The organism is Hyphobacterium sp. CCMP332, from assembly GCA_014323545.1.
GTDB lineage: Bacteria > Bacteroidota > Bacteroidia > Cytophagales > CCMP332 > CCMP332.
In genome coordinates this window covers 555,344-670,686 of sequence record CP058647.1, presented here as the reverse complement: position 1 = coordinate 670,686, position 115,343 = coordinate 555,344, and the positions used below count along the sequence as shown (strand labels likewise).

The following is a 115,343-nucleotide window of genomic DNA, read 5'->3' as shown; positions in this document are numbered from 1 at the left end:
ACTGGGATTCCTGGATAAATAAGTATCCGATTGCATCAATCGAAGATGGAATGGCAGAAGATGACTGGGATGGATGGAAAAAACATACAGCTTTATCGGGCAACAAAATACAGCTTGTTGGGGATGATCTTTTCGTAACCAATGTAAAAAGATTACAAAAGGGCATTGATTCTAATATAGGTAACTCAATTCTAATTAAAGTAAACCAAATTGGGACCTTAACAGAGACAATTAATGCCATTAATCTTGCTCATAAAAACAAGTACAAATGTGTTATGTCACACAGATCCGGTGAGACTGAAGACAATACAATTGCAGATTTGGCAGTTGCATTGAATACCGGACAAATCAAGACTGGTTCGGCATCAAGATCGGATAGAATGGCAAAATACAATCAACTTCTACGTATAGAAGAAGACCTTGGTGATACAGCCATATTTCCGGGTAAAAATTATTGATTTTAAGAAACTCCTTCATTTTCGAAGGAGTTTTTTTTATTTTAGCTAAAACAAAGTTACATGCTCGACAAAATTCCCCCGATATTTAAGAATTTTTATTTTCTTGCATCTGCTGCATTTATAGTTTGGATGAGCTTTTTTGACTCTAATGATTTCTTTACTTTATACGGTCTGAATAAGAAAATTAGTGATCTTGAATCAGATAAGAATTACTACATAGAAAAAATTGATGAGGTCAAAAAGGATAGGGAAGAGCTACTTAGTGATTCTGAACTTCTTGAAAGATTTGCAAGAGAACGATATCTCATGAAAAAAGAATCCGAGGATCTTTATGTAATAATTCCCGAAAATTAATCAGGGAAGGCTACTTTGCTTTTTGCTGAAATCCCTTTTAAATCCTCAATAACTTTATATAATAAAGGAATTCCTTTTTCTTTCCTCTCTTTTTCCAAAGCAATTTCGGGTTCTCCGGGTATAATTACTTCCTGATTTTCATTGATACGCGAAGAATTTTTAAAAGTTCTAATCCAATTATCCATGTGATTTTTGAACTCATCAGGTGCCCTAAATGCGTCAATTCTCATTGCACCAAAAAAATGTCCAATGCCTTTTCCAACAGGATTATCGGGTACTGGAAGGAAGCTTACAAAAGGAGGCACCCAAGGCCCGTAATTTGCCCCTGATAAAACTGCAGAAAAAATATCAACTATGGCTCCCAAAGCATATCCCTTATGACTGCCGTGTATTCTATCTCCTCCCAGCGGCAACATAGCACCTCCGTTTTTCAATTCATTGGGATCGATCGAAGGATTCCCGTCTTTGTCTTGCATCCATCCTTCTGGAGCATTTATTTTTTTTCTTTGTAATATTTCAAGCTTGCCATTTGCTGCAGTTGTTGTAGCCATATCCGCAACAAAGGCATTCTCCTTATTGGCGGGAATAACGACGCAGATGGGATTGGTCCCCAACAATCGGTCTTTTGAAAACGTCGGAGATACCAAGGCACTTGCATTAGTAAGGGCGATTCCAATCATGTCCTCTTTTAATGCTCTCATTGCGTGATAGGCAGCGATACCAAAATGATTTGAATTTTGTACGGAAACCCAACCCGTACCTACATCTTTTGCCTTTTTAATAGCTATATCCATCGCAAATGGTGATGAAACCAATCCCAATGCTCTGTCTGCATCTATACTTGCAGTGCTGGGTGTTTCCCAAATAGTTTTAATTTCCGGTTTGGTATTAATGCGATTGCTTTCCCAAAGTCGAAAATAACCTGAGAGTCTTGCCACTCCATGAGAGTCAACGCCGCGAAGATCCGCTGAAATTAAGACATCAGAAGATAGTTCAGCATCATTTTCTGAACAGCCCATGTATAAAAACACTTCTTTACAGAATTGCTTTAATTCACCATCTTTAAATAGCTTTTCCATTTGCCTTAATTAATTGAATTTCTTCATAAATCAATCCCTCTTTAAGTGAATTTGAGGATACATAGAATCCAACAACCGGAAGTATTTTTAATACAAAATCGACCAATAAACTGGCGGTTACTATCATTTCTGCTCTATCGCGAACCATGCCCTTTATTTTGAGCCTCTGACTTAAATTTGAATTGATAAATGTGTGATTAATTTTTAAAAAATCTGAATTCTTTAGGAAATTATCTCTTGTTTTTTCGGTTTGTCTGCTAATGCTTAGTAGTGTATCAAATGTGCCGGAACTACCTATTAGAATTTGAGGCTGGTAATTTTGAATGGCGATTTTTAATGGTTTGAGGATAGTTTCAAGATACTCAAAAAGTGCCTTGATGTTATTATTATTTATCGGGTCCTCGGAATGATATTGATCTTTTAGCCTTTGCGCTCCAATTTCAAAACTCTGTGACCATTTTATTTTGTCCTGATCTGCAATGATAAATTCCACACTGCCACCTCCAATATCCATCGTCAATGAAACCTGAGAATCTGGTATTTTTGAATCAAGTAAAATTCCTTTAAAAATTAATTCAGCCTCTCTCTCTCCTCCTATTATTTCAACATTCCAGTTCCAATCTTTCATCTGGTCTACAAGCTCATGTTTGTTGTTGGCATTTCGCAATGCGCTTGTGCCTACAGCCAAAACTTCCTTTACTTCGTAGAATTCAATTTTTTCCTGAAAATACATTAAAGCTATTTTCGCTCTTTGAATTGCTTTGGCTGTAAGGATATTTTTTGAAATTCCTTCACCGATTTTAACAAAGATTTTATGGTAATAGATTTCATTGAAACCGGTGTCCTCGAATGACACGATTTTACAATGAAATGTATTAGTCCCCAGATCTATAAATGCCTTCAAGCGTTTAATTATATTAAGTTAAAATAAGGATTAATAATTGTTCGTACTTTTCAAATTGCAATATTAGCATGCTATATTTGGCATCCCAAAATCATGAGGAATGACTAAGAAATTATCTGAATTACAAATTAAAAGATTTGAAAGGTTAAAAGAGAAGAATGAAGAGGCTTTACTTGGAGGTGGAGAGAAAAGAATTGAATCTCAACACAAGAAAGGTAAATTAACGGCAAGAGAGAGAATTGAGCTTCTATTGGACAAAGAAAGTTTTCAGGAGATTGGAAAATTCGTCACCCATAGGAGTAAGGATTTTGGGCTTGACAAACAACATTTCCTCGGCGACGGGGTAATTACAGGTTATGGGAATATCTCAGGCCGGTTGGTTTATGTATTTGCACAGGATTTCACGGTATTCGGTGGTTCACTTTCAGAAGCACACGCTGAAAAGATTGTTCGGATCATGGACCTTGCAATGAAAAATGGAGCACCATTAATAGGTTTAAATGATTCTGGAGGAGCACGTATTCAGGAAGGTGTTGTTTCATTGGGTGGCTATGCAGATATTTTTTATAGAAATACTTTGGCTTCAGGAGTGGTACCGCAAATTTCTGCCGTCATGGGCCCTTGTGCAGGAGGTGCAGTATATTCACCTGCAATTACAGATTTCATTTTGATGGTTGAGGAAACATCGTATATGTTCGTAACAGGTCCTCATGTTGTTAAAACAGTGACCGGTGAGAATGTGAGTTCCGAGGATTTGGGAGGTGCAAGCGCACATGCGGTAAAAAGTGGTGTCACTCATGTTTCTTGCGAAAATGAAAAAGTTTGTATTGAAAATATCAAAACACTATTGTCTTATATTCCTCAAAATTGTGAGGAAGATGCTCCTATTTATCCCTATGAAGCTCAGGACGAATCACGCCCCGATTTAGATTCGATAATTCCAGAAAGCACATCTCAACCCTATGATATGAGAGATGTTGTAAATGGAATTGTAGATAAAGATTCATTCTTTGAAATTCATAAGGATTATGCTGAAAACATGGTGGTTGGATTTGCCAGGCTAGGAGGTAGAAGCATCGGTGTAGTTGGCAACCAACCTGCAGTGCTTGCAGGTGTCCTGGATATTAATTCAAGTAAAAAAGCGGCGAGATTTGTACGCTTTTGTGATTGTTTTAACGTACCCTTATTGGTAATGGTGGATGTTCCAGGCTTTCTTCCCGGCACAGATCAGGAATGGAATGGAATAATCTCAAATGGTGCTAAATTGCTTTATGCCTTTAGCGAAGCAACTGTTCCAAGAATTACCGTCATTACCAGAAAAGCATATGGAGGGGCTTATGATGTGATGAATTCAAAACACATTGGTGCAGACATGAATTTTGCGTGGCCAAGTGCTGAAATTGCAGTAATGGGTGCAAAGGGTGCTGCTGAAATAATATTCAGAAAAGAAATTGCTGAATCAGAATCCCCTGAAGAAAAATTGAAGGAAAAAGAAAAAGAATATACCGATAAATTTGCACACCCTTATCGAGCTGCTGCCAGAGGATATATTGATGAGGTTATTCTACCAAGAAATACAAGAATTAAGCTTTTACAGGCTTTTAAAATGGCTGAAAACAAAGTGGACAAGATTCCAAAAAAGAAACATGGAAATCTTCCATTATAAATTTCGATTACTAATTTAAACTAAAAGATTACTATGAAGGGAATGCGCAAAGAGAGCTTTGAATTTCTCAAAAAATATTTAAATAATGCTTCACCAACCGGTTTTGAATCACCGGGACAACAATTATGGCTCGATTACATCAAGCCCTATGTCGATGAATATTTTTGTGACACATACGGTACAGCTGTTGGGGTAGTAAAACCGGGACAGGATTACAAAGTTGTAATAGAAGCACATGCCGATGAAATTTCATGGTTTGTTAGTCACATTACTAAAGAAGGATATATTTATGTAAAGAGAAATGGCGGTTCGGATCATCAGATTGCCCCTTCTATGCGTGTAAACATTCATACAAAAAAAGGACTAGTAAAGGGCGTGTTTGGCTGGCCTGCGATTCACGTTAGAAACAGAGAAAAAGAACAGGCGCCATCTTTAAAAAATATAATTGTTGATATTGGTGCAGAATCAATGGAAGAAGTTGAAAAAATGGGTGTTCATGTGGGTTGTGTCATTACATTTCAAGATGAGATGACCGTTCTCAATGATAAATTCATTGTGGGAAGAGCCCTCGATAACAGGGCAGGAGGTTTTATGATTGCTGAGGTTGCAAGACTTCTTAAAGAGAAAAATGTAAAATTACCGTTTTCACTCTATATAGTTAATTCAGTCCAGGAAGAAATTGGATTGCGAGGTGCTGAAATGATAGCAGCCAGGATTAAACCGAATCTCGCCATTATCACTGACGTTACACATGACACTGATAGCCCTCTTTATGATAAGATAGAACAGGGAGATATTTCATGTGCAAAAGGACCGGTGGTTTCTTATGGTCCGGCTGTCCATAATAATGTACTCAATCAAATAATTGAAACAGCTGAGAAAAAGAAAATTCCATTTCAGCGATTGGCGGCATCGCGATCAACCGGAACTGACACCGATGCTTTTGCTTATTCCAACGAAGGTGTGGCCTCAGCGCTTATATCCTTACCTTTAAAATACATGCATACTACGGTTGAAACTGTTCATAAGGATGATGTCGAAAATGTCATTCAATTAATTTTAGAGTCTTTAAAATCAGTTAAAAAGGGTCAGGATTTCAGCTACATCAAGTAAAATAATAAAGGATCAAATGGGTAGGGAAATTGAAATTTCCTCACCTATAGAAAGGGTAATATCACTGGTGCCTAGCCAGACCGAGCTACTCTTTGATCTTGGATTGGCTTCAAAAATCGTAGGAAGGACCAGGTTTTGTATTCATCCAAAGCAGTCGGTTTCTAGAATTCCCATCATAGGAGGGTCTAAGAATTTTAACCTCGAAAAAATCAGAAGTTTAAAACCTGATTTAATAATTGGTAACAAGGAAGAAAATAAAAAAGACTTGATTCTGGAGCTTGAAAAATCTTACCCAGTATGGTTAAGTAATGTTCTCACATTTGAAGATTCCCTGGTCATGATAAAATCAGTTTCGCAATTATTTGAAAAGTGTAGTAAAGGAAATGATTTAATTAATAGAATAATTTTCCAATTCAACAGCATTCCTGACTTTAATGGACATACTGTTCTTTATCTTATATGGTCAAAACCTTACATGGGTGTTGGAACCAATACTTTTATTAACTCAATTTTAGAAAAATTAGGTTTAAAAAATGTTTTACAGGGAATACAACGTTATCCGCAACTCACTGATAAACAAATTAATAGGCTCAAACCAGATTTTGTATTTCTGTCTTCAGAACCATTTCCGTTTAAAGCAAAACACAAAGAAAAAATAAAGGAATTGACACCAAATTCAAGCATTAATTTCGTGAATGGTGAAATGTTTTCATGGTATGGAAGCAGATTGTTACAAGCTCCAAACTACTTTAAATTGTTGTTTAAAAGCATAAATGAATAGGATTCTTAAATTTGATTTACTATAACTAAAAAATCAAGATTATGATTACTATTACAAAGCACATTGACAAATTTATTTACAGAATCAACAGTAATTTTTTAGCTCGAATTGTATATCCGGCATTATTGTTTGGATTTCTTGTTTTGAGCATTGGAATAATGTCTCAATAGCTCTGCGCTAAACCAAGAAATGTGAGTTGATCCCAGAAACCGGGGAAAGACTTATTTACAACTTCCGGATTATCTATCTGTAATTTTGTGTGAATTGCCAATACTGAAAAAGCCATTGCAATTCTGTGATCATTGTACGTGTTCAAAATAATAGATTTAGGGATATTTAGTCCGGATGTTCTCAATTGCCAAAAATTACCTGACTTGTTAAAATTAACATTGATTTTTCTCAATTCTAGCTTAAGGGATTCTATTCTATCGCTTTCCTTTAATACCAGGTTTTCAATTCCTTTAACTTTTATATCTATTTTATTTAATGCGTAGGCAACAATAACAGTTAGGCTTAGATCCAGATTATCTTTAAAATCAAATATTAGCTTAGGATTTGTTTTTGGTTTCGCTTTTCTAAGAGTAATTCCCTCTTTGTTCTCTTCAGCGCTGATACCCAATGGTTTAAAATATTCAATAATTTTTGTGTCTCTTTGAATTGACTTAAGGGTTAATTCTTTTAAAAAAATGTTTTCCCAGGAACCGCATGCCATCATTGAAAAGAAATAAGAAGCACTTGACCAGTCTTTTTCTATCTCAATACATATTTTCTTTTCACTGAGATCCTGCTCGGGTATTTTTACAAAATCATCACCTAATTCAAATTCAATTTCTGCTTTCTTAAAAAGTTCTGCTGTCATTTCTATATAAGAATAGGATGGCATAAAACGTGGAAAAGATAAATGAATGCCGTTTTTAACAACAGGGGCAATCAACATTAATGCTGATATAAATTGGCTACTGCTGGTATCATGAATTTTCAATTCTGAATATGTTCTTAGCCTATTTTTTGGAGGCTTAATTTTTAAAGGGGGAAATCCATTCTTTTCGAGGTAAAGTATTTCAGCACCCATATTTTGCAATACTTCGACTAAAGCTTTCACAGGTCTCAATTTCATTCTGGAAGTTCCGCTTATCGTAATTTCATGATCACTTAAAGAAGCAAGCGCCACTAAAAACCGGTAAGTTGTACCGGCATCTTTAGCATCCAAAAAGGTTGAATTTATATTTTTTATACAACTAATAAGTGTATGGGTATCAGAGGAATCGCTGTATTTTTTGGAATAAATACTCCCCAATGATATAGCCTCAAGAATTAGTACCCTGTTACTAATACTTTTTGACAGGGGCAAACTAATACCAATATCATTTTTGAAATTGCCCGAATGTTGAAGCCAAAATTGGCTTTTCATTTAAATACTTTGATTGATATCGAATTGCTCGAGGTAATCGGCGACCCTCCTAACAAACATTCCTCCAAGAGAACCATCCACGACTCTATGATCATAAGAATGGGAAAGAAACATCATATGCCTGATACCAATAAGGTCTCCTTGCTCTGTTTCAATAACTGCCGGTTTTTTCTTTATTGAGCCCACTGCCATGATTGCAACCTGAGGTTGAACAATTATTGGTGTACCCATAACATTTCCAAAGGAACCAACATTTGAAATGGTATATGTACCGTCTGAAAGGTCATCAGGATTAAGTTTGTTTATTCTTGCTCTTTCGGCCAAATCATTGACTTTGAGTGCAATCCCTTTTAGATTTAGTTGATCGGCATTTTTAATCACAGGGACAATTAAATTGCCATCCCTCAATGCTACAGCCATACCGATATTTATGTTATTCTTCCTAATTATTTTATGACCGTCAACTGAAATGTTGATCATAGGGAAATCTTTAATTGCTTTAACGATGGCCTCTACAAAAATTGGTGTGAAAGTTAATTTTTGACCTTCTTTCTTTTCAAATTGAGCTTTATTTTTGTTTCTCCAATTAACAATATTCGTGACATCTGCTTCAACAAAAGAGGTTACATGCGGTGAGGTTCTTTTCGATTCCAACATCCTATCTGCAATCATCTTACGCATACGATCCATTTCAATGATCTCATTTTGACCATTCATGCTATGAGCACCTGCAGTTTGACCTGATGCAACCTTTGCAACGATTTTACCTGTTTTCCTGACATCTAGATAAGCCAGAATGTCTTTTTTGCTTACACGGCCTTCTTTTCCTGTTCCTGGTACTGTTTCCAGCTCATCCATGCTGATGTTTTCCTCCTTGGCAATACTCATGACCAGAGGAGAATAAAATCGGCCTGATTGAGGCTTTTCTAATGGCTTTATGATAGTTTCAGTTTGCTTTTGCATTTCCTCAATGCCTTGCTTCACTTCTGAAGGTATGTCAACTTTGGATTTTGGCCCAGGATCTTTTATTTCAGATTCCTCAATTACTGCTTCAGTTTCGATAATAGCTATTGGATTACCTACAGGAACAACATCTCCGTCTTTGGCCAATATTTTTGCCAATTTACCAGCATGCGTTGCCGGTACTTCTGTATCAACCTTATCAGTGGCAACCTCTAATACGGATTCGTCTTGCTCAATAGTATCGCCTTCTTTTTTGAGCCAGGACAATACCGTCGCCTCCATAATACTTTCTCCCATTTTGGGCATTACCATTTCTACCTGTGCCATTAGAATTATTATTTATCTCGCAAAAATAAAATATCTAAACGTGAATATTAAATCCAATTCATTAATCTCTTCCTAAGCAAATTGAGCACCGAAAGTGTGCTCAATTCAATATTCATTTCTCTATTGAGTCCAATTTGAAGTTTTTTGGCTATTGTACCCTTTTTGTCAGATAAAGCAATCCAAACTGTACCAACTGGTTTCTCTTTAGTACCTCCATCAGGACCTGCAATTCCACTTGTCGATAATCCAATATCGGTATTAAATTTAAGTCTTATATTCTCCGCCATTTGTTTTACAACCACCTCACTTACAGCTCCTTGCTCTTCAAGATCTTTAAAATTTACATTAAGTTCTGAAATTTTTATATCATTGGAATACGCAATTACTGATCCGATAAAGTAGGCAGAACTTCCTGAAACAGATGTTATTTTTGAAGCCACCTGGCCTCCTGTGCAACTTTCGGCTGTAGCTACAGTAAGTTTAGCTGAAGCTAATTTTTTCCCAATTATTTCTTCTATTTCATCATTTTCATAGCCAAATATGAATTTTGGTATATAATTATTGAGTTTATCTGACCAATTATTAAGTTCGGTTTCGAGCATTGATTCATTATTTCCAATGCCTGACAATCTTAATCTTACCTGACCTAAACGCGGCAGATAAGCTAATTTTATATGTTCAGGTAAGGAATGTTCCCAATCGGAAATCAAAGACATCATATCAGATTCCCCAATACCTACGGTTTTGATTGTTTTATGTTTAATAATTGGCGTTTTAAAAAATTTTCTAAGTCGCGGAATGACGTCATTTTTTACCAGTTTTTTCATTTCCAGAGGTATTCCGGGCATTGAAACCAGTATTTTTCCTTCATTTTCAAACCACATCCCCGGAGCGGTTCCAAAATAATTCATAAGAGGAGTGCAATTTGAAGGAATATCAGCCTGTCCCAAATTAAAATCGTTCATTTTCCGTCCTCTTTTTTCAAACAAGGACTTAACATGACTTAATATATCTTCATTTCTTTGCAATTCGACATTAAAGAATTTAGCAATTGTTTTTTTGGTAATGTCGTCTTTGGTGGGCCCCAGGCCACCAGTCATCAAAATTAGATTTGATCTTTTAAATGCATCTTCCAGTTCGTTGAGAATAGCTTTTTCCTCGTCTCGAATGCTGGTCTTCCTGTTTACTTTAATTCCTATTAAATCAAGTTCTGAACTAATCCATTGTGAATTGGTATCTATTATTTGACCGATAAGAATTTCATCGCCTATAGTAATTATTTCGGCATTTACCTCTTTCATGGATTATTAAAATATTGCTTAGTATTATTTATACATCAAGCGCATTTGTATACCTCTTGTTTTCTCTATTTACGATACTTTACTTAGAAATTCGTAAAAAATCATATCAGCCGCTCTGAATGAGGAAATTTCGCCTTTGCTTATTTTACTTTTCATTCTTTTCACATTATCCTGAATACCTTTTGTTTTCATTAAGTGATGATTAAGTAAAAAATGAAGTTCAGTTTCAAACCAATTTATCAATTGACCTGATCGGTTTCTTTCAAAATGATTTGATTTTTTACTTAAGGATTCAAATTTCAATAATTTTTGCCAGATTTCTTCCATTCCCACGTTTTCCAGAGCAGAGACAGTCAAAACTTCAGTTATCCAGTTCTCAAATTTTCTTGGAAACATTTGTACTGCTCTTTTATATTCCATTTGCGCTTCCATAGATTTTTTAATGTTGTCGCCATCGCATTTGTTTATTGCAATAATGTCAGCACTTTCCATTATTCCTTTTTTTATGCCTTGCAATTCGTCTCCGGCACCCGAAAGCATTAGTAATAAAAAAACATCTACCATTTCACTAACTGCAGTTTCAGACTGACCGACACCAACGGTTTCAACTAAAACGATATTATAACCGGCGGCTTCGCATAGAAGCATGGCTTCTCTTGTTTTGCCGGCAACGCCACCCAGAGAGATTCCAGCAGGTGAGGGGCGTATATAGGCATTATCTGCAACGGCTAATTTAGGCATCCTGGTTTTGTCTCCGAGAATACTTCCGCCACTTTGTTTGCTGCTTGGATCGATAGTCAAAACAGCTACTTTATGGCCCAAATTGATTAGATATGCTCCAAATGACTCAATAAATGTGCTTTTCCCTACACCCGGAACACCAGTTATTCCAATTCTTAAGGATTTACCTGTATCCGGTAATAATTTTTCAATAATATCATGGATATACCTTCTGTGTTCTTCCTTTTGACTTTCAGCAAGTGTTATGGCACGACTTAATAAAACCCGCTCAGAATTTTTAATTCCTTTTATTAGTTCTTTTTTTGAATATTTTATCAATGTTTATATCTAAGAATTGTTGTGAATTTAAATATTATCAAAGAATTGTAATTTTAGCCTTTAGCTTTTGAAATGAGAAAAAGAATTTTACTTGATTCGATTTTTGGGACAACCTTTATTTTTTTTCTGATTGGGGTTGTATTTCAATTTTCTGCATTTGGCATTTTTGATGTACTGGATCCCATTGGGGATGCATTAAAAGATGTAGAAACCACAGACATAGTTTTTTCTCAATTTCGAGGCGAAACCAATGCAGATGACAATATTGTTTTGGTAAATATAGGTTTGTTGCCGCGAGCCGGAATTGCAGAACAAATTAATATTATAAATAAGTATAAACCCAAAGTGATCGGGCTTGATTGTTTTTTTGCTGAACCCAAAGATCCGATAGGAGATAGCCTCCTAGCTGCCGCTATATCAAATACTGAAAATATCGTATTGGCGAGTAAACTTGCTGAATGTGGCGAAGGGAAAGGGGAGTGCGATACCTTAATCGGTTCAAATCCCTTTTTTACTCAATATGCATCTTCGCTTGGCTTTGCAAATCTGATAAGTGATGCTAAAAGTCAGGATCAGTTTAAAACCAACCGAACATTTACGTCAAATGAAAAAGTAAAAGGCGAGGTTCAAAATGCTTTTTCAGTTGAATTGGCGAATTATTATGAACCGGAAAAAGTAAAAAAGCTATTAAGTCGGAATAACAATTATGAAGTTATCAATTATAGAGGTTATGGAAGGTTAGGTGGAAAATTTTTCTCTTTGGACGTTTCAGACGTGTTTATGGAGAATTTTGATCCCAGCATAATTAAAGATAAAATTGTCATATTTGGTTTTTTGGGGAATGATTTTGAAGATCATTCATGGGAGGATAAATATTATACACCATTAAATGAAAATTATGCCGGAAGAACAAACCCGGATATGTTTGGTGTAACTATTCATGCAAATATAATCGCTATGATTCTCAACGAGGATTATATAAATGTAATGAGTGAATGGCAAAGTATATTAGCTGGTATCTTTTTATGCTTTATCAACGTATACTTATTTACTATTATTTATATGAAAAAGCAATTATGGTATGATGGATTGACTAAATTGATTCAAATTGTTGAAGTTATCCTTATACTGTTTTTGATTATCGTAATTTTTCATGAATTTCAATACAAGCTAAATATCACGCTTGGAATTGTTGCTGTATTGCTTGCCGGAGATGCTTTGGAGGTATATCAGGGGGTAATTAAAAATTTATATGGAAGTATTGAAAGTACTATCTTTAAAAAAAGTAAGTAAAATGAGACAATTAGTTTTTATCGCTTTCTTTCTGGTTTTTTCACTGGAATCATTTGCTCAAAGTTTTGAATTCAGAGTTCTTGCCAATCGCGGTGATAATACTGTAAAAACCAAAGGAACCTCGGAATGGAAACCAATTCGTACCGGAAGCACTCTTTTTGCAGGATCTGAAATAAAATTATCTGAAGGAGGATATATAGGAATGATGCACAAATCAGGAAAGACTATGGAAATTAAAACTCCGCAGGTTCACGATATTGATGCATTATCAAAAAATGTTTTAACCAAGGGTTCATCTGTAGCTAGTCAGTACGGAGAATTTTTAATCGCAAAAATGAGCACATCCGATGATAGTGATGTAAGTGCTTCCAAGCTCAATAATTTAAATGTTACGGGAGCAGTCTCAAGAGCTGCGGGAGATGATGCTGATATTCAAATGTTTATTCCTAAAACTTCAAGAGTATTGAATTTTGATGATGCAATTATAAAATGGAAATCCATTGATGATGTAAGTACATATAAGCTTGAGATTCAAAATTTATATAGCGAAACTGTTGCGAGAAAAGAAACGGAGTCTAACTGGTATGACCTTTCCAAACTGCAAATAAACCTTGCAGAAGAAGGGGGACTTTTTCTCATGGTAACAGGCTCCGGGATGGAAGAAGTCAATTCTCAACCATATGCCATAGAAATGTTAACAGGTGCAGAAAAAGAAAAAGTTGAACAAAATTTAAATAAGTTAAAAACTGAGATTCAAAACGAGGAACACTCCCTTCAAAAACTAATTTTAGCAATGTTTTATGAAGAGAATAAGCTCTATCTTCATGCATTTTCTTGTTATAACGAAATTTTAACTGAGTATCCCAATGAGGATTTTTATAAATCTATCTACCTAGATTTCGTAGAAAGAAATAAAAATAACTTCTAGATACTCAATATAGTATTTAATCTCAGCAGTTCTGGGTTGATGGGTTTGCTCTTATTTATGGCATCATCGAAATTCGTATAAACAAGTTTATTGTTAACTACGCCAGCCATCACATTTGTTTTGCCGCTAATTAAGCCTTCAAGAGCTCCAAGACCAAGTCTGCTCGCTAAAACCCTGTCTGCCGCAGTTGGCGTACCTCCTCTTTGAACATGACCAAGGTTAGTCACTCTAAAATCAAACTTGGGCATGACATTTTTAACTTTTTCAGCAACGTCATTAGCATTTCCCAATTCGTCACCCTCGGCTACGACTATTATCGATGAGGACTTTTTTTTGTCCCAACTCTTTTGAAGTGTATTTTTAACATCTTCAATACTGGTTTCAGTTTCTGGTACTAATATAAGTTCAGCCCCACCTCCTATACCAGTATATATTGCAATGTATCCTGAATCTCTACCCATAACCTCAATAAAGAAAACACGATCATGCGAACTGGCCGTGTCTCTAATTTTATCAATGGCATCCAGAGCAGTGTTTACCGCTGTATCATAACCGATTGTGTAATCCGTGCCATAAAGGTCGTTATCAATAGTTCCCGGTGCTCCGACGGTCGGAATCCCGTATTCTTCGTGAAATATTTTTGCACCTGTAAATGTTCCATTACCACCAATTGCAATTAAGCCCTCGATTTCGTGTTTTTTTAAGTTTTCATAGGCCTTTTGCCTGCCTTCTTTTGTCATGAATTCCATGGATCGTGCAGACTTTAAAATTGTTCCGCCGGTTTGAATAATATTACTTACCGATCGCACGGCGAGATGTTTAATTTCACCATGAATCATCCCATTGTATCCTTTCATAATGCCATAAATTTCAACACCATGATATATGGCTCCCCTAACTGCTGCTCTAACACATGCATTCATTCCGGGGGCATCACCACCGGAAGTAAAAACTGCTACTTTTTTCATATTTATTCAATCCAAAGTACAAAGAAGTAAAATAAATGTGCTTTATGATAGTTTTGAACATTAAACAATATAAATTATCAGTCATTAAGCTAGATGTAAAAATATCACCCGAGCATCGCGTAGAAAAAGAATACATTTTCAAAACTATCATTGGAGATTTTCTTGATCTGGAATATGAAATTCATTTGGATCATAATATTGACTCCTATGTAGTGAATGCGGGAAATGGGAAGGTACTTACCATAAATAATGTGCTGTTCAAAAATGAATCATACTTAAAAGCAGAACTCATTCCAAATTCTGTAGGACGAAAGAGATTGAGCATAGAAGAGGAGGAATTTGACCTGGCCGTGCTATATGGAAATGACAGTATTGAGATTAGTAGTGATCAAATTTATCTTGGAATCGATATAATCGGATCGGCTTTTTTTATGTTGAGCCGTATGGAAGAATTGCTGGTTGATGCTTTGGATGCGCATGAGCGTTTTCCGGCATCTGCTTCTTTGGCTGTAAAAGAGAATTTTTATAAAATTCCGGTGGTAGATGTCTATGCACGATTTTTGAATTTTTGCCTTAATAAACTCAATCCAAATATTTCTATTAAAAAGAAAGAGGTGAAAATAGTGCCAAGTCATGACTTAGATCACTTATCTAAATTAGATAATCTTAGATCAATAGGAGGAGCTGTTAAGAGGGGTCTGTTCAGAGCCTCGTCCCTAAAACACTCATCCCATTATTTAAAGGAATATTTGAACAGGAAAAATCCATTTGATCAAATCCAGAATTTAGTAAAGATGTCAGAAGCGGTTAACAGTTTTGCTTCTTTTTATTTTTTAGTTGGTAGAAAAAGTAAATATGATTCTGGGCATTTCGATAAGTATAAAAAAGAAGCTGAAAAATATAAATATGAAATAATTTCAGGAGGACATAATATTGGTTTACACCCTAGTTATTCTAGTGGCCAGAATATTTCAGAATTAATAAACGAAAAGAAAAAATTAGAAGATTGGTTAGGTGATAGTGTTATTGAATCCAGACAGCATTATTTAAGAGTAAAAGTTCCTGAAACTTTTCAAAACCTGGAGACCGTTGGAATAAAAACAGATTCAAGCATTGCTTATCCGGAATTTCCGGGTTTTAGATCGGGTACTTCTTATGAATATCAAGTTTTTGATCTGAGTTCAAAGAAATGTCTGGATTTAAAAGAAAGACCGTTAATTGCTATGGATACCTCTCTTATTAATGATAAATCCAAAACCATATCAGAGAAATTCCAGGAGATTGAGGAGATTAAAAGTCAAATAAAAGTCAATGGTGGAAATTGGAGCTTTTTGATCCATAATTCTAATTTTTTCTGGTTAGATGAAGAGGAATATTTCGAACTTTGGCAATCATTTTACAAGATTTGATATGAAAGAAATCCGAATGGTCGATTTAATAGGCCAGTATAATAAGATCAAGGAAGAAGTTGATTTAGCCATGAATGAAGTAATACAAAATACTGCATTCATTAATGGGCCGGCCGTCAAAACCTTTGCTGCATCATTGGGCAAATATTTGAATACAGCTTTTGTAGTTCCTTGTGCAAATGGTACAGATGCACTTCAAATTGCATTGATGGCCATTGATTTACCCAAACAAGCAGAAATTATTGTGCCCACATTTAATTATGTGGCTTCGGCTGAAGTAATTGCTTTAATGGGGTATAAACCGGTTTTTGTTGATGCTGATGAAAACTTGTTTAATCTGGATATTAAAAAACTTGAAGATTCTATTGGGCCAAATACAAAAGCAATAATAGGAGTGCACCTATTTGGTCAAAGTTCTCAAATGGAAGAGCTCATTAAAATTTGTGAAAAGAGGGGGATAATACTAATAGAAGATAACGCCCAGGCTATCGGTGGCAGTTATAAATTAAATGGCCATGAAATCAGCAATGGATTAATAGGAGATATTGGTACTACTTCTTTTTTCCCATCAAAAAATCTGGGTTGTTTTGGCGATGGTGGAGCGGTATATACAAAGCATGAAAGTATTTATTTAAGAATGAAACAAATTGCCAATCATGGACAGGTTACAAAATATAATTACGATACCGTTGGAATTAATTCAAGACTAGATACCCTTCAGGCTGCGCTTTTAAATGTGAAACTCAAAAAACTTGATGTTTATATAGATGCGAGAAGAAAAGCTGCAGAATTTTATGACAAACAATTTAATGATTTGGACGATGTTCAAATTCCAAAAAGAGAGGAAAATTCATTTCATGTTTTTCATCAATATACTTTAAAAGTGAATTCGGGAAAACGAGATGCCATTAGGCAAGGATTAAGTGAATCGGGGATACCGTCAATGATATATTATCCTAAACCACTTCATTTAAACAATGCCTATAAAAAATACGGTTATTCACATGGTGATTTTCCAGTCGCCGAAGCTCTATCTCAGTCTGTAATATCACTTCCCATGCACACAGAATTGGATATAGATCAACAATCCTATATTTGCGAAACATTTAAAAAGCTTATCAATCAATAAAATCAATCGCATTGCTTAAGAAAGTCTTTATCCTGGTAGGAACCAGACCGAATTTTATTAAGATCACACAATTTGAAAAACAATTCAAACGCTATTCCGGAAAAATAGAATATAAATTGATTCATACCGGTCAACATTTTGACAAGAATATGTCTGAGGTGTTTTTTGAACAATTGAAAATCAAAGAACCTGATTATTATCTCAACATTTCCTCCGGTTCTCCAAATTCTCAAATTGGAAATATAATTCTGGAACTGGAAAAAGTTTTTTTGAAAGACCGCCCTGATTTGTTGATTGTGGTTGGGGATGTGAACAGCACCATGGCAGGCGCCATTGCTGCAAATAAATTGGCTATCAAGCTGGCTCATTTGGAAAGTGGTTTGAGAAGTATGGACAGAACTATGCCCGAAGAACACAATCGTGTTGTAACTGATGTTTTAGCGGACTATTATTTTATTACTGAAGACAGTGGTTTAAAAAACTTAAGCCATGCAGGTGTTGAAAATGAACGTTTATTTTTTGTTGGTAATACAATGATTGATACCCTGGTAGCTTTTGATCAAAACATTCGCGATTCCGATGCTCTTGAATCTAAATCATTGAAAAAGGGTGAATACGTCTTGATGACCATGCACAGGCCTTCAAATGTTGATCATGAGATGGGATGTAAAAAAATAATTGAACTTATAAAATTCATCAGTCGATATAAGAAAATTGTATTTCCTATTCACCCAAGGGCTCTTAAAAATTTCGAAAAATATGGACTTTCAAATGAACTGGAAACTATAAATGATTTAATTTTATTGGAGCCATTGGATTATTTGTCATTTCAACAATTGGTGCTTTATTCCTCACTTGTAGTAACCGACAGCGGTGGAATTCAGGAAGAAACAACTTACAGACAGGTGCCATGCCTTACTTTAAGGCCCAATACAGAGCGACCAATTACCATTAGTATGGGGAGCAATAAATTACTTGAATTTGATCTTGAATTAATCAAAAAAGAAATTGACCTAATTCAGAATGGACAAAATAAAAAAGGTGAGATTCCGCCACTATGGGATGGAAGGGCAACAGAAAGAATAGTGGATATCATTGCCGAGTCAATTCTTTGAAATTCTGTTTAAAACAGAAACAATATCACCAACCAGATTTCTTCGGCTAAATTGTTCTGAATTTTTTGAATCCACTTTTAACTGACCTTTTTGAAAAAGTGTGTAATAATTCCTGAGATTTTCAAAAGCATGTACATTATTACCAAAATCTGAAATTAATCCGGCATTTGTCATTTGTATAATTTTGGAACTGTCCCCAGATGGACTTCCTATGGCTAATATTGGCCTTTTTGCGCCAATATATTCGTACAGTTTACCAGGTACAACTCCACTGATATTTGGCGTATCATTTAAAGGAAGCAAAAGTATTGCTGCATTTGTCATTTTTTCTACCACCTCGCGGTGAGGTAGATTTTCAATGCGGTGGAGGAAAGTATCAAGTTGGTGTTTTTTGAGACTTTCCAAAACAGAAAAATCCAGTGGTCCGATCAGGTCAATACTTAACTCATTTTTTAACTCAGGTTCTTCTTTTAAAAGTTTTTCTAAGGCTACCCAAAAAGCAAATGGGTTTCTGTCTCGATTTAAAGAACCCGCATGAAGAATGCTAAATTTTGCAGGTTGATTGCCATTTGCATTTTTAAAATCAGCAGGATCGAATCCATTGGTTATAACATCAACCTCCGAGCCTCGAATTTCTTCCATTTCTTTTCCCCAATTCCAGGTAACCGTAACTAAGGCATCTGATTTACACATTATTTTGTTTTCAAGTTTTTTGTGAATCAAATCAGCTACTTTCGTCAGTTTTAGTTGCTGATAAAAATCAATATTTGTCCATGGATCTCTAAAATCAGCTAACCAGGGGAGACCATGTTCTTTTTTGATTTTATAGGCTATTACATGCGTAGAATGAGGAGGCCCTGTTGAAATTATAGCATTGACGGGATTTTCCTTTAAATATTCTTTAAGTTTTTTAAATGATGGCCTTATCCAAAACATTCTGGCATCAGGGATAAAGATATTGCCACGCAACCATATCGCTATTTCTTTAAGTAAACTTTTTTGACCTTTTTCATCCACAAAGCCCTGAAAAACTTTCTCATCTTTTTTTCTGCCTAGAAATTGATTATAAAGATTGTATGGCTCAAAAATTTCCTGATGAATTATTTCAAGATTGGGTGGTAAATCCGCAAACAAACTTTCATCATGTATAGGGTTGGAAGCATTTTTTGAGGTAAATATTACCGGTTCCCAGCCATATTCCCGCATGTATTTTACCATTTTTAACCAACGCTGTACACCACCTCCACCCATAGGTGGCCAGTAATAGGTAATAATTAAGACTCTTTTTTTGCCTTTCTCCATCTTCCGTAATGCTCTGAGTAAAGATTTAAATAATTAAAATGTGTACTGAATTCATGCGTGCATTCATCAACAATTTCAAGATGATCATTATGAATTATAAATGTACGGACGTGTTTGATACCTCTATATTCACATAAAATAGATATTCTATTGTCAGTCTGTGATAAAAATTTGCAACGTGACTCATTGTAAAGATTAAAAATACTTCGTTTGCCTTTTGGCCATCTGTTTTGCTCCTTATTTTTTACAGAAATCGTTGAATGCGAAGAGGTTGACCGAAACTTATTTCTAAGTTTTTCATCCGGAGTGTATATAAAACTTCCAGGATCAACAATTATATCCTTATCAAGTGCTCTCAATTCAAATGATAACTTATCGTTTTTGCCGTGGCTCCAATATTTCTTTAAATGATTATTAGTGGCATTAATGGATAAAAAGAAATGTTTTGTTCTTGCAATATAAATTCCGAAAAAAGGAAAAATATACCAGTCTAAATTTCTTTTTAAGTTTTCAATTTCTCCAGGGTAGAAAATTGTAGATGTATGCCAGTAAAGCAAATCTCCAAATTTTACTGACTTAGGTTTTAAAATCGGTATTTTTTCGATTTCATTCTGAATAAGAAGATTTGATAATACCGCTTCAAATGGATAGTTTTCAATAGTCCCGACCTCTAATTTGCTTAGGGCTTTTCCCAAAACCTGTATGCAATTTTGACTTAAATCATTCTCAACCCAAAGTTGTTCTGATTCATTCCATTGATAATTTCCAAGATGTATTTGATGATCATATTTTTTCAGATCATTAAAAGACTGCCATTTTCCTTCAAGGTTAAATTTTAAAAACCTTCCTGAATCCTGATCTCCACATCCTGCAATATTTCCATTTCCTTTTGTTATTGCATGACTAAATTCCAGCGCTTTAATTGCCTTAAACTGAAGTTGGTCTTTTTCGATTTCATAATTCTCAGAAACCTTATAATTATTATTCCATTTTAATTCAAAATCTTCATCAATTAAAGCTGATGTATTTTTATCACTTAGAATTATACAATTCCAAATCAGCATTTCGGTGCTTAATCTATGATAGTGAGTAGAAGACTCAAAATTTCCTCCGTCCGGAAGAAATTGTTTATTTGTTTCCACAAAAATTTCTCTGGCTGCAATATTTAAAAGGTTTTTCCCGCTCTTTGACTTAGAAAAATAATTTCCAATAAATAGCAAGGCAGAAATATTCGCATAATAGTGATTATTGGTATACCCTTTCTTGAATTCAGAATTCTCTAGTATAAATCGGGTATGTTCAAAAAGAGAATCAAAAAGTATAGCTTGAAAATTTGATTCTAATATCTTATTTGAATCATCGATGCCCATAGAAATATCATAGGCAGCTAAAATGTTAACAGCTCTAATTGAGACTTCCATTGCATTAGACCAATTAACTCCCTTTTTGTAGGGATTATTGGCAATGAAATCGCATACAATATTTTTATATTCTTTTAAACAAGCTTCCTGATTTACTAAATCATGTTGAGCTGACAGCAATAACAAAGGCAAGTGATTTAATCTTGCCAATTCCCAAGGAATTTTCACATCCACGCTATAAGGAAAACTTAAAAAATTGGATTGTGAATTTGAATCTAGATTGATATCCCATAGATACCCCGACTTGATGTCTCTCTGCCAATCAAGATAGATATAGTTGTCATCTACTAAAGCAGATGCTCTTTCTGAAAGGATACTTTTTTGAACAGGCCTATTGTTATTTGTTTCAGGATTAGTATACCCTAAAAAACCAACTGGTATGGCTCCAATATTTCTTGAACACCATCCTGTTCCGAGCAGGTCAAAATTATGTTTCAGCCATTGAGATGAATTCCATTCCAATTGAACTTTGATTTCTTCAATTGAAACATCAGATTCAATTTTTAACCAGGATTTGAAGTTTTTTGATGAAAAATCTCCTTTTTGGATGTATTCGGAAGCGTCAATTTTTTTTTCTCTTTTGAAAAAATGAAAAAAAAGTACAAAAATACTTATTTCAAACGTTTTAAGACTTCTGAATATATGTTTCAAGTAATCAATCACTTCTTAAAAATCATATTAACTAGCATTCAATTTAATCGTCAAAAACGATATTAATTGTAATATTGCCTAGAATTGCTCAGAGCACAAAATGATGGATAAACAAAAGATAATACAAAAGTTTTTACCACATGTCATCGCAGTTATTGTGATGATTTTACTTCCACTTTTTTATGCCAGCCCTGTATTAGAAGGAAAGGTCTTGTATCAAAATGATATTTTACAGGGAGGAGGGGGTTCTTCAGAGTTAAGCGAATATCGTGAAAATACAGGTGAAGAGGCTTTATGGACAGGTACAATGTTTAGTGGTATGCCTACCTTTCAAATGGCCATCGAACATGCCAATAATGTTGGATTTCACATTAATCGGGCTTTGAGAAGGCTTATTAAAGGTCCAATAAGCATAGTCTTTATATGTATGCTGGGTGCATATATTTTGTTTATTGCAATGGGTGTGAATCCTTATCTAAGTTTGATTTGTGCCATTGGATTTGGTTTTTCAACTTTCAATCTGGTAAGCTTAGAAGCAGGACACAATTCAAAAATAAATGCGCTTGCTTATTTTCCCGGTGTTTTGGGAGGCGTAATATTATGCTACAACGGCCGGTTATGGTTAGGAGCCGCCTTGGCAGCTCTATTCTTAAATCTTCATTTGGTATCTAATCATTTTCAGATAACCTATTATCTGATTTTTGCTCTTCTATTTTATTTTGGTTTTAAATTATATGAAGTAATTAGGCAGAAGTCTTACAAGCAATTTATAAATGCTACATTACTTTTAATTATTGCTGCTATTTTAGCTGCCGTTCCAAACACGAGTAGATTATGGACCACTTATGAATATGCCAACGAAACGATCAGGGGAGGAAAATCAGAATTAACCAAGCCCGAAGCAGATGCTAGAAGTACCGGACTGGACAAAGATTACGCCATGTCCTGGAGCTATGGTGTCATGGAGACTTTTACGGTGGTTATTCCATATTTTAAAGGTGGTGCTTCAAATGAAACCTTAGACAGAAAATCAAATTTAGCAAAGACTCCGGGTTTTCCGGCACAGGCTTTAAAACAAGTGCCAACCTATTGGGGTGATCAACCTTTTACCAGTGGGCCGGTTTATTTGGGTGCAATTTTTTGTTTTCTTTTTGTGCTTGCAATGCTCCTTTTAAAAGGACCAATAAAATGGTGGTTGGCTGCTTATTCTTTCTTCGCTTTGCTCCTGAGTTGGGGAAGCAATTTTTCAGCATTAAATGATTTCCTTTTTTATAATCTTCCATTGTACAATAAATTTCGAACACCCTCAATGTTTCTTGGTGTCCTCCAGATTACATTTCCATTTGCCTCTGCATTGGTTTTGCAGAAAGTATTGGACGAAAAGAATAGCGGTCAGGACTTAGTGAAAAAATTGCTGTTGGCATTTGCAATCACTGGCGGTGTCGTTTTTGTTTTTGGAATTTTGCTAAGTGGAGGATATAGCTATGAAGGTCAAATTGATCCAAGATTACAAGCCCAGGGCTGGCCGATGGAAGCCCTTAAAGATGATCGGGCTAGTTTGCTTAGAGGTGATGCCATTCGCTCCTTAATACTTATTTCTTTGGCCGCAGGTTTGATTTACTTGTATATGAAGGATAAAATTAAAGAACTGGCACTTATAGCACTCTTGGGAATTCTTATGTTAGGAGATCTCTGGTTGGTTGATAAGCGATACCTTAACAAAGAAAATTTTCAGTCTGAAAGAAAGTTTGAAAACCTTAAAGTTCCAACAACTGCTGACTTACAAATAATGGAAGACGATGATTTATCCTTTCGTGTATTTAACCTCACGAGAAGCCCGTTTAATGATGGAGTCACATCCTATCATCACAAGTCGATTGGTGGATATCATGCAGGGAAACTTTTTAGATATCAGGAATTAATTGAAAAGCATTTGAGTAAAAACAATATGAATGTACTCAATATGTTAAACACCAAATATTTTATTGTAGCTGATAAAAACACAAATCAACCCCAGGTTAGAAGAAATCCTGCTGCGCTGGGAAATGCCTGGTTCGTAAATAATATAAAATGGGCTTCAAATGCAGATGAGGAAATGAATTCACTTTCTAATTTCGATCCTGCCAATGAAGTAGTGATTGATGAAAGATTTACGCCATATTTTGATTCCAGATCTATTTCACGGGAAAATTCTGATAAAATTGATTTAGTTGAGTACAATCCTAATGTGATGGTTTACAATGCCAAAGTAAATTCTGAAAATGCCTTTGCCGTATTTTCTGAAATTTATTACAAAGCATCAGACAATGACTGGAAAGTTACAATCGATGGAGAGAAAGTCGATCATATTAGGGTGAATTATTTATTGCGGGGCATGCTCATTCCGAAAGGAGAACATGAAATAATATTTACATTTCAACCCAAATCGTGGAGAGTTGGCAATCAGATTTCGATATTTAGTTCGATTGCTTTAGTCATTTTTATTGCGGGCGCAGTTTTTATGCATTTGCGAAAAAGTACCAAAATCAATAAAGAAAATGGAGAAGCCTAACCCTCTATTAATGTCTTAATGGGCATAATCAAAAGACAATTTTTTAAAGCCAGTGCAGCGACTTATGTAGGTGTTGCGCTTGGATATCTTAATGTCACTATTCTTTTTCCCTATTTCTGCTCACCTGAAGAACTTGGTTTATATCGTGTGATTATAAATATGGCAACTATGTTTGCTGCCATTGCCTATATGGGCACCCCTCAGGCTATCATTAAGCAATTCCCATTTTTCAATAAAAAGGGACAAGCAAAGGAATTTTATGGCTTGCTGCTAATAATGTTTTTAACTACACTTTTAATAAGCTTTACCTTGCTTTTTTTATTAGAAAATGTTGTTATTTCTTTTTTTAAGGATAAGTCTCCTGAAGTTGGCGAATACTACTATTACTCAGTATTCATTGCCTTTTCACTTGCCGTATATGTGCTATTTATCTCAAATGTTCGTTTAATCAAGCGTATTGCATTTCCGGCCTTTTTAAAAGACGTGTTCCTAAGACTTATCATAATGGGGTCAATTATATTGCTGGGTTTTGAATTTATTGATTTCCGAGGCTTCATTATGCTTTTATGCGGAGCCTATTTATCAATCACTTTAATTGGCATTGTATATTCAATTAAACTCGTTCCTTTTGAAGTATCCTTAAAAATTAAAAACCTGAAAGGAATTGATATTAGAGATACCCTCAATTTTAGTTTAATAACATTTCTGGCAAGTGTTTCAAATATTATTATAATGAATGCAGACTCGCTAATGATATCTGCTTTATCGAAAGAAGGTCTGGCCGATACGGGCATTTATACAATTGCTTTTTTTATAGGCTCTACATTAGATATCCCCCGTAGAATCATCAATTTGGTAACAGGTCCAATGATTGCTGAATATTGGGTTGATGGAAGCATGGATAAAATTAAAGATGCTTTTAAGGAAACATCAATTAATAGTCTGATAATAGGTTGCTTTATTTTTGGTGTAATATGGATCAATCTGGAATCTATTTATCAGTTAATCCCAAATTCAGAATTATACATAAAAGGAATAAATGTTGTCTTATTTATACTCCTGGCTAGGTTGTTTGAAATGTCATGTTCTATCTCCCCAAACATATTGACACAAACCAAACTTTATATTTATAACCTGCCATTGGCAATTTTACTTGTAGTCCTGACAGTTTCGTTAAATTACTTCCTCATACCTGTGTATGGAATTTTAGGAGCAGGTTTTGCAACCATGTTAAGTGTTATAATCTATAATTCAATAAAACTTATAGTAATACAAATTGCTTTCAAAATAAATCCTTTTGAAGTGGCCACCTTGAAAGTACTCTTTTTATTTGCATTGATAATTGCTTTGTTTTATCAATTGCCGGAAATTGAAAATGTATTTTTATCAATAGCTTTAAATTCGTTGATTTTTAGTTTGTTATTTGTAATACCCACTTATTATTTCAATTTTTCAAGAGGTTTTAATCAAACAATCGACAATAATTTAAATCAATTTAAGAAATATTTAAATCGCAAATAGCGAAATCATACAAATGAGGCCTCGTACTATAATTGCAAATTTCCCTTTGATTGGAAGACTTATTTATCCTAAAAAAAATAGGGGATCAGTATTTAAAGATGCAAGTCAGTTTTACGGAAAAGCGCTGCTCAAACCTTTCAGACCAAAAGGAAATTCAAAAATTGTCATATTCGGCTTGCCAAAATCAGGAAACGTGTGGCTATTAAATCTTATCTCTGATAGCCTTGATATTAATCGTGTGGACTTTCGAAAACACAAATCAAAACCGGGAGTTTCTATGATCCACGATGCATTAAACCGACGAATTTTATTGAGATCTGATATTAAACGTGGCGTATACCTGATTCGAGATGTGAGAGATATTGTGGTTTCTTATTTTCATTATTCCAAAACAGAAGAATATCATCAAGATTTTATTGATCCTTTTTGTCATTATGAAGATATAGAGCGCTTTTATTTTGAGTATTTCTTGAATGTGATTGTACCTAAATATGATTGGTTAAATCATCCGGAGACCTATGTGAGTTCAGGCCTGCCAATGGTGAGGTACGAAGCCTTATGGGATGATCCGAAGAAAGAGATGCATCTTCTATTCAAAAAACTTGGAATAGAGGTCGAAGAAGCCAAAATTGATTCTGCGATTTGCAATAATGATATTTCAGTACTTTCTAAGAAAGGAAAGGAAATAAATCTGGGTAAACAGATTCCCAAAAGTCATTTCAGAAAAGGAGGATATGGGAATTATAAAAATGTATTGCCTCAAAAAGTTTTAAATCATATCAATTTCCATTTCAAAGACTATTTATTGAAGTGGGGTTATGATTTGGATATGTAGCCTAAATTGAATTTAAATTTTTTTAACTAAGTATCTTAAAGAGGGTTTAACTTCATCAATATATTTTTGACTTTTAAATTCATTGACGAAATAGTCTTCAATGAAATCCATATGTTCAGAAATATATTCTGGAATAATTTTATCATAGTTTTCACCAGATTCAGTGTAATGCATGGGATGAGTTAATACCTGAATTGGTCTGTCTTTTACCTTTTTAATAAATTCAAAAGGGTTTTTGCCCCTGAAATCCATTCTCGAGTCTGAGAGATATCTATCATCACTAAAAATTCTCTTATCATATGCATTTAAATATCCTTTGAATTCCGGCCACTGATTGTGCACGCTTGGGTTGTGAAGACTGATGGATTGTATTTTTTTATCAATTATACGCTCCAAAATAAGAGCTTCTAATTTCATTTCTTTTTCCAGATTATTCTCTGGGTAAATGCTCGGGTCAAAATGAAGCCCTATTTCATGGCCTAATGAATGAATTTTCTTTATAAGTTCTACACTGGGTTTTGAAAGACAATTATAAGTTCGACAGGATACCAATATAAAAAATGTTGCATTTACGCCTTCGCTTTGCTCTATCTCGGCAAGTTTTAAAGCTGAAAGCAGACTTAGGTCAACGTCATGTCTCAATAAAAAACACTTTTCACCTTCCCATTCATCAAATGATTTAACAGGCGCAAGTCCTTTCATTTCATTTAGAAACTTTTTATAATCTGTATATTTAAAAATCATTGATCCTCGTTTTGAATAATTGATTTTTGATGTCTTAGTATCTTTTTAAAATCTTCTATTTTCAGGGCAGGATTACCAACCATTATAGTATTGGGTTCAGTATTTTTCGTAACAACTGTGCCAATTCCCACCAAAGTATTTTCGGCAATCGTTAATTTATCTTTGAGAGTAACAGTTGGTCCAATCCAGGAGTTCTTACCTACAACGGTACTTCCGGCTACAACAGCATTGGCAATTACAAGTGCGTTCTCATGAATATCAACACTATGGGCGATGTGAACCTGATTATCCACCTTCACATTGTCTCTCAGGATTGTACTTCCCAATACAGCTCTGTCTATACAGGTGTTATTGTGGATTTCCACGTTGTTTCCAATCACAACATTACCTAAATGTTCAAGTCTTTTATATTGGCCATCTTCATCTTTTTCATAACCAAAACCATAATTGCCAATCGTGCAATTTGAACCAATTACTACGTTGTTTCCTATTTTTGTGTCACGATAAATAACTGTATTGTGCAGGATGGTCACATTGTCGCCAATTTCACATTCTTCTTCAATGACTACATTATGTCCGATATAAGCATTTTTACCAATTTTAGAGCTTTGATAAACAAAAGCCGACTTTTCGACCTTCGAACTGTATTCGAGGGCATAAAATATAGAAAGAATTTTTTGAAATACCCTTCGGGGGTTGTCGGTGATTATAAAATTGGATTTTAGATATTTTAATCTCTCATATCCTTTCTTTGTTAAAATAATACATGCAATCTCGATATTTTCGGTAACCGCACTTAAGTAGGAGTCTCCAACCCAAGTAAGTGCTTTTTTAGTCTCAGCTGGATTATCATAAATATTATTAATAGAGATTATATTCTCAATTGAAGTTTCTTTTTGACCTATAAATTCAACTTCATTTAAGGATGCCAAATAGTTTGATATATTATATTTCTTCATAGCTGTTTCATTTTATATTGAAATCCTTATAAATCTTGACCAAATTTGTGTGAATTTCTTCAATACTGACATACTTGTTTACGAAATTAGGTCCTTGTTTTCCTAAGGTCAATCTCAATTCTTCATTTAAAATAAGTTCTTTAAGATTCTCCTTTATGTTGTCTATATTGGTATTGTAGATTGGAATATCCGGGAAATGATTTTCAATTAAATCATCTCTCAAGTAACACATAACTGCCTTTCCATATTTCATTCCTTCAAGTGAAAATGTGCCAAAATCACCTGCGATAAACTGGTCCACCATTATATCGGCCTTGTTTCTGTATATTTCCTGAACTTCATTATTTGGAATTCCTGAAATTCTTAAATACTCAAATTGTAAACCTTCTTTTTTCAGATCATCAAGGGCATCTTCAAAAAAATTTGTGCCTTTAGCAAGAGGGTGGTTTGGAGCATGAACAATAACAGGTGGATTTTTTGTTTTTATTTCATTTTCACCAACAGCTTGTGATTCTGTTAGTGCGATGTGATTAATATATAGATTTTTAATAATTTTCTCTTGGGGTATAGCGTATAAAGCATTCGAATAATTTCCTTTAATTGCGACAAATTTATCAACCCACAGATTGTGGTACTTCATCATTATCACTTTCCGTCTATCGTATTTTGGATGATTATATGAAAAAACAAATAAATCCTTAAGACGGTCGATCAAATCTATTTGAAATCGTTTTCTTTTTTTATGACCGGAAAAGTCAAATTGAAATAAGTGATAATAAGGATTGTATTTTTTTTCAACTAGTTCAATAAGACGAATATCGCTACCGGTATAGGTCATTATGATTTTCTTCCCAAAGAGTTTTAGTATCGGAAGGTCAGCATTTAAAAAGAAAAATGATTTACCGGCGTAAAAATGAAAAATATTAAACCTCCATAAAGCCTCAGTAAAAAATTTAAGGCTGAGGACAAATCTCAGAATGATATTCTTTTTATCTAGTTCTAAATTTTCTTCCTCATTAGGGTATATTTTCCGTGAATGATATACAATACACCTGGAATTTAAACCTCTATCTCTCTGAGCTTTTGATAGAAATCCAGCAATTCCGGAAAAATTATAAGGACCGTGAAGAATATTGAATTTGTTTTCAGAATCCACCTAATCAGGTATTTTTTGATTGTCTAAAAACAGTCTGCACCACCATTCAAAACTCATCAATGACCAAATTAATAAACGATGATTTATTTTTTGATCTATGTGTTCATGCAATGTTTTTCTTATAAAATCCGGATTGATAAATTCCGAACTTATGGTTTTACTATTCAGCAAAAGATTTTTTACATAATCCGCATTTTCACCTCTATACCAACTTTCATCAGGTGCTGAAAATCCTTGTTTCTTACGATTTACAATTTTATCAGGCAGAATATCACGCATAGCTTTTCTCAATACGTTTTTGCCATCATCGTATTCTCGATAGTATCTGTTTATTTTATTTACCTGGTTCTCATCAAATTTTTTCATGTCCTCAAGGTTAGCCAGTTTATATTTAACAGGTATTTTCTGTGCAAAATCTACCAGATCATTGTCGAGAAATGGAAACCGCTCTTCCAAGCCATGTGCCATGGATAATTTATCGCCCATGATTAATAGTCCCGGAAGAAAAGTTTTAATTTCAAAATATAAACTATTCTCTATATGATGCTCAGGGTTTTCATATTTTAAATTTTCGTTAAAAGTGAATACCCTTTCAAATACTTCTCTAGGCCTATTTATATTGATCCTCGAAAACACATTTTGATTGAAAAGTGCCTTTTTGTCTTCGTCTTTTACGAGTCTTTGCCAAAAGTCAAAATATTCTCCAAAAAATTGTTTTTGGTCAAGTGAATGAAAAACCCGATAATATCTCCAGGGGTATCCTCCAAAGAGTTCATCACCTCCGGTTCCCTGAAGACAAACTTTTACAAATTTTGAAGCAAGTCTTGATATATAAAAATTAGGATAGCTCATTCCCACCTTTAAGTCTTCCAAATGCCATATTACTTTTGGCAAAGACCAATCCAGATCTCCGGCATTTATTACTTGTTCATAATGCTCTGTCTTATAATAGTTTGCAGTCAGTTCGGCATCTCTTCTTTCATCATAATTTGTTTCGACGCCAGTTACTTCGTTCATGTCAAAACCTGCAGTAAAAGTTGGAATTCTTTTAATATTTTGGCTTGCGATAGCTGTGATTGCACCGGAATCCATTCCTCCGGAAAGATAGGACCCAAGTGGCACGTCAGAAACAAGCTGTTTATTAACGGCCTTTTCAATGAGCTCTTTTGTTGTCTCTACTGAATCCTCAAAACTCATTTTGTAATCCGGTTCAGTGAAATTATAATCCCACCATGGATTATGAGTTACGGATTGACTCGGGTTTTTAATGCTAATTAAATTGGCTGGCGGAATGAGAAAAACATCTTTAAATAAGGTGTGATATTGGAAAAGATTTTGAAAAGTAAAGTATTCGTTAAGCGCTTCATAATTTACATCTACCTTAAACGCAGGATGTTTCATAAATGCTTTGATTTCTGAAGAGAAAGCAAAAATTCCATTTCCTTTCCAATAATAAAGTGGCTTAACCCCATATCGATCTCTACATAAATGCAGGGTTCGCGACTTTTTTTCCCAGATGGCGAAAGCGAACATCCCATCCAATTTTTTTACAAACCCAAGTCCTTCAAAGGCAATTCCTTCAAGTATTACTTCTGTATCACTCTCTGTACTAAATACTACGCCTTTTTTAATTAATTCTTGTTTTAACTTTTTAAAGTTGTAAATGCAACCATTAAAAATTAGAACCCAATTTTTATTTCTAGAAATCATGGGTTGATTTGACCTTGGATTTAGGTCAATAATAGAGAGTCTTCGATGTCCTAGAGCCAAAGGACCATCGATGAATATACCATCCCCATCAGGCCCTCTATGCGACAAGCTCTGTGTCATGTTATTTATTAACGACTCTTCGATCCTTTTAGAATCCGAATGGTAAATTCCTACAATTCCGCACATTAATTTTTAACTTCTCTGATTGAATTAAGATTACTATGATGTAAAAAATGCTTTGAGATTCAAACCTATGAATTATTTTCCTTCTTATTTAGCGATCAGCTTAAATCAAAAATGTCTATAATCAGCTTTTAATTTGAATTATGGAAAATTGAACCCGCCTTGACTTTAGTGTTTTCCGGTATTATTGAATTATTGATTACTATAGCCCCCATACCTAAAATACAGTTAGATGATACTCTAACATTACCACCAATTATAACTGCCGGTGAAATATTCACATACTCAGAAACTTCACAATTGTGATCTATTTGAGCACCGGTATTGATTATGCTGTGATTTCCAATTTTTGATTCCGAATTAATTATTGCTCCCGGCATAATAGCGATACCGTCACCTAAATTGGCGCTTGGGGAGATGATGGCACTCGAATGTATTGAATTTATAAACTCAAATTCGGGAATTTGTTTTATAATATATCTTACCACCTTTTGCCGAGATAGGATATTTCCAATCCCGACAATACCAGAAAATTTTTCTGTTGAATACAGGTTTTTTAAATCCTCATCATTTCCGATTACAGGAAAACCAAAGACTTTTGTTCCTTTTTTCACAGTATTGTCAATCCAACCTAAAAAATGGCCATCTCCATTGCTTATAATATTTTCAAGTACAACTCTTGCATGCCCGGAACAACCAAAAATCACAAAATTTTTATCCATCAAAATTCAAAATCAAGGCTGCCAGGTAATTGAACGATACGATCTGAAATATCTTTTGCATTTGCTGCATTATAGACTTGAGCATTCTTATACAATCTGGTTTCCGGGAGATAAACCCATGAAGATTCCATTTGAATATTAAATTTCCTGGCCAAATTTATAAGTTCTTTTTTTTCCTCTTTTGAATTTAAAAGGATACTGTTGAGCCAATTATTGGTATTTTCATTCCCAATTAATTTATAATCATAATTATCTAAAAACCTTTTATAGGCTCTTCTTAGCATCGTTTTGGCCTTAAGTTTTTTATCGATGTCATTGAGCTGTGATAAACCCAATGCGGCATTGATATTGGCCATTCTATAATTATATCCCAACTGATCAAAATCAATTCCCATTTTGCTCACTGTTTTGGCGGTTGTGCTCAAGTGCTTAATTTTTTGACTTAGATCATTATCATTGCAAATTATTGCACCTCCTGAACCACTTGAACAGATTTTATTTCCATTGAAACTTAAAACCCCTAATTTTCCAAAGCTCCCGGCATGCTTTCCATTAATATAAGTGCCCAGTGCTTCAGCGGCATCTTCAATTAAGTTGATTTTGTATTTATCACAGACGGATTTAACAGCATACACATCATATGCCTGGCCAAAAGCATAAACAGCAATTACCGCTTTTAATTTTTTACCTGTTTTTTTATTTATTAAATGATTTTTATCCAACCCATACTGTTCTTGGATGATCTTTTCTAAATTTTCAGGATTGATTCCAAGCGTCGAAAGGTCATTATCGATGAATACCGGTTCAGCACCTGCATAATTAATGGCATTAGGAACAGCGATGTAGGAATAAGACTGAGTAATTACTTCATCGTTTTCACCTATTCCTAAAGCTTTGAGAGCAAGATGTAAAGCAGCGGTGCCATTAATAATCGCAATCACATTTTGTGTGCCACAATAATCTGTAAGTAATTCCTCAAACTTAGAAACTTCCGGGCCGAAACTAGAAATCATATTATCTTCCAGAACCCGCAATACCTTTTTTTGGTCTTCTTTTGAAATAAGAGGTTCACTCAGTGAGATATCATTTTTTTTAGGGTATAAAGAGGTAATATACTTTACTAATCCACTCTTAAAATCATAATTCTGCGTTTCAGACATATGATTATCTCCAGAAATATGGTTCGTTTTTGTATTCAAATGTGATATTGTCATTCTTATCACACCAATTTAGATAATTTTCAAACTCGATTTTTACCCCAAAGTTTTTCGGATGACTAATTGCAATGATATTTGAGTTTTCACTTTGCTTTTTTATATGATATTCTGTGATAAATTTCAGTTCTTCAAAAGTACTTCCTGAGGCAAAATCTAACATTCTATATCCGGGGAATAGGTGTCTTTTCACTTTTTCTAATAGACTTGAACTTTCCTTTTGATAAAATCTTACACCACTTTTGTTCGGGTAAACCGGGTGTTTTCTTTTTCGTTTTAAGTAAGCAAACTTCAACTGATCCAAGAGCCCTGCTTTAGCTGAAGCGATGGGAATCTCCAATAATCCGCTTTGACTGTCAATTGCCATTAAATTTAATCCAAGGGGCCATTGGTTTGGGTAATCTTTCAATGAAGAAAAATCATAAAAGGTTAAGCTACCCTCAAATTTTAATCCCTTCGCCACACTGCTTTCTTTTTTGAATTCCAGTCGTTTAAGAGATTCAATAATATCTTCTTCAGGCTGTATGCACCATGCCCCTGCACGAAATGACTTACACTGATATTTTGAATCAATAGGTATAATTAAATTTTCCAACCAGGTCTTTCCTTTATTTAGGAGACCGAAAATACCTTTGCCAAATTCACCAAAATCAAGTGCAGAAGTTTCTGACAATCGCCAGTATTGATATTTCAGGATCCATTTTTGTTCAACATATTTTGCACCAATCCATTGAGGGTGCAAATGCAACTGAATGTCATGTCCTGACTGAATAATTTTTATAAGTTGATTTTTGATTGAAGAAGCGTGATTGAAATTAGGATTTTGCTTTTCAAGCAATTCAAATGCCCAGATTTCACAAACATCAACAAAAAAGCACATGCGTATATTGCGAGTATCACAAATGCTTAATAATTCCTCAGTGGGTTTTATCAGACAATTATTAACATCACCGCTGCCATTGCCATAAATTTCATAATCTGAGGTCAATATCAATTTGTGCACACTCAATCCTGCAATTTGTATTTACGTTTAAAATAAATTTCTATAGGAATAAAGATTAATTTAAAGATTATCATGTAAAGAGGGTATTTAACAGGTTTTTCATAACCCAATTTGACAATCAGGTTGCCTATAATTAAGGAACTTATTTGTTTTTGGAAATTGCTCAAGCCTTTTTTCCATTTACCTTGATTTTTCGTCATAATCTGACCAAAAATATTTCCTTTCCATTGGCGCTCTTCTTTACTCACAAGTTTTTCCGAACTTTTTGAAAAGTTGAGCATTTGAGATTCAAAATCAACCGATAAAAACCCGCAGATTTTTTTCACTTCATTTTCAGTATCAGCAATAAGGTCTTCATAGCGTGTTTCAAAATAATTTTCTTGAAAAAGTTCGGGACCTTCAGTCATGGCTTTTTCGAGACTAACTTTATGATCTCCCAAATGTGCTAACAATGGGTATTTTGCTCCCCAGTCAGATTTCAATCTTGACAATAGAACATCTCTGGGATCGCGTATGATATGAATGACCAATGCTTCAGGAAAATATTTTTTAATAACTTTTAGTAATCCGGAATTCATCGGATCCTTATCGCCAATGGTATTGACATTTTCTTTTTTGGCATAGGCATTGAGAATTCTCCTAAATAAATAGATCCAGATGTTTGAATTCAACTCTAAATCATGAGTTAAATTGCTGAGGTTAAGTTGAAGTCTTTTAAGATGCTCATCCTTTTCGAGGATATTGATTAACTCTTCTTTGTCTTTAGGAATCCTTTTATTTGATTTTGGACTTAAATAGTGATATAAGAAGTGGCTTTCCGGTGTAAAAGCAATGTCAGAGTGTGCATTCAGAATGCTTTGCAAAAGCGTTGTCCCTGACCTGCCCACTCCAACTATAAAAATATATTTCAAAGCATGAATTGATTAGAAAGATTTTTCAACCTTATCTACAATACCATATTCAATGGCTTCTTTAGCATCCATCCAATAGTCGCGGTCAAAATCTTCCATTACTTTTTCAAATTTTTGGCCACAATTATCTGCTAATATTTTTGCTGATAGTTCCTTGGTTTTTTGAATTTGAATAGCAGTAATTTCAATGTCTGATGCTCGTCCTTGCATTCCTCCTATACTCGGCTGATGTATCATCACCCTGCCACTTGGGAAAATGGTACGCTTTCCTTTTTCTCCCTGAGATAACAATAATGAACCCATGGATGCCGCCATACCCATGCAAATGGTATGCACCGGAGAGCTGATCATTTTCATGGTATCCATTATTACCATTCCGCTTGTCACTATTCCTCCGGGACTGTTAATATAAAAATTGATCACTTTCCCTGGCTCTTTTGCTTCGAGAAAAAGTAATTGATTAACTATTTTTTCAGCAGACTCATCATCTACGGCTCCCCAAAGAAAGACCTTCCTTTGATCGAGAAATGTTTTCTCAATTTGTTGACGCAGGCTTTTCTCTTTTACTTCTTCTTTTGTGTCTTTTTTTTCTGATGAATTCATTGTTTGTTTTTTAAGGCGGTCAAATCTAAAATCTTCCGTTGGTATTACAAAATGACACATTTATATAGTATATAAAAATCATTTGAAAATCTGAGTAAATTTGCGCCCCCAATATGGAGCTTCAATCTAGACTTTCAGAATATCGAAAAACATTTTTATTAGCTTATCCGGTATCTCTGGCTTATTTGAGTCATATCATGACAGGTCTGATAGATAATATAATGGTAGGTCAGATTGGAGCAGATAAACTGGCTGCTTCTTCACTTGCAAATACTGTTATGGTTATGCCAATGGTATTTGGATTAGGTATGTCATTTGGCCTGACACCGCTTGTGGCAAATGCTCATGGACAAAATAATATTTCCAGAATCAATACCTTCCAACAAAGCGGACTTTTAGTAAATACAGGAATTGGAGTGATGATTTTTTTGCTGATGTTTTACAGCACCTGGATATTTCAATACCTGGATCAGGAAACTCTTATTGTCGAACTGGCAATTCCTTATTTAAAGGTCATTGCAATTTCAATGATCCCCTTTATGGTTTTTCAAAACTATAAACAATTTGCAGATGGGGTTTCCATTACTAAAACCGCCATGTACATTAGTATCTTAGGCAATGCATTCAATATTATTCTCAATTACATTCTCATTTTTGGCAAACTTGGCTTTCCTGCATATGGATTAATGGGCGCGGGATATGCTACTTTAATATCAAGAATATTAATGGCTCTGGGAATGATGTTTGCAGTATTATATTTAAGAGACTTTAAAGATTTTAAGATAAAAGTTGTTTCAAGCTCGGCTCTTGGACTTTCAAATATTCGCGACATCCTAAATATAGGTGGCCCTAGTGGAATGCAAATGGTTTTCGAAGCCGGTGCTTTTTCTATATCAGCAATTATGGTTGGTTGGATTGGCTACAGAGAATTAGCTTCCCATCAAATAGCAATAAGCATTGCCTCAGCAACTTATGTCATGGCAGCGGGTTTGGGCGCTGCTTCAACCATACGTGTTGGAAATCAACTCGGAGCTATGAAGTTTGATATGGTAAGAACGGTTGGCAAAATTGGCATGGAGATGTCCGCAATTTTTATGGCCATTGCAGGATTGATATTTATTATTTTAAATACCTGGTTGCCAACCTTATATGTTGAAGAAATTTCCGTTATAAAAATGGCATCGAGTTTAATAATTATTTCTGCCGCATTCCAGATCTTTGATGGATTACAAGTTGCTGCAATGGGAGCACTAAGAGGCCTTTCCGATGTAAAATGGCCCACTTTGATAGCTGTATTTTCCTATTGGGGTTTAGGGCTTCCCTGTTCATATATTTTTGCTTTTTGGCTCAATATGGGTGTTCAGGGCGTTTGGTATGGGTTTATTATTGGTTTGGGCTCGGCAGCCATATTATTGGGCTATCGTTTTTTCCGTAAAACAAAACCAAAACGATTGATTAAAATTGAACAAGCGCTGATGCCCAGGTAAAGCCGCTACCAAATGCTGTAAGGCATACCAAATCACCTTCTTTGAATCGGCCTTCTTCCCAGGCTTCGCACATGGCTATGGGAATGGATGCAGCAGTTGTATTTCCATATTTGTGAATATTACTTACAACTTTTTCAGGAGGCAGTTTAAAGGTTCGAGCTACAAATTCCGTAATTCTTGCATTGGCCTGATGTGGAATGACCAAATCTACATCTTCAATTTTTTTACCGGTTTTATTCAATGCTTCCATAATAGCTTCAGGCATTCTTGTAACCGCATGCTTAAAGACAAAATTGCCATTCATGTAGGGATAGATTCTAGCATCATCGATCATTTCTTTTGTAAGTCTTTCATCACCACTTGAGCCCGGATGTATTACTGCAAGTTCTTCGGCAAATTCACCTTGAGAGTGTAAATTCGTTGTTAAAATACCTTTGTTACTATCTTTTTCAGGTTTGAGCACACATGCACCGGCACCATCACCAAATATAACCGATACATTTCTTCCTCTTGTGCTCATGTCGAGACCCGAAGAATGAATTTCAGATCCTATTACCAGTACATTGTCATACATACCGGTTTTAATAAAATTGTCTGCAATGGATAGAGCATAAATAAAACCCGAACATTGATTTCGAACATCAAGAGCACCGATCTCTTTTACTCCTAGTTCTTTTTGAACCAATACACCTGAACCCGGGAAAAAATAATCGGGACTAAGGGTTGCGAAAATGATAAAATCAAGATCATCGGCTTTAATATTTGCCCGTTCTAAGGCAATTTTTGCAGCTTTTACGCCCATATTGGCAACGGTATCTTTCTTCTTATCGTAAAATCTTCTTTCTTTAATACCGGTCCGTTCCTGGATCCATTCATCATTGGTATCCATAAATTTTTGAAGATCGCTGTTTTTAACAACTTTTTCAGGCACATAAAAGCCCATTCCGGCGATTTTGGAATTTCTCATATTGATTTAGGTCTTTAAACAATATTACAAAATTTGATCATTATTGAATATTATTTTGTGCTAAAGGCTCGCTTAAAATCAATTTTCTTAAAATTGAATTGTGTTTGAAATAATTCTGGATGGATTTTTTGTGGGCTTAATTCTGGCCCTGTTCGTAGGTCCTGCTTTTTTCTATTTGATAAAGGTAAGCCTAGAAGGTGGCTTTGTGCCGGCAGTATTTTTTGCCTTTGGCATCATATTAAGTGACTTGATAATTGTAACACTGATATATTTTGGATTCTCAGGAGCAATGGAATCAAATTTATTTCAGCAGACATTTAGTCTTGTTTCTGGAATGGTGTTAATAGGCTTAGGGATTACAAGCTTTAATAAAAAAGTTAAAATTAAAGATGAAATCTCATTTGAAAAAGGACATCGTATATTGTGGTATTTTTTCAAAGGAATGTTAATTAATGGGGTTAATCCTTTTACCCTAATGATTTGGATCGGGGTTATTGGCGCCGTTGGAGTTCGACAGACCTATTCCCCTTTGGAATTCAGATTTTTCTTTTCGGGATTGCTTGCAACTATCCTTATTACCGATTTACTCAAAGGCTATTTTGCCAATAAAATAAGATTGTTGATTAAGGATAAAATATTAATTATTGTTAATAGAATTCTTGCCATTCTGTTTATAATTCTCGGTGCCAGAATGATCCTTTTTTTCTTCAGCTTACTATTGGATTGGAAAGGTATTTTTTAACTTGATTTTTAGGCTTAAAAAGCAGAGTTTCGCAGAAATTTACGGCACATTTAAATGCCGGATTTTCGGTTTAAAATTGTATTTTAGCAGCCTTAAAAAATAAATCCATTTCAATTTGAGCAAAGAAAATAAAAAAGACTACTCGGCCGGTAATATTCAGGTGCTTGAGGGACTTGAAGCAGTACGTAAAAGACCGGCGATGTATATCGGTGACGTAGGTGTAAAAGGTCTTCACCATCTTATCTGGGAAGTTGTTGACAATTCGATCGATGAGGCCATGGGTGGCTATTGTGATGAGATATCAGTTACCATTCATAAGGACAATTCGATTTCGGTTCAGGATAACGGAAGAGGTATTCCAATAGATTATCACGAGAAAGAAAAAAAGTCGGCTTTAGAGGTAGTTATGACAGTCCTCCATGCAGGAGGAAAATTTGATAAGGATTCCTACAAAGTATCCGGTGGATTACACGGTGTAGGTGTATCTTGTGTAAATGCATTGTCAAAAAGCCTCAAAGCGGTTATTCATAGAGATGGTAAAGTCTATCAGCAAACTTATGCTAAAGGTGTGCCTCAAAGTAAAGTAGATGAAGTAGGCAAAACAGATATAAATGGAACAATAATTACATTCACCCCGGATGATTCTATTTTTATTGTCTCAGAATATAATTTCGGTACAGTTTCAGCCAGATTACGCGAATTGGCATATCTGAATAAGGGAATCAAAATCCATCTCGAAGATGAAAGAGAGCAGGATGAAAATGGAGATAATCTAAAGGATTACTTTTTTTCTGAGGGTGGGCTTGTTGAATTTGTTCAATATTTAGACAGCACAAGAGAAAGACTAATTCAAGACCCAATTTATGTAGAGAGTGAAAAAGACGGTGTTCCTGTTGAAGTGGCATTGCAGTACAATACTTCATTTAACGAACATGTGTTTTCCTATGTAAATAATATCAATACCATTGAAGGCGGAACTCACGTAACCGGATTTAGAAGGGCATTGACTCGAACTTTAAAAAACTGGGCAGATAAATCAGGTCTCCTTGATAAAGTAAAAATCGACATAAGTGGTGACGATTTTAGAGAAGGGCTTACTGCTGTAATTTCTGTAAAAGTACAGGAACCTCAATTTGAAGGTCAAACAAAAACCAAACTTGGAAATTCAGAAGTCAGTGGTGCCGTTGAAGGATGCCTTGGGACAGCATTATATGAATACCTGGAAGAACATCCTAAAGAGGCGAGAATCATTGTTCAAAAAGTGATTTTAGCCGCACAAGCCAGGCACGCTGCCAGAAAAGCTCGTGAAATGGTTCAGCGTAAAAATGTAATGGGAGGCAGTGGCTTACCGGGAAAATTAGCTGATTGCTCTGAAAAAGATCCTTCAAAATGCGAATTGTACCTTGTGGAGGGAGACTCTGCCGGTGGATCAGCCAAACAGGGGAGAGAAAGAAAGTTTCAGGCTATATTACCTTTAAGAGGAAAAATATTAAATGTAGAAAAGGCTCAGGAGCATAAGATTTATGACAATGAGGAAATAAAAAATATGATTACCGCATTGGGTGTCAGTTTTGGAACGGAAGAAGATGAAAAAGCTTTGAACCTCACAAAATTGAGATATCATAAAGTGATAATTATGACCGATGCCGATGTGGACGGTAGCCACATCAGAACTTTGATCTTAACCTTCTTTTTCAGATACATGAACGATTTGGTTGAAAAAGGATATGTATATATAGCTCAACCTCCGCTTTATTTGTTGAAGAAAGGAAAGGAACAGCGATATGCCTGGTCGGAAAAAGACAGAGCAGAAATCATAAAGGAATTGGCAGATGGAAAAGAGGATGCAGTAGGCATTCAAAGATATAAAGGTCTCGGGGAAATGAATCCAGAACAATTATGGACTACCACCATGGATCCTGAGTTCAGAAACCTTAAACAGGTGACCATTGAGAGTGCTGCTGAAGCAGATCACTTATTTTCTATGCTGATGGGAGATGAGGTAGCTCCAAGAAGAGAATTTATTGAGAAGAATGCCAAATACGCCAAACTAGACGTATAAATTTCAAAGAAGAAAACAACAAATACTTTATGCCGGAAGCGAAGGTCGTCAATAAGATAGATTCGAGTAAATATATCTCTAGAGACCTGAGTTGGTTAAAATTCAATCATCGGGTATTAGATCAGGCACTGGATGCCAATCGAACTCTCTTTGAAAGGATGAAATTTTTAGCCATAACCGAATCCAATCTGGATGAGTTTTTTATGATTCGGGTGGGCAGTTTGTACAATTATATTGATTACGGCAAAAAGAGAATTGATTATTCCGGTTTAAGAGAGGGGCCTTTTAAACAAATGCTTATGGCAAGGGCTCAGGAATTTGTAGCCCGGCAATACGATTGCTATTACAAACAACTTGTTCCTCTTTTTGATAAGAATGGATTTGAAATATCAGATGTAAATTCTTTGAAGCCTGAGGAAATTGATGAAATCAAAGAGTATTTCAGAGGTACAATATTTCCGATGCTAACACCGATGGTGTATGATAATTATCATACATTCCCGGTTTTAATGAATGCTATTCCTGTTTTTGCGGTGGTTACTAAACCCAGTCGAAGAAGTAGGGAAAGAAAAAAGCTCTCTTTTGTTCAGATTCCTCAAAACTTACCTAAGTATTATCAAATCAACAGGGGGAACAAAATTGTATTTGTGCCTATTCAGGAAATTATTCGTTCCGAAATAGACAAATTGTATCGCAATATCTTTATTGAAAATGTGAAATTGATCAGGATCACCAGAAATGGAGATTTTACACTCGAAGAAAGTGATGATCTTGAAATGGATTTTATTGATGAGTTAAAACATAAACTCAAAAAAAGAAAAACAGGAAGGGTGGTTCGGCTTGAAATTGAATCGGGTTCATTGGAATCACTAAAACGAATCCTTAAGGAAAGATGGGAGCTGGAGGAGGATGCAATTTTCGAGTTTGACAGAATTTTGGATTTTACAAGTCTTTGGCAGATTATAAATCATAATGAATTTAAGGACAAAATACCCACACTGCCATCGCCTGTTCTACCTCTCTCTTACAGGCATGTAGAAAAAGAAGAGGATACGGATATTATGGAATATCTCGAAGCAAATGATATACTTCTTCATCATCCGTATAACAGTATACATCCGGTTATTGACCTCCTTGAAACGGCAGCAGACGACCCTAATGTTCTTGCCATAAAAATTACAATTTATCGATTGGCAAAGGGGAGCAGAGTGACGAGTGCATTGTTAAAAGCCGCGGAAAATGGAATCCACGTTTCTGTTCTCTTTGAGGTAAAAGCCCGTTTTGATGAGGAAAATAATTTAAGAGAAGCCGCTAAACTACAAAAGGCCGGTGTTTTTGTGATTTACGGAATGTCTGCATTAAAAACGCATACAAAATTGCTTCTCATAGTTAGAAAAACTGAAGATAAAGTCATTAGATATGTGCATTTGGGTACAGGCAATTATAATGAAAGTACTTCCAAGCTGTATACGGATTTGGGTCTATTGACAACCAATGAATTATATGCTAATGATGTTTCTGAATTCTTCAATGTAATTACGGGCCATTCTGCACCTAGTATTTATAAATCGCTTTTAACTGCTCCAAAAGATCTTAGAAATTCATTGATCGATCTTATTAATAAGGAGAAAGAGAATGCTTTAGAAGGGAAACCATCAGGAATTTGTATTAAAATAAATTCATTAGAGGATCGTAGAACAATTGACGAACTTTATGAAGCCAGTCAGGCCGGTGTCAATATTCATTTGATTGTTAGAGGAATATGTTGTTTAAGACCTAGAAGAAAGGGCCTAAGTGAAAATATTACCGTGCGATCGATTGTAGGTGATTTTCTTGAGCATTCGAGGATATTTTATTTTCATAATGAAGGCGACCCAATAATTTATGGTGGAAGTGCTGATATTATGGTAAGAAGTTTTGACCGAAGAATAGAATCTCTATTCATGATTAACGATCGCAAAGCCAAAAAAGAGGCTATAAATATATTGGTTTATAATTTGAATGATAACGTCAATTCCTATGAAATGCTGGAAGATGGCAGTTATGAAAAACTTGAAACTTTTGAAGGCCTATCTTTTGATATTCACAAAGAATTTTTTGATGTAACCCGAAACATCATTGACTCAGTTAGACTATTTGATTAATTCTGGATTTTCGCCAGGCTTTATAATGTTTGTCAATCAACAGTGCCATCATTCCATCTTTTAAACCAACTTGTGGAACTACAATTTTTTTGGCATTAGCCCATTTCATTATCGATAAATAAATCTTTGATGCCGGTACAATCACATCCGCCCGATCAGGGTTGAGCATTAAATGATTCATTCGATATTCCATTGACATCTTCTCAATCTCATTGAGTGTTTTTTGAAAATTTTTAATAGTTATAGAGTTGTCTCTTTTTGTATTCCCCAATTCATAGATTTTATTGATATTTCCACCGGTTCCTATGGCAACTAAGTTATCAAGGCCCATAATATTTTTTTTGACCCATTTTTCCATTATTTCCCAAATTTCAGGTGTATCCTTGCCCTGAAGATTTCTAACAGACCCTATTTTAAAAGATTCCGAATTGACCTTTTTTCGCCCATTGTAAACATTAATCTCTGTACTGCCACCACCCACATCAATGTGTACTGTATGTTCTTCATTTAAGCTGTTGAGAATAACTTTGTTGATCAGCCATGCTTCTTCATCACCATTGATAATATTGATGTCAAAATCGAGTTTTCGTTCAATTTGACGAGCAATTTCAACACCATTTTTTGCTTCGCGCATCGCAGAGGTAGCACAAGCCATATAATGATCCACTTCGTATAAATCCATCAATAATTTGAAGGCTTTCATCAGTTTAAAAAATTTTTCCTGATTCTTTTCACTGATTTCATTGAGGTTGAATACATCTTGTCCGAGCCTAAGCGGAAAACGCACGTATTCCAACTTTTTAATTTTCATTTCGCCATCATCTTCTATGACACGGGATATTTGAAAGCGAATGGCGTTGGAGCCAATGTCAATTGCAGCTAATTTCAAATTTTAATCAAGATTTTGCCAAAAATGCACAAACTGAACTATTCACCGAAATATATTATTAAAAATGAAGATTTATCTTTTTCTTTGTAATACTTATCGAGAAAGACTGAGGGAATGGGCCCGTTGATGTCTTAGCAACCCGAGCTAGTCGGGTGCTACTTCCCACCCCCTTTAATGGGGAAAGATGAGTGAAGATGCGACTCTTCCCAAACACTTTCTCAATAAGCTAAACAGATAAGATGACAGATATAAGAGATATTCTGAAAAGAAAAATACTGGTTTTAGATGGTGCCATGGGTACTATGATACAACAATACAAGTTGGAGGAAGAGGACTTTCGCGGTCATATTTACAAAGATCATTCAATGTCCTTAAAGGGCAATAATGATTTATTGTCATTAACACAGCCGGAAATAATTAAGGAAATCCACGCAAAATATTTTGAAGCTGGTGCCGATATTGCCGAAACGAATACATTTACCAGCAACAGACTGGCTCAGGCAGACTACGGGCTTGAATCCGAAGTTTATAAAATGAATCTGGCTTCTGCAAAAATTGCAAAAGAAGTGTCGAACGAATTCAGTGCAAAAGAACCGGAAAAACCCAGATTTGTTGCGGGATCGATAGGCCCAACCAATAGAACGGCTTCATTATCGCCTGATGTAAATGATCCGGGTTTTCGAGCTGTTACCTTTGATGAACTGAAAGACACATATGCTGAGCAGGTAAGAGGTTTACTTGATGGCGGAGTCGATTTGTTATTAGTAGAAACCGTATTTGATACTTTAAATGCGAAGGCTTGTCTTTTTGCCATTCAGGAAATTTTGGAAGAAAGAAATATTCAAATTCCAATAATGGTTTCAGGTACAATTACCGACGCGAGTGGAAGAACCTTATCAGGGCAAACAACCGAAGCATTCCTGATATCCGTATCACATGTTCCATTATTAAGTGTTGGATTAAATTGTGCACTAGGGGCAAAAGAATTGCGTCCTTATTTACAGGTAATGGCAAACAAATCGGAATGTTTTGTAAGTGCACATCCAAATGCCGGCTTGCCAAATGAATTCGGTGAATACGATCAGAGTCCCGAAAACATGGCCGCTCAAATCAAAGAATTTTTAGATGAAAACTTAGTCAATATAGTGGGCGGTTGCTGTGGAACGACACCTGAACACATAAAAGCAATTTCAGAATTAGTTAGTAAATATCAGCCAAGAGATCTGGCTGTAATGGTAGAATAGGAGGGATGAATAAAACTGAATTTAAACACAAGCCACTAAAACTAAGTGGCCTTGAACCACTCGTAGTTACCTCAGAGTCCAATTTTATAAATATTGGGGAGCGAACCAATGTAACCGGTTCAAGAAAATTTCTGCGTTTAATCAAGGAAGACAAATACGAAGAGGCGCTGTCAGTGGCGAGAGATCAGGTTGAAGGGGGTGCACAGGTATTGGATGTCAACATGGATGAAGGCATGATTGATGGCAAGGAAGCCATGGTTAAGTTTTTAAATTTAATCGGCTCCGAACCTGATATTTCCAGAATACCAATAATGATTGATTCGTCGAAATGGGAAATTATTGAGGCCGGGTTAAAATGTGTGCAAGGCAAAGCCATAGTAAATTCCATTTCTCTGAAAGAAGGGGAGGAGACATTTATAGCACAAGCTAAAAAAGTTAAAATGTATGGAGCGGCCGTTATCGTCATGGCATTTGATGAAGATGGACAAGCCGATACATACGAAAGAAGAATTCAGATCTGTGAAAGATCCTATAAAATATTGGTTGAAAAGGTAAAATTTCCTGCGGAAGATATCATTTTCGATCCGAATATTTTTCCTGTTGCGACAGGAATGGAAGAGCACCGGAAAAATGCACTAAATTTTTTCAGGGCTACCAAATGGATTCGCCAAAACTTGCCCGGTGCTCATGTAAGCGGTGGCGTGAGTAATGTTTCATTTTCATTTCGCGGAAATGACAAAGTGAGAGAAGCCATGCATTCGGCATTTCTTTATCACGCCATTCAAAATGGTATGGATATGGGAATAGTGAATCCCGCGATGCTCGAAGTATATGATGATATACCTGAAGAATTACTCCGGAAAGTTGAAGATGTATTGCTCGACAGAAATGATGAGGCAACAGAAACACTGATCCAATATGCTGAGAAAGTTAAAGGAAACGGGAAACAAAGGGTAGTCGATAATAAATGGAGAGAAGATGAAGTTGAAAAACGACTGGAGCATGCTCTGGTCAAGGGAATTATAGATTATATAGATGAAGACACTGAAGAAGCCAGATTGAAATATCAAAGACCTTTAAAGGTAATTGAAGGGCCACTTATGGACGGTATGAATGTGGTTGGCGATCTCTTTGGCTCCGGCAAAATGTTTCTTCCACAAGTGGTGAAAAGCGCCAGGGTTATGAAAAAGTCTGTGGCCTACCTACTTCCATTTCTTGAAGAAGAAAAAAGACTAAATAACGATACCAGTCAAAACGCAAAAATACTTCTCGCTACTGTAAAAGGAGATGTTCATGATATAGGTAAAAATATTGTAGGAGTAGTATTAGCCTGTAATAATTTTGAAATTATCGATTTAGGAGTGATGGTAGCTGCAGAAAAAATTCTGGATACCGCTGTTGAAGAACAGGTTGATATCATTGGCCTTAGCGGTTTAATTACGCCTTCTCTGGATGAAATGGTACATGTTGCCAAGGAAATGGAAAGAAGAAAACTGAATATTCCTCTGCTGATCGGTGGCGCAACAACTTCAAGAATTCACACTGCAGTTAAAATCGACCCACATTATTCGGGACCAGTAGTACATGTATTGGATGCATCCAGGAGTGTGCCTGTGGCAGGGGAATTAAGCAATGTTGAATTACTGCCGGGATATCTTGACAGAATTAAAAAGGAATATGCAAGCCTTAGAGAGGAGCACAGTAAGAAACACAAAATTAAAACCTATGTAAGCATTGAGGAAGCTCGGGAAAACCATGCACAGGTCGATTTCGAAAATTCGATTGCCCAACCAAAAAAGTTGGGTATTACTGTAATAAATGATGTGGGCGTTTCTACGCTTAAAAACTATATTGATTGGACCCCTTTCTTTTCTACATGGATGTTGAAAGGAAAATATCCAAGAATTTTTGAGAACAAAACCATTGGCATTGAAGCAAAAAAGCTTTTTGATGATGCTCAGGAAATGCTTGAGAAAATTGAAAAGGAAGATTGGCTTTTAAGCAAAGGTGTTTGTGGTATTTTCGAAGCCAATTCAATTGGAGATGATGTGCAGGTGTATGAAAATGGCGATTGGAAAACAACGTTTCATTTTCTAAGACAACAAGGTAAAAAAGGCAGCGGATATCCAAATTATAGTCTTTCCGATTTTATTGCTCCCAAATCTTCAGGAAAAAAAGATTATATAGGTGGTTTTGCCGTTACGGCAGGAATTGGAATTGAAAGGCTTATTGAGCGTTTTGAGAAAGATCACGATGATTATAACAATATAATGATCAAATCACTTGCTGATCGACTCGCTGAAGCTTTTGCCGAATATTTGCATGAAAGAGTAAGAACGAAAATTTGGGCCTATTCCGATAAAAAACTTAACAATGAAGATTTAATTTCCGAAAAATACCAGGGAATCAGACCGGCTCCGGGTTATCCTGCCTGTCCTGATCATACCGAGAAAAAGCTTCTCTTTGATTTGCTGGAAGTTGAAAAAAATACAGGGATAAGTTTAACCGAAAGTTTTGCCATGTATCCCGCATCATCGGTCAGTGGTTTTTATTTTGCCAGACCGGAAAGCAAATATTTTGGATTGGGAAAGATTTCCAAAGACCAGCTAATTGATTATTCAAAAAGGAAGGGCATGTCGCAGCATGAAATGGAAAAATGGCTGGCCCCAAATCTTAATTACGAAACAAATTTATGAAAGTAACCGAACACATAAAAAACGCTAAAGACACGCTTTTTTCATTTGAAATTTTACCACCGTTAAAAGGACAGGGTGTAAAGTCAATTTTTGATGCGATCGATCCATTGATGGAATTCAATCCGCCTTTTATAGATGTTACTTATCATAGAGAAGAAATTGTTTACAAAAAGAAAGCAAACGGATTATTGGAAAAAACCGTGGTCAAAAAAAGGCCGGGTACTGTCGGAATTTGTGCAGCCATCATGCACCAATACAAAATAGACACTGTACCTCATATTATTTGTGGAGGGTTTAACAAGGAAGAAACAGAAAACGCACTAATAGACCTCAATTTTCTTGGTGTGGATAATGTGCTCGTATTAAGAGGTGATGCTCCGAAATCGGATCGAAAATTTATCCCCGAGGAAAACGGACATGCTTATGCCCTGGATTTACTAAATCAGGTAAAAGACATGAACGAAGGAAAATATCTCGATGAAGATTTAAAACATACCTGGAAAACCAATTTCTGTGTTGGCGTAGCCGGTTATCCTGAAAAACACTTTGAAGCGCCAAACATGAAACTTGATATTAATTTTCTTAAACAAAAGGTAGATCAGGGCGCTGATTATATCGTTACGCAGATGTTTTTTGATAATTCAAAATATTTTGAATTTGTTGACACATGCAAGTCAAACGGGATAAATGTACCGATCATTCCCGGATTGAAACCGATCACCGCATTAAGTCAAATGACAATGCTTCCGAGTGTATTTCATATCGATCTACCGGATGAATTGGTCAATGAATTATCAAAATGCAAAGACAATGCATCGGCCAAAGAAGTGGGAATAGAATGGGCAATTCAGCAATCCAAAGAGCTCAAAGAAAAGGGTGCGCCATGTTTGCATTATTATACCATGAGTAAATCAGAGGCAACCCGCAAAATCGCTGAAGCATTATTTTAGTATTATTCCCGGACCCGGCAACAAGCACGGGATCCGGGATCTCCTAAAATAATAGATCTCATCTTTTAGTTTAAACCTTTAACTTCGCTTTGTGAAAATCATAGAATGCCCACGTGATGCCATGCAGGGGATAGATCAATTCATCCCAACTAAAGACAAGATCAGGTATATTAATCAATTGCTAAAAGTTGGCTTTGATACCATCGATTTTGGAAGCTTTGTTTCACCAAAGGCAATACCACAGATGCGGGATACAGCAGAGGTTTTAGCGGCCTTGGAATTAGACAATAGCACTACAAAATTGTTGGCCATTGTCGCCAATCTCAGAGGAGCGGATGAAGCTTGTAAATTTGATGAAATCGACTATTTGGGTTTCCCACTTTCATTATCAGAGACTTTTCAGCAAAGGAATACCAATAAAAGTATTGCCGATGCCATAGATAGCTTAAAAGGCATTCAGGATTTATGTACAAAGCACGATAAAACCCTTGTTACTTACTTATCAATGGGTTTTGGCAATCCCTATGGCGAAAATTGGGACACCGAAACTGTTGAGGAATTTGTTCAAATACTTGATGAAATAGGCATTAAAATAATTGCCTTATCCGATACCATAGGTGCTGCAGAACCGCAAACTATTCATTATATCTTTAATCATCTCATTCCTACCTTCCCTCAAATAGAATTTGGCGCACATTTGCATACAGTTCCTGATACATCGTATGTAAAAATTGAAGCGGCAATTGAAGCCGGGTGCAGGCGATTTGACGCAGCCATTAAGGGTTTTGGAGGTTGTCCAATGGCCAAGGATGAATTAACGGGGAATTTGGATACGATACGGTTAATTGATTTTTTTAATAGAAACCAAATCCAACTGGAAGGATTTAACACAAGTGCTTTCAACAAGTCTATCGAAAAAGCATCTCAGATATTTCCTACATAAATTCTTATAGTGACTTAAAAGTGTTCAACCTATATCAGGGTCGGACAACTCCTAACTCCCAACTCCTAACTCATAACTCTCATCTCACTTCCCATCCAACATTCTCTTATAATCATTAATAAGATACTTGTACTTACTTTCTTTTTCGCCACCCATATGCTCCTTGTATTTGTGATAATAGACTTTTAGGTTGTTCAATTTAGAATGGGCGACTTCTATATCACCGATTTCATAATAAGCTTTTAAAAGCGCGAGGTTTAAATCAAAGTACATATTGTCCTGCTGATAAATCATAACCTGGTTTAAAAGCTCCAAAGCTTCATTGTATTTTCCTTCCCTACAGAGTACAATTCCTTCAATGGCATTTAAATCGTTTTCCGGGTCTTTTGCTTTGCTCCGCAAGCGATCAAATTCAGTCCTTGCCTTATTCACATCCATCTCCAGATGTTCAAGTATGTACTTATTCAGAACACCGGGATTTAACTCTTCTTTCAGATCTACCAGTTCTTTGTAGTATTCAGATTTTAATTCCTGAGGTATTTTAGATGAGCTTATCAAAAGAATGAGAATATTGTTTTTAACATTAACACTCGCTTCATGATAATTGGAATAGAAAATTTTTTCCACGGCCTGATGATAGGCCTTTGCTTTAATTTTATCACTTCCTTCCAAAATATCCAGAATATAGGTTTTATACAGCAAAGGCAGCTCCTGAGAATCGAGCATTTCCATGTATTCCTTAAAACTAAAAAACTCAGGAGTAAATGCTTTTTGAGCAGATTTTTGTAAGGTACCTTCCTCTATTTTATGCGCAGCTCTCAAGGAAAAATCATAAAATATTTTATTAAATAAATGGCCTGAATTTATCCATTTTTTGATTTTGTCTAATTCCTTATAATTGGCAGCAACCGAGTTGTATTTAAAATTTTGCTCGTTATAGTAAACGTGATAAAAATTTCTTCGGCTCTCATTTAAAAAATTTATATACAATGATCGAAAATCATCTCTGGAATGACTTGCTTCCAATTCTTTTTTAACATCCTCAAATTCGGACTCAAACTGATCCATTAATCCCTGATTTCTCAAATAGCGTAAATAAATGATTTCGGAATTCAGAGCGGCATAGGATTCTTCCGGAATGATATAAATCAATAGGTATTTTTTCAGGATATCCTTGTATTCGTTAACTCTGCGATAGACCTGGGGCGAAGGAAAAATTTTACTTAGAGCTTTGTTATTCGGCAAATCATCTTTGCCTTTTTTGATCACCAAATCGGTAAGCCTAATATAGTTTTTGTGTTGTTTGGGATTCTCAAATGCTACGAAATTCAGAAAATGATCAATTTCTGAAGGTTTTAAAGTATTGAGTATTTCAAAAGCTTCTTTGAGGGGTTGCATTTAATTCGCTTTGAACTCAAATATGAAGATAATTCTGAATTTTAAAGAAAGTATGATCTAATAATTGATAGGAAAATTGCGAAAAACACATTTTCAAATAATTGAATAAATCGGTCATTAAAGTCATTAACAGATAATTTTGGTGATGTTTTATATTACTTGTAATCAATTTTCTTATGAAAAAAGTCCTTTTAGAAATTATGGATAATTAGGCACAACTAATGCTATTTTGTTCAAAATGGATTATTTATGAAAAGACAGATATCATGTTTAACTGTTATTCTTATTCATGTTTTTTTCCCTGTAAAATCTGATGTCATTAAAGGGAAAACACCATTATTTTCTAAGGCTGCAACTAATTGCGCGCGAACTTCTGCACAGATCACTTTGGAAATTAACAATGTCAGGGCGATGCTTAGTATGTCTGATAAATGGTGGACAGTAACTTCTCCAACTAGGCCTGTTTATGAAATCCCTAAAAATGATAATCCATACCTCCCAAAGAAAAACTCACTTTTTGCAGGTGCGCTCTGGCTTGGAGGTGTAGATGCTGCTACAGACCAGATTCTGATGGCAGGACATACTTATAGACAAGCACATTATTCCTACTGGCCCGGGCCTATAAAAAACTCAAATCTAAGTATTCAAGCTCAGGAATGTGAGGATTGGAATCGGTTTTTTAAAGTGAATAAAGATGAAATTGAAGATTTTGTGGTTGCTTATCAGCAAGGACTGATTCAATCAATAAATGACGTTCCCGTTGAAATTTTAAAATGGCCGGGAAAAAACAACCCTCATCTATCCAATGAAATTGCCGATATGTCATATAATCTCGCTCCTTTTTCAGAACAGTATTCAGGAATTCAAGATGGTATTTATGATCCGCTTCAAGGAGATATTCCAGTAATCCTGGGTGATGAGGATATCTGGTGTATTTATAATGATATTGGTGGAGCTAAGGAATTTGGTAGTGTATCATCAGGACATTTACCCGCTGGATATCAAATAAAGGAAACTGCGTATGGTTTTGCAACAAATGACCAACTAAATGATATGACTTTTTATCATTATGAGGTGAGCAATAAAGGCCCTTACCTTATAAATGACTTCTATTTAGGGCATTGGGTTGATCCGGATATAGGTAATCCTGATGATGATTTTATTGAATGTGACATTATCAGAAATATGGGTATTTGTTATAATGCTGATGATTTTGATGAAGGAATTAGTGGCTATGGATCTTTACCACCAGCCATTGGTATTGATGTTTTTAATGCCCCAAAGGCATTTTATTCTATATCTGCTGACGGAATTGATAATGACGGTGATGGACTGATTGATGAAGGTGAGCATGGATATGAGATATTCGAAGGTGATGGAATTGACAATGATCATGACGGAATAGTAGATGAATTTAATGAGGAACTTGGAATGAGTAAATTTGTCTACTATAACAATAATAACAGTCCTATTAATGGTTCACCAAGTTCAATTGAGCATTTTTACAATTACCTTCAAGGAATTTGGAAAGATGGATCCACAATGACTTACGATTTTCGATTTGGAACAGATCAAAACTTTCCTCAAACTGATTATATGTTTCCAAACAATAGTTTGATTCAATTGAACGCGCTACAAGGCAACCCACCACTATCTGCTCCTTTTGATACCCCCTGGAATGAAGAAATCGCACTAAATGCAGGTGATGATCGCAGATTTGTAATGTCATTTGGACCAATGAAACTTCAGCCTGGTGAAGTATTTGAAACAACAATTTCTGTTCCTTGGGCACAATCAGCTTTAGGTGATAATCGAAGCAGTGTTGATAAACTTAAATGTGTTGATGACTATGTTCAACAAATTTATGATTCAGGATTCCAGTTGGTAAATGGACCTGATGCTCCTGATTTACAGATTATTGAAAGGGATCGTGAATTGCTAATAAATCTGTTTCCTAGTGACTTTGCTGTAAATAACAACGGTAACTTAACTTCCACGAATACAGAGAGTTATTTTGAATATGATCAGCTAACAGGTGGCTACTTTGCATTTGAAGGATACAAAGTATACCAATTGCTAAATCAAAATGTAATTACAGATGATCTCAATGACCCGAATTTAGCAAGATTGATTTCACAAAGCGATATTCAAAATGGTGTAACTGATATAAATGATTCTGAATTTCAGTTTAATTCATTTGGATGTAGCTCAGTTCCTGTCCTTAAGGTGCAAGGAAGCGATAGTGGATTGAATAAGTCCATTGTTTTCAGGAATGATTTATTTGACAATGGAAATCGAATAATAAATAACAAAAGTTATTATTTCATGGCTGTAGCTTATGGATACAATGCGAAAGCTGATAGTTTAAATTCTGTTCCACTAATTAATAAATATTATAAGACCTATGTTCAGAGTAGAAGAAATTCTACGGTTAAAAGTGCAGTACCTTTTAGAAATCCAAATGGTAGTACTACAATTAATTCTAATGCCATTTCTATGGTGGTGAAATCAGGAAGTGGGAATGGGGGCAATTTTCTGAATTTCGCCACAGGAATAGAAGATGATATATTGGCAGGCAATTCTCCTCATTTAGTATATGATAATAATTCTAGTCCTCTTGATATAAAGGTTTACAATCCAAATGCTGCGCCAACGGATTCTATTGAAGTTTCTTTGACGAGTAGACTTGAATTTTCTAAAACCGGCAATAACTATAATTTTTTACCAGGAGACACGATAATTTGTACTGAAACTTTTAACAATTCGGATTCACTGATACTTGTTCAAGCAGTGGATCAAGAACCGGGTATTGCGGTTGTATTAGAAGAACGATTGGATTTGGAAACACCAACAACTAAAACTTTGGAAGTTAGGCTTCTCAATGGTGTGGAAGGAGGAAAGTTTATAAAAACATATTATAAAATCAAAAGGGCACCTGATTTTGTTTTTGACAAATTGGTTAAATATCCATGCCAATTTCAAGTAAAAGGTATTCCGATTTCAAATTCGACTTGCATTGATTTTAAGGAGAATGATTTCTGGACTATAAGTAATAATGGAGCTAAAATTAAATGTCAAAACCCAATTAGTTTTGGTATCGAAGAACTTCTTCCATCCTTGGGTTTAAAAGTCAGTATTGATCATTCTTTTGCCGCAGGATATAATTCTATTGATATTGATAACATTAATAATGGTTTTATTAATGCTACAGTTAAATACAACAACCCAAATGATAAAAGATTAAAGATAATTGACTCAGACTCTTTTCAATGGTTTAATGAAGTAAGTTTAATTGGTTACGATTATGTCCCAATGGATTATTATGGCACCTTAAGAAACGTGTTGCAAGGTTCTTTTTTACCAATTGTAGCATCAAGTGGTTCTGAACCTTTCAAAAAAGGTTGGGCCTATTGGTTTGGCCAGGCGGAACAAATTAGCACGATTAATAATGTTGATATCGTATTAACCAATGATAGCTTAAAATGGACAAGATGTCCCGTGATACAAGTTCAGAGTCCCAATACTAGTATTGTAAATCCAATAGTTTCCAAATCTCAAAAGAGTAGACAAATGAGTGTTAACAAAGGAGGACTTCCTGATGGAAGTAAGTCATTATTCCCTAATGGAACCAATTCTTTGAGCAAAGGATATGGATGGTTTCCTGGTTATGCTATCGATATTAATTCTGGAAAAAGGCTAAATATGGCATTTACAGAAAATTTAGCATTGGATAGTACTGCAGGCAATGATTTAATTTATAACCCTCAAGAGGACGATAGTATTCCACATCATTATATCGTGGTTACAAATCTTGAATATGATATGGAAGAACCAAATAGCGAATTCCAGCATCTGTTAGACTCTGTATTTGAAGATCAAACGATAACCCGATCTGTTAATTACATGGATTTATATTCTAAAATTTTTACATGGACTGGTATACTTCAGTATGATCAGACTTTAGGGACAAATACCTTGGGTCTGCCTGAAATGCGAGTTAAACTTCGTGTAAATGCTCCTTATAAGATGACAGAAAACGGTATAGACCCGACCTGGGCTTTTAAAATCAATGGTGGTGCAATTCAAAATAGAACAGCCGATAATATTTTGGACGGAGTTAAATTGGTTCCTAATCCATATTTATTTGCTTCTCCTTATGAAGGCGGTGGTTCGTCAAGAATGGTGAAAATTACGGAGTTGCCAAATGAGTGCGTAATAAATATTTATGACATGAATGGAGTATTGATTAGGTCCTTTGATAGAAATTACCCTTCTGATTATTTTGGTTCAGAAGGAGCAATCCAGAACTGGGATTTGAGAAATGAAAATGGCTTGGAAATATCTTCGGGAGCCTACCTGATTCATGTTAGTACAAAAAATAAAGAAACAGTTAGAAAATTCTTTTATGTCAGAGGCGATCTTTCAAATCGGTAAAATTAAAAGTTGAGTTTATGAATCATTATCGGCTGTTCAATACCTTATTTCATCACTCTTTATTTTGTACCATAATAATTATCAACAGTATATTTTCGAATATTTCCGCACAAGGCAACTGTGCAAGAGCCACTTCTCAGATAGAACTCGATATCAATAATGTTCGAACGACATTACACAATGGCGGTGACATGTGGTGGACTGTCATTTCCCCAAGTGCAGCTCGCTATGAAATCCCAAAACAGGATAATCCCAGTGCCAATAAATCGCATTCACTTTTTGCCGGTTCCATTTGGCTCGGAGGAATAGACAATAACAACAATGAACTGCTTGTAATAGCAAGCACCTACCGCCAATCTCACTATTCTTTATGGCCGGGACCGGTGTTAGGCTCCGGAGCAGGGGTTTTCACCAATGCGGAAACCTGTAAGGAATGGGACAGACAATTCAAAGTGAACAGAGATGAAATCGCTCAATTTCTACTTGATTTTGAAAATGGATTAATTTTAAAGGAAGAAGATATTCCGGCAGCCATACGCTATTGGCCGGGAAGAAATAATCCATTTCTGCAAGGCGAGATTTCAGATCTTGATATGGAACTGGCTCCTTTTATTGAACCGGAAAAAGAAGACGGAATTTACAATCCGCTGGATGGAGATATTCCCGATATCAAAGGCGATCAGAGTATTTGGTGGGTGATGAATGATATTGGCAATCAAAAAGAGTTTGGAGGTGTATTTGGTGGCGCACCTCCAATAGGTATGGAAATTCAAGTTTTGGCGCATGCATTTGCCACAGATGATCCATTAAATGACGCTACGCTTTACAATTATAGATTCATCAATAAAAGCCATCGAGATATTGCTGAAACGCACATTTCACAATGGGCAGACCCCGATCTGGGTTTTGCGGGAGATGATTTTGTTCAATCCGATGTAGGAAGGGGATTGGCAATTTGTTTTAATGGGGATGATTTTGATGAAAGTATTGCAGGCTATGGCGATAAACCGCCGGCGATTGGTATAGATTTTTTTAGTGGTCCCCTAGCTGATTTTGATACCATTGGCGATGGAATTGATAATGATGGCGATGGTTTGGTCGATGAAGCGGATAATGGTTTTGCCATATTTGAAGGGGATAGCCTTGATAATGACTGGGATGGCATAATTGATGAATTCGGGGAGCGTATAAGCATGAGTAATTTCATGTATTACAATGGAAATTCTAATCCCGCCAATGGGAATCCGGGATCAGCTTTTGATTTCTTTGCTTACACCAGAAGTCTTTGGAGAGATGGAACAAAACATACCCATGATTTTGCTCAGGGATTGCAACAAAATTTTCCTGCAACTAATTATATGTTTCCAGGCAACTCATGGCAAGAATTAAGTGATAGATTAGGTAATCCGAGCCATATTCCAAATTATGAACCATGGGATGAATTTATTTCTGGGAATCAACCGGCAGATCGTCGTTTTGTACCATCAATTGGTGCTTTTTCAATGGAACCGGGAGCTTTGGTAGAATATACGGTTGGTGTGCCCTGGGCCCAGGCTGAATTCGGTGGTTCCAGAGCCAGTTTTGACAAATTGCTCTGCGCGGATGATTATATACAATGCTTATACTATAACGGAGATATTCAATTTTTAAATGGACCCGATGCTCCTGATGTTACTATCCGGGAACTGGAAAATGAAATTCGTCTTAATCTTGTTCCAGCCAAAATGAACGTTTTGAAAAATGGCAGACTTGAAATACAGAATACAGAAATTTACTCCGAAGACGATATAGATATAGGCGCATCTTATGATTTTGAAGGCTATTTGGTGTATCAGCTGATCGATGAAAATATTGATCCTTCTGAATATAAAAATCCTGATAAAGCAAGATTAATATATCAATGCGATTTAGAAAATGGCATAAGTCAAATTACCAATTTTACATCTGCCTTTGAAAGCCGGCAATGCTATTTTAATGCCTCAGTTGAGGTGCAGGGATTAGATAAAGGAATTCAGAGAAGCATTTCAATCAAAGAAGATGCTTTTGATGATAATTCGAAATTGGTCAATAACAAAGAATACTATTATAGTGTAGTGGCTTATGGCTATAATAAAAGAGCCAATGAACTAAATCAATTGAGCAATTTGAATGAAAGGGTCTATCAAACATACATAGAAAGCAAAAAGAACATCAAAATTTATAAAGCCATTCCTCATGCCAAACCCGGAAGTATAATCACTGAAAATGCAGATGCCGGATTTACAATGAAACTAATTTCAGGTAAGGGAAATGGAGGAAATGTATTAGACTTTATTGAGGGTGTTGAAGACTCAATCTTAACAGGTAAAAAGCCAAATCTGATTTATCAAGAAAAAAATTCACCGCTAAATTGTTATCGATACGACCCATTTGCTCAAGATTTACCCGATTCAATTAGTATTTATTTGACATCCAGACTCGAATACGACAAACTCAATAGTGATATTCAGTTTTTTCCAGGTGATACGATAGTTTCATCCGGAGATTATATAAGTCAAGAGGTGGTAATGGACGGTTTTGGCAGTATCAGTTATACTATTAATCCTTATAAAAGACAGCAACCAGGAATGGCAATTGTAATTACAGAAAGAGAGAATCTCGAAACGGATAAAACAAAGACCCTTGAAATCAGACTTTTAAATGGGGCAGAAGGTGGAACATTTATTCGAGAGGTTATAGAAATTTATCGTATTGGGGGTGAAGAGTCATATAAAGGCGTCACGAAAAGGTCTGCAGGCTTTCATCTACTAAATGACACGAGTTCAAATGCTGTTTGTACAGATTTTGAAAACAATGATTTCTGGAATGTCAGTGCTGGAGGTAGAATTTATAAAGGATCTATACCAATAACGGAAAACAGAGAAGAACTCATACCCGAACTCGGTCTTGCAATAAATATCTTCAATGCTGAGAACCCCGGATTCAAAAATAAGGAGATAGGTTTTGAGGATAATGGATTTATTTCAGCTGAGATCAAATATTCTGATTTAGATCAAAAATGGCTGATTCCCATAAATTTTGACTCTTTACCCTGGATTAGCCCAAGACCAAATTCTTTATTTAATTATGATCAATTGGATGTTTATCAGGATGTATTGGAAGGCTCATGGTCCACATGGTTGTCCACAAAGGCGGCCTTTGTCGATGAGAGTATAGCACCTGGTGTGGATGCCAGAAACCCTGAAGGATGGGCTTATATTCAGGATCTGCCAAATGTTGACATCGTTTTTACACAAGACCGAAGCAATTGGACAAGATGCCCTGTACTTCAAATGGCACCACCTGAAGTAAGTATTGTTAATCCGGTTGTTAACCGGGTTCAGAAAAGTGAAAAACTCAGTTTAGGTAAGAACGGTGAACCGGACGGAACTTTGGCAGCATACCCTGATGGTAGCACAGAATTATCAAAAGGATATTCCTGGTTTCCGGGATATGCCATAGACCTGGATCGTGGAATTCGATTAGGCCTTGCCTTTACAGAAAACAAATTGAGAGACTCATTAGGAACAAGCGGCAATGACCTGCTTTACAATCCAAATACAAATGATACCAATAATCATTATATCATGATAATCAACAGAGAATACGATTTTGAAAATTCTGAGGGAAGTTCAATACAGCGGATGTTTGATAGTACTTTTTTGGATCAAACAGTGACTAGAACAAGTCAGTACAGAATTTTATATGAGCAATTGTTTTCGTGGATTGGCATAATGAAGATCAATGAAGACTATTCGGAATTGTCTGAAGAAGAAAGAAAAGACGTACGAATTAAACTAAGAGTAAACCGTGAATATGATATGACTCAAAATGGAGTTAACCCCGAATGGAAATTTAAACTGAATCAAAACACAATATTTTCCAGATCTCAAATGAGCGAAGAGCTCAATAATATACGGATTGTTCCCAACCCCTATATTTTAGGTTCTAGTTATGAAAATACCATTGAGGATACAAGAGTTAAAATCACTCATTTACCTCCTAAATGCAAAATTGCCATCCACGGCATAGACGGCTCATTAATCAAATCATTCAATCGTGAATTTGATGAAAGTTTTCTTGGGTCTGAAGGGGCCACGCAGATTTGGGATTTGACCAATGAATCGTTTCAACCCATTAATTCAGGCGTATATTTGATTCACGTAGAAGCTGATGAAATTGGTGAAATTGTGCGAAAGTTCTTTTATGTGAGGCGCATTGATAATATCAGCTATGATTTTTAGCTTCTAACGTAATGATTTATACCACTTAGATTAAAACAATTCCAAATATTTTAATATATCCTTAAGTTAGTGTTAAATCAAATGCAATGCTGCATTCAGGCGGAGCTAAAAAATTAGTGAAATTCAGTTTATTAATCGTAATACTTTCATTTGGAATATTTTGCTTTGAAGTTGAAGCTCAAATCAATCAGGACGTAGAATCTACAAAAAAAAGCCTTCTTTATAAAGAAAGGATTAAAACAGAATGTAATCGATCTACTTCAAGAGAAACTTTAGAAATCAATAATGTCAGAACCTTGCTTCACAATGGCGGAGACATGTGGTGGACGGTGGTAGCACCCAGCAATGCCCAATATGAAATCCCAAAGCAAGATAACCCCAGTGCTCCTAAAAGACACTCTCTTTTTGCAGGTTCGGTTTGGATTGGTGGTGAGGATCTTACCTCCGGAGAACTTCTCGTATTAGCCAGCACCTACAGACAATCGCATTATGCCTTATGGCCTGGGCCTTTATATGCTTCAGGGCCTAATCAGGGTGAAATAAGCGCTGCCGAATGCAATACCTGGGATGAGCATTTTAAAGTCAGCAGGGCCCAAATCGAAGATTATTTAGAGGACTATCAATCTGGTAAAATACAATCTATAGAAGATATTCCCGAAGCAATTCTAAACTGGCCCGGTAGATCGAACCCTTACATCACCTCAGCGGATGGAGCCTTTAATGATCAGGTGGTTGATATGGATCGCGATTTGGCACCCTTTGATGAGTTTATTCAAATAGAAGAAGAAGGCGCCGGAGATGGAATTTACAATCCATTGCAAGGGGACGTGCCTTTTATATATGGTGATGAAGGTATCTGGTGGGTGATGAATGATGCCGGTAATGAAAAGGAATTTGGCCAGGTTATCGGAGCTGCACCGCCCTTTGATATGGAGATTCAAATAATGGGTTTTGGTTTTGCAACCAATGATGTATTAAATGACATGACTTTTTATTGGAACCGCTTATTGAATAGGGGAACAAGGATTCTTGGAGAAACCAGAATGGGACAATGGGTTGATCCGGCACTTGGATTTGGTTTTGATGATTATGTAGAAGTAGATGTACCAAGAGGTCTTGGAATGGCTTATAATGGTGATCAATTTGACGAGGGAATTGGTGGTTATGGCGAAAATCCGCCTTCAGTAGGCGTTGATTATTTTGAAGGACCCTGGGCCGATAAAGATACCATCGGAGACGGAATTGATAATGACCTTGACGGTTTGATCGATGAACCGGAAAGGGGATATGCCGTTTATGAAGGCGATGGCATAGATAATGATAAGGATGGTGAAATTGACGAGGTTGATGAATTGATCATCATGTCGAACTTTATGTATTATGTCAATAATAGCAATCCGGTAAATGGCAATCCGGGATCTGCCTTGGACTTTTTTAATTATTTGAGAAACCTATGGCGCGATGGAACAAATTGCACATACGATCTTATGCAAGGCACCAATCAAAGTTTTCCGGTTTGCAGCTTTATGTTTCCGGGTTCTTCTGATTTGGAAATAGGCTGGGGACTGGGTGGTACTCCTGATCAACCTTTTGCAGGTCCTCAAAATGTACCATGGGATGAAGTAATTGCCGGGAATCAACCATTTGACCGTCGTATGTTGCAATCGGCCGGACCTTTTACCCTTGAACCGGGTGCATTGAATGAATTGACCATTGGAATTCCATGGGCGCGTACAGGTGCAGGCGGCTCCCGCGGATCACTGAACAAGCTCAAGGTCGCAGATGATATTTGTCAAAAATTATACGATAATGATTTTCAATTACTTTCTGGTCCTGATGCCCCGGATGTGACCATCACTGAACTGGATCGCGAGATTATCATTACCATCGAGCCGAGCGAGTTCACCATTGTCAACCAGGGTGAGCGTCAGGCGATGAACACGGAGACTTATCGCGAATTTGAAGCCAATATTGGAGACTTCTACAATTTTGAAGGTTACCTCTTCTATCAATTGGCCGATAACACGGTGACCGAGGCCGACCTTGACAATGCGGATCGCGCCAGACTGATCGCGCAGTGCGATGTAGCCAATGGGGTGACCACGATCATCAATTATGAAAACGATGTGACCCTGGGCGAAGATATTTTTGTACCGATCATTAAAGTGGAAGGCCAGGACAATGGCATTTTCAGAACCTTGCGCGTCAGCGATGATGCCTTTGCCGAGGGGGATCCGAAACTGGTAAATCACAAGAGCTATACCTTCCTTGTGCTCTCTTACGGTTACAATGCGGCGATGGCGCAGGCCAACCTGGGCGATAACGTAGGGGACCGAAAAGAGCAGCCTTTTATTCTGGGTCGAAGAAACGGTATCCGGAAAGTGGCGGTGCCGCATCCCAACGTCGGGCAGGTGCTGAACTCGGGCTATGGCGATGAGTTTGTGCTGACCGCCGAGAGCGGCATTGGCAACGGGGGTAACATCCTGGAATTTGTCGGAGGGGTGGAAGAGAGCATTTTAAACAAGGCGCCATTTGAGCGCACCTACCGAGCGGGCTCGGGCCCGATATCGGTGAAGGTCTATGATCCCAAGCTGGTGAAGGCCATCGACAACATGGAGCTTCGTCTGACCAGCCGCTTGCAGTACAACAGCGCCGATAATGATTACAAATTCCTTCCTGGCGACACCTTGGTTTCGCTGGGCAATTACACGGGACAGGAAGTGGACAATTCTTCGGGAGCTACGATCGCCTATACGATCAGTCCCTACAAACGCCAGATCAAAGGAAGAGCGGTTGTGGTGCGTGAGGTACCGGAGCTGGAGACGGCCGATAGCAAGACCCTGGAGATCCGAATGCTGAACGGGGATGAGAACGGGGCCTTTGTCCGGGACGTGATTGCGATCCGCCGTGAAGGTGGCGAGGAGAGTTATTTGGGCGGCACCAAGCGTCCGGCCAACTTCTGGCTGGAAGGCGACAGCTCATCGATAGCCCAGGCGATCGACTTTAAAGAGCATGACCTCTGGACCCTTGAAGGGAACGGGGTTGTGGTGAAGGGCGTTGTGCCGGTGAGCGCCGATGGCGAGCAGACGGTGCCCGAGTTTGGCTTATCGGTACAGATGAGCCGCGGCTTTAACCCGGGTTTTAGAAACAGGGATAAGGGCTTTGAGGAGAACGGCTTCCAGGACGCGAGCATTGAGTACGCCGACCGTCTTCAGGATTGGCTGATCCCGATCGATTTTAGTGATTTACCCTGGATCGGACAGGCCCCGCGTTCATTGACCACCTATGATCAGCTGGACGTGTATCAGAATGTATTGGATGGCTCCTGGAGCACCTGGTTATCGACCAAAGCGGCCTTTGCCGATGAGAGCATTGCTCCTGGCGTGGACGCAAGAAACCCCGAAGGCTGGGCCTATATGCAGGACTTGCCAAACGTGGACGTGGTCTTTACCCAGGACAGAAGCAAGTGGACGCGTTGTATGGTAGTTCAGATGGCACCGCCAACGGTGAGCATTGTGAACCCGGTGGTGAACAGGGTACAGAAAAGCGAGTTGCTGAGCGTGGACAAAGACGGGCAACCGGATGGCGCAGTGGCGGCCTTCCCAGATGGCAGCACCGATCCGGCGACAGGCTATAGCTGGTTCCCGGGTTATGCGATCGATGTGGACAAGGGCATACGATTGAACATGGCCTTTACCGAAAACAAACTGGTCGACTCGGTGCTGGGTAACGATGGCTTGTACAACCCGACCAGCAACGATACCAATAATCACTACATCATTGTGACCAATATGGAATACGACTTTGAAGTGGCAGGACAACCGAGTGCTTACCAGCGCTTGATGGACAGCACCTTCGAGGATCAAACCACCAGTCGAACCAGTCAGTACCGGGTGACCTACGAGGAAACCTTTAGCTGGATAGGGATGATGAAGATCAATCCGAGTTTTGTATCGCTGCCGGTGGAAGATCGCGGCGATGTCAGGATCCGCCTGCGCGTGGACAGGGATTACGAGGCCACCGAAAACGGCGTACCACCGACCTATACCTTTAGCACGATAGGCTCACAGGCGATCCTTGCAAGCAAGGAGAAAGCCCAAAGTGATCTGGATATCATAAGATTGGTGCCTAACCCATACTACGCTTATTCGGAATACGAACAAAGCCAGGTGGATAAAAATGTCAAGATCACCAATTTACCGGCACAGTGTACCATCTCGATCTTCTCGATGAACGGTTCACTGGTGCGACAGTTCAACAGAAATGTGGCAGAAGATGTGGCTGGACTGGGTCTGAGCAGTCAGAACTGGGAGTTGACCAACGAAGAAGGTATCCCGGTAGCCAGTGGCGTGTACATCGTCCATATCGATGCGGGAGAACTTGGGGAGAAGGTGGTGAAATTCTTCCATATCAACAGACCAATTGACCTTGATACTTTCTAAAATTATAGGCGTTTTTTGATAATATTGAATAAAGAAATTATATAAAAACGCTGTTTAAGCTCCAAAAAAGCTTAAATATCCCCCAATCTGCGCATTTTTTACTTTGTTTTTTTCTGTAAATTCATGAAAAAAGAATAATGGATTCTCATAAAATGGTATGGTTTATTCGTGCTAATAAAGCGAATCACAAAACTCATGAAAACAGTAGAAAAATTAGTATTGACCTTTATTTTATCATTGGTAATTGCTTATTGCGGTTATGCTGAAATTGATAAACACTCAAATGCAAAATCTAAAGGTTTTAATGCTAATCAAAAGTATACTGCTGCCCAGTGTGCCAGATCCAGCTCCAGAGAAGTTTTAGAAATAAACAATGTAAGAACCTTATTGCATAATGGAGGTGACATGTGGTGGACTGTTACCGCTCCCGAAGCGGCACGTTATGAAATTCCAAAACAAGACGACCCAAGTGCCCCAAAACAACATTCTCTATATGCCGGCTCAATTTGGCTGGGAGGACAGGATGAGTCTACAGGAGAATTGCTGGTTCTGGCCAATACTTATAGACAAACAAATTATTCTCTTTGGTCGGGCCCGCTTTATGAATCTGGACCGGACCGGGGTACCATTTCAACAGAAGAATGTGCAACATGGGATGTACATTTCAAGATAAGCAGAGATGAGGTTGAAAATTATATCGATGAATATCAGGCAGGCAGAATTCAATCGGTGGAAGATATTCCAGAACCCATACTGAACTGGCCCGGAAGAAATAATCCCTACATCACTTCCCCGGATGGTTTGTTCAATGACAGAACTGTTGATATGGATCGTGATTTGGCCCCTTTTGATGAATTTATACAAATTGAAGAAGAAGGAGCCGGAGACGGAATTTACGATCCTTTGCAAGGGGATGTGCCCTTTATTTTTGGAGATGAAGGCATTTGGTGGGTAATGAACGATGAGGGAAATTCTAAGGAATTTGGAGGTGTAATTGGAGCAGCTCCTCCCATAAATATGGAAATTCAAGTGATGGGATTTGGCTTTGCAACCAATGACGTATTAAATGATATGACCTTTTACTGGAACAGGCTACTCAATCGTGGATCAAGAATAATTGTAGAAACCAGAATGGGGCAGTGGGTGGATCCTGACCTTGGATTTGCAGAGGACGATTATGTTGGAGTTTGTGTGCCCAGAGGCCTTGGAATCTGTTATAATGGCGATGAATTTGATGAAGGAATTTCCGGATATGGTGAAAATCCGCCATCAGTAGGTGTTGATTATTTTGAAGGCCCATGGGCAGATAAGGACACTTTAGGCGATGGTATAGATAATGATGGAGATGGCTTCATTGATGAACCTGACAAGGGATATGAAGTTTATGAAGGTGATGGAATAGACAATGATAAAGATGGCGAGGTGGATGAAATAGATGAGTTAATAATCATGTCGAATTTCGTGTACTATAATAATAGTGAAAGCTCTATCAATGGTGAACCAGACAATGCACAAGACTTCTTTAATTATTTGAGAAATAAGTGGAAAGACGGTTCAAATTGCACTTATGACCTTGGACAGGGTATTCAACAAAGCTTCCCCCCCTGCGACTTTATGTTTCCCGGAGAATCAGACCTCGAAATCGGCTGGGGTTTAGGAGGAAACGTGCAACAACCGTATAGTGGCCCTCAGAATGTTGCTTGGGATGAAACAGTTTCAGGAAATCAACCGGATGATCGAAGAATGCTTCAGTCGGCCGGGCCATTTACTTTGGAACCCGGGGCATTAAATGAATTGACAATCGGAATACCCTGGGCAAGAACCGGAGCCGGCGGGTCCAGAGGTTCTTTAGGAAAATTAAAGGTGGCAGATGACATCTGTCAAAAACTTTATGATAATGACTTTGAATTGCTCAACGGGCCTGATGCACCCGATGTTATCGTCACTGAACTGGATAAGGAAATTATATTAACAATAGAGCCCAGTGAATTTACTATTGTAAATCAAGGTGTTCGTCAGGCGATGAATACTGAAACATATAAGGAATTCGAAGCAAATGTTGGTGATTTTTACAGATTTGAAGGTTATTTATTCTATCAATTGGCGAATAATACAGTTACAGAAGCAGATCTGGATAATCCTGACAAAGCGCGATTAATAGCACAATGCGATATAGCTAATGGAGTTACCCGAATTATAAATTATGAAAATGATGTAACGATTGGTGAAAATATTTTTGTTCCGGTCATTAAAGTAGAAGGGCAGGATAATGGCATATTCAGAACCTTGAGAGTTACTGATGACGCCTTTGCTGAAGGTGATCCGAAATTAGTAAACCACAAGACTTATACCTTCCTTGTTTTATCCTATGGCTATAATCCCACTATGGCTTTCAAAAATTTAGGTGATAATGTTGGTGATAGGAAAGAACAGCCTTTTATTCTGGGCAGGAGAAATGGCATTAGGAAAGTAGTGGTTCCTCATCCTAGTGTTGGCACAATTCTTAATTCGGGATATGGCGATGAGTTTGAAATAACAGCAGAAAGCGGAATCGGGAATGGTGGAAATATCTTGGAATTTAAAACAGGAGTTGAGGAAAAAATCCTTTCAGGAACGCCTTATAAAAGAGTCTATAGATCAGGCTCAGGGCCGCTTTCAATCAAGGTTTATGATCCTAAATTGGTAAAGAGTGTTAATAATGCTGAAGTCGTATTAACAAGTCGGTTGGAATATGATATCACTGAGAATAATTTTCAGTTTCTCAAAGGTGATACCATCGAATCATTGGGAGATTATTTATCCAATGAAACTGTGAATATGGATGGCAATTCAATTCATTACCAAATCAATCCTTACAAAAGACAGACAAATGGAAAAGCCATTGTAATAAGGGAAGTTCCTGAATTAGAATCGGCTACTTCTAAAACATTGGAAGTAAGGCTATTAAACGGTTGTGAAAATGGAACATTTGTAAGAGATGTTTACGCAATAAGAATTGATGGAACTCAGCAAACGTATGAAGGAAGTGGAATAAAACGCCCTACAAAGTTTTGGTTAAATTCAGACAGCAGCAGCATAGTCAATGCAATCAATTTTGTAGAACACGATTTATGGACACTCAAAGCCGATGGCCTTGTTGTAAAAGGATCCGTTCCTGTTAGTGATGAAAGTGAACAAACTATTCCAGAATTTGGAATTTCTCTTGAATTGGAAAGAGGATATAATCCGGGTTATAAAAACAGGGAGGAAGGGTTTGAAAAGAATGGATTTCAGGATGCCAATATTGTTTATGAAAACAGATTACAGGATTGGTTAATCCCTATTGATTATGATAATCATCCATGGATTGATCAGGCTGAAAGTTCACTTATAACCTATGATCAACTCGATGTTTATCAGAATGTATTAGAAGGAAGCTGGTCAACTTGGATTTCATCAAAAAATGCATTTTCAGATGAAAGTATTGCTCCTGGAGTTGCTGTTCGTGAACCTGAAGGATGGTCCTATATACAGGATCTGCCAAATGTTGACATTGTATTTACTCGCGACAAAAGTAAGTGGACAAGATGTATGGTAATTCAAATGGCCTCACCTGACTCAAGTATTATTAGTAAGGTTGTAAATCGTTCTCAAAAAAGTGAGAAGCTTAGTGTGGATAAAAATGGAAACCCCGATGGTACAAAAGTTGCCTTTCCAAGTGGAAGTAATGAGAATTCCAGAGGTTATTCATGGTTTCCAGGCTATGCAATAGACATTGATAAAGGGATTCGTTTGAATTTGGCTTTTACCGAAAATAAATTGATTGATTCAGTTTCCGGAAATGATCTTTTGTACAATCCTGATACAAATGATCTTAATAATCATTACATCATACTAAGCAACATGCCTTATGACTTTGAAATTCCCGGAGTACAAAGCAAATTTCAAAGACAAATGGATAGCACCTTTGAAGATCAGAAAATCAGTCGATCCAACCAATATGGAGTTGTTTATGAGCAATCTTTTAGCTGGATAGGAATGATGAAAATAAAAAGAGCATTTGCAAATCTTCCTGAGGATGACAGAACAGACGTACGCGTAAAACTACGGGTTGAGAAGGATTATGAATCAAATGAATGTGGAGTTCCACCTACATATACATTTAGTACAAGTGGTTTTCAGTCTGTTCTTGAGAGTAAAGAAAAAGGACAAAGCGATTTGGACATTATAAGGGTTGTTCCGAATCCCTACTATGCCTATTCCGAGTATGAACAAAGTCAGGTTGATAAAAATGTAAAAATCACCAACCTTCCGGGTAAATGTAAAATATCTATTTTTTCAATGAATGGGTCCTTAATCAGGCAATTCAATAGAAATATTCCAGAGGATATTCCCGGACTTGGACTTAGCAGCCAGAATTGGGAGTTGACCAACGAAGAAGGTATCCCGGTTGCCAGCGGAGTTTACTTAATTCATATTGATGCAGGAGAGTTGGGAGAGAAGGTTGTTAAGTTTTTTAACATAAGCAGACCTGTTGACCTGGATACATTCTAAATGTGAAAATCGAGTAAATTTAAATTATGTGGCCTTTTTGAATAAAAGGCTCACTCTTTTATTATTCCGGTTATCTTTCTATACAAATCGGTATTCTGATAATTACCACCGAAAATTTCGCTATGTACACCGTATGCCCAGATATTGTTGTTTAATTGGTTGTAATTGAGCGCCTTAGATGAATATATAATTGTGTCTCCCTTGCTAATTTCAAAAACTCTATCGTAATTCTGAAAAGGATTGATCAATAAAAACAGATATGACTCCGAATTAAACCCTTCAATATTGACTATATAGTCTATATATGAATTTATTCTGTATAAATTATTTTTACTTTGAGTTTCAAGTAATTTTTCCAAACCTGTATAAGTCAAAATCAATACGTGAGAATCTGTGTTTCTAATTCTCGACCAGTTTTTTAAGCCCTCCATTACTAAATCAACAGAGTCTGGAATGCTAAAATTATTGTATATACCTGCAAATTTTTGACTTCCCTTTATCTTAACTTTATTTATATCAAGACTAATGTTGTAGTTTTTAATTCCGAGTTCTTCAAGTAAATTTTTTCGATCTACTCTTCTTGAAAACAAATTTGTTCCCATTCCCCAAAAAAAATCAGGTTGATGTTTTATCAGGTTTAATGCGGCATGCTCTGGGAATGGAATATTTTCTGTTTTTCCAGGGAAAACTGCACCTATTAATTTAGAACCAAGACTGCCGTCACAAATGATTGATATTTGATATTCTGATTCTTCAAAATCCGAAATCCATGTTTTATTGACCACTGAATCCTTATCAATACCCAAATGCCCTATTAAAGTTGTTTTACCAGACATTAGTGCTGTCATATTAGAACTTATGTCAGAATAGTCATCGAAATAACTTATTGGTTCATAAGTGCCCAATTGTTTAAAATTTCGCAGGTTCTCTGAATTAGGGTCGTCTAATAACAAGCTAAAAATATCCTGATCTAATCCAGGTATAAAGAAAACAACCAAATTGGTCTGTGTATTTAAATTATATTCCTCAATTACTGCTTCAGGCTGACCTCCTGAGGATTTTTCCTCAGTACTACAGGAAAAAAGTATAAATACTAAAAATACTGTGAAAATTACTTTGGCTTTGTTCATTTATAAACTTCAGAAAGTGAATATTTCTTACCGGGTAAGGAATTTATCAATCCTCTAAATTCGAGATTTAAGAGAATTGATGCTAATTTATGAACAGGGATTTGAGTATTCCATGCTAATTGGTCAATAATAATAGAATTGTTTTTTTTTAGTTCAATAATTATACTTTTTTCATCCTTTTGTAATTCCTCTAAATCTATCTCTGTTTTTTTTACACTTTCAGTTTCCTGATCCCAATTTAAATAATACTCGAGATCTGTAATATTGGTGAAAATATTGGCTTTATGTTGTTTAATTATATTATTGCAGCCTTCACTATAAGTATTATAAATATTTCCAGGGACTGCAAAAACGTCTTTGTTATAGCCATTGGCCAAATCTGCGGTGATCAAAGCACCGCCTTTTTTCGCCGCTTCTACCACAATTACTGCATCACAAAAGGCAGCAATGATTCTATTTCTAGCGGGGAATTTTGGCGCATCCGGTATTGTACCGGGAGGGTGTTCAGTCAAAAGCCCTCCATTTTTAATCATTTTTTCAGCGAATACTTTATGTGAAGCCGGATAAATTTTGTCAATACCTCCTGCTAGCACACCGACCGTAGTTAATTTTTGATTAATTGATTCTTTATGAGCAGTGATATCAATACCATAGGCCAGACCACTGATAATTAATGTATTATGCTTTTTTAATTGTCCGACAATCTCTTTGCAAACTTCGATTCCATAATTGCTGGCATTTCTTGTACCAACTATGCTTATGGCTTTTTTGGCATTCAAGTCGCAATTTCCTTTAAAGTATAATACCGAAGGAGCGTCGGGTATATTTTTAATTCTTTTGGGGTATTCAGGGTCTGAGTGAAATAAAATTTTGATCTTTTGTTTTTCACAATAGTCGAAAACCCTTTGAGCATCCTTCAAAGAGGCATTGTTTTTAATCAAGGCATGTGTATGTGCACCAATTCCCGGAATTCTTAATACTCTGGCAGGATGAGCTTGAAAAACCTCTTTTGCACATCCACAATAGGATATTAGTTGCTTAAATGTATAGCCCCCAATACCAGGTATTAGGCTGAGAGCCAATTTGTATATTAGCTCTTCCTGCATGAATTATGATATGTTTGCGCGAAGATCGGTAAGAAAGTTTCTCACATCTTTTAATGAAGAAATTACATCCAGTTTGTTTTTTGATTTATTGCTTTGTGATTTGATGATATCTCTGGCGCCGGCTAAAGTATAGCCCTTTTCTTTGACAAGGTGATAAATCAGTTTAATACTGTCTATATCTTTTTGAGTGTATTGTCTTTTGCCATTCCTGTTCTTTTTTGGATTGACTTCATCAAATTCTTTTTCCCAAAAACGCAATAATGATGTTGCAACGCCAAACATATCTGCAACTTCGCCTATATTATAATATTTTTTAAGGATAGGTTTTTCTTTGTAGGGCATGGGAAATTAAATTATCTTTTCTGAAAATTATGTATTTATCCGTGGAAATAAAATTCCAATTCGTGAACTATGGATATTCCACTTTGAAAACCATTACTGAATTACCGCCACCTACACTGCTTCTTCCCTGACTTGTAACAACTAATAGTTTATCGTTATTGCTCAGATCCATTCCTACGGGAAACGAATCTACTGGAATTTCTGAAATCACTTTCATATCACTACTCCTGACCACAGCGATTTTACTTTCATTATTAGCACATGCAAAAATGTATTTACCATCTGAACTTGCAGATATTGTTCTCAAACCTTTTCCGGCAAATACAGATTCCCATTCTTTAAAATAGCACATCTTACTATCACAGTTTAAACGGGCATTAATGACATCCTGATATTTGGCCTTTTGGACATAGCCAGGAATATTACTACTCAGGATTAACCAATCATTATTAATTACCAAATGACGAATATTGATTTTCATTCCCCATACAGACCCTTTATATTCCAAAGAATCCATATTAAATATTGCTATCCCTCCGTTTCCTCCCATTCTTCCTACCAATAAATAATCTCCTTGGGGAGTAAATACGGTACCGCGAAGACAAAAACCACAACCATTATCACGATCTACTTTTTCTTCTGGATCAAAGTCAAGCTTCATCTTCTTATCAACCACAAATTGCTTAACATACTTAAAGGACTGTGGATCATTAGAGGAAATATCTATTATTCCAATTGTGTTATCTCCCCAATGTGTGACGGCTACATATTTATTGTTTGGGGAGGCGGCAATCATCTTTGGCAAGGGGCCGGTTGGCATTACTCTGACAATACTGTCGTTTTCTGTATTAATAATGGCCACACCACTTGGTGAAACCGCATTTTTATCAAAGCTGCGTCTGTAGTATGTCACCCATAAATATTTGCCATCATGAGAAAATGTGCTCTCAACCGGCTTTCCGCTAAATATGTTGAAATCCGAACGTCTGTACCTGTATTTGTAATCAAAAACTGAAGTATCCTGAAAAAGCATAGTATCGCCCTTGTCAAAAACATGTTCAATTACTTTGATTTTCTCAAAGCTGTCAGCTGAATACACCAATGTTTCATAGCCTTCAAGCGATTGAACATATAGTTTTTTATCATCGGGGCTAAAGAGCGCTGACTTCGGTGAATTTATATTTTTGTCAAAGTGATCATTTGAGGAAGTGGTTCTTGAATTATAATGTTGAAACCTTTCTATCAATTCCAACTTAACTTCAGCTTCTGCAGGGCTTGATGCTGTTCCAATTGGTGTATTAATGACTTCGTATTCTACTTCTGTTTGTGCGGAGAGAACATTGGAAATAATAATTAATAAAGTGATTATTAGATAACGCATAATTCAAATATATATTCATGCGAAAATAGAAATGAAAAAGCAGAATTCAATTGAATTCTGCTTTGATAATATTTTAAATGATATTAATAATCAGGATAAAGATTGGTTTTCAACGCTTGAAAGCTTGAGAATCTCTTCGTACTCTTCAGCACTGAGATCATTGAAGAAATAGTGAACCGGATTCACTTTCTTTTTATTTCTAATTACTTCGTAGTGCAGGTGAGGTGCAACGGATGTGCCGGTACTTCCAACATAACCGATTATTTCACCTCTTTTTACTTTTTGGCCTTTCTTAACAATAAATTTACTCATATGAGCATATTTGGTTACATAGCCGTAACCGTGATTTATCTCCACCTGACGTCCATATCCACCTAAACTATACGTAGCCCTTCTTACAATTCCATCTCCCGTAGCATAAATTGGCGTGCCTCGTTCAGCAGAAAAATCTACACCCGTGTGCATTTTTCGGACCTTGTAAATTGGATGAATTCTCATTCCATATCCCGAAGCCAATCGTTTCAATTCTTTGTTGCTGATGGGTTGAATGGCAGGAATTGAAGCCAACATTTTTGCCTTGTCATTGGCCATCTTCAAAATCTCATCATAAGATTTTGATTGGATGTACATTTTCTTTTTAATCTTATCAATCTTTTGGAAAGTAGAAAGTATGAGTGTTTCCTGTTCAAGATCTTCCTCCATTAATGCCTGGTATTTATTGGCACCACCAACACCCGCTTCTCTTACACTTTCCGGAATTGGGTTTGCTTCAAATATGGTTCGGTAAATGTCATCATCCCTGTCTTGTAGCGCGGTAAGAATATTTTCTACCTGATTCAGTTCTTTACTTAATAAGTCGTATTTGAGTAAAAGTTCTTTGTTCTCTTTTTTTAGAAGTGCTTCTTTTGGGGAATCAAAATTTGTAAAATAAACAAAGAGTAAACCAACGGCTATAATAACACCCAGAAACAGGAATCCAAGAAAGTTAATAAAGATATCACCTTTGGAAACCTTTATTCTTTCATACTTACAACTTTCAGTATCGTAGTAATATTTAATTCTTGCCATCTATGTGCTGAATTTTCTACTAAATTTGCATGTTTTTTATAAAACTCGGCAAAAATACAAAATTACTTCATATAGAGTATCATTATTATATATACAATAATGAATCTATAAAGTTCAAATTTTATGAATTCAAGCGAAATACGTCAGAAATTCTTAGACTTTTTTAAGAAAAAAGGCCATAATATTGTCCAATCGGCTCCTATGGTGATTAAAAATGATCCTTCCTTAATGTTTACCAATGCCGGTATGAATCAGTTTAAAGATTTCTTTTTGGGCAACGAAGAACCCGATAATCCCAGAATAGCGGATACTCAGAAGTGTTTGAGAGTCTCCGGAAAGCATAATGATCTGGAGGAAGTCGGTATTGATACCTATCACCACACCATGTTTGAAATGTTAGGAAACTGGTCTATAGGTGAATATTTTAAAAAGGAAGCCATACAATGGGCTTATGAATTTCTTACTAAAGAACTGGGAATAAGCGATAAAAACATGTACGCTACAGTTTTTGAAGGCGATAAGACTGAAAAACTGGAAGCTGACGAAGAGGCTTATAATGAATGGAAAAAGTATTTAGGTGAAGAAAAGATACTGTACTGTAATAAAAAGGATAATTTTTGGGAAATGGGCGATACAGGTCCTTGCGGGCCTTCCTCAGAAATCCATGTAGATCTAAGATCTGAAAATGAACAAAAGAATATACCTGGCAAAGACCTTATTAATATGGGGCATCCCCAGGTAATTGAAATTTGGAATCTTGTTTTTATCCAGTTTAACAGAAAAGCTTCGGGTGAACTCGAAACATTAAAATCAAAACACGTTGATACCGGAATGGGTTTCGAAAGGCTTTGCATGCTAATGCAAGGAAAACAATCAAATTATGATACGGATGTTTTTACCCCGCTCATAAAGGAAATTGAAAAACTATCGGGTATAAAATACGGTATGGGTGAAAAAACAGACATAGCCATACGAGTTATATCGGATCATGTTCGAGCGGTAACGCTTGCAATTGCAGAAGGCCAATTGCCTTCAAACGCAAAAGCCGGTTATGTAATACGAAGAATTCTAAGAAGAGCTGTGCGCTATGGCTATACATTTCTCGATTTGAAGAAACCCTTTTTATACAAACTGGTGCCTGTATTGGCAGCACAGTTCCATAATGTGTTTGATGAAGTTTACAGTCAAAAGGATTTTTGTGCAAAAGTGATTCATGAAGAGGAAAATTCATTTTTAAGAACCCTTGAAAATGGTTTAAAAAGATTAGATAATCTCATCACAGATGCTAAAAAGAAACATAAAAATCAGCTCGATGGAAAAGTTGTATTTGAATTGTATGACACTTTTGGATTTCCGGTGGATTTAACTGCTTTAATTGCAAAAGAAAAATCTGTTCAAATCGATGAGGTTGGTTTTCAAAATGAAATGGCTGTTCAAAAAAACAGATCAAAAAAAGATGCTGAGAAATCCGCAGAAGACTGGACGGAACTGGCTAAAGGCACTACACAATTTGTGGGTTATGACAGTTTAGATGCGAAAGTAAGAGTATTAAAGTATCGAAAAGAAAAACAAAAGGGAAAAGAATACTATCATCTTGTTCTGAATAAAACTCCTTTTTACGCAGAGGGAGGTGGGCAGGTAGGAGATACAGGCGTATTGGAATCGAATAATAGCAACGTTAAAATTCTTAATACCATAAAAGAAAATGATTTAATCATTCATATTGCAGACAATTTACCCGAAGACTTAAATTCTGATTTACAAGCTAAAGTAAATGTGCAAAAACGTCTGTTGACTGAGAATAATCATTCAGCTACCCATTTATTGCATGCTGCATTGCGCAAAGTATTGGGTATTCATGTACAACAAAAAGGGTCATTGGTCAATGAAAAAATGCTGAGATTTGATTTTTCTCATTTTTCTAAAATGACAGAAGAGGAAATAAAAGAAGTCGAGCACCTCGTAAATCAAAAAATCAGAGAAGATATCTCTAAAGGAGAAGAAAGGGAAATCAGTTTTGATGAAGCCATCAAAAAAGGTGCTATGGCACTATTTGGTGAAAAGTATGGAGACAAGGTAAGGGTAATTAGTTTTGATCCGAACTATTCCGTTGAACTTTGTGGAGGAACACATGTGGATGCCACCGGTAAAATAGGCTTGTTTAAAATTATATCGGAAAGTTCAGTAGCGGCAGGCGTGAGACGAATAGAGGCCATCACATCAACAGCTTCAGAGGAATATATTGATGGCAAAGAGAAACTATTGGAGGAAATTTCAGAATTATTAAAAAACCCAAAGGATTTAAAAAAGTCGATTCAAAGCCTGATCGACGAGAAAAACAGTCTTGAGAAGAAGGTCCAGGAACAGGAAAAGAAAGAGTTAAACAATTTGAAGAAAGATATTTTGGATAATATCGAGCAAAAAAATGGATCTCAGATTCTTAATAAAAGACTTAAATTACCAAGCGCTGATAGTTTAAAACAATTGTTATTTGAATTAAAGCAAAATAATAATTCATTGTTTGCAGTTATTTCTGCGGATGTCAATGACAAAGCACTTATTGGTGTTATGATAAGTGACTCGCTTGTAAAAGAAAAGAATTTACATGCAGGTAATATCGTTAGAGAATGGTCTAAGTTAATCAAAGGTGGAGGGGGAGGACAAGCTTTCTTTGCTACGGCTGGGGGTACGGATATTTCAGGATTGAATGAGGTTAATAAAGTTGCCAATACATTTATTGAGGAAAATTTTTAGATGAGTAATAAAAACGAATTTGAAGCAGTTATTGGGCTAGAGGTACATGCTCAGTTATCGACAAGAAGCAAAGCCTACTCTTCTGATTTGGCAGAATATGGCGGATTGCCGAATACACATATCAGTACAATTACACTTGGTCATCCGGGTACACTGCCCCGAATCAATAAAAGAGTAGCAGAGTTTGCAATGCGCATGGGAATAGCTTGTCATTCTGAAATTTCAAGATATAACATTTACGATAGGAAAAACTACTTCTATCCTGACCTCCCCAAAGGATATCAAATTACTCAGGATAAAACTCCGATCTGCAAAGGAGGCTATGTCACGATTACTTTAAAAGACGGCTCTGAAAAAGACATTGAAATCACGCGCATACATATGGAGGAGGATGCCGGAAAATCAATGCATATTGATGGGCAGGAAGAAAGTTTTGTTGATTTTAACAGGGCCGGTGTACCCTTAATTGAAATTGTGTCTGAACCTGTAATTAAAAATGCAGATGAAGCCGCTGCTTATATGATGGAGATTCGAAAGCTGGTCCGTTATCTCGATATCTGCGATGGTAATTTGGAGGAAGGCTCTTTAAGATGCGATGCAAATATTTCAGTACGACCCAAAGGCGCTGATTATTTCAATAAAAAAGTTGAAGTAAAAAACATGAACTCATTCAAAAATGTTCATAGGGCCATTTCTCACGAAATTGAAAGACAGACAAAACTGTATAGTGAAGGTGGAACCGTTGAGCATTCCGAAACAAGAAACTTTGATCCGGTTAGCGGAAATACAATTCCTATGAGGATAAAAGAAGAAATGAACGATTATCGGTATTTCCCGGAGCCTGATTTACCACCGCTTGTAATCGATGAGGAATGGATAGAAAAAGTAAAAAGTGAAATGCCTGCCTTGCCCAGAGAACTTTATAGGAAGTTTAGAGATGAATATAAACTACCTAAGTACGATGCAGGTGTGTTGACAGAAAGTAAGGGAATTGCTAATTATTTTGAAGAATTATGTGCTCAAACTGATAATAAGAAACAGGCATCTAATTGGGTTATGGGGCCTGTAAAGTCCTATTTGAACGATTTGACATTGGATATTCAGAAATTTCCAATTTCGGCAAAACGACTTTCGGAATTATTGCATTTAATTAACGAGGGTAAATTGAGCAATTCGATCGCAGAACAAAGAATATTCCCGGAAATGATTAAAAACGCCAATAAAAATGCAGAAACAATAGCCGGGGAAATGAATTTGCTCCTTGATTCCGATGGTCATGATGTTGGTGACCAAATCGATGAAATACTGTCAAAATTCCCCGAAAAAGTGGCAGAATATAAAAATGGCAAGAAAGGACTTTTAGGGATGTTCATGGGGCAATTAATGAAAGAAACTAAAGGAAAGCTTGACCCAAAAACAGCCAATAGATTACTTACAGAAAAACTAGAAAATTAATGAGATTGCATTATTTATTTATCGGACTTTTTAGCGTTTTAATTGCTTGTCAAAGTGAAATGACGAAAAAAGACAATGAGTTTATTATCGAGGGAAAAGTAAATTATCTACGGGATGGATTCGTCAAGGTAATCATTAGAAAAGGTGAGGGGCTTGTAACTCTTGATAGTGCGAAAGTCAATGATGATTCCACTTTTGTTTTAAAAGGTATTATTGAAGATCCCCAATATGCGCAACTAAATTTCTTTGATAAACAAATCGGTATTTTTCCATTGACGCCTGATAAATTTACTGCCCAAGCCGACGGAAATCAAAGCGGTGGAAAATTTGAAGTATATGGAACCGAAGAAGCTGCACTTCACAAAAAGCTCACTTCTACCATTGAGGACTATCAATTGGATTTAATGGAACTCAAACAAAAACTAACTTATGCAATGGGCGCCAATGAGGAATCAAAATCTGACGATATCAGAAATGAATTAATTGGAAAACTAGATTCTCAGAATGAGTGGGTTAAATCCTTTGTTGATTCCCTTGGAACAGGAAATATCGTTGCAGGATATGCCCTGGTAAATTATCTCAATCCTGTAGAACAATTTGACTATTTTGATCAAAAGGTCAAGGAAATAGAGGCCAAAGAAGAATTAAATGAATTTGAAATTAGATTTATTAGCCAGTTTAATAATAAAAGAGCAGAGATCGAACAGGCGGTTGCAGAGCAAAAAATCAAAAGAGAAATGGAGCAAAAATTGGCAATTGGAAAGCAAATGCCTGACATTGCCCTTCCCAACCCCGAAGGTAAAACTTTAAAATTATCAGATTATCGCGGAAAGGTCGTTTTAGTTGATTTTTGGGCAGGATGGTGTCGACCATGTCGACAGGAAAACCCAAATCTTGTAGCAGCTTACAAAAAATACAACAAAAAAGGATTTGAAATATTTGGGGTATCCCTCGATAAAAACAAGGAACAATGGCTAAATGCAATAGAGCAGGACAATATGACCTGGCCTCAGGTATCTGATCTTCAATACTGGCAATCCGGTGTTGTAAAAGATTTCAATATTACCGGAATTCCGGCTAATTTCCTTTTGGATGAGAAGGGGATAATAATCGCAAGAAATCTACGCGGACCTGCACTTCATTCTAAATTAGAACAGGTATTATAAAAAAGGCGGAATTGCTTCCGCCAGGATTATTTATTGAATAGAGCTAAATTTACTTGATAATAAATCTTTTTGAATAGGTATTATCTCCGGATGTTAGTTTTAAGAAATGGATACCCGGCTTGAGATTGAAATCTTTGCTATTTACCCTGACTGTATTCCAACCGGATTGAATAGTTTTTGATAAATCAATATGTATTGGCTGGCCAATTATATCTATAATTTCCGCGCTTGCTTTTTCATTGCCGTTGAGGTAAAATTGAATTGTGAACGATCCTGAATTTGGATTTGGATAAAGATTAAATTCACCAAATAAGTCTTTTCTAAAGCCTGTTGTTAAAGGCACGGGTTGGTCAGAGTCGGAAATATGAATGTCGTCCAACCAAAGATTGTTTCCCGAATTCGCATTGAACCTGAACATAAACTGAACATTATCCATTCCGGCATAATTTGAAATATCATAACTTACAAAGTTCCATTCACTTGTATCTGTTGGTATAAAAGCTGTATTTGTAGTTGCGACAGTATTAATAATATTAGCATTCCACGCTTTTACGAAATTAAAAGTGAGACCACAGTCTGTGCTTACCCAAAGTAATATATTTTCAAGTTCATTGCTTTTTTGAGCATGCGCAACTTGAAAGTTTAAAAATGCATTACCTGCTTGCATTTGTGTCAGATCAGCAAGAGGTGTGATTAAGTCAAATTCTCCTGAGGAATTAAAACTAAAATTATTTAAATATAAACTTGCAGGAGAAGAGTAATAAGCATTGCTTGACCTTTGAAATTGAAACAAACTTCCACTGGGTTTGGCAGTGCTCCAAATCAAACTTGGATCGATTGCTGAAGGCCAATTCTGATCATCTAATTGTTCTAAATAGGGTCCAACATAAGATCCTGATCCAGGAGTAATCGTAATATGATCGGTTCTTGTCAATACCTGAGAGGATCCACTTTGATTAGATACCGTTAATGAAACATCAAAATCACCAGCGGAATCATAGCTGACAATAGGATTTCTATCACTTGAGTTGACTGGGTTGCCCCCTTCAAATACCCAATTATAAGTCCAGGTATTCTGATCATATGTAGCGTTATACGATTCATCCCTAAATGATAAAACAACACCTTCACAACCAAGTCTAATAGGCGCCCTAAAATCAGCAATAGGAATGCAAACAGGTAAATTGGCATATGTAGCGCTATCGGTACCTGTAGCTATCAGATTGGTCTGAGTCCATAAGTTATTTCTTCCTCCTACTGAACTGTTCAATGTCGCCTCGGCCCTGAGCATTTGACCAGCTGTAAACATTAAACCGCCTGCGCAATTTCCATATCCGTAGTCCATCAAGTTTTGATTATTATCTATACTTCCACATGACATGGAAGACAAATTAATGCAATCGTTATTTCCAATGGTATTGGGAGTATCACCAACAAGATCATCAAATGCACAATTTCCCGGATCTCCATTTGGTCCTCCATTACCCCAGGTGTGAAATAAATTTAATGAATGCCCGATTTCATGCGACATGTAACGCGCATTGAAATTATTTGTAGAGGATGGGGGCAATGAGCCAAAAACTGTATATTCTATGACTACTCCGTCTCTTCCGGCCGGCCAGTCAGGAAAGGAAGAATAGCCGAGAAAACCATTGGGAACATCAATATCATTTACAACCCAAATATTCAGATATTGATTTCTTGGCCATTGAATAGGTGGAAATCCTATATAATTACTATTGACATATCCACCCTGATAAGTATAAACCGGGTCATGAACTCTGTTTATTCCATTTGTACAATTACCGTTGGGATCTTTTGTTGCAAGTCGAAATTCAATATCAAGGCCACCGATTATTGGTTTAAATTGGGCTGCCACCGCACCTGTATCTGGCTGAAGACCCTGAAAGTCTTCATTGACAATCCTTAACATGTCATGAATATTAGCATCAGGTAAGTTTTCAGCTCCATAATTATGCATCACATGAACAACAACCGGAATTACATATTGGGCCTGAGTTTTTTGCCCTAAACGTGTTTCAGTGAAGTGTTTTATAAACGATTCTTGCTCCTTCGATTTCTTATTCATCTCAGGGAATTGTTGCCTGAGTATTTGATCAACCTGATCAGTTCCACAGAAGGAATTAACATTTTGGGCTAAAACTATATCCGGAAAGAAGATTATTTTAACCAATAGCATAATAATTAATAACTGCTTTGGGTCAAATTGAATGGCATTCATTTTTTGATTATTTTTTTAAATACTTTCTTTCGAATTTATTTGATTATCATGCTTTGATTTAACCGTTGAAATAAAAAAGGAGGACAATGCCTCCTTTAATTAAAATATTTAATAATTATTGAATTATTAAGCGTTTTGAAAAAACCTGATTTCCTGAATTTAATTTAAGAAAATAGATCCCTTCGTTGAGTTTATATTTTTTAGTATCAATTATTGTTTTGTTCCATCCCGTTTGAATATTTTCAATTAATTCAATGGGTATTGATTTCCCAACAATATCTACAATTTCAGCACTCACATTTTCATTGCCAATAACATAAAACTCCATTGTGAAAATTCCTTCATTTGGATTAGGGTAAAGGTTGAATTCTCTAAATAAGTCCTTCCTAAACCCAACCGTTAATGGATATGGCTGATCAGAATCAGAAATATGAATATCATCCAACCATAAGTTATTACCGGAATTCGCAGAAAATCTCAATCTAAATTGAACATTATCAAGTCCTGCTAAATTCGAAATATCATAACTGATGAAATTCCAGTCACTCGTATCAGTAGGAGTGAATGAAGAACTAGATGCAGGAACTGAATTAATCGTACTTCCTCCCCATGATTTTTCAAATGAAAATGATTCACCACAGTCAGTACTTATCCAAAGTGATATTCCCTCTTGTTCACTCGCTTTTTGTGCATGAGCTACCTGAAAATTGAGAAAAGTACTCCCCGCTTGCATATTTGTGAGATCGGCAATTGGTGTAATCAAATTGAACTGACCATTTCCGTTAAAACTGAAATTATTTAAATAAATACTGGAAGGAGGGGAATAAAATCCATTGGTAGATCTTTGAAATTGAAATAAACTACCTGAAGGTTTGTCCCGGTCCCAGTTCAGGCTTACATCCGGGTTATTTGGCCATGTAGGCTCGGATACTTGTTCAACATAGGGGGCAATAAATGATCCACTACCCGGTATGATCTCAATTAAATTGCTTCTGGTATCAGTATTTGAACTTGTAGTAGGTAAACTGACGGATAAGGAAACGTCATAAATCCCTGCTGTATTATATACAATTGAAGGATTTTGCGAGGATGATGTGGCAGGCGTCCCCCCATTAAATGTCCAGTTATAAGTAAAGGAACCCGGACTGGCAAATGCATGGAATGATCGGTCGGTAAATGAAAAAGTACCGCCCTCACATTCTTTTGCTTTGTTAACTATAAAGTCTGCTGTTGGAGGACAGGCAGGATTTGCATACGAGGCATCATCGGTACCGGTGGCAAGAAGATTTGCCGGAGATACTAAATTTGCCCTATAAGATCGTATAATTTGTGTATTCTGCATTCTGGAGGACTGCTCTGTTGTAAACATATAATCACCGCAAAATGAATAATCCATGTAATTCTGGACATTGTCTATGCCCGGATCTGGACAGGTATTAGCTGTGAGGTTGCAATTGGTTGATCCTATTGTATTTGGAGTATCAGACACAAAATCATCATCGTTGCAGTTGGCAGGATCTCCCGGTTGACCTGAACCTACACCACCTGTTTGCGAACCCCAGGTATGATACAGATAAAAATAATGACCAACTTCATGTGTCAATGTCACCGAAAACTGGTTGTTACTTGGATTGATATATTGGTAGCCAATCACTACACCATCAAAAGGAGCAGGATTCGAACCTGAAGGAAGATAAGCGAAAGCAGCACTTCCTGCTCCGGGCTGCTTAACCACCCAGATGTTTAAGTATTTATCTCTTGGCCAGATAACTGGTCTGTAATTCTGTCTGGCATCATTGGTGTATACCGGATCAAAGGTTCTGGTAATTCCATTAGTGCAATTTCCATTAGGATCTTTTGTGGCCAATCTGAACTGAAAATCAGGATCACCGATTATTCCCTGAAATGCCGGAACAATTCCCGAGGTGTCCGGATTTAACTTTTGAAAATCTCTGTTTAGTTCCTCCATTATAGCTTTGATATATGAACTGGGTACATTTTCAGAACCATTTTCATGGACAACATGGAAAACCACGGGTACGGTATAAGTTATATTGGATTTTGTACTTGAATTCTGCAATCTGGACATATCTTGTTCGAATTCATCCATTTCTTTAATTAACTCAGGATTTTCGGCAATTCTTTGCTGATGCAATTGGTCTGTCAAACACCAGTGATTGCTTTGGGCAATCGAACTGAAATTGCTCGTTATGAGAAACGCGAAGGTTACTAAATTGATTAATAAATATCTTTTCATTGAATTATAATTAATGTATTGGCTGATTGTACTGATTTTTAGGTATGATCAATATCTTGAACTTTAAAAATAATACATAAAAGTTTATTTAAAGTCATCAAAATAAAAAAGGGACCCAGAAGGTCCCCATTAATACATAAATTGATATTAAAGAATTACTGAACTATAACCCTTTTAGTTATCCAATCATTTCCTGAATTTATTTTAATGAAATAAACACCGGGTTCCAATTTATAGGATTTGGTTTTTATTCTCAGGCTGTTCCAACCTTTTTTAATTGAATCTGACAACTCTATTTCTGTGGATTCTCCGATTAAATTGACCATTTCAATTTTAACTTCTTCAGCACCATTATGGTTGAATTCCACTGTAAATTCACCATTGTTTGGATTTGGATAAAGATTAAAATCACCAAATATGTCGGATTTCAAACCTGTGGTTAAAGGAACTGGTTGGTCTGAATCTGAAATGTGAATATCATCTAGCCATAAATTGTTTCCTCCATTTGCATTAAATCTGAACATGAATTGTATGTTATCCATTCCCGCATAATTTGAAATATCATAGCTTACAAAGCTCCATTCGCTTGTATCAGTTGGATTAAATGCAGAACTGCTGGCAGCTGAAGTATTTATAATATTTGAATTCCAGGCTTTTATAAAACTAAATGACTGGCCACAATCATCACTCACCCAGAGTAAAATGCTTTCCAACTCAGATGCTCTTTGAATATGAGCCACTTGAAAGTTTAGAAATGCACTTCCGGGCTGCAATTGTGTCAAATCTGCAATTGGAGTTATTAAGTCAAATTCACCGCTATTATTATATGCAAAATTATTGAGATAAATGCTTGATGGAGGAGAATAATAACTGTTACTGGATCTCTGGAATTGAAATAAGCTTCCGGATGGTTTCTCTCTTGTCCATATCAGACTAGAATCAGAATTATTTGGCCACATGGGATCATCAACTTTCTCCAGGTAAGGACCTATGTATGAACCAGAGCCCGGGGTTATTTCAACAAAATTTGTTCTTAAGTTAACCGGTGATGAAACCGAGGGAATATCAATAGAAAGACTAACATCATGTGTTCCCGGTACTAAATAAGTAACTGATGGGTTTTTTAAATTCGATGTTGAAGGTGTTCCACCCGGGAAAGTCCAATTATAAGTCCAGGTATTTTCATCTGCTAATGCATGAAAGGATTTGTCGGTATAATTAATCACACCGCCTTCACATTCTTTATTTTTATTGGCCTGAAATACGACAGTAACCGGACATGCTGGTGTACCTTGATAAGTTGCATCATCGGTACCGGTCGCTATAAGGTTGGATGGAGATACAAGGGTTGATCTAACCCATGAGAATCCTCCATTTATGGCCGCATCCATTCTTGCTACCTGACCAACAGTGAACATGCTCGGGCAATTTGAGTAATCCATATAGTTTTGAACATTGTCAAGACTTGAACAAGAAACTCTGGAAAGATTACAACCACTTGCATTTCCTATAGTATTGGGAGTGTCATTTACATTGTCATCATCATTACAATTTGAAGGTAATCCAGGGTTATTGGTTTGTCCCCAGGTATGATAAAGATTGAAATAATGACCGGTTTCATGCGTCAGTGTTCTCGTGCTACCAACTCCAAATTGTGAATATAAAACCACTATTCCGTCAAATCCCTGTGGTACATTTTGAGATGCAAGATAGGCGTAACCACCGGCACCGCTTGCAATTGATTTTACAATCCAAACATTCAAATATTTGTCTTTATCCCAGGCATTAGGTTTAGGTACATTGCAAGAGCCACCTGGGCATCCGCCGTGATTCGTAAATGTTGGATCGTATATTCTGTCAATACCATTCGTGCAATTGCCATTTGGATCCTTTGTGGCCAATCTAAATTCCATGTCCATATCTCCGATGATCGGTTGGAATGAAGATGCAATAGATGAAGTGTCAGAATTTAATTTTTGAAAATCCCTGTTCAATTCATCAAGAGCCGCAATAATTTGAGCATTGGAAATATTTTCGGGTCCATTTTCATGAACTACGTGAAAAACAATTGGAACAACGAAAGTTGTCTGACTTTTTCTTTGAGGATTTTTAGATAGATAACGAGCTATATCCGCCTCAGCTTCTTGCATGTTTTGGGCCATTTCAGGATACAGTTTTATCATGTCTTCACGAGCTTGATCAGCACCACATTTGATGCTGTGTACATGCTGGGCAAATGATCCAGAGATTAAGAATACACTCAGTAATAGAATAAGACTTAGGTATTTCATTTGTAATAATTTAATCATTTGATGTTTTTTATTAGAGAATAGATAATTAATTATTGTTAAAATCAATTAAGCAGGCCCAAAGTTCCCTTTTTTTATTTTGGTCAGAAATTAGTTCTTTAAGGGAATATGTTTTTAGTACTTTGGAATTGTTGATATTCGACCAAGAATTCAAAGAAAGGTTATTTTTACCCTTATGCTCCTGTGCCGCAAAAATAAAAATATATGAGTATTCAAAATTGTGGTTCTCCCAGGCTGATTTTGAATAGGCCCATGCGAAATCATTTTTACCAATCTTTATTGAATTCATAATATTTTCAGCCAAAACCAATTCCTCATCATGAGGATGAGAAAAATCATCATTGATGAAAAGACATAGAATAACACTATCTCTTTTTCCATGGATGTCCAATTTTTTGTTTAAAGAACCTGGCGTTGCTTCAGGAATTTTGTAAATGCCTTCATCAAATAAAATTGATGCAATTTTTGAACTAATCATTATTCAATAATGAGTTTTGTGTTTATTCTTTTATTGGTTAAAGGTTTAAGCAAATACATTCCGGCTGGCAAATGACTCAAATCGATATTTATTCCTGTCTGGTTGGGATCAATTGTAAAACCTGCAACTATTTTTCCAAGATTATTTATCACTACAAACTGTGTTCCCTTATCCCCGAAGAAATTTCCCGGTTCTATTGTGAAAAAACCGCTTGAAGGATTTGGAAAAATTTTAAAATACTGATTTTCAATTGAATTACTTATTTGAGTTAATGGTGACTGCGAAATTTCAAAATCATCAATGTAAATATTATTTCCTCCAAGTGATTTAAACTCGAGTTGAAATTTCAGATTATCCTGACCTGCAAGGTTTGATATATTTAATGAATAGGGTGCCCATTCATTAGAGTTAAGAGGAACAAACTCAGAACTGCTGATTTTTGACCGACTGTATAAATAAATACTCAATTCTGATTTCAGAAGATTCCATGTAGCCCCACAATCATTGCTGTAGGAAATATTTAAAAGTTCAACTTCACTGTTTCTTTGCGCATATGCAATCCAAAAATTGAGATAGGCATTGCTTACTTGTGTTAAATCAGCAACCGGACTGATCAATGAATTTTTTTCTCCATTTCCTGAATTATTAAAATTTCTGATTTGCAGACTTGCAGGAGCACTAAAAAATGCATTGGTATTTCTTTCCCATGTAAAAGCAGAATTGTTTTTGTTATTTATATCCCAGGAAAGACTTTGATCGTTTTGATAAACGGGAAAACCCGCTTCTGTAAAAAATACTTTTCTAGGAGCAATAAAATTTCCCGAACCATTTAAAATATCGATATAATTGCTTTTGGTTAGGACAGCTGATGATCCATTGATATTACTCACAGTAAGGCTGACATCGTATTGACCGGCCTGATTATAAGTTACAACTGGTTTTTCCAGACTTGAACTTGCAGGTGAACCTCCCGGAAAGGACCAATTGTAGCTCCATGTTGAATCTTTAATAGCATTAAAAGAAAAATCTTCAAATTGAAATGAACCATTAACGCAATTGATTTTTTTATCAACAGAAAACTGGGCAACCGGTGCACAATTTGGTGCAGTAAAAAAATAAGCGTCATCGGTTCCTGTGTTAATCAGGTTTTGGGTTGATGTTAAATTAACAAGATTGTTTATGCTTGTTAATGCACTTGTCATTCTGGCAACCTGACCCTGACTAAACATGTTTTGACAATCGTCGTATGACATGTAGTTTTCAATTTGATTTTTTACATCTGTTGTAAAAGGTGAGGGGCCCTGGGTATCATTTGTACACGAATTTAAATTTAAATTACATCCCTGAGTAGGTGAAGAAGCAGGGGGCGTATCACAGACAAAATCTCCGGAACTGCTACAATCACTTCCACATGATCCATTGAAGGTGTGGGCTAAATTCAGTGCATGTCCAACTTCGTGGGTTGGAGTCCTTCCCTGATATATAATATTACCTATTCTTCCCCAGGCATCGTTGCGATTTACAAGACCATATAAAGGATTATTTCCGTTACTTGGATAATAAGCATATCCTAAAATTACTCCACCGCCTCCGGTGAAGTTTTCAATATCATTTACGATCCAAATATTAAAATATTTCGTGTTGTCCCAGCTGCTAATTAATGCATCTTGCCCTCCAAAATTGTTGGTTTTAGAATCATTTACTCTAACAATACCATTTGTGCAATTGCCATTAGGGTCTTTTTTGGCAAGTCTGAATTCTATATCGAGTGAGCCGGCATAAGGTTTGAAAAAAGCTCTCGTATCGGTGGTATCAGCATTTTCACGTTTAAAATCCTCATTTATTTGATTAATTCCATCCAATACCTGAGCATCGCTTATGTTTCCATTGCCGTTAAAGTGAATTACATGGACAACGGTTGGAACAATAAAGGTAGTTTTGGCTTTTGTCCCTGCTTGTAATTTTGCCAGTTCATTGAAACTTGATAATTCTCTTAAATAGTCCGACTTTTTTTCCGGACTGGTTAAAAAGAACTTTTCCATGGCCTGATCTGCAGCGCAAGGTATTGTTTTAACTGACTGACCTAGTGCTAATTGACTTATTAGTATCAGTGTAATTGTGAATGAGTAAGAGACTCTTTTCATTGTATTAATTTAATGTGCAATTATAAGGAATTTAGATCTACCAGCCTTCTTTTCCCTTCAATGGAACAAATACGAACATGCCATGATCTTCCTCCCTAAATTTATCTTCTGTTTCTCTAACAACGCGAAGCATGGTTTGGGTTTGATGTTGACCCACAGGAATAATTAATCTACCTCCGATTTTCAATTGTTTTTTTAATGATTCAGGAACTTTTGGAGCACCTGCAGTTACTATAATACCATCAAATGGAGCTTTTTTGGTCAAGCCAAGTGTGCCATCACCTAAAAAACAGTTTACTTTATAACCTAGCCTGGAAATAATCTTTTTCGAACGTTCGTATAATCCTGACACTGATTCTATGGTATATAGATCTACACCCATTTCTGCTAATACACAAGCCTGATAACCCGATCCGGTTCCAATTTCCAATACTTTATCGCCTTTTTTAACTTCAAGCAGTTCTGTTTGTCTTGCTACGGTATATGGTTGTGAAATAGTTTGATCATAACCTATTGGAAAGGCCTTGTCTTCATAGGCGTGATGCAAAAGTGCATTGTCGAAATAAATATGTCTGGGGACTTTTGAAATAGCCTCCAATACATTTTCATCTTTTATACCTTTGCTCTGAATTGTCTTAACTAATCTTTTTCTTAATCCCTTATGTTTGTAATCATCCTTAAATACCATCAGAAATTATAGCTTTCTCCGTTAATAATTAATAGCTACTTTTAAAACTTAAGCCTATCAATGTTTAAAACTACATTAAAATTATTTTTCCTTAGCTTAATTCTTGCTGCTTGTGATGTAATAAATCCATCAGAAGAAATACCCAGCTATTTAAAGATTTCGAAATTTGAAGTTGAGGGAATTAATGATTTACCGCCTTCGGCCAATGTTCAGGATGTATGGGTAACAGTTGATAATATTTTTATTGGTGTTTACTCATTTAATGATGAAAGCATAACAATTCCTGTTTTAAGATCGGGATCTAGTTTAGTTACATTAAGACCGGGAATAGTCAAGGATGCGGGATTCAACAGTATACATGAAATATATCCTTATTATAATGGGTATACAGAGCAATTAATATTAGAAAAAGGTGAAATAATTGAAGTTAAACCAAATACTTCTTATACCGATGATGCTTTTTTTGTTCAGGAAGCAACGGATGATTTTGAAACCGGTCTAACCCGAAAGTACAGATCCTGTCTTGGCTGCCCTTCTACATTACAGGTAATTAACAAAGATTCCTCAAACAGCGAATTGTTTATAGATATCAATGGAACAGCACTTGGTCTTGTCGAAATAAGTGCAGGCTCAACCGATAGCATAAGTTTTATAACATCTGAGCAATTTGGAGTCCCATTAAATGCAAGCCAGGTTTGGATGGAATTCGATTACAAATCCAATATTATTTTTACTACAGGATTGGAAATAAATAGTCAATTTTATTTTAGAATTACGCCTTTTTTGACAGCCAGCCCTGATGGATGGACAAAAGTTTATTTTGCATTAATAGATGATTTTTCAATTGCACCAGGACAAGCCTTTAACCTCGTGTTTAGTAGCCCTCCCTCAGACGGTTCTGAGGATTATTACCTGGCGATTGACAATATACGATTGATTGTACCGGAAATTTGAAACGAAGAATCAATACTGTCCTTTTTGTATTTGCAGATTATTTTATTTCTGTAATAGCCTATGGTATTTTTTACCAGTATAGAAAATACATTCTCGATGAAGAGATTATCGGGTTAACACCAAAATTTGTTTATGCTTCACTTACGGTGGGCTTGTTTTGGATATTAATTTACTGGTCCTGGGGATTTTATGATAGGGTACATAGAAGGTCGCGCTTAAAAGATACCTTTTCTCTAGTCGTTTCCACTTTCTTTGGGGTAATAGTCCTTTTTTTTATCATATTACTCGATGACGTCGGTGTTACAAAATACACCCAATATTACCTCACATTTTCAGCTCTATTTGGAATTCAACTGATCGCCATTCTGATTGAAAAGTTAATTCTCATGACCTGGTTAAAAAATCAAATGATAAAAGGGAAAATTCAGTTCAATTCCATAATTATTGGCACTGGGGATGTGGCTGAGGAATTGCTCTCAGAACTCTTAAAATTTCACCGATATCTGGGATTAAATATTATTGGGGTACTTTATCCTGATAATTCTAAATTTAACCCTGAGCTCAATTTACGAGATTTTGGTAGTCTAGATAATCTGGAAAAAGTAATTCGAAGAACAAATACCGAAGAGGTAATAATTGCACTTAATTCAGAAAACTACCCCAGACTTAGTGAAATTTTAGACCGCCTGGCTGGAATCGATGTAAAGATTTCTGTTACTCCTGATATCTACCAAATTCTATTAGGATCTGTTAAGGTGAGTCATTTTTTTGGAACACCACTTATCGAAATCAGACAGGAACTGCTGCCTGGTTGGCAGAAGCTAATTAAACGTTTTGGAGATTTTACCATCTCTTTGCTGGTATTAATCATTGGTTCGCCATTAATCCTGATTTTTGGAATTATCACTAAAACAACGTCCAAAGGTCCGGTGTTTTTTAAACAGGAAAGAATCGGATATAAAGGCAGAAAATTTAAAATTTTAAAATTCCGATCGATGTATATGGATTCTGAAAAAAACGGTCCGGCATTGAGTTCAAAAAACGATACTAGAATCACACCTTGGGGCAGATTTATGAGAAAAACGCGAATTGATGAAATACCGCAATTCATCAATGTTTTGAAAGGCGAAATGTCAATAGTTGGCCCAAGGCCTGAAAGACAATATTTTATTGATAAAATAATCGAGCGCGCACCTCATTACCGACATTTGCATAAAGTAAAACCGGGAATAACTTCATTGGGCCAAATAAAAGTCGGATATGCAGAAAATATAGATCAAATGATTAAACGATTGAAATACGACATTATTTATATGGAGAACATGTCAATAGCATTAGATCTACGCATATTATTCTTTACAATTTTTATCATTTTACAAGGAAGAGGGAAATAATGTTTACCGGTATAATTGAAAATCTTGGCGAAATTAAAACCATTAGAAAGGAGGGTACAAATATTCACTTTGGGATAGATGCACCTTTCAAGAATGAATTAAAAGTCGATCAGAGTGTTGCCCATGATGGTGTTTGTCTTACTGTTACGGAAGTTGATGAAAGTCTATACAATGTTACCGCAATAGAAGAAACCTTAGACCGGACAGCATTAAAAATATGGGAAAAGGGAAGAATCATTAATTTGGAAAGGTGCATGCCAGCCAATGGGAGATTCGATGGTCATATTGTTCAGGGACATGTTGATCAAATTGGCATTGTCGAAAAAATTGAAAATCATGAGGGCAGTTGGAAATATTTAATTTCATACGATGATAAATCGGGAAACATTACAGTTGAGAAAGGCTCAATTTGTGTTAATGGTGTTAGTTTGACTGTAGTAGATTCTGAAAAAGGATTGTTTAGTGTGGCAATTATTCCCTTTACTTTTGAGCACACCAATTTTAAACATTTTGAAAAAGGCACACCGGTAAATCTTGAATTTGACATATTGGGGAAATATATTCAAAAAGTGATGGCACAGCATGCTTGAAAAATCGATTGATTATACAGAGTCAATTAATTAATGTTTTCGCTTATGGCATATTCAATTATATTTGCACCCATTTTTAAGGCTAATTGTCGAACCGATTCGGGATCATTATAGATTTCCTGATCCTCCCAGCCATTACCTAAATCACATTCATAGGTATAAAATACAACCAGTCTTCCTTTATGAATTATCCCGTATCCCCGGGGAGCTTCATTATCGTGTTCATGCACTTTGGGTAATCCCTGGTCAAAATCATAAGTCTGATGATATATAGGATGTGTAAAAGGCACTTCAATTAATTCCGTTTCCGGAAATACTTTTTTTAGTTCCTCTCTTATGAATTTGTCCAGACCATAATTATCATCGATATGCAGGAAACCACCTGCTTCAAGATATTTTCTAAGATTTTGGGCATCTGAATATGAGAAAACTACATTGCCATGGCCAGTCATATGTATAAAGGGATAGGAGAAGATATCCGGGCTGTTTACATGAACTATGTCTTCCTCTTTGTAAATGTTTGTCTTTAAATTTTTGTTGCAAAAAGCAATCAAATTGGGTATTGAGGTTTTATTGGCATACCAATCACCTCCTCCGTCGTATTGAAGTTTCGCAATTTTAAACGAAGCCTGACCTTTTACCTGAAAGCCAAATAAAATCATTAAAACAAGTACAAAAACGGATTTAAAAAAGGTGCTTTTCATTGAATACAGTTTATGCATTAATTTATTTAACGATAAATTTTCAAATTGTTGAATTAAAATTAAATCAAATTAAGATATAAACATGATACGATTCCCGCCGTTTCAGTTCTTAGTCTCGAGTGGCCCAGACTCAAAGATTTAAACCCGACCTCCTTTACCAAATTGATCTCCTCGCTTGAAAAATCACCTTCGGGGCCTACTAAAATCAAATACTCATTTTTGTTTTTATTTATATCCTCAAACTTTTTCTGTCGTGAAGGATTCGAATTATCTAAATGTGCAATATATTTTTCTTCAATATGAAGATTTTTATGAATGAAATTTTCAAGGGGTTCAATGGGACTCCATTCAGGTAAAATAAAATTCCCACTCTGTCTGGCAGCAGATAAAATTGTTTTGTCAATTCGTTCTTGCTTTATCACATTTCGAATGCTATGTCTGCTTTTGATAAAAGAAATTTTGTCTATCCCTATTTCAACAGACTTTTCAATAAACCACTCAACTCTATCTATTTTTTTGGTAGGGGCAATGGCAATATGAATTTTGTGTTTTCTCAGGCGCTCTATTTTTTTTGACTCGACTATGGAAACTTCCATTTTGTCGCTCTTTGAATTTTTACATTCCAACACCTGTAAATGTCCCAATCCATCAAAGGCATGAATTATATCCCCATTTTTTATTCTAAGTACTCTACTCGCATAATGGGATTCTTCCTTAGAAAGAAAAGTGCTATCCGGATCCGGTTTGTAGAAATAATTGATAGACAATTGATTTGATGTCTATGCAAGTTAAGCTTTGGTCGATTAAGAAGAAAAAATTTTTAGCAATTCAATAAATTCCCAGTCGAATTTGATTTATCCACCAGAGTATTTATTTAAGCCATTTCAAAACCCTATTTTCGCTCGGTGAATCCCCCTGAAAAAGTATTCTCACTGGGAGTTTGGTACATGCTCGCGGCGACCTTTCTATTTACATTAATGAATATTTTTGTAAAGCTAGTTCCACATATTCCGGTGATGGAAATAATTTTATTTAGGTCATTGATTTCTCTGATCATGAGTTATTCCGTAATCAGGTATAATAAAATTTCACCATGGGGAAACAATAAAAGATTTTTATTTCTAAGAGGATTTTTTGGCGTATTGGCGCTGGTGTTATATTTCACAACACTTCAAAATATGCCGTTGGCAAGTGCAGTTACAATCCGTTATCTCACTCCAATTTTTACAGCTATGTTTGGAATCTATCTTCTTGGAGAAAAAGTATTCAAAACCCAATGGTTGTTTTTTGCAATATCGCTAGCCGGAATTATATTAATTAAAGGCTTCGATACCAGGATTTCTACTATTCATTTTTTAATGGGAGTGGGTTCTGCATTCTTTTCGGGAATAGCCTACAATAGCATAAGGAAATTACGCTTCACGGATCACCCGATGGTCATCATAATGTATTTCCCGATTATTGCGCTTCCTTTTTGTATAATTTATTCATTTTTTGACTGGGTGACTCCGTTAGGGCTGGATTGGCTTTATCTTCTATTGATTGGAATTTTAACACAATTCGCGCAATACTTTATGACTAAAGCTTATCAGGCCGATGAGGCCCAGAAAGTCAGTACGATAAATTACTTAGGATTTATTTTTGCTTTAGCTGCGGGCATATTCATATTTAACGAACATTATTCCCTAAAAATAATTTTTGGAATGCTTCTGGTACTGGGTGGAGTTATTCTTAATATTTTTTATAAAAAGTATCGCTACAATAGAATGATGGCAAAAAAGAACTAGGATTGGTCTTCTGACAATAACTTTTCTACGTAGGAAATATATTCATTTTGAGCATCTTCCATTGTTTTACCTCTTAAAGCAGCCCAGGCTTCGTGTTTAGCTTTGGCCACAAAATCAAAGGCATTTTCCGGTGCAGCCCCAAGATTATCACCGCTGCTTCCTTGTTTGTACAAGGCATAAAGTTTTAATAATTGATCGTTATCCGGTTTACTTGATAGCGTTTTTACTTTTTCCTGTGCTTCTTCAAATGTCATTATTCTACTATTCTTAGATTAACATTATTAAATTCTCCATTTAATACTTCAATGCTCTCTCCTGAATCCAAAGGCAAGGCATTGAATGAAAAGGTACCGCTTATTAATTTGGCATTCAGGTCGAGATTCAATATATCAACATTGCAATTATTGGAAGAAACAAATGTTGACTTACTTTGAACGTCATAATAAGTCCCTTTGGCTATTTGAGAATTAAAAGTGCCTTCAGAGGTTTCCTTTACAATTAAACTGATGTGGTTTCGGATGATTCCATCGCTGCTCAGATAGCCTTCAACATGGATTTCGTTACTTAAATAATTAATTGTGGCTGAATTTTCAGATCCGGATGACCATGGGTTTCCATCCAGATCGGCAATCATATCTCCATTTAAGTCTACAGAAATAGGATCTGCCAAATCGGGCCCCTTACAAGAAGTAACAATTAGAAACAGTATAAACAAGAATATTAATCGCATATATACTTGATAAAAATAATCATTTAAATCCTCTAGACCACTATATGGACTTTTAAAAATATAAATATTAGAGTAATTCAAGTTTTATTCGGATAGAATCTGTTTAAAATGCCTTTCATTTAGATTTTTTTGAGTTTCAATTTCAATAATTTTGGCACTTTCTGAATTATCATATAATGTCTTCAAAATTGTTGATAACTCCTCAAAATTTGTGATTTTATTATAATCCATTGCAAAATCTCTGGCAGAATTTAAGGCATTCAAATTTTGCCTTGTGTCAAAATATTCATCCAACTCCGGTTGTTTGTCAGGCCCATCAATAACCCTGAAAATACCACCTCCGTGATTGTTTAAGAGGATAATTCTTAAATTTTTTAAATTGTAATTATGCCAGAATGCATTTCTATCGTAAAAAAATGCAAGATCACCGGTTATTAATAAATGTTTCTTTTGATTCGATAGTGCATGGCCAACGGCAGTACTGCTACATCCATCAATACCGCTTGTTCCTCTGTTACAAAACACTTCATTTCCTTCATGGATTAGATCCTGAAATAGATTGACATATCTGGTAGAAAGGCTGTTAGACAAATGTAGATTAATGTTTTTTGGTAATTTTTTGATTATTTCTGATACGACTGAAATTTCAGAAAATTCAAAACCTTCCAATTTAGAATCTCTGGAAACTTTGCATTGATGGTCCTGTTCCTTCCATTTTTTAACAAAACTGATATCCGATTCGAAAAATGATTGCACAGATTGAATAAATCTTAATTCCGGCACCTGAATTGTTTTTTGAAGTTTTGAATAAGTATCATGCGCGTCGTAGAATCCGACTTGCCAATGCACCAGGTTGTCCTGATTTCTTAGGTAGTTTTTGAGTGATTTGGATAGTATTGATCTGCCCAGACTGACAAGCAGATCTGGTTTGGGAAGTTCATCAGCGAGTTTACTTTTAAGAAAAAGGTCATGGTTGCAAATGAAACTTTCTTTAGGATGTAAATTAGAAATGTGATCGCCGATGATGACCGCATCTTCATCCTTTGAGATTTGAGCTAAAAGTCTGTTTAACTCTTTGTTTATTGGCATTTGCCCAACCAATATCATCATTCTCTTGAAAGAATTCATCTCTTTCTTGAGCTCAGTAGCACCAAAATGAAAATTGACAGGATTGTTTGCGCTTATAACGGGTAAATTTTTGCTGAAGGTTATTTTTTCGGTTTTAGCCGGGTATAAGGGTTCTCTTAAAGGTACATTGATGTGCACCGGCCCCTGTGTTGAAATGCTCTTATTAATAATTTCATTAATTGACCTTCGTACAAAAACTATATTTTTATCTAATTCCAGATTTACAGGCAAATCAATAGAATCAACAATGTGGTTTTTAAATACATGGCTTTGTCGAATGGTCTGTCCATCCCATTGATCAATTAATTCAGGAGGCCGATCTGCAGTTATTACAATTAGCGGAATTCCTCTGTAAAAAGCTTCTGTAATTGCCGGGTAATAATTCAATACTGCCGTACCAGAGGTGCAAATTAAAGCAACGGGTTTTGAACTGCTCTCCGCCATGCCCAGCGCAATAAATGCCGCAGATCTTTCATCAGAAAAAGTATATGTTTTTAGTTCAGGATGCCTAACCATGGAAATAGTCAAGGGAGCACATCTCGATCCCGGGGACATAACTATATCTTCAACACCTTTTAGATGTAATAAATGTGCAATGTCATAATGGGTTTGATTAGGCATGAAAATGGCGTTTTAAAGCATTTAATTTATTAGATGTTTCTAAATATTCTTTACCGGAGTCAGAATCAGTCGTAATTCCGGCGCCCGCATATAAAATAGCTTCTTGCTTTAATAATTGCATGCACCTCAAATTAACATAAAATTCAAATTCACTTGAGCTTTCAATAATCCCAAAAAAACCAGAGTAAAATTCACGTTCATAATTTTCATTATTATTTATATAATCAATGGCCTTTTTTTGAGGGATTCCACTAACTGCCGGACTGGGATGAAGTGCCAAAACAAGTTGCATAGCCACATCCTGAGCAATTTCTGCTTCTATACTGGATTTTAAATGGATTAAGTCTCCTGTTTCAACATTTTCCGGGCCTCTTGAACTTAATAACCCGGGTGATAAATTGTTTATTTTTTTAATAATAAAATCAGTCACCAATTCTTGTTCAATAATCTCTTTTTCAGTCCATTTTTGACCATTAAGAAAATCAGATTTTTTAATTGTTCCGGCCAAAGCAACTGTTTGAAATATATTTTCTGAACTAAACTTACCTAATAACTCCGGGCTGGCTCCAAACCAACAGGCTTCATTTGGAATATGAATTAAATAAACCATACATTCAGGATAGGCCGCTGATATTTTCTCAAAATAAGAACCTAATTCAAACCCTTTTGGAATAGATTGAATTTCACAGCGCGACAAGACTATTTTTTTAAAGTCGCCTTTCCTAATATTTATTAAGGCTTTATCCACCAAATCTTTATAGTCCGTGTTGGATTTTAAGGGTTTCCAACTTTTTATTTTGATTAAAGAATCTATGTTTTTGGGGAAAGAATTTATCACTTTTGATTTTCCCTGAATATGATAAGCCAGATTTCTGTTCAAATCGAATGGGGCTAAAACAAAACCCTCGCCTGGTTTTTGGGATATATTTGTTTTTATCCAGGGGCCACTTAAAAAATTGAATTCTTTTTCAAATGGTTTTTTAAATATTACAAATGCCTTATTCTTTTCTAATTTGACCATGGTGGCATTGTGCTAAACCTTAAATTATCTTTTGTCTATGACAGCTACTGTTAATCGGCTAATACAAACAAGATCGTCTTGCTCATCAATGATTTTAATTTCCCAAACATGCGTTTTTTTGCCAATATGTATGGCAGAGGCTTTTCCAGTTACATAACCAGCTCGCACACCTTTGATATGATTTGCATTTATCTCAATACCAACGCAGAATTGTTTTTTACCATCAACACATAGTTGTGAAGCCAAACTTCCAAGCGTTTCTGCAAGAACAACTGACGCCCCTCCATGTAATAGTCCAAAAGGTTGTTTTGTTCTATTATCAACTGGCATTTTTCCTTCAAGGTAATCATCTCCAATGTCTGTATAAACAATATCGAGATGTTCACCCATATTTCCCTTATTTATCTTATTTAATTCTTTGAGACTTGGTTTATGTTTTATCATGATAGGTGTTAACTTCGCGCAAATTTTATTAAAAATTTGGGAGTCAAAAAAATATATCTAATCAGACATGGGCAAACCGATTTCAATTTAAAAGGAATTGTGCAGGGAAGTGGCGTTGATGCGGGCTTGAATGATTTTGGAAGACTTCAAGCAGAAACGTTCTTTCAGGCCTATCAACATATCCCCTTTGATAAGATATATACTTCAAAGTTAAAAAGAAGCTGGGAAAGCATTGAAAAATTTATTGAGAAAGGCATTCCATGGGAAAAACTAGAAGGGCTGAATGAAATTTCATGGGGAAATAGAGAAGGGCAGGCCATAACACCTGAAGAAGATGCTTATTATCACCAAATGCTGACGCTTTGGAAAAAAGGCGAAACACAACACAAGATTGAGGGCGGAGAAAGTCCGGAAGATGTTGTATATCGTCAAATTGAAGCTTTTAATCATATCCTTGCCCAGGAAAATGAAAAATGTATACTTATTTGTATGCATGGACGGGCCATGAGAATATTACTAACACATTTGCTGAATTATCCTCTTAAGGATATGGATACATTTGAACATGCCAATCTTTGTCTTTATGAACTGGTGTACACCGGAACGATGTTTCACATTTCAAACTTCAATGATACACGACATCTCAGTTCTATTCATTTGAATCAAACGCATTAAGTGCGGATTTAGACTGATGTTCAATGCTTTGGCTGTATGGGTATTTTCTGTATTCCAGGGCCTTATTGTAGTATAATACTGCCTTCTCTTTTTCGCCTTTGGATGTATAAATATGACCTAATTGAAGACAGGAATTAGGGGCAAAATAATAGTTGGCATCACCCTGAATTTCAATGCATTTTTTAAAGGCGGGGATGCATAAATCGAAATTTTTTAAACTCTGTTCAATCCTCGCTAATCTATAATAATATTCAATTTCATGTTCCTCATTTTTATTTGATGATAAGGCATACAATTGAATTTGATTTTTTGCTTCATTAAAATAACCTCCATCAAATAGCAATCTCGACTTTAGCAAAACCTTTTCAGGTAACTTTTTATCACCAAAAAACTTTTGGGCATATTTATCTGAAACAATCAAATCAGATTCATCCTCAATTTTTCTGTTCATCTCCAAGTCGGTCTTACTAAAATCACCAAGAAGATAGTAAGCATAAAGCAGTTTTAAACGCGCATTAGAAGTAAATCCTTTGCCGTAATAAGTGAGTAAAAAATTTTTATAGTTAAAAATCGCATCCTCATACTCCAGTTTTTTTAAATGTAACTCGCCTCTGATAAGAGAAACTATGGGTTCCAGATGTATAGGTGGAAATATCCATTTGTTTTTATAGATCTCTTCAAGACCTTTTTCATTTTCTCCCGCTTTATGACAAAAAATTATAAATGAAAGAGAGGCCAGTTTTGTATCATAAGGCGCAAGATTTTCTAATATTCTAAATCCTTCATTTTTTTGATCCAGAATGAAAATATATACGTAACTAAGGAAAAGATTGGCCTCAAGTTGAAAATCATTTTCGCTATTTACACATTTTGATAACTCCTTAAATCCACGGTCTAAATTATTTTCAAAACCAAACAGATTGGTTAACCAATGGAATTCTTCAGGGATTGCAGATAGCATAATATGAAGAAGGCCCAGAGATTTATTGACTTCAATAAAATCAGGGTGCATCGCTTGAAGATCAATTAAGCTTTTATACGCCCTTCTTAAGAGTACACCACATCTTAAATATTCACCAAATCGCCAATGGATTAGTGCCCATTGAAGATCTATCTCTGCACTACAAAAGGTTTTTATCTTTTCACTGCTTCCTGAAACCTCAATATTTTCCAATCTTCGAGCATGTCTCCGTTTAAATAATTGGAATAACTCTGGATTTCCATTAATGAGCAGAAATAAAAAATCATTGTAATTCTCTGCCAGCACATAGTAGGCATTTGTTGCAACCTCTAATTGACTTGTGTCTATGTTTAATTGGTAGAGTCGTTGAAATTGTTCTTTGGGGAATTTATTCTCATCGGCAAATGAGTTTTTACCAACAATGATTAGAACAAAAAAAATGTAAAGTGTTTTTTTCAAAGCCTGAAAATAAAAAAAGTCCCTTTTAGAGGGACTTAATTCTTAAGCTTTTTTTGCTGTGGTTTTCTTTTTAGTGGTTGTTCGTGTAGTTCTCCTTTTCTTTGGTTTTTCTTCTTCTACCACCTCTTCAACATCAGCGAGAATTCGACCGGAATGTTCATCCAAAACAATTTTCTTTTTCTCCTTTATCTCAGCAATTTTTTGCGGAGGAATTTGAATAAAGCTTCCTTCTACAGCACCATTTTTAACGGTTACTACAGCCATTCCATTTTTCACATTGGCTCGAAGTTTTTCGTAGTAATTTAGGAGTCTTTCTTCAACCTGGTTGACTGATTTCTGTCTGTCTTTCATCAATTTTTCTTCCTCATCCTGTGACTCAGAAATAATCACATCCAGCTCTTTCTTTTTATTCTCCAGATCGCTATTTCGGTTATCTAAAAGAGCCTGAGTTTCACCCACCTGTTCCTTCTTTTGCTCAATAACTTCGTAAGCTTCCTTGATTTTTTTCTCAGAAACCTGTATTTCAAGCTCCTGTAATTCAATTTCCTTTGTGATTGCATCATACTCCCTGTTATTTCTAACATTCATTTGCTGCTCTTTGTACTTTGCAATCAGCTTTTCAGAATCCTTGATGTTGTTTTTTCTATTAGCAATTTCTTCATTAAAATTGGCTATTTCATCGTTGGTTCTTTGAATTCTGGTTTCTAAACCAGCGATTTCATCTTCCAGATCTTTTAGTTCCTCTGGTAAATCTCCTCTAAGCCTTTTAATTTCATCGAGTTTGGTATCGATTGATTGAAGGTTTTGAAGTGCTTTAAGTTGTTTGGCTACGTTATTAGTACTTTCCATGTATTAAGTTGAGTAATTAATCGGATTCGTATTCACCTCTGAAAATTGGAGTGCAATATTAGGGAATTTTCCTGATAAAACCTTATGAAAAATCTCTATTGTAAACCGCTCACTTTCATAGTGCCCAATATCCAGTAAAAGGATTTCAAAATTGGCTTCAAAGAATTCGTGGTATTTTACATCACCTGTAATAAAGGCATCTGCATTTTCCATAATTGCATCCTTTATTAAAAAGCTTCCGGCACCCCCACATAGTGCTACTTTTTTAATCTTCCTGTTCAGGAAATCACTGTGTCTTAAGACTTCTATCGACATAGCCTTTTTTACTTTTTCAAGAAATTCTGATTCGTTTAAAGATTCTCTTAATTCTCCAATTAGACCGGCACCGGTCATTTCATCTTCTTTGACCCTCAATATTTTTGTATTGATCAAGTCCAGCTTTTCGGCTATTTTATTGTTTACACCTAAATAAACATTGTCTAAATTGGTATGGGAAGCATAAATGGCAATATCATTTTTTATGGCTTTTCTAACTGTTTTTTCTACATAGTGCTGATTTTGTATTTTTTTTAAGCCGGTAAAAATAATAGGATGGTGAGCGATAACTAAATTGCATTTTTTTTGAATGGCCTCTTCTATAACCTCCTCCGTTGAATCCAAACAAAAAAGGATAGCGTTGACCTCAGTTTCGGGATTTCCTATAATTAATCCGGCATTGTCGTAATTTTCCTGTAATTGCAGGGGAGCAAATTCTTCAAGACTCCCAGATATGTCTTTAATTTTTGTCATAATAACATCAGTTTTGTGTTATTTTGATTCGCAATTTAAAATGCAAAATACTTAATCATTTGATATTTGTAAGACTATTATTATTTCCCTTTTCATTACTCTATGCTTTTATTACAGCTGTTAGAAACTGGATGTTTAACTCCGGTATATTAAAATCCATTGAATTTGATATCCCGGTGATTAGTATAGGTAATTTAAGGGTAGGAGGTACCGGCAAAACACCACATGTGGAGTATTTGATAAACTTACTTAGCAATAAATATAACATTGCGACAATCAGTCGGGGTTATGGCCGTGAAACCAGAGGGTTTATAATTGCCGATGATGCTAAAACGGCGAGAGATATTGGGGATGAACCACTTCAGATATATAATAAATTAAAAAATAAAGCGCTCGTTACAGTTTGTGAAGAAAGAGCGCTTGCCATACCTCGACTCTTGTCAGAAAAAAATGATGTCAATCTAGTTATTCTTGATGATGCCTTTCAACACAGGTTTGTCAAGCCTAAGGTCAACATTTTACTTACAACTTTTAAACAGCCTTTTTACAAGGATTTTTTATTACCAACGGGTATGCTCAGAGAACCTCATTATGGGGCAAGAAGAGCTGATATCGTTGTAATAACTAAATGTCCGGATGATTTGCCTGAAGAGATACAGGAATCAATCAAACGTAAAGTTTTAAACTTTGCAAAAAACAATACGCCAATTTTTTTCACCAAATTAAATTACGGGCGGCCTCATTCTTTTTCCGGATCCGATAAAGAATGTCCCAAACAAGTTATTTTAGTTTCTGGACTGGCCGATTCAAATCCTTTTGTAGAACATGTGAAACAAAATTTTGAGATCCTTTTTGAAAAAAAATACGCAGACCATTACGATTATTTTTCAGATGATATTGAAGATATGGAAGCATGGCTAAAGAAATATCCCGAAGCTGCAATTCTGTGCACAGAGAAAGATTATGTAAAACTCAATGATGTTCGATTCAAAGATTTTTTTCAAAAGCACAAAGCATATTATTTACCGGTAGAGGTAGCATTTTTAAATAATGAAGATGAATTTTTACAAACGATTCAGAAATCAATTAAATGATAAAAAAATGCTATATCATATCATTTACGGTTTTGTTTTCATTGGTTTCAGAGGCGCAAATTCTCGACGATTCCACGAAACAGGTTTACAATCAAAATACTACATTTTATTTTCATGAAAAAGATGTAATAGATGGTGAACTAAACCAGTACAATCCTGATACAAGCATCAATTTTGTCCATAGATATAACTGGCAAACAATAAACAATAATCTCTATCAGGATCTTGGAAATTTGGGTTCTGCTTTGTTTCCGGTATTCTATAAAGCAAGAACGAACATCGGAACCAACTACGGAATCAATATTTACGATGAGTATTTTGAGAGTCCCGATGAAGTCAGGTATTTTAATACAAGGTCGCCATTCACAGAGTTAAAATATGTACAAGGGGCAAATAATTTTTCCAATTTAAAAGCAGAATTTTCCAGAAATATCGGGCCCTATTTTAATTCAACGTTCAAAGTAGACCGATTTACATCCGATAAAAGTTTAGCTAATGTCGGAAGAGACCGGCTGGTTGAGCATTGGAGTTTTATTTACAATACTAATTACAGATCTAAAAATGGAAGGTACAAAGTTCTTTATCATTATTCTCACCTAAGCCATGAAGTAGAAGAACAAGGTGGGATTAGGCCTTTATTATCTGATAGAATTCCGGAAGATTTGTATTTATACCAAAGTGCAAATGTCTGGTTAAATGATGCTTTCACCTGGGAAAGAAGAAATAATCACCACCTCTATCAACATTTTAAAATATTACGCGACTCAACCTCTGATTTCAGACTTTTCCATGAATTTGACCGTGTAAATATCAAGGACCGCTTTACGGATAATTCATTAGCAAACACTGATACATTTTATAATTTCACTTATTACCAAAGTATAGATAATACACTTTTTACAACTCAGTATTCCTTGTATGAAAATAAAATGGGTCTGGGAGGAAGTTTTAAACAGGGATTTTTCTATCGCGGCTATATGAGGCATCGATACTTTTACAGCAATTTTAGCAATGAATGGAATACGGAACTGTTTGTCGGCGGGGTATTGAGAAAAAAAATTAACTCAGCCATAGATAGTTTGGATATAAGAATAAGTGGTGAAAGTCAATTACCCGGAGATTACAGAATTGGATTAAATATAAGTGGAAAAAAATTCAACGTGGTTTTAAGTAGAATTTACTATTCACCGGATATCGTACAAAATCGTTTTAACAGCAATCATTTTATCTGGAACAATGATTTTAACCGAACACTAAGCGATAACTTAAATGCATCATACCGTTTTCGAATTGGCCAGCAAACCTTTAAACCTTTTGTGAATTTTCATAGAATCAATAATTATATTTATTATGATCAATTTGCACAAGCAAGACAAACGACTAAAGAGAATGCTATTGTTTATGCGGGCATAGAAACAAGTCTTAAATTTTGGAAATTAAACTTTTCAGGATTAGTTCAGTACGGAAAATCAGGAGGCCCGGATGTATTTAGGTTTCCGGAATTATTCTCAAAAGCAATTCTGTATTTTGAATCTCGGATTACACGTGGAAAATCCTCAATTCAATTCGGAATAGAGGCATTTTACCGATCGGCCTATTATGGGAATGCTTACATGCCGGCAAATTTCCAGTTTCATTTACAAGATGAATTCAGATTAGATCAGACCATTGTACCGGATGTATTTGCGAGTTTCCAATTCCGCCAGGCCCAGGCATTTGTCAAGGTGCCATATTTCATACAAGGTTGGGCTGTTCCCGGTTATTTTTCAAGTCCCTATTATACGGGCGTCCAAAGACCGGATGCAGTATCATTGGGTTTTAGATGGCAGTTTTATGATTAATTTTAAAAATTATGTTAGGGTTAAAATTACCAACAGATCCACGGTGGATTGACCTCGCACAAATAAGTGTTGAGGAAATTTTAATTGACCACGCCTATTGTGAACAAAAAGCAGCTTCTTCCTGTATTTCTCTCATTGTACAATACGCTGATAAAAAAGAAATAGTTGAAGCATTGACGCCTATTGTTGCTGAGGAATGGAGTCATTTTGAAAGAGTCATTGATGAAATGAACAAAAGAGGAATGAATTTGGGTAAGGCAAGAAAGGATGAATATGTTGCAGAATTAAATAAATCAATAAGAAAAGGGGGGAGTAGAGAACAACAACTTGTAGAGAAACTACTGTTAAATGCATTAATTGAAGCCAGAAGTTGTGAGCGCTTTAAATTATTATATGAAAACCATCCGGAAGAGTATTTAAGAAAGTTCTATTATGATTTCATGGTATCAGAAGCCGGTCATTATAGAAATTTTATCGACCTTGCAAAGAAATACATGCCTCTTGAATATGTTAAAAAGCGTTGGGAGGAGTTTTTAGAAGAGGAGAAAATGATTATATCCATGCTTACAGTTCGAGGCGATAGAATGCACTAAAGTTTATTATATGGATAAAGCAGTTATTATAGATGATGATCCATTATTTGCCAAGGCATTAAAGCACAAATTATCTTTTACCTATGGTTTTGAAGTCGAGTCCTATAAAAGTGCAGAAAGAGCTTTAAATAGTTTAAATACTGACCCGGGTATAATTTTTCTGGATTACCAATTAAGTGTAGGCACAGAGGTTATGGATGGACTTATGGCGCTTCGCGTTTTAAAGAAAAATTATCCAAAATGCACCATTATAATGATGTCTGGTGTAGAAAATACCCACTGGCTTAAGCAAGGTCAAAAATACGGTGCAAGAACATTTATGACTAAATCCGATAACCAATTAACCAATTTGGAGAAAGTAATTACGGAATTTCGAATAAATAAAGCGAATAGCTGATATTACATGTTTCTTCTATACTGACCACCTACTTCAAATAACGAAGAAGTGATTTGTCCCAATGAACAATATTTGACGGCATTCATTAATTCTTCGAATATATTTTCGTTTTTGACTGCAGCATCTTGTATTTTACTCAATGCATTTTCTGATTTATCAGAGTTTCTCATTTGAAGCCGCTCCAGCATCTCTATTTGATATTCCTTTTCATTTCTTGTGGCCCTGATAACTTCATTTGGAATTATTGTTGGTGAACCTTTAGAATTTAAAAATGTATTCACACCGATAATTGGGTATTCACCGGTGTGCTTTAGCGTTTCATAGTAAAGGCTTTCCTCTTGAATTTTTCCTCTTTGATACATGGTTTCCATTGCACCAAGTACTCCTCCTCTTTCAGTAATTCTATCAAATTCAGCAAGAACTGCTTCTTCTACTAAATCAGTAAGTTCTTCGATTATAAAAGAACCTTGTATTGGGTTCTCATTTTTAGTCAATCCGAGTTCTTTATTAATAATCAACTGGATGGCCACTGCTCGTCTTACGCTGTCTTCGGTTGGTGTTGTAATTGCTTCATCGTACGCATTTGTATGTAAGGAATTGCAGTTGTCATAAATAGCATAGAGTGCCTGAAGCGTAGTTCTGATATCATTGAAATCAATTTCCTGAGCGTGCAATGATCTACCGGAAGTCTGAATATGGTATTTAAGCATTTGAGACCGCTCATTTGCACCATATTTATCACGAAGGGTTTTCGACCAAATTTTTCTCGCCACCCTGCCGATTACTGCGTATTCAGGATCAACGCCATTGGAGAAAAAGAAAGATAGATTAGGCGCAAATTTATTGATGTCCATCCCACGGCTTAAATAGTATTCTACATAGGTAAAACCATTGGCAAGTGTAAATGCTAGCTGCGAAATCGGATTAGCTCCTGCTTCTGCAATATGGTAACCGGAAATGGAAACGGAATAGAAATTACGAACTGCATTTTCAATAAAATATTGTTGTACATCTCCCATAAGGCGCAATGCAAATTCAGTAGAGAAAATGCATGTATTTTGAGCCTGGTCCTCTTTTAAAATATCTGCCTGAACCGTTCCTCTAACAACTTTTAACGTTTTTTCCTTTATGGATTCATAAATGTCTTTTGGCAATACCTGATCACCACTTACACCTAAAAGCATCAATCCAAGTCCGTCATGATTTTTAGGTAAATCACCCTGGTATTCCGGCCGCATCTTACCTTTATAAAGATCCTTGATTTTCTTTTCGATATCCTTTTCAATTCCTTTTTCCCGAATATATAATTCACATTGCTGGTCGATAGCAGCATTCAGAAAAAAGGCCAGAAGCATTGGAGCAGGACCATTAATTGTCATTGATACTGACGTACTTGGCTCGCATAAATTAAATCCCGAATACAATTTTTTTGCATCGTCAAGACAGCAAATAGAAACACCTGAATTGCCGATTTTACCATAAATATCAGGTCGATGATCCGGATCATTTCCATAAAGTGTTACTGAATCAAAGGCTGTAGATAGCCTTGCAGCAGGCATATCAGCGCTTAAATAATGAAATCTCTTGTTGGTTCTTTCAGGCCCGCCTTCTCCCGCAAACATTCTTGTTGGATCCTCACTGGTTCTTTTAAATGGATAAATACCTGCGGTATATGGGAACCTTCCCGGAAAGTTTTCCTGAAGACTCCATTTTAAAATATCTCCCCAACTTCTGTAATTGGGAACAGCCACTTTAGAAATTTTTGTATGAGAAAGTGATTCAACGGTTGTAGGCACTTCAATTTCCTTATCCCTTACTTTAAACGAGTAAACAGATTTCTTATAACGCCCCGATTCTTTTTCCCAGTTTTCAAGCAGTTTTTTATTTTTAGGGTCAAGCTCAAGCTCAATGCTCTGATAAATATTCTTTAACTTTTCCTTAACATCCTGATTCTCCTCATTTAATGTTTTAATTGCGGTATCAAGTCCGTAAAGTTTTTCAGCAATATCGCTTTGCTTGTCTGTCCATTGATTATAATTTCTTACTGACTCAGAAATTTCAGATAAATATCGTGTGCGCTTTGGAGGAATGATGTAGATTTTTTCTGATACGCCTCCAGTCAATTCAAATTCCGATTTGAAATTAGTCTTGGTCTTTGCATTGATGGATTCAATCACGCTTTTGTAAAGGGAATTCATCCCCGGGTCGTTGAATTGCGAGGCAATGGTTCCAAAAACGGGCAAGTCCTCATCCTTAGCATCCCAGAGCTGATGATTTCGCTTATACTGTTTTTTTACGTCTCTAATAGCATCAAGGGCTCCCCGCTTATCAAATTTATTAAGTGCAATCAGGTCAGCAAAATCGAGCATATCAATTTTTTCTAACTGAGTCGCTGCACCGTATTCGGGAGTCATGACATATAAACTCAAATCCGCATGGTCGAGAATTTCGGTGTCACTTTGGCCTATGCCCGATGTTTCCAGAATTATCAGATCAAATTGAGCCGCTTTTAAGATATCCAAAGCTTCACTCACATGCTTTGACAAGGCTAAATTGGATTGTCTTGTTGCCAGAGAACGCATATAAACCCTTGAATCCTTTATGGCATTCATTCTTATGCGATCACCTAGCAATGCACCACCTGTCTTCCTTTTGGAGGGGTCAACAGAAATTATTCCCAGTGTTTTATCTTCAAAGTCTATTAAAAACCGTCGAACAAGTTCATCTACCAAACTCGATTTTCCGGCCCCACCCGTACCCGTAATTCCCAGTATTGGAGACTTTGATTTTAGGGAAAGATCTTTGATTCTTTGAATTTCTTCATTGTAAACATCCGGATGGTTTTCTGCTGCGGAAATTAACCTGGCTATAGCATTTTGGTTTTTATCAATTAAATGGCCGGCCTCACCATTTAATTGGTTACCTGTAGGGAAATCACATTTTTCAACCATATCGTTTATCATCCCCTGTAATCCCATGGACCTGCCATCATCAGGTGAATAAATCCTGGTTATTCCATAATCCATCAATTCTTTGATTTCTTCAGGGAGAATCACGCCGCCTCCGCCACCAAATATTTTAATATGTCCTGCATTCTTCTCTTTTAGCAGATCAAACATGTATTTGAAATATTCAGTATGCCCTCCTTGATAAGAAGTCATAGCAATAGCTTGGGCATCTTCTTGAATCGCGCAGTTTACCACTTCCTCGACACTCCTGTCATGGCCTAGATGAATAACTTCAACACCCGTTGCTTGTATAATTCTTCTCATGATATTAATGGCGGCATCATGACCATCAAATAAAGAAGCAGCAGTGACGATTCTTATTTTATTTTTTGGGCTGTAAGATTTAGTATTTGGCATTATAAAAGAATAATTTCAACTCTCTTTAGAATTGATTTATGTTAATCCTATTGAAATACAAAAATAATCAAATTTGGATTGCTATGCCACAGAAGGGATCAAACAAAAAAAAGAACGGATAAACCGTTCTTTTTACAACCTTGAAAAACTAAAAGCTGAATTACTCAGTCATTTTTCATGCAACTTTTATTAATTAAACTTACAAATTATTTATTTAAAAAGTTACAATTAATTAATAAAAGGTAGGATATCATTGATGAATATATCATTATACTGTGTGAAAATTAAAGCTATTTAATTAGCACATCCCTAAACTGTCGAAAAAGAGTTTCTTTTTATCCGGTGCAATGTTTATTTCATCATCGTTTTCCAAAACGATACTTCCCCCATATCTGTGTCTGAATTCTTTGACATAATTAAGATTAATCATATTGGATCTATGCACTCTTAAAAAGCCATAGTCTGAAAGTAAGGCATCATAATGCTTTAATACTTTGGAAGACACTAAACTTCGTCCGGATTTAAGAACGATATTGGTGTAATTCCCATCGGCTTTCAAATGAGCTATTTCTTCAATGTCAATGTAATTGATCGATTTAGATTCCTTAATTGCTAGTTTTTTGTTTTTAATAGAATAATTAAAATAAGCTTTGGCCAATTGATTAATCTTATCAAAGTCGCCTTCATGTTCCAATGAGTGACATACTTTTGAAATGGTAACATTAAGATCACTCTCATCTACCGGTTTGAGCAAATAGTCTAGAGCATTTACTCTAAAGGCATCCAACGCATATTGATCATTTGAAGTCGTAAAAACCACCTTGAAATTAATGGTATCAAACTTTTTTAAAAGATCAAAGCCTGTTCCGTTTTGAAATGCTGTGTCTAAAAAGATTAAATCCGGTTTAGAAAATATAATTTTTTCATACCCATCTTCTATTCCTAATGCAGTATCTACTACATCAACATTTTGCGCATAATTTTTAAGTTGAGATTTCAAGCAATTTAAAGCTGTCCTCTCTTCATCGATGAGAATAGTCTTTATCTTCATGTTCGTAATAAATTAAGATTAATATATAGCACCAACAGAACATCCGTAACAAATCCGGAATTAACGGTTTTGTAAATAATGAACTTAATGGAAATTGTTTTGATTTAAGGATGGTAAATTTTCCTGTATCAAGGTTGTTGGTAAAATTTAATCTTAATCCTGTTTGAAATGAAGATTTAAACTTCAGCTCAAATTCAGAATTAATTGAATTTGATTTGGTAACTAAACTATTTGAAAATTGTATTAAAGGAAGATTTATAGAACTGGAATAATAATTAATTGGATTTTTTGTTGTTCGATATAATTTGCAAGTATTCATTTGCACCTTTATAGCATTCTTCCTTTCTGAAGCAGCAAATGAATATAAAAAATATTTATCAAATAGTTCCAAAATTAAATGGTGTTTTTTGCTGATTTTGATAAAAAAAATTTATGAGTAGTAGTCTTATTAATAAATACAATGTTCCCGGTCCCAGATACACAAGTTACCCTACAGTTCCCTATTGGGAGTATGATGGATTTACTGGAGAGGAATGGGAAAGACATATGAAACTCAGTTTTAATTCAGAAAACAATAATGGAGGAATTAGTTTATATATCCATCTGCCATTTTGTGAAAGCCTATGTACGTTTTGTGGATGCAACAAACGAATTACTAAGAACCACAATGTAGAAGAAAAATATATTAATGCGTTGCTCCAAGAATGGCAAATGTATCTGAAAATTTTTGGTACTGAACCAGTGATTGGCGAAATCCATCTTGGAGGTGGAACACCGACTTTTTTTAATCCTCAAAATTTACAGCATTTGTTAAATGGGATTTTGAAAAATTCTAAAATACACAATACCTATGAATTTGGGTTTGAAGGTCATCCAAATAATACTCAGGAAGACCACTTAAAAGTACTCTATGATCTCGGTTTTACAAGATGTAGCTACGGAGTACAGGATTACGACCCAATTGTACAGAAAACGATTAACAGGATTCAACCTTTTGACAATGTAAAAAGGATCACCGAATTGAGTCGAAAGATTGGTTTCAAGTCAATTTCCCACGATTTGGTATTTGGACTGCCTCACCAAAAATTAAGCTCAATTGAAAATACAATTAATAAAACGGCAGAATTGAGTCCTGATAGAATTGCTTTTTACTCCTATGCACATGTACCCTGGATAAAAGGAGTAGGGCAAAGAGGATTTTCAGAAGAAGATCTTCCTAAAAATGATGAAAAGCGACTCCTTTATGAGAAAGGAAGAGAACTGCTGGAATTGAATGAATATTTTGAAATAGGGATGGATCATTTTTCAAAGACACACGATCAATTATACAAAACTTTTAAAAGTGGAACACTGCACAGAAATTTTATGGGTTATACCACTTCCGGATCAAAACTAATGATTGGCTTAGGTGTTTCGGCGATTGGAGATACCTGGTCTGCCTTTGCACAGAATGAAAAAGGCCTTGAGGATTATTATCAAAGAATTGACAAGAATGAATTACCAATATTCCGAGGTCATATTCTCAACAATGAAGATTTAAAAATCCGGGCAAAAATACTGGATCTTATGTGTCGCTTTGAAACGAATATAGAGGATTTGCCACCTGATATTAAAACTGGAATTCTTGAGCGATTGGAAGAACTCCTAGAAGATAATCTAATTAAACTATCAGGTAGTCAAATAAAGATCCTGGAAAAAGGATTGCCCTTTATTAGAAATATTTGCATGTCCTTCGACTTGAGATTGTATCGAAATAAGCCGAGCACTCAATTGTTTTCCATGACCATATAATGGACACAAAAATTGTAATCATTGGTGCTGGAATAACAGGTTTAAGCCTGGCGCATTTTCTCAAGAAATCCGGAATAGACTTTATCCTGTTGGAAAAAGAAAGTGAAACGGGTGGTAAAATCAAAACTCTGATTAAAGATGATTTCACATTAGAGTGTGGCCCAAACACGGTATTATTAAAAGAACCCGCTCTAAAGGAAGTTTTATTTGACTTAAACCTTTTAAAATCAATCATTTTTGCCAGTAAATCAATTGGAAAGAACAGGTTCGTAAATACCGAAAATGGTATATTCAAAATACCCTCGGGTCCTTTTAGTTTTTTCAGTTCTCAACTGATTACATTTTATGATAAATGGCAAATAATAAAGGATGTTTTTTCAAAAACGTCCTATTCAAATGAAAGTATTACAGTTGAAGACTATTTCAATAAGAAATTTAGTAAAAATGTCACCCGAAATTTTATTGATCCGTTTGTTACCGGAATATACGCCGGTGATATCAGTAAAATGAGTTTTAAATACTCCTTTCCCGCTTTATTTAAGGCAGATAATGAAAAGGGGAGCCTGATAAAAGGGCTTACATCCGAACGCGGGAATAACTCAAAAAATGAAGGAATATTTAGTTTTGAAGGAGGCTTGAACCGACTAGTTCAAAGCATATCAAGTCAAATCGACCATAGCTTGATTTTAAATGCTGAAGTACAGAGTATAAAGAAACAAAATTCAGGTAATTTTCATATCAAAATCAGCAGTAAGCATACGACTAGGACGATTACTTCCAATTATATTGTAGATACGAGAGCCTTAAAAGAAACAGCAAAAAGCTTTAATCTTAATGAGTCCTTTCCTGAAATTGAATATGTCCCTGTGGTAAGTTTGCATCTCGGATATAAAACAAGTGAAACCGTTAAGGTTCCTAAGGGTTTTGGACTTTTAAATAATAAAATGGCTGATAAAAAATATCTCGGTTGTATTTTTAATAGCGATATTTTTCCACATACAGCGCCTAAAGGTTTCAGACTTTTTACACTTTTAATAGGAGGGGCGCGAAACCCAAATTATGCACTAAATTTTGATCGAAAAATAAGAGATGAAGTGATTGAGGATTTTAACTCAACCTTCAGAATCAATGCCAGGCCCGATTTTATCCATCATTTTTCCTGGCCTGCAGCAATACCTCAATACAATTCTGGGTATGAAAGAGTAGTTAAAAACATTAAAAAATTCCACAAGGCTAATAAAAATTATTTTCTATTAGGCAATTATTACGAAGGGGTTTCCATAGGAGATTGTATGAAAAAATCTAAAAAGTTATCTGAGTTTCTTATAGATCAAGATTAAGAGATACTTTTAGAACAATATTTTTTATCAGGTCCGGATTTTGATATGCCCCATATCTATAAAAGAATCCAGTACCTAAACCCGTCTTTAATCCTGCTGTATTAATTATTAAAATATCATTGACAAAGAGACCGGACTCGAGATAACCTTTATTCATAATATTAAATCCAATTAAGCCATGGTCGGCTGGGTGATTCAAATCACCTATCCCAAAGTTATGAAGCATTTCCAGACTTGGATAATGATTGAGAAATGAAAAAAACAACGGCCCAAAATTATGCGAGTAGAAAAGATAAAAATACCTGTCTGACAGAAACTCATTAAAAGCCATCGTTTCGAAGGTATTGTGAAAAACGACAGATAAATTTCTTAAACCTCCCCGGCCTACATATAATTTATGATAAGGCAATGAACGATCCGCAAAACCTGTATTTATTTGAATGCTTGACTTTCCGAACCCAAGGATATGTTTTTGATAATTTATTCTGAACTCGTATTTATTGTAATTAAAGTCACTTCCCAAGGTTTTTAATCCTCTTTTCCATTGAATATAAAATTCGGGAAAAGGATTATTTACCAGGTAATGATTTCTACCCCACCTTATCCTTTGTTCTCCAAATGCAAATCGCAATCCGAATTTTACTTCAGTATATCTAAAATCCACGGCAGAATCGTTTTGAAAAACATAGTCATAAGTTGGTTCAAGAATAGAATAATCAATGCCGAATTGACTTTGCAGGTATTTGGTCAATCTAACTTTGCTTCCAATTCCTATTGCCACTTCATTATCCATAATGCTAATACCATATCTCCTAAGCAATTCACTTCTAAACATATCTGACTCTTGCATTGGGAAATCAACACTGCCTGATTCAAATACATCTTTTCTACCATAAACTTTAATCCAGTTCCAATAATTGCGATCCAAATAGATCTTTTCAGAAGCCCCGAATTTTATTTCTTCATCGCGAAATCCATAAGCAAGAAAAGCTCTTGTTTTAAATCTTTTTGATAGCTTTTGTTTGGTCTGAATACCCAACCCAAGTCTTATTCCCTCGTGATTATTATATGCGATAATATCATGGATATTTAATTCATAACCTCCGATTGGAATTTTTCCCTGATATAATTCTTTTCCAAAGTTTAAACCCCTATAAACACTTTCTAGTTGAGGATTTGCACTATAAAACTCCTGAGTATTTTTAATCAGCGAATCATTTTCAGGACTTGAATGATCTGCGTGAAAGTCTGAAACATTACTGTAGGTTTTGATAATTTCATCATAGTATTTGCTTTGTAACTGTGAAT

The 115,343-nt window shown here is 35.9% G+C and carries 84 protein-coding genes and 1 riboswitch (2 of these 85 running past the window's edge); of the genes, 39 read left to right on the top strand and 45 right to left on the bottom strand.

The features are described 5' to 3' along the window. Together eno and HZR84_02785 are read left to right on the top strand one after the other, a co-directional pair. A protein-coding gene (eno, locus tag HZR84_02790; protein QNL20914.1) for a phosphopyruvate hydratase crosses the window boundary here: on the top strand, positions 1-458 show its 3' portion. 817 nt of this gene lie to the left of the window's left edge; 458 of the gene's 1,275 nt are visible here — the last part of the coding sequence; the start codon falls outside the window, past its left edge; the stop codon is at positions 456-458. A gap of 60 nt (positions 459-518) precedes the next feature. Further along, positions 519-812, top strand: coding sequence for a septum formation initiator family protein (locus HZR84_02785; protein QNL20913.1), 294 nt, complete (start codon positions 519-521; stop codon positions 810-812). Here the strand turns inward: HZR84_02785 and HZR84_02780 are convergent. Together HZR84_02780 and HZR84_02775 are read right to left on the bottom strand one after the other, a co-directional pair. Continuing rightward, positions 809-1,891, bottom strand: coding sequence for an Ldh family oxidoreductase (locus tag HZR84_02780; GenBank protein QNL20912.1), 1,083 nt, complete (start codon positions 1,889-1,891; stop codon positions 809-811). The two genes, HZR84_02785 and HZR84_02780, sit on opposite strands and share 4 nt — an antisense overlap. After that, complete coding sequence (locus HZR84_02775) at positions 1,875-2,795, bottom strand: phosphatase (GenBank protein ID QNL20911.1); 921 nt, start codon at positions 2,793-2,795, stop codon at positions 1,875-1,877. Before HZR84_02775 ends, HZR84_02780 begins: the two co-directional genes overlap by 17 nt. A gap of 100 nt (positions 2,796-2,895) precedes the next feature. Here HZR84_02775 and HZR84_02770 point away from each other — a divergent pair, with 100 nt between their 5' ends. The 3 genes from HZR84_02770 to HZR84_02760 are packed head-to-tail and all read left to right on the top strand — an operon-like array spanning position 2,896 to position 6,355. Continuing rightward, positions 2,896-4,461: an acyl-CoA carboxylase subunit beta gene (locus HZR84_02770; GenBank protein ID QNL20910.1), complete on the top strand. Its 1,566-nt coding sequence runs from the start codon at positions 2,896-2,898 to the stop codon at positions 4,459-4,461. Positions 4,462-4,503: 42 nt separating this feature from the next. Beyond that, positions 4,504-5,574 carry a M42 family metallopeptidase gene (locus HZR84_02765; GenBank protein ID QNL20909.1) on the top strand — a complete coding sequence of 357 codons (1,071 nt, stop codon included), beginning with the start codon at positions 4,504-4,506 and terminating at the stop codon, positions 5,572-5,574. A gap of 16 nt (positions 5,575-5,590) precedes the next feature. Further along, positions 5,591-6,355: an ABC transporter substrate-binding protein gene (locus HZR84_02760; GenBank protein QNL20908.1), complete on the top strand. Its 765-nt coding sequence runs from the start codon at positions 5,591-5,593 to the stop codon at positions 6,353-6,355. 163 nt (positions 6,356-6,518) lie between these two features. Here the strand turns inward: HZR84_02760 and HZR84_02755 are convergent, their stop codons facing one another. The 4 genes from HZR84_02755 to meaB form a co-directional block, all read right to left on the bottom strand. Further along, on the bottom strand, positions 6,519-7,766 hold the full coding sequence (locus tag HZR84_02755; protein QNL20907.1) for a 3-phosphoshikimate 1-carboxyvinyltransferase: 1,248 nt from the start codon (positions 7,764-7,766) through the stop codon (positions 6,519-6,521). Further along, positions 7,767-9,056 (bottom strand): 2-oxo acid dehydrogenase subunit E2, encoded by a 1,290-nt coding sequence (locus tag HZR84_02750; GenBank protein ID QNL20906.1) that lies wholly within the window; start codon positions 9,054-9,056, stop codon positions 7,767-7,769. A gap of 47 nt (positions 9,057-9,103) precedes the next feature. Next, entirely contained in the window at positions 9,104-10,357 is a 1,254-nt protein-coding gene (locus HZR84_02745; protein ID QNL20905.1) for a competence/damage-inducible protein A, read from the bottom strand. Between the two features lie 69 nt (positions 10,358-10,426). After that, on the bottom strand, positions 10,427-11,416 hold the full coding sequence (meaB, locus tag HZR84_02740) for a methylmalonyl Co-A mutase-associated GTPase MeaB (GenBank protein ID QNL20904.1): 990 nt from the start codon (positions 11,414-11,416) through the stop codon (positions 10,427-10,429). A 72-nt stretch (positions 11,417-11,488) separates the two neighbouring features. On the opposite strand from meaB, the gene HZR84_02735 reads away from it, so the two are divergent. Together HZR84_02735 and HZR84_02730 are read left to right on the top strand one after the other, a co-directional pair. Then, positions 11,489-12,709, top strand: a complete 1,221-nt coding sequence (locus HZR84_02735; GenBank protein QNL20903.1) for a CHASE2 domain-containing protein — start codon at positions 11,489-11,491, stop codon at positions 12,707-12,709. Between the two features lies 1 nt (position 12,710). After that, complete coding sequence (locus HZR84_02730) at positions 12,711-13,637, top strand: hypothetical protein (protein QNL20902.1); 927 nt, start codon at positions 12,711-12,713, stop codon at positions 13,635-13,637. Here HZR84_02730 and pfkA read toward each other — a convergent pair. Further along, the gene (pfkA, locus tag HZR84_02725) at positions 13,634-14,605 is read right to left on the bottom strand and encodes a 6-phosphofructokinase (protein ID QNL20901.1); all 972 of its coding nucleotides are present in this window, start codon (positions 14,603-14,605) and stop codon (positions 13,634-13,636) included. The genes HZR84_02730 and pfkA overlap by 4 nt on opposite strands. Before the next feature lie 44 nt (positions 14,606-14,649). Here pfkA and HZR84_02720 point away from each other — a divergent pair, with 44 nt between their 5' ends. The 3 genes from HZR84_02720 to wecB are packed head-to-tail and all read left to right on the top strand — an operon-like array spanning position 14,650 to position 18,258. Continuing rightward, the gene (locus tag HZR84_02720; GenBank protein ID QNL20900.1) at positions 14,650-16,014 is read left to right on the top strand and encodes a hypothetical protein; all 1,365 of its coding nucleotides are present in this window, start codon (positions 14,650-14,652) and stop codon (positions 16,012-16,014) included. A gap of 1 nt (position 16,015) precedes the next feature. Further along, positions 16,016-17,143 carry a DegT/DnrJ/EryC1/StrS family aminotransferase gene (locus tag HZR84_02715; GenBank protein QNL20899.1) on the top strand — a complete coding sequence of 376 codons (1,128 nt, stop codon included), beginning with the start codon at positions 16,016-16,018 and terminating at the stop codon, positions 17,141-17,143. Positions 17,144-17,154: 11 nt separating this feature from the next. Then, the gene (gene wecB, locus HZR84_02710) at positions 17,155-18,258 is read left to right on the top strand and encodes a UDP-N-acetylglucosamine 2-epimerase (non-hydrolyzing) (GenBank protein QNL20898.1); all 1,104 of its coding nucleotides are present in this window, start codon (positions 17,155-17,157) and stop codon (positions 18,256-18,258) included. Here wecB and HZR84_02705 read toward each other — a convergent pair. Then, entirely contained in the window at positions 18,247-19,560 is a 1,314-nt protein-coding gene (locus HZR84_02705; protein QNL20897.1) for a glycosyl transferase family 1, read from the bottom strand. The genes wecB and HZR84_02705 overlap by 12 nt on opposite strands. Beyond that, entirely contained in the window at positions 19,533-21,644 is a 2,112-nt protein-coding gene (locus tag HZR84_02700; GenBank protein QNL20896.1) for an alginate lyase family protein, read from the bottom strand. Before HZR84_02700 ends, HZR84_02705 begins: the two co-directional genes overlap by 28 nt. Before the next feature lie 88 nt (positions 21,645-21,732). Here HZR84_02700 and HZR84_02695 point away from each other — a divergent pair, with 88 nt between their 5' ends. The 3 genes from HZR84_02695 to HZR84_02685 are packed head-to-tail and all read left to right on the top strand — an operon-like array spanning position 21,733 to position 26,539. Continuing rightward, positions 21,733-24,183: a hypothetical protein gene (locus tag HZR84_02695; protein QNL20895.1), complete on the top strand. Its 2,451-nt coding sequence runs from the start codon at positions 21,733-21,735 to the stop codon at positions 24,181-24,183. Positions 24,184-24,201: 18 nt separating this feature from the next. Beyond that, on the top strand, positions 24,202-25,704 hold the full coding sequence (locus HZR84_02690) for an oligosaccharide flippase family protein (protein QNL20894.1): 1,503 nt from the start codon (positions 24,202-24,204) through the stop codon (positions 25,702-25,704). A gap of 13 nt (positions 25,705-25,717) precedes the next feature. Beyond that, entirely contained in the window at positions 25,718-26,539 is an 822-nt protein-coding gene (locus HZR84_02685; protein ID QNL20893.1) for a sulfotransferase domain-containing protein, read from the top strand. Positions 26,540-26,551: 12 nt separating this feature from the next. Here the strand turns inward: HZR84_02685 and HZR84_02680 are convergent, their stop codons facing one another. The 9 genes from HZR84_02680 to HZR84_02640 all read right to left on the bottom strand — a co-directional run bounded on the left by HZR84_02680 (position 26,552) and on the right by HZR84_02640 (position 35,744). Continuing rightward, the gene (locus tag HZR84_02680; protein QNL20892.1) at positions 26,552-27,283 is read right to left on the bottom strand and encodes a hypothetical protein; all 732 of its coding nucleotides are present in this window, start codon (positions 27,281-27,283) and stop codon (positions 26,552-26,554) included. Next, positions 27,280-28,242 (bottom strand): UDP-3-O-(3-hydroxymyristoyl)glucosamine N-acyltransferase, encoded by a 963-nt coding sequence (locus HZR84_02675; GenBank protein ID QNL20891.1) that lies wholly within the window; start codon positions 28,240-28,242, stop codon positions 27,280-27,282. The genes HZR84_02680 and HZR84_02675 overlap by 4 nt, the downstream gene beginning before the upstream one ends. Before the next feature lie 7 nt (positions 28,243-28,249). Beyond that, positions 28,250-29,398: a glycosyltransferase gene (locus HZR84_02670; GenBank protein ID QNL20890.1), complete on the bottom strand. Its 1,149-nt coding sequence runs from the start codon at positions 29,396-29,398 to the stop codon at positions 28,250-28,252. Continuing rightward, entirely contained in the window at positions 29,399-31,294 is a 1,896-nt protein-coding gene (gene asnB, locus HZR84_02665; GenBank protein ID QNL20889.1) for an asparagine synthase (glutamine-hydrolyzing), read from the bottom strand. Between the two features lie 128 nt (positions 31,295-31,422). Continuing rightward, positions 31,423-32,013 (bottom strand): NeuD/PglB/VioB family sugar acetyltransferase, encoded by a 591-nt coding sequence (locus HZR84_02660; protein ID QNL20888.1) that lies wholly within the window; start codon positions 32,011-32,013, stop codon positions 31,423-31,425. Beyond that, the gene (locus HZR84_02655; protein ID QNL20887.1) at positions 32,013-33,173 is read right to left on the bottom strand and encodes an aminotransferase class I/II-fold pyridoxal phosphate-dependent enzyme; all 1,161 of its coding nucleotides are present in this window, start codon (positions 33,171-33,173) and stop codon (positions 32,013-32,015) included. The genes HZR84_02660 and HZR84_02655 overlap by 1 nt, the downstream gene beginning before the upstream one ends. 4 nt (positions 33,174-33,177) lie before the next feature. Beyond that, positions 33,178-34,236, bottom strand: coding sequence for a hypothetical protein (locus HZR84_02650; protein QNL20886.1), 1,059 nt, complete (start codon positions 34,234-34,236; stop codon positions 33,178-33,180). Next, entirely contained in the window at positions 34,233-35,141 is a 909-nt protein-coding gene (locus tag HZR84_02645) for a sulfotransferase (protein ID QNL20885.1), read from the bottom strand. Before HZR84_02645 ends, HZR84_02650 begins: the two co-directional genes overlap by 4 nt. A 12-nt stretch (positions 35,142-35,153) precedes the next feature. Beyond that, positions 35,154-35,744, bottom strand: a complete 591-nt coding sequence (locus HZR84_02640) for an ATP-dependent Clp protease proteolytic subunit (protein QNL20884.1) — start codon at positions 35,742-35,744, stop codon at positions 35,154-35,156. 113 nt (positions 35,745-35,857) lie between these two features. On the opposite strand from HZR84_02640, the gene HZR84_02635 reads away from it, so the two are divergent. Beyond that, complete coding sequence (locus HZR84_02635) at positions 35,858-37,231, top strand: MATE family efflux transporter (protein QNL20883.1); 1,374 nt, start codon at positions 35,858-35,860, stop codon at positions 37,229-37,231. On the opposite strand, the gene HZR84_02630 is transcribed toward HZR84_02635, so the two are convergent. Beyond that, a complete protein-coding gene (locus HZR84_02630) occupies positions 37,200-38,198 on the bottom strand; it encodes a ketoacyl-ACP synthase III (GenBank protein QNL20882.1) in 999 nt (332 codons plus the stop codon). The genes HZR84_02635 and HZR84_02630 overlap by 32 nt on opposite strands. A gap of 100 nt (positions 38,199-38,298) precedes the next feature. Between HZR84_02630 and HZR84_02625 the strand changes: the two genes are divergently transcribed. From HZR84_02625 to ppk1, 3 genes are all read left to right on the top strand, one after another. Continuing rightward, positions 38,299-38,940, top strand: coding sequence for a LysE family transporter (locus HZR84_02625; GenBank protein ID QNL20881.1), 642 nt, complete (start codon positions 38,299-38,301; stop codon positions 38,938-38,940). Between the two features lie 115 nt (positions 38,941-39,055). Further along, a complete protein-coding gene (gene gyrB / locus HZR84_02620) occupies positions 39,056-41,002 on the top strand; it encodes a DNA topoisomerase (ATP-hydrolyzing) subunit B (protein QNL20880.1) in 1,947 nt (648 codons plus the stop codon). A 29-nt stretch (positions 41,003-41,031) separates the two neighbouring features. Next, on the top strand, positions 41,032-43,146 hold the full coding sequence (gene ppk1, locus HZR84_02615; protein QNL20879.1) for a polyphosphate kinase 1: 2,115 nt from the start codon (positions 41,032-41,034) through the stop codon (positions 43,144-43,146). Here ppk1 and HZR84_02610 read toward each other — a convergent pair. Beyond that, positions 43,130-44,035, bottom strand: a complete 906-nt coding sequence (locus HZR84_02610; protein QNL20878.1) for a phosphatase — start codon at positions 44,033-44,035, stop codon at positions 43,130-43,132. The two genes, ppk1 and HZR84_02610, sit on opposite strands and share 17 nt — an antisense overlap. A gap of 90 nt (positions 44,036-44,125) precedes the next feature. Further along, a riboswitch (SAM riboswitch) is annotated at positions 44,126-44,226 on the top strand. A 48-nt stretch (positions 44,227-44,274) separates the two neighbouring features. Between HZR84_02610 and HZR84_02605 the strand changes: the two genes are divergently transcribed. The 4 genes from HZR84_02605 to HZR84_02590 all read left to right on the top strand — a co-directional run bounded on the left by HZR84_02605 (position 44,275) and on the right by HZR84_02590 (position 49,868). Next, positions 44,275-45,279 (top strand): homocysteine S-methyltransferase family protein, encoded by a 1,005-nt coding sequence (locus HZR84_02605; GenBank protein ID QNL20877.1) that lies wholly within the window; start codon positions 44,275-44,277, stop codon positions 45,277-45,279. Positions 45,280-45,284: 5 nt separating this feature from the next. Further along, positions 45,285-47,975: a methionine synthase gene (gene metH, locus HZR84_02600; protein QNL20876.1), complete on the top strand. Its 2,691-nt coding sequence runs from the start codon at positions 45,285-45,287 to the stop codon at positions 47,973-47,975. Continuing rightward, the gene (gene metF / locus HZR84_02595; protein QNL20875.1) at positions 47,972-48,925 is read left to right on the top strand and encodes a methylenetetrahydrofolate reductase [NAD(P)H]; all 954 of its coding nucleotides are present in this window, start codon (positions 47,972-47,974) and stop codon (positions 48,923-48,925) included. The genes metH and metF overlap by 4 nt, the downstream gene beginning before the upstream one ends. Before the next feature lie 121 nt (positions 48,926-49,046). Beyond that, positions 49,047-49,868, top strand: a complete 822-nt coding sequence (locus tag HZR84_02590; protein ID QNL23167.1) for a hydroxymethylglutaryl-CoA lyase — start codon at positions 49,047-49,049, stop codon at positions 49,866-49,868. 84 nt (positions 49,869-49,952) lie between these two features. On the opposite strand, the gene HZR84_02585 is transcribed toward HZR84_02590, so the two are convergent. Next, complete coding sequence (locus tag HZR84_02585; GenBank protein ID QNL20874.1) at positions 49,953-51,266, bottom strand: hypothetical protein; 1,314 nt, start codon at positions 51,264-51,266, stop codon at positions 49,953-49,955. Between the two features lie 249 nt (positions 51,267-51,515). Between HZR84_02585 and HZR84_02580 the strand changes: the two genes are divergently transcribed. The 4 genes from HZR84_02580 to HZR84_02565 all read left to right on the top strand — a co-directional run bounded on the left by HZR84_02580 (position 51,516) and on the right by HZR84_02565 (position 68,937). After that, on the top strand, positions 51,516-55,700 hold the full coding sequence (locus tag HZR84_02580) for a hypothetical protein (GenBank protein QNL20873.1): 4,185 nt from the start codon (positions 51,516-51,518) through the stop codon (positions 55,698-55,700). Positions 55,701-55,717: 17 nt separating this feature from the next. Next, positions 55,718-59,962: a hypothetical protein gene (locus HZR84_02575; GenBank protein ID QNL20872.1), complete on the top strand. Its 4,245-nt coding sequence runs from the start codon at positions 55,718-55,720 to the stop codon at positions 59,960-59,962. An 86-nt stretch (positions 59,963-60,048) separates the two neighbouring features. After that, positions 60,049-64,404, top strand: coding sequence for a T9SS type A sorting domain-containing protein (locus tag HZR84_02570; GenBank protein ID QNL20871.1), 4,356 nt, complete (start codon positions 60,049-60,051; stop codon positions 64,402-64,404). A 195-nt stretch (positions 64,405-64,599) separates the two neighbouring features. Continuing rightward, complete coding sequence (locus HZR84_02565; protein QNL20870.1) at positions 64,600-68,937, top strand: hypothetical protein; 4,338 nt, start codon at positions 64,600-64,602, stop codon at positions 68,935-68,937. Positions 68,938-68,987: 50 nt separating this feature from the next. On the opposite strand, the gene HZR84_02560 is transcribed toward HZR84_02565, so the two are convergent. From HZR84_02560 to HZR84_02540, 5 genes are all read right to left on the bottom strand, one after another. Then, entirely contained in the window at positions 68,988-70,067 is a 1,080-nt protein-coding gene (locus HZR84_02560) for a hypothetical protein (protein QNL20869.1), read from the bottom strand. Next, positions 70,064-71,173, bottom strand: a complete 1,110-nt coding sequence (gene dprA, locus HZR84_02555; GenBank protein QNL20868.1) for a DNA-protecting protein DprA — start codon at positions 71,171-71,173, stop codon at positions 70,064-70,066. The genes HZR84_02560 and dprA overlap by 4 nt, the downstream gene beginning before the upstream one ends. A 3-nt stretch (positions 71,174-71,176) precedes the next feature. Then, complete coding sequence (locus tag HZR84_02550) at positions 71,177-71,515, bottom strand: MerR family transcriptional regulator (GenBank protein ID QNL20867.1); 339 nt, start codon at positions 71,513-71,515, stop codon at positions 71,177-71,179. Between the two features lie 67 nt (positions 71,516-71,582). After that, the gene (locus HZR84_02545; protein QNL20866.1) at positions 71,583-72,896 is read right to left on the bottom strand and encodes a peptidoglycan-binding protein; all 1,314 of its coding nucleotides are present in this window, start codon (positions 72,894-72,896) and stop codon (positions 71,583-71,585) included. Positions 72,897-72,986: 90 nt separating this feature from the next. Then, the gene (locus tag HZR84_02540; GenBank protein QNL20865.1) at positions 72,987-73,964 is read right to left on the bottom strand and encodes a peptidoglycan DD-metalloendopeptidase family protein; all 978 of its coding nucleotides are present in this window, start codon (positions 73,962-73,964) and stop codon (positions 72,987-72,989) included. Between the two features lie 123 nt (positions 73,965-74,087). Between HZR84_02540 and alaS the strand changes: the two genes are divergently transcribed. The 3 genes from alaS to HZR84_02525 are packed head-to-tail and all read left to right on the top strand — an operon-like array spanning position 74,088 to position 79,339. Next, entirely contained in the window at positions 74,088-76,718 is a 2,631-nt protein-coding gene (gene alaS / locus HZR84_02535; GenBank protein ID QNL20864.1) for an alanine--tRNA ligase, read from the top strand. After that, positions 76,719-78,173 carry an Asp-tRNA(Asn)/Glu-tRNA(Gln) amidotransferase subunit GatB gene (gene gatB, locus HZR84_02530; GenBank protein ID QNL20863.1) on the top strand — a complete coding sequence of 485 codons (1,455 nt, stop codon included), beginning with the start codon at positions 76,719-76,721 and terminating at the stop codon, positions 78,171-78,173. Positions 78,174-78,232: 59 nt separating this feature from the next. Next, positions 78,233-79,339 (top strand): AhpC/TSA family protein, encoded by a 1,107-nt coding sequence (locus HZR84_02525; protein ID QNL20862.1) that lies wholly within the window; start codon positions 78,233-78,235, stop codon positions 79,337-79,339. A 49-nt stretch (positions 79,340-79,388) separates the two neighbouring features. Here the strand turns inward: HZR84_02525 and HZR84_02520 are convergent, their stop codons facing one another. The 6 genes from HZR84_02520 to HZR84_02495 form a co-directional block, all read right to left on the bottom strand. Beyond that, the gene (locus HZR84_02520; protein ID QNL20861.1) at positions 79,389-81,581 is read right to left on the bottom strand and encodes a T9SS type A sorting domain-containing protein; all 2,193 of its coding nucleotides are present in this window, start codon (positions 81,579-81,581) and stop codon (positions 79,389-79,391) included. Positions 81,582-81,696: 115 nt separating this feature from the next. Further along, positions 81,697-83,838 (bottom strand): T9SS type A sorting domain-containing protein, encoded by a 2,142-nt coding sequence (locus tag HZR84_02515; GenBank protein ID QNL20860.1) that lies wholly within the window; start codon positions 83,836-83,838, stop codon positions 81,697-81,699. Between the two features lie 155 nt (positions 83,839-83,993). Continuing rightward, the gene (locus HZR84_02510; protein QNL20859.1) at positions 83,994-86,129 is read right to left on the bottom strand and encodes a T9SS type A sorting domain-containing protein; all 2,136 of its coding nucleotides are present in this window, start codon (positions 86,127-86,129) and stop codon (positions 83,994-83,996) included. A gap of 46 nt (positions 86,130-86,175) precedes the next feature. After that, positions 86,176-86,625: a DNA polymerase III subunit psi gene (locus tag HZR84_02505; protein QNL20858.1), complete on the bottom strand. Its 450-nt coding sequence runs from the start codon at positions 86,623-86,625 to the stop codon at positions 86,176-86,178. Continuing rightward, positions 86,625-88,769, bottom strand: a complete 2,145-nt coding sequence (locus HZR84_02500; protein ID QNL20857.1) for a T9SS type A sorting domain-containing protein — start codon at positions 88,767-88,769, stop codon at positions 86,625-86,627. The genes HZR84_02505 and HZR84_02500 overlap by 1 nt, the downstream gene beginning before the upstream one ends. A 37-nt stretch (positions 88,770-88,806) precedes the next feature. Beyond that, a complete protein-coding gene (locus HZR84_02495) occupies positions 88,807-89,460 on the bottom strand; it encodes a protein-L-isoaspartate(D-aspartate) O-methyltransferase (protein QNL23166.1) in 654 nt (217 codons plus the stop codon). A gap of 57 nt (positions 89,461-89,517) precedes the next feature. Between HZR84_02495 and HZR84_02490 the strand changes: the two genes are divergently transcribed. Genes HZR84_02490 through HZR84_02480 form a run of 3 tightly spaced genes read left to right on the top strand, consistent with a single transcriptional unit; the run spans position 89,518 to position 92,395 of the window. After that, positions 89,518-90,411, top strand: coding sequence for a hypothetical protein (locus tag HZR84_02490; GenBank protein ID QNL20856.1), 894 nt, complete (start codon positions 89,518-89,520; stop codon positions 90,409-90,411). Then, positions 90,408-91,805, top strand: coding sequence for a sugar transferase (locus HZR84_02485; GenBank protein QNL20855.1), 1,398 nt, complete (start codon positions 90,408-90,410; stop codon positions 91,803-91,805). The genes HZR84_02490 and HZR84_02485 overlap by 4 nt, the downstream gene beginning before the upstream one ends. Then, on the top strand, positions 91,805-92,395 hold the full coding sequence (locus tag HZR84_02480; GenBank protein QNL20854.1) for a riboflavin synthase: 591 nt from the start codon (positions 91,805-91,807) through the stop codon (positions 92,393-92,395). Before HZR84_02485 ends, HZR84_02480 begins: the two co-directional genes overlap by 1 nt. A 26-nt stretch (positions 92,396-92,421) precedes the next feature. Here HZR84_02480 and HZR84_02475 read toward each other — a convergent pair whose 3' ends face one another. Both HZR84_02475 and HZR84_02470 read right to left on the bottom strand, forming a co-directional pair. Continuing rightward, positions 92,422-93,099: a DUF4159 domain-containing protein gene (locus HZR84_02475; protein QNL23165.1), complete on the bottom strand. Its 678-nt coding sequence runs from the start codon at positions 93,097-93,099 to the stop codon at positions 92,422-92,424. Between the two features lie 59 nt (positions 93,100-93,158). Further along, the gene (locus HZR84_02470; GenBank protein ID QNL20853.1) at positions 93,159-93,866 is read right to left on the bottom strand and encodes a 16S rRNA (uracil(1498)-N(3))-methyltransferase; all 708 of its coding nucleotides are present in this window, start codon (positions 93,864-93,866) and stop codon (positions 93,159-93,161) included. A gap of 180 nt (positions 93,867-94,046) precedes the next feature. On the opposite strand from HZR84_02470, the gene HZR84_02465 reads away from it, so the two are divergent. Further along, positions 94,047-94,886: a DMT family transporter gene (locus tag HZR84_02465; GenBank protein ID QNL23164.1), complete on the top strand. Its 840-nt coding sequence runs from the start codon at positions 94,047-94,049 to the stop codon at positions 94,884-94,886. On the opposite strand, the gene HZR84_02460 is transcribed toward HZR84_02465, so the two are convergent. From HZR84_02460 to HZR84_02440, 5 genes are all read right to left on the bottom strand, one after another. Continuing rightward, a complete protein-coding gene (locus HZR84_02460) occupies positions 94,883-95,140 on the bottom strand; it encodes an acyl-CoA-binding protein (protein ID QNL20852.1) in 258 nt (85 codons plus the stop codon). The genes HZR84_02465 and HZR84_02460 overlap by 4 nt on opposite strands. After that, entirely contained in the window at positions 95,140-95,616 is a 477-nt protein-coding gene (locus HZR84_02455; protein ID QNL20851.1) for a hypothetical protein, read from the bottom strand. The genes HZR84_02460 and HZR84_02455 overlap by 1 nt, the downstream gene beginning before the upstream one ends. An 84-nt stretch (positions 95,617-95,700) precedes the next feature. Continuing rightward, positions 95,701-97,365, bottom strand: coding sequence for a 2-succinyl-5-enolpyruvyl-6-hydroxy-3-cyclohexene-1-carboxylic-acid synthase (menD, locus tag HZR84_02450; protein QNL20850.1), 1,665 nt, complete (start codon positions 97,363-97,365; stop codon positions 95,701-95,703). Beyond that, positions 97,358-98,386, bottom strand: a complete 1,029-nt coding sequence (locus tag HZR84_02445; GenBank protein QNL20849.1) for a chorismate-binding protein — start codon at positions 98,384-98,386, stop codon at positions 97,358-97,360. Before HZR84_02445 ends, menD begins: the two co-directional genes overlap by 8 nt. Before the next feature lie 24 nt (positions 98,387-98,410). Then, positions 98,411-98,830 carry a hotdog fold thioesterase gene (locus HZR84_02440; protein QNL20848.1) on the bottom strand — a complete coding sequence of 140 codons (420 nt, stop codon included), beginning with the start codon at positions 98,828-98,830 and terminating at the stop codon, positions 98,411-98,413. 36 nt (positions 98,831-98,866) lie between these two features. Between HZR84_02440 and HZR84_02435 the strand changes: the two genes are divergently transcribed. After that, on the top strand, positions 98,867-99,505 hold the full coding sequence (locus tag HZR84_02435; GenBank protein QNL20847.1) for a histidine phosphatase family protein: 639 nt from the start codon (positions 98,867-98,869) through the stop codon (positions 99,503-99,505). Here the strand turns inward: HZR84_02435 and HZR84_02430 are convergent. Genes HZR84_02430 through HZR84_02420 form a run of 3 tightly spaced genes read right to left on the bottom strand, consistent with a single transcriptional unit; the run spans position 99,480 to position 102,563 of the window. After that, a complete protein-coding gene (locus HZR84_02430) occupies positions 99,480-100,925 on the bottom strand; it encodes a tetratricopeptide repeat protein (GenBank protein ID QNL20846.1) in 1,446 nt (481 codons plus the stop codon). The genes HZR84_02435 and HZR84_02430 overlap by 26 nt on opposite strands. 42 nt (positions 100,926-100,967) lie before the next feature. Beyond that, complete coding sequence (locus HZR84_02425) at positions 100,968-101,774, bottom strand: hypothetical protein (GenBank protein ID QNL20845.1); 807 nt, start codon at positions 101,772-101,774, stop codon at positions 100,968-100,970. A gap of 3 nt (positions 101,775-101,777) precedes the next feature. Further along, entirely contained in the window at positions 101,778-102,563 is a 786-nt protein-coding gene (locus HZR84_02420) for a Nif3-like dinuclear metal center hexameric protein (GenBank protein QNL20844.1), read from the bottom strand. A 59-nt stretch (positions 102,564-102,622) separates the two neighbouring features. On the opposite strand from HZR84_02420, the gene lpxK reads away from it, so the two are divergent. Genes lpxK through HZR84_02400 form a run of 4 tightly spaced genes read left to right on the top strand, consistent with a single transcriptional unit; the run spans position 102,623 to position 106,488 of the window. Then, on the top strand, positions 102,623-103,657 hold the full coding sequence (lpxK, locus tag HZR84_02415; GenBank protein QNL20843.1) for a tetraacyldisaccharide 4'-kinase: 1,035 nt from the start codon (positions 102,623-102,625) through the stop codon (positions 103,655-103,657). Further along, positions 103,654-105,498: a hypothetical protein gene (locus HZR84_02410; GenBank protein QNL20842.1), complete on the top strand. Its 1,845-nt coding sequence runs from the start codon at positions 103,654-103,656 to the stop codon at positions 105,496-105,498. Before lpxK ends, HZR84_02410 begins: the two co-directional genes overlap by 4 nt. Before the next feature lie 11 nt (positions 105,499-105,509). Beyond that, positions 105,510-106,091, top strand: a complete 582-nt coding sequence (locus HZR84_02405; GenBank protein ID QNL20841.1) for a tRNA-(ms[2]io[6]A)-hydroxylase — start codon at positions 105,510-105,512, stop codon at positions 106,089-106,091. A gap of 10 nt (positions 106,092-106,101) precedes the next feature. Continuing rightward, positions 106,102-106,488 carry a response regulator gene (locus HZR84_02400; protein QNL20840.1) on the top strand — a complete coding sequence of 129 codons (387 nt, stop codon included), beginning with the start codon at positions 106,102-106,104 and terminating at the stop codon, positions 106,486-106,488. A gap of 2 nt (positions 106,489-106,490) precedes the next feature. On the opposite strand, the gene HZR84_02395 is transcribed toward HZR84_02400, so the two are convergent. Both HZR84_02395 and HZR84_02390 read right to left on the bottom strand, forming a co-directional pair. Continuing rightward, the gene (locus HZR84_02395) at positions 106,491-109,853 is read right to left on the bottom strand and encodes a methylmalonyl-CoA mutase family protein (protein ID QNL20839.1); all 3,363 of its coding nucleotides are present in this window, start codon (positions 109,851-109,853) and stop codon (positions 106,491-106,493) included. Positions 109,854-110,151: 298 nt separating this feature from the next. Further along, positions 110,152-110,904, bottom strand: coding sequence for a response regulator transcription factor (locus HZR84_02390; protein QNL20838.1), 753 nt, complete (start codon positions 110,902-110,904; stop codon positions 110,152-110,154). Positions 110,905-111,336: 432 nt separating this feature from the next. On the opposite strand from HZR84_02390, the gene hemN reads away from it, so the two are divergent. Together hemN and hemG are read left to right on the top strand one after the other, a co-directional pair. Next, entirely contained in the window at positions 111,337-112,695 is a 1,359-nt protein-coding gene (gene hemN, locus HZR84_02385) for an oxygen-independent coproporphyrinogen III oxidase (protein ID QNL20837.1), read from the top strand. Continuing rightward, on the top strand, positions 112,695-114,035 hold the full coding sequence (gene hemG / locus HZR84_02380) for a protoporphyrinogen oxidase (protein QNL20836.1): 1,341 nt from the start codon (positions 112,695-112,697) through the stop codon (positions 114,033-114,035). Before hemN ends, hemG begins: the two co-directional genes overlap by 1 nt. Here hemG and HZR84_02375 read toward each other — a convergent pair. Then, positions 114,019-115,343 carry the 3' portion of a hypothetical protein gene (locus HZR84_02375; protein QNL20835.1) on the bottom strand. 1,048 nt of this gene lie beyond the right edge of the window, so only the last 1,325 of its 2,373 coding nucleotides appear in the window; its start codon lies off the right edge, out of view — the gene reads right to left on this strand; the stop codon is at positions 114,019-114,021. The two genes, hemG and HZR84_02375, sit on opposite strands and share 17 nt — an antisense overlap.

Coding starts and splice junctions, on each gene's coding strand:
- HZR84_02785 (QNL20913.1), top strand. CDS start 519: ATGCTCGACAAAATTCCCCCGATATTTAAGAATTTTTATTTTCTTGCA.
- HZR84_02780 (QNL20912.1), bottom strand. CDS start 1,891: ATGGAAAAGCTATTTAAAGATGGTGAATTAAAGCAATTCTGTAAAGAA.
- HZR84_02770 (QNL20910.1), top strand. CDS start 2,896: ATGACTAAGAAATTATCTGAATTACAAATTAAAAGATTTGAAAGGTTA.
- HZR84_02765 (QNL20909.1), top strand. CDS start 4,504: ATGCGCAAAGAGAGCTTTGAATTTCTCAAAAAATATTTAAATAATGCT.
- HZR84_02760 (QNL20908.1), top strand. CDS start 5,591: ATGGGTAGGGAAATTGAAATTTCCTCACCTATAGAAAGGGTAATATCA.
- HZR84_02755 (QNL20907.1), bottom strand. CDS start 7,766: ATGAAAAGCCAATTTTGGCTTCAACATTCGGGCAATTTCAAAAATGAT.
- HZR84_02750 (QNL20906.1), bottom strand. CDS start 9,056: ATGGCACAGGTAGAAATGGTAATGCCCAAAATGGGAGAAAGTATTATG.
- HZR84_02745 (QNL20905.1), bottom strand. CDS start 10,357: ATGAAAGAGGTAAATGCCGAAATAATTACTATAGGCGATGAAATTCTT.
- HZR84_02735 (QNL20903.1), top strand. CDS start 11,489: ATGAGAAAAAGAATTTTACTTGATTCGATTTTTGGGACAACCTTTATT.
- HZR84_02730 (QNL20902.1), top strand. CDS start 12,711: ATGAGACAATTAGTTTTTATCGCTTTCTTTCTGGTTTTTTCACTGGAA.
- pfkA (QNL20901.1), bottom strand. CDS start 14,605: ATGAAAAAAGTAGCAGTTTTTACTTCCGGTGGTGATGCCCCCGGAATG.
- HZR84_02720 (QNL20900.1), top strand. CDS start 14,650: ATGATAGTTTTGAACATTAAACAATATAAATTATCAGTCATTAAGCTA.
- HZR84_02715 (QNL20899.1), top strand. CDS start 16,016: ATGAAAGAAATCCGAATGGTCGATTTAATAGGCCAGTATAATAAGATC.
- HZR84_02705 (QNL20897.1), bottom strand. CDS start 19,560: ATGGAGAAAGGCAAAAAAAGAGTCTTAATTATTACCTATTACTGGCCA.
- HZR84_02695 (QNL20895.1), top strand. CDS start 21,733: ATGATGGATAAACAAAAGATAATACAAAAGTTTTTACCACATGTCATC.
- HZR84_02690 (QNL20894.1), top strand. CDS start 24,202: ATGGGCATAATCAAAAGACAATTTTTTAAAGCCAGTGCAGCGACTTAT.
- HZR84_02685 (QNL20893.1), top strand. CDS start 25,718: ATGAGGCCTCGTACTATAATTGCAAATTTCCCTTTGATTGGAAGACTT.
- HZR84_02680 (QNL20892.1), bottom strand. CDS start 27,283: ATGATTTTTAAATATACAGATTATAAAAAGTTTCTAAATGAAATGAAA.
- HZR84_02675 (QNL20891.1), bottom strand. CDS start 28,242: ATGAAGAAATATAATATATCAAACTATTTGGCATCCTTAAATGAAGTT.
- asnB (QNL20889.1), bottom strand. CDS start 31,294: ATGTGCGGAATTGTAGGAATTTACCATTCGGATTCTAAAAGGATCGAA.
- HZR84_02660 (QNL20888.1), bottom strand. CDS start 32,013: ATGGATAAAAATTTTGTGATTTTTGGTTGTTCCGGGCATGCAAGAGTT.
- HZR84_02655 (QNL20887.1), bottom strand. CDS start 33,173: ATGTCTGAAACGCAGAATTATGATTTTAAGAGTGGATTAGTAAAGTAT.
- HZR84_02640 (QNL20884.1), bottom strand. CDS start 35,744: ATGAATTCATCAGAAAAAAAAGACACAAAAGAAGAAGTAAAAGAGAAA.
- HZR84_02635 (QNL20883.1), top strand. CDS start 35,858: ATGGAGCTTCAATCTAGACTTTCAGAATATCGAAAAACATTTTTATTA.
- HZR84_02630 (QNL20882.1), bottom strand. CDS start 38,198: ATGAGAAATTCCAAAATCGCCGGAATGGGCTTTTATGTGCCTGAAAAA.
- ppk1 (QNL20879.1), top strand. CDS start 41,032: ATGCCGGAAGCGAAGGTCGTCAATAAGATAGATTCGAGTAAATATATC.
- HZR84_02605 (QNL20877.1), top strand. CDS start 44,275: ATGACAGATATAAGAGATATTCTGAAAAGAAAAATACTGGTTTTAGAT.
- metH (QNL20876.1), top strand. CDS start 45,285: ATGAATAAAACTGAATTTAAACACAAGCCACTAAAACTAAGTGGCCTT.
- metF (QNL20875.1), top strand. CDS start 47,972: ATGAAAGTAACCGAACACATAAAAAACGCTAAAGACACGCTTTTTTCA.
- HZR84_02590 (QNL23167.1), top strand. CDS start 49,047: ATGCAGGGGATAGATCAATTCATCCCAACTAAAGACAAGATCAGGTAT.
- HZR84_02585 (QNL20874.1), bottom strand. CDS start 51,266: ATGCAACCCCTCAAAGAAGCTTTTGAAATACTCAATACTTTAAAACCT.
- HZR84_02580 (QNL20873.1), top strand. CDS start 51,516: ATGAAAAGACAGATATCATGTTTAACTGTTATTCTTATTCATGTTTTT.
- HZR84_02575 (QNL20872.1), top strand. CDS start 55,718: ATGAATCATTATCGGCTGTTCAATACCTTATTTCATCACTCTTTATTT.
- HZR84_02570 (QNL20871.1), top strand. CDS start 60,049: ATGCTGCATTCAGGCGGAGCTAAAAAATTAGTGAAATTCAGTTTATTA.
- HZR84_02565 (QNL20870.1), top strand. CDS start 64,600: ATGAAAACAGTAGAAAAATTAGTATTGACCTTTATTTTATCATTGGTA.
- HZR84_02560 (QNL20869.1), bottom strand. CDS start 70,067: ATGAACAAAGCCAAAGTAATTTTCACAGTATTTTTAGTATTTATACTT.
- dprA (QNL20868.1), bottom strand. CDS start 71,173: ATGCAGGAAGAGCTAATATACAAATTGGCTCTCAGCCTAATACCTGGT.
- HZR84_02550 (QNL20867.1), bottom strand. CDS start 71,515: ATGCCCTACAAAGAAAAACCTATCCTTAAAAAATATTATAATATAGGC.
- HZR84_02545 (QNL20866.1), bottom strand. CDS start 72,896: ATGCGTTATCTAATAATCACTTTATTAATTATTATTTCCAATGTTCTC.
- HZR84_02540 (QNL20865.1), bottom strand. CDS start 73,964: ATGGCAAGAATTAAATATTACTACGATACTGAAAGTTGTAAGTATGAA.
- alaS (QNL20864.1), top strand. CDS start 74,088: ATGAATTCAAGCGAAATACGTCAGAAATTCTTAGACTTTTTTAAGAAA.
- gatB (QNL20863.1), top strand. CDS start 76,719: ATGAGTAATAAAAACGAATTTGAAGCAGTTATTGGGCTAGAGGTACAT.
- HZR84_02525 (QNL20862.1), top strand. CDS start 78,233: ATGACGAAAAAAGACAATGAGTTTATTATCGAGGGAAAAGTAAATTAT.
- HZR84_02520 (QNL20861.1), bottom strand. CDS start 81,581: ATGAATGCCATTCAATTTGACCCAAAGCAGTTATTAATTATTATGCTA.
- HZR84_02515 (QNL20860.1), bottom strand. CDS start 83,838: ATGAAAAGATATTTATTAATCAATTTAGTAACCTTCGCGTTTCTCATA.
- HZR84_02510 (QNL20859.1), bottom strand. CDS start 86,129: ATGAAATACCTAAGTCTTATTCTATTACTGAGTGTATTCTTAATCTCT.
- HZR84_02505 (QNL20858.1), bottom strand. CDS start 86,625: ATGATTAGTTCAAAAATTGCATCAATTTTATTTGATGAAGGCATTTAC.
- HZR84_02500 (QNL20857.1), bottom strand. CDS start 88,769: ATGAAAAGAGTCTCTTACTCATTCACAATTACACTGATACTAATAAGT.
- HZR84_02490 (QNL20856.1), top strand. CDS start 89,518: ATGTTTAAAACTACATTAAAATTATTTTTCCTTAGCTTAATTCTTGCT.
- HZR84_02480 (QNL20854.1), top strand. CDS start 91,805: ATGTTTACCGGTATAATTGAAAATCTTGGCGAAATTAAAACCATTAGA.
- HZR84_02475 (QNL23165.1), bottom strand. CDS start 93,099: ATGAAAAGCACCTTTTTTAAATCCGTTTTTGTACTTGTTTTAATGATT.
- HZR84_02465 (QNL23164.1), top strand. CDS start 94,047: ATGCTCGCGGCGACCTTTCTATTTACATTAATGAATATTTTTGTAAAG.
- HZR84_02460 (QNL20852.1), bottom strand. CDS start 95,140: ATGACATTTGAAGAAGCACAGGAAAAAGTAAAAACGCTATCAAGTAAA.
- HZR84_02455 (QNL20851.1), bottom strand. CDS start 95,616: ATGCGATTAATATTCTTGTTTATACTGTTTCTAATTGTTACTTCTTGT.
- menD (QNL20850.1), bottom strand. CDS start 97,365: ATGCCTAATCAAACCCATTATGACATTGCACATTTATTACATCTAAAA.
- HZR84_02445 (QNL20849.1), bottom strand. CDS start 98,386: ATGGTCAAATTAGAAAAGAATAAGGCATTTGTAATATTTAAAAAACCA.
- HZR84_02440 (QNL20848.1), bottom strand. CDS start 98,830: ATGATAAAACATAAACCAAGTCTCAAAGAATTAAATAAGATAAATAAG.
- HZR84_02425 (QNL20845.1), bottom strand. CDS start 101,774: ATGGAAAGTACTAATAACGTAGCCAAACAACTTAAAGCACTTCAAAAC.
- HZR84_02420 (QNL20844.1), bottom strand. CDS start 102,563: ATGACAAAAATTAAAGACATATCTGGGAGTCTTGAAGAATTTGCTCCC.
- HZR84_02410 (QNL20842.1), top strand. CDS start 103,654: ATGATAAAAAAATGCTATATCATATCATTTACGGTTTTGTTTTCATTG.
- HZR84_02405 (QNL20841.1), top strand. CDS start 105,510: ATGTTAGGGTTAAAATTACCAACAGATCCACGGTGGATTGACCTCGCA.
- HZR84_02400 (QNL20840.1), top strand. CDS start 106,102: ATGGATAAAGCAGTTATTATAGATGATGATCCATTATTTGCCAAGGCA.
- HZR84_02395 (QNL20839.1), bottom strand. CDS start 109,853: ATGCCAAATACTAAATCTTACAGCCCAAAAAATAAAATAAGAATCGTC.
- HZR84_02390 (QNL20838.1), bottom strand. CDS start 110,904: ATGAAGATAAAGACTATTCTCATCGATGAAGAGAGGACAGCTTTAAAT.
- hemN (QNL20837.1), top strand. CDS start 111,337: ATGAGTAGTAGTCTTATTAATAAATACAATGTTCCCGGTCCCAGATAC.
- hemG (QNL20836.1), top strand. CDS start 112,695: ATGGACACAAAAATTGTAATCATTGGTGCTGGAATAACAGGTTTAAGC.